Source organism: Phreatobacter stygius (genome assembly GCF_005144885.1).
GTDB lineage: Bacteria > Pseudomonadota > Alphaproteobacteria > Rhizobiales > Phreatobacteraceae > Phreatobacter > Phreatobacter stygius.
Genome location: NZ_CP039690.1, coordinates 2,389,533 through 2,502,070, shown reverse-complemented (window position 1 = coordinate 2,502,070; position 112,538 = coordinate 2,389,533). Strand labels below are relative to the sequence as shown.

The following is a 112,538-nucleotide window of genomic DNA, read 5'->3' as shown; positions in this document are numbered from 1 at the left end:
ACCTGGTCGAGCAGCAGCTGCGGGTCGCAGGCGGCGAGGCCCTGGCCTTCTCGCAGGCCGATGTCACGTCGTCGGGCCATTCCATCGAACTCCGGGTCTATGCCGAATCCGCCTCGCGCGGCTTCACCCCGACCACCGGCCGGATCCTGGCGCTGGAATTGCCGCAAGGCGAAGGTGTCCGGGTCGATGCCGGTTTCGGCCAAGGGCAAAGGGTGACCACCGCCTTCGATCCGATGCTGGCCAAACTGATCGTCCACGGCGCCGACCGTGGCCAAGCGATCGACCGTGCCCGCCGGGCGCTCGCCGATTTCGCCCTGCTCGGCTGCGAGACCAATATGGCCTTCCTTGGCCGGCTCATCGCCGACCCGGCCTTTGCCGCCGGCGAGGTTCATACCGGCTGGCTCGACGAGAACCCGTCGCTGGCGGCCGAGCCGCCGCTCGATCGGGTGACCGAACTGAAGCTTCTGGCGGTCGCTGCGCTTTCGACCCGCGCGGTGCGCGACGGGGCCGATGCCGTCCCCACCCTTCATGCCTCCATTGGCGCCTGGCGGAACTGACATGCGGCACGCTTTCGACATTGCCGGATCCGAGATCGAGCTCTGGCTCGCCCGTGAGGGTGCGGGTTATCGGCTGCACCGCGATGGCGGTGAGGCGCGCGTGGCGCTGTCGGCCGAGGGCGGCCTGCGCCAGATGCTGACGGTCGACGGGGTCTCCGAGCCGATGCTCGTGGCGATCGAGGGCGAGCTCCTGCATGTCCATGTCGGCGGCCGGTCCCATGTCATTCGCCATCTCGACCCGGCCCGGCGCTTCGCCGATGCGGATGCGAGCGGCGGCGCCGACATGGCGCGGGCGCCAATGCCCGGCACGGTGGTGCGCATCGATGCGGTGCTTGGCCAGGCGGTCGCGGTCGGCGATCCGATCCTGGTGATCGAGAGCATGAAACTCGAGACCACCATCCGCGCCTGGCAGGACGGCCGGATCGGCGACATCCATGTCAGCGAGGGCCAAAGCTTCGATCGCGATGCGCCGCTGGTCAGCCTGACCGCGAGCGAGGCCTGACATGCGCAAGATCATCTCGTCGCTGGACACGCGCTCGGCCGAGTTTCAGGCCAATCTCGCCCATAACCGGGGCCTTGCGGCGGAACTCAGGAACCGTCAGCGCGACGCCCGGCTGATCCGCCCCGAGCGCGACCTGCAGCGCCTGGCGCGCCAGAACAAGATGTTCGTGCGCGACCGGATCGAGGCGCTGCTCGATCCCGGCACGCCCTTCCTCGAACTGTCGACGCTCGCCGCCGGGCACGCCTATGACGGCGACGTGCCGGGCGCCGGCGTCGTCTCCGGCATCGGCATCGTCTCGGGCCGCGAGGTGATCATCCATGCCGACGACGCCAGCGTGAAAGGCGGCGCCTGGTATCCCCTGTCGGTCAAGAAGATCGTCCGGACGCTGGATATCGCCATCGAGAACCGGTTGCCGGTGGTGCATCTGTGCGACAGCGCCGGCGGCTTCCTGCCGCTGCAGGCGGAACTGTTCGGCGACCGCTATCTCGCCGGCCGGATCTTCCGCAACCAGGCGACCTTGTCGAAAATGGGCGTGCCGCAAGTGGCGATCGTGCTCGGCCATTGCACGGCGGGCGGTGCCTATGTGCCGGCGCTCAGCGAATATAACGTCATCGTCAAGGGCACCGGCGCGATCTTCCTCGGTGGCCCGCCGCTGGTGAAGGCCGCGACCGGCGAAGAGGTGACGGTCGAGGAGCTCGGTGGCGCCGACGTGCATACGCGGATTTCCGGCACGGCCGACTATCCCGCCAGCAACGAGCGCCACGCCATCGCGATTGCGCGCGAGATCGTCGGCACGTTTCCCAAGCGCGCCAAGGCCGCGGTCGACTGGGCAACGCCCGAGCCGCCGGCCTATGACCCGGACGAGCTCTACGGTGTCATCCCACGCGACATCAAGGTGCAGTTCGACATGCGCGAGGTGATCGCGCGCCTCGTCGACGGCAGCCGGTTCCACGAATATCAGCCGGCTTACGGCACGACGCTGATCTGCGGCTTCGCCCATATCTGGGGCTGCCCGGTCGGCATCCTCGCCAATAACGGCGTGCTGTTCAACGACAGCGCGCTCAAGGGCGCGCATTTCATGCAGCTCTGCGACCAGAACCGGACCCCGGTGCTGTTCCTGCAGAATATCACCGGATACATGGTCGGCCGCGAGTATGAGCATCGCGGCATCACCAAGGACGGCGCCAAGATGATCATGGCGGTCGCCGGCCTCGAGGTGCCGAAGATCACCGTGGTGGTCAATGGTTCGTTCGGCGCCGGCAATTACGGCATGTCGGGCCGCGCCTTCGACCCGCGCTTCCTGTTCATGTGGCCGCAGAGCCAGATCTCGGTGATGGGCGCCGAACAGGCGTCCAACGTGCTGGCCGACATCAAGATCCGGCAGTTGGCCCGCAACGGCGAACAATTGGACACCGGCGGCATCGCGGCGATCCGCGAGCCGATCCTGGATGAATACCGGCGCCAGTCGAGCGCCTATTATTCGACCTCGGAGATCTGGGACGACGGCATTCTGGATCCCGTCGACACCCGCAACGCGCTGGCCATCGCCTTGTCCGCGGCGCTCAATGCGCCCGGCAAGGATCCTCATTACGGCGTCTTCAGGATGTGAGGCGGGTCATGAACGCAACCAGCATCGACACCACGCCTTCGACCGACCGACCGGTCGTGCTGGCCTGTCGCGATATCGAGCGCTCGTTCGGTGGGCTGAAGGCGCTGAAAGGCACCTCGCTCGACGTCCGTGAGGGTGAGATCTTCGGCCTGGTCGGTCCGAACGGCAGCGGCAAGACCACGCTGGTCAATGTGGTGACCGGCTTCTACCCGCCCAATGCCGGCACCGTGACCCTGTTCGGCGAGAACATCACCCATGTCGCGCCGCATGCCATTGCCCGGCGCGGCGTCGCCCGCACGTTCCAGAACCTCGCTTTGTTCAAGGGCATGAGCGTTCTCGACAACATCCTGATCGGCCGCCACGTCCATATGAAGCCGAGCGCGCTCGGCACCTTCTTCTATTGGTGGTGGGCGCAGCGCGAGGAGCTGGCGAACCGTCGCGTCGTCGAGGAAGTCATCGAGTTCATGCAGTTGCAGGACATCCGCGACGAGCCGGTCGACGTGATCCCGCTCGGCCTGCAGAAACGCGTCGAGCTGGCGCGCGCGCTGGTCGCCGAGCCGCGTTTCCTGATCCTGGACGAGCCGATGGCCGGCATGAACCAGGAAGAGAAGGAATATATCGCCCGCTTCATTCTGGATGCCCGCGAGGCGCGCGGCGTCACCATCCTGATCATCGAGCACCACATGGATGTGGTCACCGCGATCTGCGACCGGGTCGTCGTGCTCAGCTATGGCGAGATCATTTCCGAAGGCAAGCCGCAGGAGGCGATTTCGCATCCGCGCGTCGTCTCGGCCTATCTCGGCGAGCGCGCCGCCAAGCGCCACCAGCAGGGAGCGGCATGATGAACGCCCCCCTGACGAAGCTTCCGGTGCCGGTGAGCTGGGCCAAACATGCCGACGGGCAGCCGGCGACCCTGGTCGCGGCGCTCGCCCGCAATGCCGCCGAATCCGGCGATCGCGTCGCCTTTCGCGAACGCAAATACGGCGTCTGGCAGGAGCTGAACTGGCGCGAGGTGCTGGCCGAGGTCCTGGCCATGGCGGTTGCGCTCGAGGCCCGCGGCCTGGCACCGGGCGCGGCGCTGATCGTCATCGGCGACAATCGCCCCAGGCTCTATTTCTCCATGCTGGCGGCGAATGTGCTCCGTGCCTTTCCCTCGCCCGTCTATCCCGACGTGCCGCTCGACGAACTCGTCGTCTCGACCCGCCACGGCGCGCCGATCATCGCGGTCGCCGAAGACCAGGAACAGGTCGACAAGCTCCTCGACCTGCGCGCCAGGATCGGCCGGCCGACGACCATCATCTATGACGACCCGCGCGGGCTCGGCACCTATGCCGACGCGGGCATCGTGTCGTTCGAGGCTGTTATCGCCGAAGGGCGGGCGCGGCTCGAGCGCGAGCCGGGGCTCGCCGCCGAACTGATCGGGCGCGCCGGTCCCGACGACGTCACCGTGCTGCTGCACTCGTCGGGCACGACCGGCCAGCCGAAAGGCATTCCGCTCAGCCATCGCAATGTCACGCGCGGCGTGCTGAACGCGGCCGAGAGCGGCTATTTCCACGCCCACGAGGAACTGTTCGCCTATCTGCCGACCGCCTGGGTCGGCGACTTCGTCTTCACGCTCGGCGCCGGGCTGATGATGGTCGCCACCATCAACATTCCCGAGCGGCAGGAAACGGTCATGCACGACCTGCGCGAGGTGGCGCCGACCTTCTATCTCGCCGCGCCACGCGCCTGGGACCAGATGCTGACCCGCATCCAGGTCGGCATGAAGAATTCGACGCCGCTGAAACGCAAGCTGTTCGACATCTTCATGCCGCATGCCGTGGCGCTGGAGCGCAAGCGGCTCGCCGGCGGCCAGCCGAGCATCGGCGAACGGTTGATCAATGGGGTGGGCGAGGTGCTGGTCTACGCACCCTTGCGCGACTATCTCGGGCTTGGCCGGGCCGAGCGAGCCTTCACCGGCGGCGAGGCGCTGGGTGAGGACACCTTCCTGTTCTTCCGGGCGCTCGGCATCAAGCTGAAGCAGTTCTACGGCCAGACCGAAACCTGCGCCCTGACCGCGGCCCAGGCGGAAGGCCGGGTGAAGCTGCACACGGTCGGGCGGCCGATGGCCGGCGTCGAACTGAAGATCGACGAGTCAGGCGAGATCCTGGTCAAGTCGCCCTCGGTGATCTCGGGCTATTTCGACGACGCCGAAGGCACCGCCAAGGCGATTGTCGACGGCTGGCTGCATACCGGCGACGCCGGCTTCATCGACGAGGACGGTGACCTCATCGTGCTCGGCCGGGTCAGCGAAGTCGTGCGGACAGCGGCCGGCGAGCGCTACATCCCGAACTTCATCGAGAACCGCCTGAAGTTCAGCCCCTATATCCGCAATGTCGCGGTCATCGGCGCCGGGCGCGACCGGCTCACCGCTATCGTCTGCATCGATTTCGACGCGGTCGGCCACTGGGCCGAAGAGCGGCGGATCTCCTACACCTCCTATGCGGACCTGTCGCAGAAGCCCGAGGTCATGGACCTGATCGGGACGGTGGTCGCCCATGTCAACACGCTGCAGCCGGAGGGCCTGAGGGTTCGCCGCTTCGTCAACCTGCACAAGGATTTCGACGCCGACGACGGCGAGATCACCCGCACGCGCAAGCTCCGCCGCAACGTCATCGAGACCACCTATGGCGCGCTGATCCACGCGCTCTACGGCACCGAGCGGCAGACCGTGTTCGACGCCGCGATCACCTATGAGAGCGGCGAGCACGGGATGATCCGGCGCACGCTCACGATCAGCGAGGTTCCCGTCTGATGGATTTCATCCTCATCACCGAACTCGCCATCAGCGGCGCTTTTGTCGGCCTGATGTATGCGCTGGTCTCGCTCGGCATCGTGCTGATCTACAAGACCTCGGGCCTCGCCAATCTGGCGCAGGGTGCCATCGGCATGACCGGTGCCTATATTACCTGGGCGATCTCGGCGGGTCTCGGCGCGCCGATGTGGCTCGCCATTGCCCTGGCCCTCGTCGTCATGTTCTTTGCCGGCACCATGGTCGAGCGCGTCGCGCTGCGCCGGATGATCGGCCAGCCTGTCATCATGACCATCATGCTGACGCTCGGCATCGAGATCCTGCTGCGCGGGCTGATGCCCGGGGTGTTCGGCGCGGCGGTCAAGCGGCTCGATATCGGCATACCCCAGACGCCCATCTTCATTGGCGAAATGCTGATCAACCGCTCGACCATGATCGGCGGATCGATCTCGTTCTGCCTGATCCTCTTGTCGCTGCTGTTCTTCAATTCGCGCTACGGCATCGTCATGCGCGCGGTGGCCGACGACCAGACCGCCTCCTGGTCGGTCGGCATCCGCGTCGAAAAGGCCATCGCGGTGGCCTGGGGTCTCGGCGCGATGACCGCCACCGGCGCCGGCATCCTGTGGGGGGCGACCCAGGGGTCGACTGGTCGCTGTCGCTCTTGCTGATCAAGGCGCTGGCGATCGCCATTCTCGGCGGGCTCGATTCGATTCCCGGCGTGCTGGTTGCCGGACTGATCGTCGGGGTCGCCGAAAGCCTCGCCACCGGCATCATCGATCCCATTGTCGGCGGCGGCACCCGCGACATCGTCGCCTCCGTCATCATCCTTCTCACCTTGCTCCTGAAGCCTCACGGCCTGTTCGGCCGCGAGCACATCGAGAGAGTCTAGGGTCCCATGTTCTACAGGCGCGCCGGCATCCGACACACCCGTTACCAGGACGAGCGCCAGCTCTTCCCCTTGCGGTTCGACCGCTGGCTGATCCTGCTGGTGCTCGGCTTCCTGGTGCTCGCGCCGTTCACCCTCGACCGGCTCTATCTTGCCGGCTATCTGCTGCCCTGGCTGATCTGGTCGACCGCGGCGCTCGGGCTCAACCTGGTGATGGGCGGTGCCGGCCAGATCCATCTCGGCTATGGCGCGGTCATGGCGATCGGCGCCTATGGCTCGGTGCATCTGGTACGCTACGGCGTGCCGCTGGAGATCGCGATGATCGCCGGTGGCCTGTTGAGCGCCACCATCGGCATTATCTTCGGCGCCGCGGCGCTGCGCGTCAAAGGCATCTATCTCGCCATGGCGACGCTCGCCATGCAGTATATCGTCGATTTCGTCATCTCGCAGACCCCGGCGATCAGCGGCGGCTCGCTTGCCACCATCCAGGTGCCGCCGGTGCGCTTCCTCGGATTCAGCGTGCGCGGCGACGTCGAGACCTATTTCGTCGCGCTGTCGGTCTGCGTCCTGGTCACCCTGTTCATGCTCAACGTGCGCCGGACCAGCTTCGGCCGGGCGCTGGCCGCGGTGCGCGAGAAGGACTATGCCGCGCAGATCCTCGGCGTCAGCACCTTCAAATACAAGCTGCTCGCCTTCTGGGTCAGTTCGTTCATCGGCGGCGTCGTCGGCTCGGTTCTGGCGGTCTGTTATTTGCGCGCCGTGTCGCCGGACCAGTTCCACATCGAATTGTCGATCCAGCTGCTCGCCATGGTGATCGTCGGCGGTCTCGGCAGCGTGCTCGGGCCGTTCTTCGGCGCAGCACTCATCCTGTTCGCGCCGATCGTCCTGAACAACCTGATGGGCCTGATCTCGACCACGCTCGGGGTCAGCATGTCGATCGATCTCAGGGCCCACGTGCCCCTGATGGCCTATGGCGCGCTGGTCATCGGCTTCCTGCTCTACGAGCCGCTCGGTCTCGCCAAGATCTACGACAATCTCCGGAATTATCTGCTCGTCTGGCCGTTCCGCCACGCCCAACGGTAACGGCACCAAAACAAAGGGCGGAGGAAACACGTCATGTCAGTCAACCGTCGCATCTTCTTGTCCGGGACCGCGGCAGCGCTCGCCGCGCCGGCCGTTTCCACCACGGGCGCCTTCGCCCAGGAAAAGGTCGTCCGGTTCACGCTGTCCCAGGACTTCACGCGCATCTACACCTTCGTGACCTCGGAATATAACCAGGGCCAGCGCGACTATTTCACCCTGGTCAACGAGCGCGGCGGCATCAACGGCTACCGCATCGTCGCCGACGTGTCGGATCATGCCAACGACCTGCCACGGGCGATCGAGGCCTACGAGCGCGGCAAGCGCGAGGGCTCGGTGCTGATCGACCCGCTGTCGACGCCGGTGGCGCGAGCGCTGGTGCCGCGCGCGCTGGAAGACAAGGTCAATCTGGTGACCGCCTATTCCGGACGCAGCGACGCGGCCGACGGCACGAGCTTTCCCTACGTGCTGCCGCTGTCGATCAATTACTGGACCCAGGCCGGCCTGATCATCGACTATTTCCGCCAGATCGAGAACGGCAACCTGCGCGGCAAGAAGGTGGTGTTCGTCCATATCGACACGCCCTTCGGCAAGGAGCCCCTGCCGATCCTGCAGGTCCTGGCCCAGCGCCTCGGTTTCGAGCTCCTGCCCTTCCCCTACACGCCGCCGGGCAACGACCAGGCCGCGATCTGGCCGCAGGTGCGCCGGGCAAGGCCGGATTTCGTCATCTTCTGGGGCGCCGGCGTCGGCCAGACCGTGGCGCTGACCGAAGCCATCCGCAACGGCATGCGCATGGACCGTGTCTCATCCAGCGTCTGGATCTCGGAATCGGACATGGACGTGGTCGGCCGCGAGGCGGCCAAAGGCGTCCTGAAGGTCGAGCCCTGCGTCAGCGGCCGCGAGCCGAAGCCGATCCGCGACATCCTGGCCGAGGTGGTGGCCAAGGGCAAAGGTGCGGGTCCGGAGGCCAAGGTCGGCACCAGCTATTACAATTACGGCGTCCAGATGGGTTCGTTGATGGTCGAGGGCGTCCGCAAGGCCTTCGAAAAAGCCCCGAACGGCCCTGTCACCGGACCCTGGTTGAACGAGGGTCTGCGGTCGATCAGCAACTTCACCGCCGAGGGATTGCTGCCGCCGACGACGGTGAGCAAGGAAGACCATCAGGGCGGCGGCCTCGGCCGGATCTCCCGTTGGGACGGCGCGAAATTCGTGCCGGCGACCGACTGGTTCACCGCCAACCAGGACATCGTCTGGGCCGAGATCCGCAAATATTCGGAAGAGTTCCGCAGGTCGGGCAAGTGACGGCCTGAGCGCGCCCGAATGCATGGATATGTCCCGCTTCCCGCGATCGCTTCGGCGGTCCGGGGAGCGGGATCTAAGCGGAGTTCCGAATGGCCCTTCTCACGCTCAACAATGTCGAGGTGGTCTATGACCGCGTCTTCCTGGCGGTCAAAGGCGTGTCGATCGAGGTGCCGGAGCGTGGCCTCGTGGCGCTGCTCGGCGCCAATGGGGCGGGCAAGAGCACGATCCTGAAATCGATCAGCGGCCTCTTGAAGCCCGAGCGCGGCGAGGTGTCGCGCGGCGAGGTGAGCTTTGCCGGCGAGGACATCCTGGCGCTCGATCCGCCCGACCGGGTCAGGCGCGGCATTGCCCATGTGCTGGAAGGCCGGCGCGTCTTCGGTCATCTGACGCCGGAGGAGAACCTGATCGCGGCGGCCTCCATGCATCGCGACCGCGGCCATGTCACGGCGCTGATCGACAAGGTCTTCGGCATGTTCCCGCGGCTGAAGCAGCGCGCCAAGGCGAAAGCCGGCTACCTGTCCGGCGGCGAGCAGCAGATGCTGGCCATCGGCCGGGCGCTGATGACCGAACCGAAACTCCTGATGCTCGACGAGCCGAGCCTCGGCCTCGCCCCCTTCCTGGTCGACGAGATCTTCGACATCGTCCGCAGCATCAATGCCGACAGCGGCGTCGCCGTGCTGCTGGTCGAACAGAACGCGGCGGCCGCACTCGACATCGCCGAACAGGCCTATCTGATCGAGAACGGTCGTATCCTGATGGGCGGTGCGGCCGAGGTGCTGAGCAGCAATCCCGATGTCGCCGAGGCCTATCTCGGCGGCAATCACAAGGTCGACTACCACGCGGTGAAACATTATCGCCGGCGCAAGCGCTGGCTGGCGTAGCACGCGGGCCCTGCCACGCCGCGCATGGACGGCGGCACGCCGAACGGTTAGTCAGCCTGCTGGTTTGCGGCAGGAAAGGGCTCCCGCGATATGCGTGACGGGATTTACAGGCTGCGCTTCCAGAGCCCGCTCGGCTGGGGCACGGGCGTGCTGCACATCCAGGGCGGCCGGGTCTGGGGCGGCGACGGCGGCTTCTATTATACCGGCACGCAGGGCCACGAGGGCAACCGGGTGACGCTCGAGGTCAGGACCTATCGGCACAGCCAGGGCCGGGGCCTGCAGACGATCTTCGGCCAGGACGAGGTTCACGTCCGGCTGATCGGCACGCCGGACGGCGACCGGATCATGTGCGAGGGGACGGCCGACGAGGTGCCGGGCGCCCAGTTCATCGTCGAGCTGACCTGGCTGACCGACTGAAGGGTTCGACGATCACCTCATGCCGGCGCCGGCCTGCCGTTGTGGCCGAGCCTGACGTGCCGCAACATGCGCAGCGTCGCCAGCACGGCGATGGCGGACAAACCGGTCGACAGGGCGAACAGCGCGCCATAACCGAGCCAGTCGGCGATGCGGCCTGACAGCATCGAGCCGGCGAGATAAACCACCAGCTGGGCGCAGGCGAGAATGGTGAAATCGGTGCCCGGCTGTTCGGATGAACTCACCGCCATGAACAGGCTGTAGAGCGCGACGATCTCCATGTAGCGGATCAAGGTCTGGAAGCCCGCAGCGCCGAACAGCGCCTCCTTGCCGGTGATCAGCCCGTAGGCGTGCAGCGCGAACAGCAGGAAGCAGACGGTGCGCATGCCGCCGAGCAGGCTGAGCACGAAACTCAGGCCCCGCCGTTTGATCAGCCAGGCGGCAATGGCCGAGCCGGCAAGCCCGGCGGTGGCCGCCGCGGTTCCCGAGAGATAACCGATCTGGTTGAGCGGCACGCCGACATCGACGAGATAGGGGCCTTCCATCGCCTTCACGAAACCTTCGCTCGCCCGGTAGATCAGCGCGATCCACAAGATCTGGCGCGCCTCCGGACGTTTCAGGAAGGCCATCAGCGAGGGTCTCGGTGTCGTCGCCGCGGCTGCCGGGTCGTCCTCGCGCATCATCACGGCGGCGACCAGCGGCAGCACCGAAATCGCCGCGATGATCATCAGCATCCAGGCCCAGCCGGCATAGTGGTAGAGCACCAGGCCGAGCGTGCCGCCGACCACCACGCCGAAGGCGACCGCGCCGCCCTGAATGGCATTGCCGATCGCCCGGTCCTGTTCCGGCAGGTGTTTGGCGGCATAGCCGTCGGTGGCGATGTCCTGGGTGGCGAGCAGGAGAGAGGCGACGAAGCCGATCGCCAGGACCGCTTTCACGTCGGTGACCTCGACGGCGACGAGGCCGAGGATGCAGATGACGATGCCGGCCTGGGTGAGGAACACCCAGCTCGCCCGGTGGGCGCGGGCCAGCGGTCGGATGCGGTCGACCAGCGGCGCCCAGAGGAATTTCAGCACCAGTGGCAGGAACAGGAGCGAGATCGACCCGATGGCCGTGCGCGAGACGCCCTGTTCGCGCATGATCGGCGGAATGGCGGCGGCGAACAGATAGGACGGGATCGCCTGGGCGACATAGAGCCCGGCCAGAACCACGAACAGGCGCATCCGGCCCGGCGGTCGGGCGTCGTCGATCGCAAGCGTCATGAGATGGCTCCGAGATGGGCGCGCAGGACGGCGCGGCCGGCGGCCTCGTCGGACACGAGCGAGACCGGGAAGGGCCAGAGCCGCTGGAACACCGCGGCGGTCGCTTCCGTCGCGCCGGGGCGGATCATGGCGATGCCGGCGCAGCACCGGTTCATCTGGTCGCGGGTGGCCTTGAACCACAACGCCTGTTCGCGCTCACCGGCCGCCGACAGCTTGCCGCCGCCGCCGAACACGGTCAGCAGCGCATAGCGCCTGTCCAGCCGCCCGACGAGCCCAAGCGCGTCGAGATAGGCGCGCTCGTCGTTGTCGCCATAGGGCGGCAGGAACCGCAAGGTCACGACGCCGTCGGCGCCTTGGTCGAGTTCCACCATGATCTCAGGGCTCAAAAGGTGCGGCGATAGCCGGCGGTGACGGTGCGGCCCCAGGCATAGCTGGTGAGATTGCGCACGGAGGTCGCCGACGGGTTTTCATAGAGCGTGTCGAACAGGTTGTTGACCGCCAGGAAGGCCTGGCCGCCATAGACCGGCGCGGTCACCGAGGCATTGACGGTGAAGCCGGGACGGATCTTGTAGATGGTGCCGGCGAGGTTGATCGGCTGTTCGCGGGCGGTGAAACCGACGCCCTCGACGCGCAGCGCCACATCGTTGTCGAAACGGTAGATGCCGTAGAGCGTGCCGCGGAACGGATTGGCGATGCGGTTGTTGGGCAGCCAGCTGTCGAGGCGGCCGTCCTTGTTGGAATCGTAGCGACCCTCGCGATAGGTCATGTTGGTGCCAAGCGTCAGCGCGCTGGAGACCGCGACCTCGCCCTGGAACTCGATGCCGTAGATCATCTCCTTCTGCTGGGACAGGGTGTTGCTGAGGGGATCGAAGGTGACGCCGTTGTTCGAAGTGCTGACGAAGCCGGCGAGGCCGCCGCGGAAAGCGCCGATGCGGCCGCGGATGCCGATCTCGTAATTGTTCACCAGCTGGGCCCGGGGCGCGATGCTGGAATAGCTGACCGTGGTGCCGGCCGGAAGGCAGGCCGGCATCATGACCGGACAGGCATAGGCCAGCGTCGAACCGGCGCGGCGGGTGAAGGCGCCGATATCAGGCAGGGCATAGCCCTGGGAGAAGCCGCCATAAAGATCGATCGTATCGGTCAGCTTGAACGTGGCGCCCAGATTATAGGTCGGCGCGGAATAGTTGAACGAACCGCCGGTGACCTTCAGCGCCGGCAGCAGGAACACCATGGCCGGGCTCAGGCCGGCATAGATGTCGGGGCGGGTATAGTCCGACACGGTCAGGGCGAAGCTCTCGTAGCGGATGCCGCCGCGCACGGTCAGCCGGTCGGCCACCGGCACCTGCAGCTGGGTGAAGCCGGCCAGCGTCGTCTGGGCCAGGGGCGTGAACACCTGGCGGCCGTCGACCAGTTCCTGCGAGGTGTGATCGCGCATGGCGTCGGCGCCCCAGGTCAGCCGGGCGCCGCGCCACAGGAAATCGAGCGGGGTATCGACGGTCGCGTTCACGCCATAACGGGTCGAGTGCAGGACCGTCTGGTTCGCCGGGCTGGTCGGCGAGGCCGGGTTGCCGGAATAATAGACCTGGCTGTTATAGGGGTAAGAATAGGTCGAGTAATTGAACCGCTTGTTGGTGTCGTTGTAGAAGCCCTGCACCGACAGATTGCCGAGCAGGAACGACGTGTCGGTATAACGCGCCTGGAACGAGCTGGTCCGCTCCATGACGCTCGAGCCCGAATAGAGGCTCGAGGTGTCGGGCCGGGCATAGGTGCCGGAATAGAGCGTGTTGTATTGCGGGTTCTGCTCCAGCCGGATCATGGTCGCCGAGACTTCGAAGCGCCGGCTGGCGTCGAAATTGTAACCGAGGCGGGCGAACAGGTTGCCGTTCCAATAGCGGTCGCCGCCGCCCTGGCCGAGCATGGCGTCGGAGGGCAGTTCACGGCCGGCGCCGTCATAGCTGCGGCCGGCGGCGCGGCCGGTGGCGATGACCGAATAGTCGAAGCCGTTCTGGCCGCCGAGGACGCTGACCGAGACCTCCGGTGCCAGCGAATTGCCGGGATTGGCGGTGAACGCCCGGAGTGTCGAACTGACGGTCACCTGCGGCTTGCCGTCGACCGGCCGGCGGGTGATGAAATTGACCGTGCCGCCGGTGGCGCCGGCGCCATAGAGGCTGGAGGCGCCGGACGCGACTTCGATCCGCTCGACCGAATTGAGGTCGATCAGCGAGGCGATCCGCGACACGTCGCGCAGCGGCGTGTTCAGCGGCACGCCGTCGATCATCACCAGGAGGCTGCGTCCCCGATAGCTTTCCGAGGCATTGGAGATCGTCTCGGTCGAGGCGGAATAGCCGGGCACCAGCTTGGAGAGAGCGACGGCCGGATTGGCCGAGAACTGCAGCTGCTGCTCGATCTCGGCGCGTTCGATCACCTGGACGGTGGTCGGAACCTGCTCGATCGGGCGCGCTGCGCGGGTTGCCGTGACGGTGATCTCGTCAAGGACCTGGGTCTGTTGCGCTTGGGCCGGCAAGGCCATGCCGGCGCTGACAAGCCCGCCAAGGCTCGCAACGATCAGACTCTTGCCAGTTCTGCGTAACCGCGGCGCATGCTGCATCTTCATCTTCCAGCCAAAATGCCATTGAAGCGCCGCAAAATGCAGATGCAGTTCTGTCTCGTCAACAATCATTACGTATTCATTGAAACTATATACTTGTTCTAGATTGGTCGTACATTAAAAGGCCTCAAAACTGAACAAAGATTAGAATGAGTATAAACTTGGGCAGCCGGAGACCGGCGGCAGGCAGGCAGCGCGACGCTGCTGATCGGGCTAGGCGCAGGCGGGATGGCTCCAATGCGGTGCTGGCCGGCCGAGCGCGCTGGCATGAGCGACCGGCCGTGTTAGCTTGCGGTCGAATTTTCTCCACAGCGGAAAGCCCGGCATGACCGTTCTCGACAAGATCAAGGCATTCGAAGACACGATGACGGCCTGGCGCCAGGACCTGCACCGGCATCCCGAGGTCGGCTTCGAGGAAAAACGCACCTCCGACTTCATCGCCCGCACGCTCGACGGTTTCGGTTTCGAGGTGCATCGCGGCGTCGGCAAGACCGGCGTTGTCGGCCGGCTGAAGGTCGGCGACAGTTCGCGCTCGATCGGCCTGCGCGCCGACATGGACGCGCTGCCCATGCAGGAGGCCAACAGCTTCGCCCACCGCTCGACGATCGACGGCCGGATGCATGCCTGCGGCCATGATGGCCATGTCGCGAGCCTGCTCGGCGCGGCGCGCTACCTGTCCGAGACCCGCCGCTTCGACGGCGTGGTCAACCTGATCTTCCAGCCGGCCGAGGAAGGGCTCGGCGGCGCCAACGCCATGCTGGCCGACGGCCTGTTCGAGCGCTTTCCCTGCGACGTACTGTTCGGCTTCCACAACGCGCCGCAATTGCCGGTCGGCAAATTTGCGATCCGGCCGGGCCCGATGATGGCCGGCGGCGCGTTTTTCGACATCGTCGTCAAGGGCAAGGGTTCGCACGGCGCCCATCCCGAGCACAGCGTCGATCCGGTGCTGACCGCCTGCCACATCGTCACGGCGCTGCAGTCGATCCCGGCCCGCAATGTCGGCGCGGTCGACGCGGCGGTCATCAGCGTCACCCGGATCGAAGGCGGTGACGCCTATAACGTGGTGCCGAACCAGGCGGCGGTGCGCGGCACCGCCCGCTGGTTCAAGCCCGAGGTGCTTGACATCATCGAGACCAATATGCGGCGCATCGCGACCGGCGTGGCAGCCGGTTTCGGTGCCACGGCCGAGGTCGACTTCCGGCTGATCTTCGCGCCCCTGGTCAACGGCGCCGACGAGACGGCTTTTGCCGCCGACGTTGCCGCCGAGATCGCCGGCGAGGCCAATGTCAACCGCGAGCGCGATCTGATCATGGGCTCGGAGGACTTCTCCTTCATGCTGGAGAAGGTGCCCGGCGCCTATATCAATATCGGCAATGGCGACAGCGCCAATGTCCACAATCCGAGCTACGACTTCAATGACGCGGTGCTGCCCTATGCGGCCAGCATGTATGCGAGGCTGGTCGAACTCCGGCTGGCGACCAACCGGCTCGGCGCCTGAGCGCCGGGCGTGGGATGGCGGGGCGGTGCCTCGCCATCCGCTCCGGGCCTGACACGCGGCCATGACAGCCGCGATCACGAAAGCACCGCCCATGAAGAAGCTGGTCAATGATCCGCGCCATGTCGTGCGGGAAATGCTCGAGGGGCTGGTTGCCCTTTGCCCGGATCAGGCCTTGCTGGCCGATGAGGACGTGATCGTCCGGGCCGTGCTGCCCGAGCCCGGCGCGCGCAAGGTCGCGGTTCTCTCGGGCGGCGGCGCCGGCCACGAGCCGGCCCATGCGGGTTATGTCGGGCAAGGCCTGCTGACCGCCGCGATATCGGGCGACGTGTTCACCTCGCCAAGCGCCGACGCGGTGCTGACCGCGATCCGCGCCGCCGCCGGGCCGGCCGGCGCGGTGCTCGTCGTCAAGAACTATACCGGCGACCGGCTGAATTTCGGCCTGGCCGCCGAACTCGCCAAGGCCGAGGGCATTCCGACCGAGATCGTGATGGTCGCCGACGATGTCGCTCTGCACGACACGGTGCCGGCCGAACGCCGCCGCGGCATTGCCGGAACGGTGCTGGTGCACAAGATTGCCGGTGCTGCGGCGGAAGCCGGCTGGCCGCTGGCGCGGGTAGCCGAGACGGCGCGCCAGGCAGCCGGCGGGCTCGGCACGATGGGGGTGGCGCTGGGCGCCTGCACCGTGCCGGCGGCCGGTCGCCCCGGCTTTCTGCTTGGCGACAACGAGGTCGAGCTCGGGCTCGGCATCCATGGCGAGCAAGGCGTGCGGCGCGGCGCGCTGGAAGCGGCCGACGCGCTGGTCGACACCATGCTGGAGATCATCCTGAAAGATCAGGGGCTCGGCGATGGCGACCGGGTGGCGCTGCTGGTCAACGGCCTCGGCGGCACGCCGCCCATGGAGCTGGCGATCGTCGCCCGCCGGGCGCTCACCGTGCTGCGCGGGCGCGGCATCCGCGTCGAACGGGCCTGGAGCGGCAATTTCCTCACCGCCATCGAAATGCCCGGCTGCTCGCTGTCGCTGCTCGAGGTCGACGACGACAGCCTGAGCCTGCTCGACGCGCCGGCCGCGGCGCCGGCCTGGCCCGGAGGTGGCCGGATCGCGGTCCCGAAAGTCCTGCCCGGACCGGCGGCGGTGGCCGACCCGGCCGCCGCCGGGATCGCCGACCTGCAGGTTCGTGGCCGGCTGTTCAAGGTCGCGGCCGCGCTCGAGGCGGCCGAAGAACGGCTCACGACCCTCGACAGCGCGGCCGGTGACGGCGATCTCGGCATCAGCATGCTGCGTGGCGCCGAAGCGCTTCGGGCCTTGCCCGATGGCGCGTTCAGCGATCCGGCCACCGCGCTGACAGCGCTTGCCGGGGCGCTGCGCCGGGCAATCGCCGGCAGTTCCGGGCCGTTCTACGCAGTCGCCTTGATGCGCGCGGCGCGGGTTCTCGACAGCGGGGCGGGAGCGGAGGCCGAGGCCTATGCGGCGGCCTTTCGCGCCGGCGTCGACGCAATCACCGAACTTGGCGGCGCAAAGCCCGGCGACCGCACCATGCTGGACGCCCTGGTGCCGGGCGCCGAGGCTTTCGAGGCTGCGGCCAGGGATGGCAGGCCGCTGACCGAGGCCTGGCGGGCGGCGGTCGAAGCGGCGGACAAGGGCTTTCAGGCCACCGCCGGCATGCGCCCGCGGCTCGGCCGGGCCGCCTATCTCGGCGACCGGGCCATCGGTACGCCGGATGCCGGAGCGGCGGCGGCGACGGTGTGGATGCGCGCCCTGCTCTGACTGCGCAGCCGCTGCGCTGCGCGGCCTTGTCAAAGCTGCGCGGTGACGCCGCCGTCGACATAAAGCACATGGCCGGTGACGAAGCTTGCCGCCGGCGAGACCAGGAACAGGCAGGCGCCGACCAGTTCATCGACATCGCCCCAGCGGCCGAGCGGCGTGCGGGCGGTGAGCCAGGCCGAAAAAGCTTCGTTCTCGACCAGCGCCTTGTTCAGTTCGGTCTTGAAATAGCCGGGACCAAGGCCGTTGACCCGGATGCCGTGTTTGCCCCAGTCGATCGCCATGCCCTTGGTCAGCATCTTCACGGCGCCTTTCGAGGCGGCATAGGGGGCAATGGCCGGGCGCCCCAGCTCGCTCTGCACCGAGCAGATGTTGACGATGGCGCCCGACTTGCGCGGGATCATCGCCTTGGCCACCGCCTTGGCAACAAAAAACACGCTGTCGAGATTGGTTGCCATCAGCTCGCGCCAGGTTGCCTCGGGAAATTCGTCCAGCGGCATGCGCCGCTGGATGCCGGCATTGTTGATCAGGATGTCGAGCGGACCGATGTCGCGCTCGATCCGATCGACCGCCTCGGCCACCGCCGCGGGGTCGGTGACGTCGAAGGCGAGGCTGTGAACCTGGAGCCCTTCGGCCGCCAGGCCGTCGGCGGCCTGTTTCAGCCGGTCGACGTCGCGGCCATTGAGCACCACCCGGGCGCCGGCGCGCGCCAGGCCGCGGGCCAGCGCCAGGCCAATGCCGGCGCTGGAACCAGTGACCAGCGCCAGGCGTCCGGATACGTCGAAATAGGACGTCATGTCTTGGCTCTCCCATTGTCCCGGGGCCGTTCCGGCCGGCTTGGCTCGCTTCGAGCGGAATGCTCCAAGCGGGGCGGGACAGGCTCCGGGCAATAGCGATAGCATGAGATGCGACCGGGTCGACCGCATCGACGCCCGCCGCAGGATGGTCAGTTTCGAGGACATGCCATGAAGGCGCTGGTGATCCATGCCCCGCACGATCTGCGCGTCGAGGAGCGCGCCGTCGAGGCGCTCGGGCCGCACGACATCGCCGTCAAGATCGCCGCCGGCGGCATTTGCGGCTCGGACCTGCATTATTACCACCAGGGCGGCTTCGGGACGGTCCGGATCAAGGAGCCGATGATCCTCGGTCACGAGATTGCCGGCGTGGTCGATGCGGTCGGACCGGCGGTCGTGGCCTTGAAGCCGGGTGACCGGGTGGCGGTCAGCCCGAGCCGGCCCTGCGGCCAGTGCCGTTATTGCCGGGAAGGCCGGCACAACCACTGTCTCAACATGCGCTTTTATGGCTCGGCCATGCCGTTTCCGCATATTCAGGGCGCCTTCCGCGAGGTGCTGGTCTGCGACGCGGTCCAGGCGCACCGGGTGGCCGACCATGTCAGCCTGTCGGAAGCCGCCTTCGCCGAACCCCTGGCGGTCTGCCTGCATGCGGTGCGCCGGGCCGGCGCAGTGCTCGGCAAGCGCGTGCTGGTCACCGGCTGCGGCCCGATCGGCGCGCTTTGCGCACTGGCTGCCCGCGCCGCCGGGGCGGCCGAGATCGTCGCCACCGACATCGCGGAAGCGCCGATCGCCATGGCGCGCCGGCTCGGCGTCGACCGGGCCGTCAACACGGCGACCGAGCCGCAAGCGCTGGCTGACTACGAGGCCGACAAGGGTTCTTTCGACGTGCTGTTCGAAGCCTCGGGCAATGGCGGCGCGCTGACCGGCGCCTTGGCCGCGCTCAGGCCGGGCGGGATTGTCGTCCAGGTCGGCACCGGCGGCGAATTCGCCATTCCGATCAGCGTTCTGGTCGCCAAGGAACTGGAGCTGCGCGGCAGCTTCCGGTTTCATGAGGAGTTCGCGCTGGCCGTCGCCATGCTGGGCGCAGGCCGGATCGATGTCGGGCCGCTGCTGACCGCGACCTTCCCGGTCGACCGGGCGGTCGAAGCCTTCGACCTTGCCTCCGACCGCTCGCGGGCCATGAAGGTGCAGCTCGCCTTCGCCTGAGCGCTGCCTGTTCGATCCGCCCTTTGCGCCGTCACCCGAGGATTGCCCGTTGAGCGATGTCGTCATTCACGATCCGCGTTTCGCCCGGCTCATCATTGGCCATGCCAAGCTCGAAAAGCTTCATACCGGCTGCCGCTGGGCCGAGGGGCCAGCCTATTTTCCGGCCGGCAAATACCTGATCTGGTCGGACATCCCCAATGATCGGCTGATGCGCTTCGACGAGACCGACGGCTCGGTGTCGGTGTTCATGAGCCCGTGCAATCATCACAACGGCCATACCGTCGACCGCCAGGGGCGGCTCGTCTGTTGCGAGCATCGCGGCCGCTGCGTGTCGCGCATCGAACATGACGGCAGCCGGGTGATCCTCGCCGACCGCTGGAACGACAAGCGGCTGAATTCGCCAAACGACGTGGTGGTGAAATCGGACGGGTCGATCTGGTTCACCGACCCGACCTACGGCATCGACGGCGACTATGAGGGCGATGCCGCTCCGAGCGAGATCGGCGCGTCCTACGTGTTCCGGATCGACCGGGCGACCGGCGCGGTCGACGCCATGATCACCGACCGGGTGAAGCCCAACGGGCTCGCCTTCTCGCCCGACGAGAGGACCCTTTACGTCGCCGATACCGGCCGCTCGCACGTGCCTGACCTGGCCGTCACCATCACGGCTTATGAGGTTGCCGCCGATGGCCGGTCGGTGGCACGGCCGCGCGTCTTCGCCACCTGTCCGGCCGGCTTTTTCGACGGTTTCCGCGTCGATATCCACGGCAATATCTGGACCTCGGCCGGCCACGGCGTGTTCTGTTATGCCCCGGACGGGACCCATCTCGGCACGATCCCGATCGGTGAGATCGTCGGCAATGTCTGTTTCGGCGGCCGCAAGCGCAACCGGCTCTATATCTGCGGCCAGACCTCGCTCTACGCGCTGTTCCTGAACACGTCGGGCCTGGCCTGGACGTGAGGCATCGCTCGTCATTGGCCTGCCGGCCGCAGACGACCCGGTTCGTCTTGGCCGGGCTCGTCCCGGCCATCCACGCATTGACACGGGGTTGAGACGTGGATGCCCGGGACAAGCCCGGGCAAGACGAAGTGAACATTCTGTCGGGCTCTTGGCGGACCAACCCCCGCACAACAAAACCCCCGGGCGCTGGGCGACCGGGGGTTCGATACTTGCAGGCAGCAATTGGCCTTGATCAGGCGGTCGCCTCGATCACCCGGCCGGCCTTCTCGACCATCTCGGCGATCTGGCTCTCGGTGACGATCAGCGGCGGGGTCAGCACGATGGCGTCGCCGGCGGTGCGGATCATCAGGCCCTCTTCGTGGAAGGCATGCTCGAGCGCATCGTAACCGCGCTTGCCGACGGCATCCTTGCGGCCTTCGAAGTCGACCGCCGCGGTCAGGCCGACCTGGCGGATATCGAGCACGCCCGGCTTGGTCTTGAGGCTCATGACCGCCTCGGCCCAGAGCGGCTCGAGCGTCTTGGCGCGCTCGAACAGGCCCTCGTCGCGATAGAGGTCGAGGGTGGCGAGGCCGGCGGCGCAGGCCAGCGGATGGGCCGAATAGGTATAGCCGTGGAACAGCTCGACCACATGGGCCGGGCCGGTCATGAAGGTGTCGTGGATCTCCTTGCGGGCAATGACGCCGCCCATCGGGGCGGTGGCATTGGTGACGCCCTTGGCGAAGGTCAGGAGGTCCGGGGTCACGCCGTAGCGCTCGGAGGCGAAGGCGTGGCCGAGGCGGCCGAAGCCGGTGATGACCTCGTCGAAGATCAAGAGGATGTCGTGCTTGGTGCAGAGCTCGCGCAGGCGCTTGAGATAACCCTTCGGCGCCGGCAGAACGCCGGTCGAGCCGGCCATCGGCTCGACCATGACGGCGGCGATGGTGGAGGCGTCATGCAGCGCGACGATCCGCTCCAGTTCGTCGGCGAGATGGGCGCCCCACTCGGGTTCGCCGACCGAGAAGCGCTGCTCCTCGCGGTTATAGGTGTGCGGCAGGTGATCGGCGCCGGCGAGCAGCGAGCCGAAGAACTTGCGGTTCGGCACGATGCCGCCAACCGTGATGCCGCCGAAGCCGACACCGTGATAGCCACGCTCGCGGCCGATCAGGCGGGTCTTGGAACCCTTGCCGCGGACGTTCCAATAAGCGAGCGCGATCTTCAGCGCGGTGTCGGCGGCTTCCGAGCCGGAATTGCAGAAGAACACGTGGTCGAGATCGGCCGGCGCCAGCGCCGCGATGCGGCTGGCCAGCTCGAAGGCCTTGGGGTGGCCATATTGGAACGACGGTGCGAAATCGAGCTCGGCCGCCTGTTTCTGGATCGCCTGGACGATCGGATCACGGCCGTGACCGGCGTTCGAGCACCACAGGCCCGCCGTGCCGTCCATCACCGGGCGGCCTTCGGGGGTGTAATAATACATGTCCTTGGCGCGGGCGACCATGCGCGGCCGGGCCTTGAAGGCGCGGTTCGAGGTGAACGGCATCCAGAAGGCTTCGAGATCGTTCGGAACCGAGGCGGTGCCGACCGAATCGGCATCGACAAGACGCAGCGCGGACGCTTTGGACATGATGGTCTCCGGGAGAGCGGGGAAGGCTATAAAAATTCAATAAAGACGATATCAGCGCGACCGGGTCGTGCAACCGACACCGACGCGCGGGTGATCTGCGGAGCGGAGATTTCTATTCGCCTGGCGCCGGCCGGCCGTGCCGGCCGCCGGTCACATCACGACCACCTTGGTGCCGACCCGGACGCGCTCGTAGAGATCGGTGACGTCCTCGTTGCGCATGCGGAAGCAGCCCGAGGAGACATAGGTGCCGATGGTGTGCGGCTCGTTCGAGCCATGGATGCGGTAGAGCGACGAACCGAGATACATGGCGCGTGCGCCGAGCGGATTGGCCGGGCCGCCCGCCATGAAGCGCGGCAGGTCCGGGCGGCGGCGCAGCATGTCGGCGGGCGGGCGCCAGTCCGGCCACTCGGCCTTGCGGGTGATCGTCTTGTTGCCGGTCCAGCCGAAGCCCGGGCGGCCGACGCCGACGCCGTAGCGCCTGGCCATGCCATTGGCCTCGACCAGATAGAGGAAACGCTCGCGGGTATCGATGATGATGGTGCCGGGCCGCTGGCTCGTCTGATAGGCAACCGTCTGCGGCAGGAAGCGCGGATGCATGCCGCGCGGCACGCCCGGCTGGTCCGGCATGGCGAGCGCGGCCGGGTCGCGGGCGGCCCGGCGCTGCAGCGGAATGACCCGCTCCTCGATCGACGGCACAGCGCCGACCGGAGCTGGGGTGACCGGCGACACCGGCACAGCACGCGCGCCGCGTGGGGCCGGCGGCGCCTCGCCGCCGTTGAACAGATATTCGATGAAGCCGCCGCCCATCGCGCCGCGCCGGCCGGCTGATCCGGCGGGCTCGGCATAGGCTGTCATCGGGCGCGAGCGGATGGCGGTGGAGGCGGCCGGCATCATGCCGCGCTCGGCATAGATCACGCCGCGCGGCGCGGAGCCGTCCTGGGCCAGGGCGAGATTTGGCGCCAGCAGGCCGAACAGGGCGGCGGTGAGGGCGAGCTTGGTCATCGGCGAACCCGGTTCAAACGCATCGGCGGAGCAGGCGGCCCCGGTTTTCCTGGCCCACTGAAGCGTTGAAACGGCGAGAAAACGGTAAACAAGGCAGGCCTGATGCCGCCGCGACATCGCCCCTGCTCCGCAAGTTTCCTTTAGGCTTAACTCCCAGTAAAATCACGCTGATCAGGGTTAACGGGTGATGAATTAGGCGTTTGGAAAGGTTAACGCCTTTTCACATGCTGCCAGTGGAATTTGCGGCACGGCCGGAACCCGTTCTTAACCACGCGCGACCAAGGGTTCCGATCGCGGGCCATCGATGGTCCGGCCGGTCGATCGACATTCAGGTTGTTCATGCGCGCGAATAAAAAAGCCTTCCGCATCGAATCCTTTTCGCAGCCGGCGGAGCTTGCCGTCACGGCGAATGACGGCTCCCCGGCCGGTTCCGGCCATCAGGAGATCATGTCCGAGCTGAAATCGCTGCGCGCGCTGATCCGGCCGCCGGAAGAGGTCTCGCGGCAGATGATCGACGCCTATCGCAGCGAGATGCAGGAGGCGATGAAGCTGAAGGCCGAGCTCGACAGCATCTACCAGGCGATCAACCAGACCAAACACGAGATCGCGACGCTGCATGTCTCCGGCTTCCAGGGCAAGCAGATGACCCGCGTCACCCACGAGCTCGACGCGATCGTGTCCGGCACGGAACTGGCGACCGAAGGCATTCTGACCGCGGCCGAAGCGATCGATCAGATCGCCAGCCATCTTTCGGCGAAACTCAAGAGCCAGCAGGATCGCGGCGCCATCGACGACGTCCAGCAGAAGATCATCACGATCTTCGAGCACTGCAATTTCCAGGATCTCACCGGCCAGCGCATCACCAAGGTGGTCAATACGCTGAAGTTCATCGAAGAGCGCATCGTCAAGATGATGGACATCTGGGGCGGGCTCGACAGCTTCAAGGATGTCGATATCGACGCCATCGCCGAGGCGACCGGCGACGCGGCCCTGGTCAACGGGCCGAAGATCGACGGCGACAGCGGCCATGCCAGCCAGGACGACATCGACGCGCTGTTCAACTGAACGGCGTCGCCGGGTGCGGCGGTGACTGCGCCTTCAAAGCAACAACCGCTTGCCCTGATTCCGCCCCGGCCCAACCTGAGTGTATCGTTCGGTTCTGTTCCGCCCTCCTGATTCGGGCCCGATGCGTCTCAGCCTCGCCATCCTCGCTCCCATTGTCGTCGCCATGCCGGCGGCCGCCCAGACGCCGTCGCCGGCCGAGCGGGCGGAGGCTGAGCGTCAGGAGCGCCAGCGCGAACTCGACGCCATCAAGAGCGACATGCAGCGGACCGGCGCCGAACGGGCGCGGATCGAGCAGGAAATCAGCACCATGCGGGCCGATCGGGCCGCCCTGGTGCGTTCCGGCATCGAGGCCGCCGCCAAGGTCCGGGCCTTCGAAGGCAAGGTGATCGAGAGCGAGGCGAGGCTCGCCGGCCTCGACGGCCGCCAGGCCGAGATCCGGGCGTCGCTCGATACGCGGCGCGACCTGATCGCCCAGGTGCTGGCCTCGCTGCAACGCATGGGCCGGCGACCACCGCCGGCGATGCTTGTCGGCGCCGACGACGTTTTGAAGACGGTGCGGACCGCCATGCTGCTCGGCACGCTGGTGCCGGAAATGCGTGATGCCGTGCGTGTCCTGGCGCGCGATCTGGAAGATCTCGCCGCGGTGCGCCGGTCGATCGCCACCGAACGGGACACGCTGAAACAGGACATGATCGCGCTGGACACCGAGCGCATTCGCCTGGAGGCGCTGGCCGAGGCGCGTCAGAAGCAGGTGGCGGCAAACGAGCAATCGCTCGACGCCGAGAAGCTGAGGGCGGCCGGATTGTCACGCCAGGCCGGTAATCTCGAACTTTTGATCGGCCGGATGGAAACCGAAATCGCCGCGGCGCAACGGGCCGCGGAGGCCGCCCGCACCTCGGTGGTGGCGCGTGGACCAGGCCTGACCGACCGGCGGTCGCAGATGGCGGCTTTGCAGAATGCCGGGCGCATGAACCCGGCAATTCCCTTCGCACAGACCCGCGGGAGCCTGCCTTTGCCGGTCCTGGGTGTGCGTTTGCGTGAATTCGGCGCCCAGGACGGATTGGGCGGAATCGAGCGTGGCCAGTCGATCGCGACCCGCGCCGGCGCTTCCGTGACCGCGCCGGCCGACGGGTGGGTGGTCTATTCGGGCCCGTTCAGGACCTACGGACAACTCTTGATCCTGAATGCCGGGGGCGGGTATCATGTCGTCCTCGCCGGAATGGACAGGATCACCGTTGATCTTGGTCAGTTCGTCTTGGCCGGCGAGCCGGTGGGCGTCATGGGTGACGCACCCCCTCCGGCCGCGGCGGTGACAACGGGCTCTTCTCAGCCCGTCCTCTATGTCGAGTTCCGCAAGGATGGGTCGAATATCGACCCCGCGCCTTGGTGGGCCCCCCGGGCTCCGGGCGTTCAGACCAATGAAAGGGTTCGCGGATGATGCGCAAAGCTTCGCTCCTCCTTGCCGGCGCCGCCATGGGCGCGCTCGCGACTGTCGCGGTGTCCCAGCCGCGCGCGATCCTGGGGATGAGCGCCAATGCCGCAGGATCCGACACCTATCGGCAGATCAATCTGTTCGGCGACATCTTCGAACGGGTGCGTTCGGACTATGTCGAGAAGCCGGATGACGCCAAGCTGATCGAGGCCGCCATCAACGGCATGCTGACCTCGCTCGACCCGCATTCGAGCTTCATGGACGCGCGCAATTTCCGCGACATGCAGGTGCAGACCCGCGGCGAGTTCGGCGGACTGGGCATCGAGGTCACCCAGGAAGACGGCGCGATCAAGGTGGTCGCGCCGATCGACGACACGCCCGCCTCCAAGGCCGGCATCCTGGCCAATGACATCATCACCCATATCGACAACGAGCCGATCCAGGGCCTCACGCTGCAGCAGGCGGTGGAAAAGATGCGCGGGCCGGTGGGCTCCGCGATCACCATCCGCGTCACCCGTCCCGGCACCGCGGCGCCCCGCGATATTCCGATCACCCGCGATCGCATCGTCATCCGCGCCGTGCGGCATCAGATCATCGGCGACGATATCGGTTATGTCCGTATCTCGCAGTTCAACGAGCAGACGACCGACAGCCTGCGCCGCGCGCTGGAGGAGATCCGCAACAAGGTGCCGGCCGACAAGCTGCGCGGTTATGTCGTCGACCTCAGAAACAATCCGGGCGGCCTGCTCGATCAGTCGATTTCGGTGTCCGATGCCTTCCTGGAGCGCGGCGAGATCGTCTCGACCCGCGGCCGGAACGCCGAGGAGACGCAACGCTGGAACGCCCGCTCGGGCGATCTGACCGGCGGCAAGCCGATCATCGTGCTGATCAATGGCGGTTCCGCCTCGGCCTCGGAGATCGTCGCCGGTGCGCTGCAGGACCATAAGCGGGCGACCGTGCTCGGCACCCGGTCGTTCGGCAAGGGGTCGGTGCAGACGATCATTCCGCTCGGCAGCCAGGGTGCGCTCCGGCTGACCACGGCGCGCTATTACACGCCGTCGGGCCGCTCGATCCAGGCCCGCGGCATCGATCCCGATATCCTCACCGAGCAGCCGCTGCCGGAAGAGCTGAGGGCCCGCGCCGCCGAAGCGCAGGCGCAGAACCGTGGCGAGGCGGGCCTGCGTGGCCATTTGCGCAACCCGAACCAGGACGCCAACGAGGAGCGTTCGGCCTCATCCGGCTATGTGCCGCGTGAGCAGAAGGACGACCTCCAGCTGAACCATGCCTTCGATCTGCTGCGTGGGGTCAGGACGGATGCGAAATTCCCGCCCGGCACCCGCAGCGCCGCCGCTCCGGCGACGCCAGCACTGCCCGCGGCTCCGGCTCCGGCTCCGGCCGAAACGGTGACGCCGGCGCCGGTCGTGCCTCCGGCTCCGGCCCCGGCGGCGCCGCAGTAAGCGACGCCAGGTTCGATCCATCGCCTCCGGCTTGAGGCCGGGGGCGTGTCGTTCTCGTCCGGCGGGCTCGTGTCCCATGTCGTTGTGCTCTTCGCAGACCCGCCAGTTCGCGGACGAGATTCTCGCGGCCTATGACGGCCGGCGGCAGATCGGCCCGTTGACCGGCCTGGAGCCGACCTTTTCAGCCGAGGACGCACAGAAGGTCTCGCACGAGATCACGCGGCGGCGGACCGCGCGCGGCGAAACGGTGATCGGCCGCAAGATCGGCTTCACCAACCGGACGATCTGGGACGAATACGGGGTCTATTCGCCGATCTGGGGACCGGTCTACGACAAGACCTATACCGCGGTGACCGGGCCGGCCGAGGCGCCGCTCAGCCGGCTGGTCGAACCGCGGATCGAGCCGGAAATCGTGTTCGGCTTCAAGGCCGGCGTGACGTCCGACATGGATGAACGGGCGATTCTCGGCGCGATCGGCTGGGTCGCCCATGGCTTCGAGATCGTCCAGTCGCTTTATCCCGGCTGGCGCTTCCAGGCGGCCGATTGCATTGCCGCCTTCGGCCTGCACGGCGCGCTCTATTGCGGGCCGCAACTGCCGGTCGGCGGCGATCCCGAGCCGTGGCTCGACGCGCTCACCGGCTTTTCGATCACCCTGTCGAAGGACGGCGTGGTTGCCGATCGCGGTGTGGCGGCCAATGTGCTGGGCGGGCCCTTGTCGGCGATCAGGCATCTTGCCGGCGTGCTCGCCGAGGATGCGCAGGCCATGCCGATCGGTGCGGGCGAAATCATCACCACCGGCACGGTGACACGCGCCTTGCCGGTCGCGCCGGGAGAACTCTGGACGACGGTGGTCGAGGGGCTCGCCGTCCAGCCGATGTCGCTGCGCTTCGTCTGAGACCGCCTCAGGTCTCGACGATCGACGGCTCCGGCTTCTTCTCGTGCTCGCCGGTCATGAACTGCGCCCGCGCCAGGCCGGCGAACACGCCGCCCTGGGCCACCAGTTCCTCGAACGTGCCGCTTTCGACCACGCGGCCCTGTTCGAAGACCAGGATGCGGGTGGCGTGCCGGATGGTGGCGAGCCGGTGGGCGATGACGAAGGTGGTACGCCCCTTCATCACCTCGACCAGCGCCGCCTGCAGCTTCTGTTCGGTGGTCGCGTCGAGTGCCGAGGTCGCCTCGTCGAGAATCAGCACCGGCGGGTCTTTCAACAGGGCGCGCGCGATCGACAGGCGCTGGCGCTCGCCGCCTGAGAGCGACCGGCCGCGTTCGGCGATTTCGGTATCCAGCCCATCCGGCTGACGCCCCAGGAAGTCGGCGGCCTGGGCCCGCTGGCAGGCCGCCCAGATCTCGGCGTCGGTGGCGTCGGCGCGGCCAACCTGCAGGTTTTCCTTGATGGTGCGGGCAAACAGCATGGGTTCCTGGAACACCACGCCGATATTGCGGCGGAGCGACACCATGGTCACGTCGCGGATGTCATGGCCGTCAATGGTGATGCGGCCGGACTGCGGGTCGAACACCCGGTGCAGCAGCGACAGCGTGGTGGACTTGCCGGAACCGGTCGAGCCGACCAACGCGATGGTATCGCCGGGGGCCGCGACAAAGGACAGGTCGGCCACCGCCGCGCGCTTGCCGTCATAAGAGAACGAAACATTCTCGAAGGCGACCTTGCCGACGACCTTGCCGACGTCGATGGCATTGGGCCGGTCGCGCACCTGCGGGCTGGTGTCGATGACGTCGAAGAAGTCCTTGATCTTCGGGCCTTCCAGGAACACCGCGTTGATGAAGCCGACCAGCGCCTCGAGCCTGGCGATCAGCATGGTGGCGAAACCCATGAAGGTGACGATCTCGCCAATGCTGGCGAGCCCGTTGATATGCAGCCAGGTGCCGGTCAGGAAAATCGACAGGACCGTCAGCGTCGCCGAGGCCCGCGAGGCGACGGCGGCGATCGCCCACCAGGACAAGACCGGGATCTGGGCCGCCAGCAGGGCGTCGACGGTCGAGCGCATGGCGCGCACTTCGGCGTCGATCCGGGTGAACGACTGGATGACCGGCACGTTGCCGAGCGCATCGGTGGCGCGTTCGGCGAGCGCATTGTGAAACTCCTGGACCTTGCCCTGCAGCGTCTCGGTCTTGCGCAGCACATAGCTGGTCAGGAAAAAGAAGAAGAACACCATGACCACCAGCAGGCTGCCCAGCCGCCAGTTCACCCAAAGCGAAACCGGCACCAGGATGACCAGCGCGATCATCGAGGCGCAGTGCTCGCGCAGGAAGGACAGCAACAGCCAGGCCATGGCGTTGGAGCCTTCCAACATCTGCTTCAGGAGCCGGCCGGAATGGGTGCCGGAATGGTAGCTGAGCGGCAGGTTGAGCACGTGCTCGAAGAAATGCTGCATGAACGCCAGCCGACGGCGATGCGACATGCGGTCGGCATGCAAGGCGACCAGCACGCCGGCACCGATGGTGAACAGGCCGAACGATACCCAGGCGATGACCAAGGGCAGCAATTCACCCCAGGTGATGGTGCGGCCGCGCGCCTGCGCGTTCGACAGCGTGTCGATGATCCGGCCGAACAGGATCGGTTCGGCGAACATGATGCAGGCCAGCACGATATTGCAGGTGAGCAGGGTCAGGCCGAGCCGCTTCTCCGGCCCGAGTTGCATCAGAACCCGCCAATAGACCTGGAGAAGTGACATGCGCCGCCCTCTGTCGAAACCGCTTACGTCCCTGTGAAACACGACGCGGAACGCGCCGCAAGGTGAGGTGGTTCCGAATCCGGCGGCAGTTCTAGAACGGCGTGCCGGCGCCGGGCGCGGTGAGATCGAGATGGCGGGCAACCGTCGCGGCGATGTCGGCCAGGCTGTCGCGCCGGCCGATCGGGCCGGTCGGCTGGCCCGGGCCATAGGCGAGGATCGGCACGTGCTCGCGCGTGTGTTCGGAGCCGGGATAGGTCGGATCGCAGCCGTGATCGGCCGAAATCACCACGAGATCGCCAGGCTTCAGGCGCGCCGCCAGCTCCGGCAGTCGGGCGTCGAATTCCTTCAAGGCCTGGCCATAACCCTTCGGGTCGCGGCGGTGGCCGTAGAGCGAATCGAAATCGATGAAATTGGCCATCAGCAGCCCTTGCTCGGGCAGCCGGTCCAGGCCTTCGAGCATGCGGTCGAACAGTGCCATGTTGCCGGCGGCCTTGAGCACCTCGCCGGTGCCGACATGGGCGAAGATGTCGCCGATCTTGCCAATCGTGATGACGGTCCGGCCAGCCTTCTCGGCAAGTTCCAGGATGGTCGGCGCCGGCGGCGGCACGGCATAGTCGCGGCGATTGCCGGTGCGGACGAAATCGGCGGCCGACGATCCGAGGAAAGGCCGGGCGATGACCCGGCCGATATCAAGGGGATCGCAGAGCTCGCGCGCGACGGCGCAGACGGCATAGAGCCGCTCGAGCCCGAAGGCCTGTTCGTGGGCGGCGATTTGCATGACCGAATCGGCCGAGGTGTAGACGATCGGCCTGCCTGTCGCGATATGCTCGTCACCGAGTTCGGCGATGATGGCGGTGCCGGAGGCATGACGATCGCCGAGAATTCCGTCGAGGCCGCAGCGCCCGACCAGAGCCGCGATCAGTTCGGGCGGAAAGCACGGTTGGGTATCCGGGAAATAACCCCAGTCGGTCGCGACCGGCACGCCGGCGATCTCCCAATGGCCGGACGGCGTGTCCTTGCCCCGGGAGGTCTCGACGCCGTAACCGTAGCGGGCGGTGATCCGGCCGGTGGCGGCGAGCCCCGGCGGCATGCGGCCGGTGGAGGCCTCGGCCGCCTTGGCGAGGCCAAGCGTTGCAAGGTTCGGCAAATGCAGGCCGGGCCCACGCTGGGCGAACCATGCGGCAACATGGCCGAGCGTATCGGATCCGACATCGCCATAACGTTCGGCATCCTCGGCGGCGCCGATGCCGACGGAATCGAGCACCAGGATCAGCGCGCGGGCCATGGTTTCACCCCGCGATCCGGGCCTGGACGAGCGCGCCGACCAGGGCACCGCCATGATCGAGCGTGATCGCGGCGTGGATCATCGCCGCGGCGGCGTCGAAGCCGGCCTCGTCGCGCGAATGGACCATGGCCAGCGGCTGGCCCCGTTCAATGGCCTCGCCGAGCATGACCAGATCGGTCAGGCCGACGGCGTGATCGACCGGATCGGCCGAGCGGGTGCGTCCGCCGCCCAGCGCCACCACGCTCATGCCGATGGCGCGGGTATCGATGGTGGTCACGGTTCCGGCGGCGGCCGCCAGTACCGGCCGGATCAGTGGCGCCCGCGGCAAGTGTTTGTCGGGGCTCTCCATCAGGTCGCCGGGACCACCCAGCGCCACGACCATGCGCTCGAAGGTTTCGGCGGCACGGCCGTTGTCGAGCACCCGTTCGAGCTTGCCCTGGGCCTGGTCGAGGTTCGGAGCGAGCTTGCCCAGCACCAGGAGTTCGGCGGCGAGCGCCATGGTGACGCCATGCAGGCGGGACTGGCGATGCCGGCCCGAGAGATAGTCGATCGCCCAGCGAACCTCGACGGCATTGCCGGCGGCGTTGGCGAGCGGCTGGTCCATGGCGGTGACCAGCGCGACCGTCGGCAGGCCGGCGCCGGCGGCAACGGTGGCAATGGATTCGGCCAGCTCCTTCGAGCGTGGGAATTCCGGCATGAAGGCGCCCGAGCCGGTCTTGACGTCCATCACCAGCCCGTCGAGGCCGGCGGCGAGTTTTTTCGACAGGATCGAGGAGGTCAGCAGCGGGATCGATTCGACCGTCGCCGTGACGTCGCGGACGCCATAGATCACCTTGTCGGCCGGCGCCAGATTGGCAGTCTGCCCGATGATGGCGCAGCCAACCTCCCTGACGGTCCGGCGCAGGCGGTCGAGCGAAGGTGTCGCGTCATAGCCGGGGATCGATTCGAGCTTGTCGAGGGTGCCGCCGGTATGGCCGAGGCCGCGACCGGAAATCATCGGTACGAAGCCGCCGGCTGCCGCGACCATCGGCGCCAGCATGAGCGAGACGGTGTCGCCGACCCCGCCGGTCGAATGCTTGTCGAGCACCGGGCCGGACAGATCGAGGTCACGCCACGACAGGACATCGCCGGAATGGGTCATGGCGCGGGTCAGCGCGATGCGTTCGGCCATCGACATGCCCTGGAAAAAGATCGCCATGGCAAGGGCTGCGACCTGCGCCTCGGTGACCTTGCCCGCGCCGATGCCGGCGACGAAGGCGTCGATGGCCTCCGGGGCCAGAGCCCGGCCGTCGCGCTTGTCGCGGATGATCTCTTGCGGAAGCAGCGTCATGCGTGTGGTCCTCGACCGGTCAGGGCCATCTTTAATATGGGGTGCCGGTTGCCGTCGGCGCAGCGGCCTGATCCGCCAGAAGCGCGTCGAGCAGCCCGGAGGCGCCGAAACGGAAGGTTCTGGGGCTTGCCCAGGCGGGCCCCATGATGCCATCGGCGAGCGCCAGATAGGCGGCCGCATCGGCCACCGTGCGAATGCCGCCGGAGGGCTTCAGCCCGACCGACCGCGGCGCGGCACGGATCTCTTCGAGCATGATCTGGACCGCTTCGGGCGTGGCCGACACCGTGGTCTTGCCGGTCGAGGTCTTGATGAAATCGGCGCCGGTCGTAATGGCGATGCGGGCGGCCTCGCGGATCAGGTGCGGCGACGTCAGTTCGCCGGTCTCCAGGATGACCTTCAACAGTCTGGTCGAGGGAACCGCGCTGCGCACCGCGCCGATCAGCGCGCCGACCGTCTCGCGGTCGCCTTTGACCAGGGCGCGCCAGGGCAGAACCAGGTCGATCTCGTCGGCGCCGTCGAGCAGCGCATAACGGGTCTCGTCGGCGACCTGGGTCACGTCGGTGCCGCCGGCCGGGAAATTCACCACGGTCGCGACCTTCACTCCCGTGTCCTTCAACAGGCGTTTGGCCTGGGGGACGAAGCCGGCCCAGGTGCAGACCGCCGCAACCGGGCCGAGCCGCGTGACGGCGCGGCTGCAGAGCGTCTCGACGCCGGCCTCGTCAAGGCCGTTCGACAGGTCGGTGAGGTCGAGCAGCGCCACGGCGCGGGCGGCAAAAGGAGCCGAGATAGACCTGGTCATGCTGACATCTCCGAGAGAAAACCTCGGATCACGGCTGCGACGGCGCCAGCGCCCTCGGCCGCGACCGTCTTGGTCTCGCCATGGGACGGGGCTTGCGGCGCCAGTCCCGCACCATAGTTGGTGATCATGGACAGCGCGACGACGGAAAGTCCGGCATGGCGGGCGAGGATGACCTCCGGCACGGTGGACATGCCGACGGCGTCGGCGCCCAGGCGCTGCAGTGCGCGGATTTCGGCAGGCGTTTCGAAGCTCGGGCCGGTGACCCAGGCATAGACGCCCTGGTGCAGCCGGACGCCGCCGCGTTGCGCGCCGCGGGCGAGCGCCGCCGTCAGTCCGGGGTGATAGGCGTCGTTCATCGGCACGAAACGCGCGTCGCCGGGCAAACCGATCAGCGGATTGGGTCCGAACAGGGCGATGTGGTCCGATATCGCCATGACCGCGCCGGGCGGCATGTCGGCCTTCAGCGACCCCGCGGCATTGGTCAGCAGCAGGGCGCGCGCGCCGAGCGTGGCGAATGTGTCGATCGCCGGCTTCATGACCCGCGCGTCGCCCTGTTCATAGACATGGGCGCGGCCTTGCATGACCGCGACGCGCCGCCCCTCGAGGCGGCCGACAACGAGCCGGCCGGCATGGCCGGAGACGCCGGCGCCGGGGAAGCCGGGCAGTTCGGCATAGGGGATGACGGTCGCGTCCGCGATCGTCTCGGCCAGGGGCCCAAGCCCGGTGCCGAGCACGATGGCGCAGTCGAACGGCTCTGCTCCGGTGCGCTGCCGGATGATCGCGGCGGCGGTCATGTCAGGTTGTCCGGCCCGAAGGAAAAGGGCAGCAGGCTGCCGAGCGTGAAGCTGCGCCTCAGCCCTTCCGGCCCGGCGACATGCACGAGCACGGCATCGGCCGAGAATTCACGCAGGCGCTGGCGGCAGGCGCCGCAAGGCGTGCACAGCTCCGGCCCGTCGCCGATCACCAGGATCTCGGCGATCTGCCGGTCGCCGGCCAGCACCATGGCCGATAGCGCGCCGGCCTCGGCGCAGGCGCCGACCGGATAGGCCGCATTCTCGACATTGCAGCCGGCATGGATGGCGCCGGAGGCCGACCTGATGGCGGCGCCGACCCGGAACCGCGAATAGGGCGCGTAGGCTTGCGCCTGGGCGCGCCTGGCTGCGTCGAACAGGGCTTTCAGCTCCGGTGTCACGTACGATCCTTCACATAGGGAATGCCGGAGGCCTTGGGTGGCGTCGCCCGGCCGATGAAGCCGGCCAGCAGCACCACGGTGAAGATATAAGGCAAAGCCTGGATGGCCTGAACAGGCACCTGGCCAATGCCCGGAAAAGACGCGCCCTGAATGCGCAGCGCGGTCGCATCCATCAGGCCGAACAGCAGGCAGGCGCCGAGCGCGGCCCAAGGCCGCCATTTGGCGAAGATCAATGCGGCGAGGGCAATGAAGCCCTTGCCGGCGGTCATGTCGTTGATGAAGCCGGCCGATTGGGCAATGGCGAGATAGGCGCCGCCCATGCCGCACAGGATGCCGGCGACGATCACCGCCTGATAGCGCAGCCGCGCGACCGAGACGCCGGCGGTATCGACCGCCGCCGGGTTTTCTCCCACCGCGCGCAGGCGCAGGCCCCAGCGGGTCTGATAGAGCGCGAAGGCGGTGATCGGCACCAGGATGAAGGCGAGATAGACCGGCACGGAATGGCCGGAAATGATGTCGGCATAGAAGGTGCCGATGACCGGGACGCCAGCGGCCGTCTCGGCAAGAGGCAAGGTGATCTCGTTGAAACGCGCGCTTGCGGGCAGTTGCGGGGTCCGCCCGCCCTGGTCGAACCAGGCATTGCCGAGCACGGCGGTGAGGCCGGAGGCCAGCACGTTCAGCGCGACGCCGGAGACGATCTGGTTGCCGCGCTGGCTGATCGAGGCAAAACCGTGGATCAGCGCGAAGACGACCGAGGTACCGATCGCCGCGGCAAGTCCAATCCAGGGATTGGGGATGACCGCCGCGGTGGCGCCGGCCGCGAAGGCGCCGACCAGCAGCTTGCCCTCGAGGCCAATATCGACCACGCCGGCACGTTCCGAATAGAGGCCGGCGAGGCAAGCGAAGATCAGCGGTACCGACAGCCTGATGGCGCTGTCGCAGGCCACCAGCAGGATGGTCCAGGCTTCGATCATTCAAGCCTCCTGAACGGTGAACCGCTGATAGAGCGCGGCCAGCCGTTCGGCGAACAGGCTCTCCAGCGCGCCGGCGAACAGGATGACGAAGCCCTGGATGACCACGATCATTTCGCGGGTGATCCTCGGCTTTTCGAAGGCAAGCTCGGCGCCGCCCTGGGTCAGCACCCCAAACAGCAGGCTTGCCAGCACGATGCCGAAGGGATGGGCGCGCCCCATCAGGGCGGCGGCGATGCCGACAAAACCCGCGCCGGCGACGAATTCGTTGATCAGCCGCCCCTGGGCACCGAGGATCTCGTTGGTCGCCATCAATCCGGCGAGGCCACCCGACAGCATCAGGGCGATCATGGTGACGCGCGCCGGCGAGATGCCGGCATAGACGGCGGCATCCGGATTGGCGCCGACGGTGCGGATGCGGTAGCCGAGCCGGGTGTGCCAGATCAGCACCCAGACGGCGGCGGCTGCGGCCAGCGCGATCAGCAGCGACAGGTTGAGCGGCGAACGGGCGACCGTCCAGCCGAACCAGCCGGTCATGGTGGCGATCGAAGGCAGGATCGCGGCATCGGTGAACTTCGCTGTCTCCGGCGCCATGGAGCCGGCCATCTTCAGCGGTCCGACCAGCAGATAGACGAGCAGAGCCCCCGCGATGAAATTGAACATGATGGTGGTGATGACGATGTGGCTGCCGCGCCGGGCCTGCAGCCAGGCCGGTATGAAAGCCCAGGCCGTGCCGCCGAGGGCTGCGCCGATCACGCAGAGCGGCAACAGGACGAGTGCCGGCAGCTGTGGCAGCGACAGCGCCACCAGGGCTGCGCCGAGGCCGCCCATCAGGGCCTGGCCCTCGCCGCCAATGTTAAAATGGCCGGCATGGAAGGCGACCGCCACGGCGAGCCCGGTGAAGATGTAGCTGGTGGTATAAAACAGCGTGTAGCCGAGGCCGTAGTCCGAGCCGAGTGCGCCGCGCAGCATGATCGCCAGCGCCTCGAACGGGCTCTCGCCGATCAGCGTGACCACCAGGCCGGCAGCCAGGAAGGCGACGGCGACATTGACCAGGGGAATGGCGACCGCCGTCAGCCAGAGTGGCAGGTCGCGATCGTTCATTCGCGCGCCTCGCCGATGCCGGCCATCAAGAGGCCAATGTCGCGCTCGTCTGTCGACGCCGCTTGGCGTTCGCCGGTGATGCGGCCGCCGCTCATCACAAGCACGCGGTCGGCCAGCGCCAGAACCTCGTCGAGTTCGGTGGAGACGACCAGGATCGCCTTGCCCTCGTCGCGCAGCGCGATCAGCCGGCGATGGATCAGTTCGATGGCGCCGATATCGACGCCGCGGGTCGGCTGGCCGACCAGGAGCAGGACCGGGTCTCGTTCGATTTCGCGCGCCAGCACGATCTTCTGCTGGTTGCCGCCGGAAAACAGCGCCGTGGTCAGGCCCGGATCGGCCGGGCGCACATCGAAGGTTGCCATCTTGCTGGCGCAGTCGGCGACCACGGCGCGATGGTTGAGAAACGGTCCGAAACCGAAGCGCTGTTCGTCGGTGCAGCCCAGAATGGCGCTCTCGGCGGCATCGAACGGCTTGACCAGGCCCCGGCGCTGCCGGTCCTCGGGCACGTGGCGCAGGCCCTGGGCGCGCAGGCTCTGCGGGTCGTCGCGTCCGCCGCAATCCAGCAGCGCGCCGCCGAGCGCGATCGTTCCGGAGCTCGGCCGCCGCATGCCGGCGATGATTTCGAGCAGTTCCGACTGGCCGTTGCCGGAGACGCCGGCAATGCCGACGATCTCGCCGGCCTTGACGTCGAAACCGACCTGGTCGAGGCGCAGCGTGCCGCGGCTGTCGCGCAGGCTGAGATCGCGCACCTCCAATACGGTCTTGCCGGCTTCGGCGATAGTCTTGTCGACGGTGAGCGCGACATGCCGACCGACCATCAGTTCGGCCAGCTGCTCCTGGCTGGTCTCGCCGGTCTCGACGGTTGCCACCATTTCGCCGCGCCGCATGACCGAGACCTGGTCGGTCACCGCCATGATCTCCTTGAGCTTGTGCGTGACGATGATCACCGCCTTGCCTTCGTCGGCCAGGCGACGCACCAGGACGAACAGTTTGTCGGCTTCGTCAGGCGTCAGGACGGCCGTCGGCTCGTCGAGGATCAGGATGTCGGCGCCGCGCACCAGGGCTTTGAGGATTTCGACGCGCTGCAGCTGACCGACCGCGAGATCGGCGATGACCGCGTCCGGATCGACATCGAGGCCATAGTCGCGGCTGAGCGCGGCGAGCCTGGCACGCATCGCGCTCGCGCCGCGGGCGGTCAGCGCGCCGCCCTCGGCGCCGAGCATGAGGTTTTCCACCACCGTGAAGGTTTCGACCAGCATGAAGTGCTGGTGCACCATGCCGATGCCGGCGGCGATCGCATCGGCCGGCGCGCGAATGTCGATCGCCTTGCCGTTGACGGCAATGTGCCCCTGATCCGGCGCGTAGAAACCGTAGAGGATCGACATCAGTGTCGACTTGCCGGCGCCGTTCTCGCCGATCAAGCCCCGCACCGTGCCGCGCTCGACCGTGAAATCGACTGTCTTATTGGCATGAACAGCGCCGAAGCGCTTGTCGATGCCGGTCATGGCAATGGCAGGGGCCGTCATAGCGCGATCACGAGGCCATCGAAGGCCCGTTCCACCGGCAGGTCCTCGGCCCATTCGAGCATGGACGAGCCCATATGGGTCAGGATGATCCGTTTGGCGGCGAGCTCGGACAGATGGGCCGAGAGCGTCCGATAGTCCAGGTGGTTCGGCAGCTTGCGGTCGACGGTGTAGCATTCGACCAGCAGGACGTCGGCCTCGCGGCTCAGCGGGATCAGCTGGTCGGTCCAGGAGGTGTCGCCGGAATAGGCAAAGACCCTGTTGTCGCGCGCGATGCGGTAGCCGAGGCAAGGCCCGGCCCTGTCGTCATGGATCATGGCGAAGGCGCTGACGCCGGCGCCGGCAACCTCGGCCGGCGCGCCGGGCGCGATCTCGATGAACTGCATGTCGAAGGCACGTTTTGCCCCAGACGAGCCCGGGAAGGCGGCTTCGAGCGCAATGTGTGCCCGCTCCTCGACTCCTTTCGGCCCGGCAATGGTGAGCGGCGCGCGCCGGCGCGTGACGAATTGGGCGTCGAGCACGAAGAACGGCAGGCCGCCGAAATGGTCGCCATGGAAATGGGTGAACAGGATCGCCGAGATGGCGTTGCGATCGATGCCGGCCCGGTTGAGCGCCGGCATCGAGGTGGCGGCGCAGTCGACCAGCATGGTCGTGCCGTCATCGGCGGTCAGGTACAGGCAGGTCGAGAACCGTCCGCCCGAACCAAAGGCGTCGCCTGAGCCGAGAACCGTGATGTTCATGGAACCGGGCAGCTGTTGGTGGCCATGAAGTCGTGAACCTGCAGCCGGCCGGCCTTGATGTCCTCGGCAGCCTTGACGACGGCCGCGCGCATTTCGGCGGTGATCAACGCGGCATTGTGGGCGTCGTCGGCCCAGTCGACCGCGCCGTCGGCAAGACCGAGGACCGTGATGCCGGAGCGCCAGGTGCCGGCACGCGCGCTGGCGAAGGCTGCGTGCACCGCCACGTCGACCCGTTTCAGCATGGAGGTGAGAATGCGGCCGGGGTGAAGCGCATTCTGGTTGGAATCGACACCGATGCCGAGCTTGCCCGCATCCGCCACCGCCTGCAGTACGCCGATGCCGGTGGAGCCGGCGGCATGATAGACGATGTCTGCGCCCTGGGCGATCTGGCCGCGCGCCAGTTCGCCGCCGCGCACCGGATCGCTGAAGGCGGCACCCGTCGTGCCGGTCATGTTCTGGATGATGGTGATACCCGGCCGGGCGGCGCGCGCGCCCTGGACATAGCCGCAGGCGAACTTGCGGATCAGCGGAATATCCATGCCGCCGACGAAGCCGATGGTATTGGTCTGCGAGCGGAGCGCCGCGAGCACGCCGACCAGATAGGAGCCTTCATGCTCCTTGAACAGCACGCTCTGCACATTGGGCAGGTTCACCGCGCTGTCGATGATGGCAAAACGGGTGTTGGGGAATTCGGCGGCAACCTTTTCCATCGCGGCGCGGAACGAGAAGCCGACGGCGACGATGGGATTCTGGCCGCGCTGCGCGAAATTGCGCAGCGCCTGTTCGCGCTGGGTATCGTTGCGGATCTCGAAGTCGCGATAGTCGATGCCGGTCTCGCGCTTGAACCGCTCGGCCCCGGCATAACCGGCCTCGTTGAAGGATTTGTCGAAGCGGCCGCCGAGATCATAGACGATCGCCGGTGCGAAGGCCGGGGCCGGAGCCTGGGCGTGGGCCGGGGCGGCGAGGCTGGCCGCCGCCAGGCTGGCCAGGCCGGCCAGGACAAGCAGCAGGCGTCGGGCCGGAAAGCGTCCGGTCGAATAACGGCGCGCAGAAAAACATGTCATGACTGTCCCCTGGAACGGCTGCCGGTTTTTTCAGCTTAGGCCATCATGCGCCACTCTGGCACGCCGTGCGGGTCTGTCCAGATGCGAGGTTTCACAGGCATGCGTCGGCGCAGGTGCCGGGCGCTCGATCGCGGCTGGCCTGACGGCGATCGCAATGGCACAGTCGCGGCCCTTTTGGCCAAGACGATCGATCATGACACGCACACAGACGCTCACGCTTTCCGGTCTTTCGGCTCCCGGCTCCATCGGGGTCGACGGCAACGGCATCCCGCATATCCGCGCCGAGAACGAAGCCGACCTGTTCTTCCTCCAGGGCTTCCACGCGGCGCGCGAGCGACTGTTCCAGATCGACCTGTGGCGCAAGCGCGGCCTCGGCCTGCTGGCGGCCGATTTCGGGCCGGGCTTTCTCGAGCAGGACCGCGCGTCGCGGCTGTTCCTCTATCGCGGCGACCAGGAGGCGGAGTTCGCCGCCTATGGGCCGGAGGCCAAGGCAACCTTCACCGCCTTCACCAGGGGCATCAATGCCTTCATTGCGATGACCGAAGCCGATCCGTCGCTGCTGCCCTTCGAGTTCGGCCTCACCGGCACCAGGCCGGCGCGCTGGGCGCCCGGCGACGTCTCGCGCATCCGCACCCACTCGCTCAGCCGCAATGTGCTGTCGGAGGTGCTGCGCTGCCAGGTCCTGGCCAAGGCGGATCACCGCACCGACCTGTTGCGCCGGTCGCTCGAACCGGCGGTCGTGCCTGTGGTGCCCGAGGGGCTCGATCCGGCGAGCATCCCGCTCGCCGTGCTCGACCTGCTCAAGCTCGCCGGCGCCAGCGCCAGCTTTTCCGAGGAGAGGCTCGCGGCCAGCCTGGAAGACGCGCCGAAATGGCGCGGCGTCACCGATCTGCTCGAGGTGGTGCTCGACGCCCAGCATAGCGGCTCGAACAACTGGGCGGTGCATGGCAGCCTGACCGATACCGGCAAGCCGATCCTGGCCTCCGACCCGCACCGCCTGCACGGCATGCCGTCGCTGCGGTCGCTGGTGCACCTGAGCGCGCCCGGCCTCGACGTGGTCGGTGCCGGTGAGCCTTGCGTTCCCGGCGTTCATATCGGCCATAACGGCACCATGGCCTGGGCGCTCACCATCTTCTACATCGACCAGGAAGACCTCTATGTCTACGAGACCGATCCGGACGATGCGGATCTCTACCGCTACGACGGCGCCTGGGAGCGGATGCGCGTGGTCGAGGAGACCGTGTCGGTCAAAGGTCATCCCGACCAGGTGCTCCGGCTGAAATTCACCCGCCACGGCCCGGTCGTGCACGAGGACCGGGACAAACGCCGCGCCTATGCGATCCGCTCGGTCTGGTTCGAGCCGGGCACCGCGCCCTATCTCGGCACCCACAAGCTGATGCGCGCCAGGACGCTCGCCGAATTCCGCGCCGGGACGGAGAGCTGGGGTACGCCCTCGGTCAATTTCGTCTATGCCGACAAGGCCGGCACGGTGGCCTGGATGCCGGCGGGCATCAATCCGGTCAGGCCGAACTGGGACGGGCTGCTGCCGGTGCCCGGCGACGGCCGCTATGAATGGGCGGGCTTCCGCGACAGTTCGACAATGCCGCTGACCGAAAACCCGGCCCATGGCTTCGTCTTCTCGGCCAACGAAATGAACCTGCCCGAGGACTGGGACCACGAGGCCCATCCGATCGGTTTCGAATGGGTCGAACGGGCGCGCGCCACCCGCATCGAGGAGGTGCTGGCCTCCGTCAAACCGCACAGGCTGGCGACCTCGCGCGCCTTGCAGACCGATGTCGTATCGGTGCCGGCGCGGCGGGCGACCAGGCTTCTCGCCGGCCTGACCAGCCGCGACGCCGACGCCGCGCTCGGTCTCGGCCTGTTCACCGGCTGGGATCATGCGCTGACCTCGACCTCCGGGCCGGCGGCCCTGTTCGAGGTCTGGTGGAGCCGTCATCTGAAAAAGGCCCTGTGGGCGGCGATCGTGCCGCAGGATCTGCATGGCCTGATGGTTCCGGGCGATGTCGAGGGCACGCTGGCCGTCCTCGAAGATCCGGACGAGCGGTTCGGCGCCGATCCGAAGGCCGGTCGCGACGCGATCCTGCTGGGTTCGCTTGCAGCGGCGGTGCGCGACGTCAAGGCGCTGATCGGCGATGATCCGAAGGCCTGGGCCTGGGGCAAGCTGCATCACGGCCAGTTCGACCATCCGTTGAGTGCGCTGATGACGCCGGAACAGGCCAAGGCGGCATCCGTCGGTCCGCTGCCGCATAGCGGATCGAGCGCGACGCCGATGCATACCGGATATCGGGCAACCGATTTCCGCACCATGATGGGCTCGTCGTTCCGGCTGGTGGTCGACCTCGCCGATCTCGATCGGTCGGTTGCGATCAACACGCCGGGACAGTCGGGCAATCCGGCTTCGCCGCATTACCGCGACCTGTTCGAGCGTTGGGTGAGCGGAGACTATGCGGCGCTGCCTTATTCGCGTGCCGCCGTCGATGCCGCCATCCGCTCGGAAACCCGTTGCGAACCGGGCTGACCTCGGTCCGCCGGCCTATTCCCGGACTCGGGCGGGCCGGCAGCCGCGTCGTTCGACGATGCGCCAGCGCGCCATATTTCGGGACATGCAACATTAGTCTCGATGCATGGCGCGCGTCTGAAACCTCGTCTCCCTAGCCTCTGCGCCAGGTTCGCAGATGCTAGGGGAATGGCATGACTGATCACGACGCGCTCGACGAGCTCAATCAGGCCCTGGTCGCCATCGATGTCATGCTGCGCAACGGCAAGCTCGACGCCGCACGCGTGTCGGCGCTCGCCCGCGAGGCGCGCCGTTCGGCCGAACGGGTCAGCCGGGTCAGCGATGATCGGGAGCCACCGGCCTCCGGCTGCTGCTGTTCGGCGGCGCGACCGGCCGAGGCGGCCGGGCTATAACCCATTGCGATGCAGTCCGGGATCTCAAGCCGTGCGGGCGATCAGGCGCTTCCACAACCGGCCGTCGATCGCCGCCAGGCCAAGTCCGATCAGCGTCATGCCGACGGCATGGGTCCAGGCGAGCCGCTCGCCCAGCACCAGGCTGCCGAGCAGGATTGCCGAGACCGGAATGAGGAAGGTCACCAGCATCAGATTGGTCGGGCCGGCGCTCGCCAGGATCTTGAAGAAGATCACATAGGCCAGCGCGGTCGACAGGATGCCGAGCCCGAGCAGGGCCAGGATGGTCGTGCCGCTCGGGCTTGCCAGCGTCCAGGGCCGGTCGAGCAGAGCGACGATCGGCAGCATCATCAGCATGGTCAAGGTCACCTGACCCCAGGCGGTCACCGCCGGTTCGATGCCGAGCGTCTTGATGCGGCGGCCCCAGAGACCGGAAAAGGCATAAGAAATGGCGGCGGCCAGGCAGGCGAGCAGCGCCCAGACCGGTGTGTCGAGCGCGCCGGTGACGGCCGGCCCGATCAGCACCACGACGCCGGCAAAACCCAAGAGCAGGCCCGCGACCTTGGGCGGCGTGGCTTTTTCGTCCGAGGTGAACAGGTGCATCACCACCACGGTGAACAAGGGCGTGGTGGCGTTGAGGATGGCGGCGAGCCCGGAGGGAATGACCGTCTGGCCGGAAAAGATCAGCGAGAACGGGATCAGATTGTTGACGATGGCCATGACCAGCAGCGTCCACCAGGCTTTGCGGCCGCGCGGCAAGGCTTGGCCGGTGGTCCTGACAACGACGTACAAGGTCGCCGCGGCGATCGTCACGCGCGCCAGCACGACGGTCAGCGGCGGCAGGTCGGCAAGCGCCAATTTGACGAAGAAGAACGATCCGCCCCACAGCACCGAGAGCGTCAACAAGAGAGCCCAGTCGCGTGGAGACATGACGACGCCTTCCCGAATCGATCCGTGTCGCGAGATCCCATCCTATCGGTCTTTGCGGTTCGGCCTGCCACCCGTTCTCTGCGTGGCACCCGTTCCTTGTATGCAATGAGTTGTCAGCACCGGAAGTTCTTGCCGGCGCAGGTCGCGGACCGGTCGATTCGCGTCATTGACTTGCCTCGGTTCTGTGACACCGTTTCATCATTGCAGCGATTTTCGGTCCTGATTCGCGGAGTTCTCCAAGGAAGACATCATTGATGGCCGACACGATGCAGCGGTTACACAAGGCCGTCTTGAAGGCACGGGAGACCGATCCCGGCCAGTCGCGCACGGCGCGGCTGATGCAGGGCGGCCGGGCCAAAATGGCCAAGAAGCTGGTCGAGGAAGCGGCCGAGGTGACCATCGACGCCGTGTGTGGCGATCGTGACGCTGTGGTGCGCGAAAGCGCCGACCTGCTCTACAATCTGACCGTGCTGTGGGTCGATATGGGCATTGTCCCCGATGATGTCTGGACCGAGATGCAACGGCGCGAGCAGCTCTACGGCATTGCCGAAAAGCTGCACAAGGGCCCGGTAGCGGTCGTCGACGGTGCGGTCAGCTTCGGCGCACCGGCATCGAACGACCGCAAGGGCTGACCGGCGCGGTTCAATCCCTCAGAAACAGCGGCAGATCGACCGGCGGGTTGCGCACTTCGCGGTTGACCGCATTGAGCATGCCGACCGCGCGGCGGATCAGCCAGCCATCGCGGTTCGGGCAGCCTTCCTCGGCGAGCGACTGAGCCGACCGCAGCGTCCGGACGAGCCGGCTCTTGTCCGGTCCCGACAGGCCGGCGCGTTCGACCATGACGCGGGTGCGCACGAATTCGGTCGGGCTGGCGCAGATATCGCCACGGGTGACGAACTGGGCCGCGGCCGGGGTGCTGATGCCAAGGGCCGCAACGGCCAAGGCGGCCGCGGCGAACAGGCGGGCCGCCGCCGCCGACAGGCTCACCGGATCGCCGTGGACGGCAACCGTCTTCAGCCGGGCGGTCTTGCCCTGGACCACCGACACCTGCGACCGGGCGACACCGAGCCTATCGGCGACCAGCTGCTCGAGCGCGGCATTGGCCTTGCCGTCCTCCGGCACCGCCCTGACCCTGGCCTTGACCACCGCACGGCCATCGGCGAGCCGGTCGGTCCCTTCGAGGGCATCGCGGCCGCCGCGCGGCGTCAGCCTGACGTCGAGCAGCAGCGTGTCATTGGCGAGGCGATAGGGCGCGGCCGTCATGTCCGGCGCTCAGAACACATAGGGTCGGACGTAGTAGGCCAGCACCAGCTGGATAAGGATGATGCCCAGCAGCAGCACGACCGGCGACAGGTCGACCGCACCGGTATTGGGCATGCGCGCCCTGATCGGCGCCAGAACCGGCTCGGTCAGCGCCCGCAACGTCTGGTCGATCTGCGCGACGATCTGGTTGCGGTAATTCACCACGTTGAACGCAATGAGCCAGGACAGAACCGCCGAGACGATGATCACCCACTTGTAGATGTTGAGGGCGATGTCGATGACATCGATGAGCGCTTTCATGGGGGCCCGTTATCGAGGAGGGATCGGATGGATGGGTCGCAAGGCCCCGATTTATGGGGCCGGGCGGCCGGCGGGGCAAGCGGCAACCGCGGCGTGTCGATGCGTCATCCGGCCGCGAAGGACGAGCGCTGCGCCCAGCCGGTCATGCGGTTCTCCAGCCAGACGGTTGCCATGTACATGACCACCCCGAGGATCGCGAGCGCGATGAGGGAGGCGAACAGCAGCGGCACGTTGAAGTCGGCGGAAGCCCGCGCCATCAGATTGCCGATGCCGAAGCGCGAGGCGTTGTATTCGGCGATCACCGAGCCGACATAGGCGAGCGTGATGGCGACCTTCAGCGAGCCGAAGAAATAGGGCAGCGAGCGCGGAATGCCGACCTTGGTCATGATCTGCAATTTGGAGGCGCCGAGCGCCTTCAGCACGTCCTCGACTTCCGGTTCGATGGTGGCAAGCCCGGTCGCGACATTCACCACGATCGGGAAGAACGAGATCATGAAGGCGGTGAGCACGGCGGGCAGCCAGCCGACCCCGAACCAGATCACCAGGATCGGTACGACCGCCACTTTCGGCACCGAATTGAAGCCGACCAGGAGCGGATAGAAGCCGGCATAAAAGAAGCGGCTGGCGCCGAGCAGCAGGCCGAGAAGGATGCCGAAGGCCACCGCCAGGCCGAAACCGGCGAGCGTCATCCAGGCGGTGTGGAACGAATGCAGGCCGATCTGGCGGCGGAATTCCCACAAGGACAGCGCGATGTCGCTCGGCGCCGGCAGCACGAAGGTCGACACGCCAAACGCCCGGCAGAACAATTCCCAGGCCAGGAACGAGGCGGCGGTGCAGAGCAGCGGCGCGAGCTGAAGCGACAATTTGGTGCGGTCCAGCGTGGTCGCGGTCACCACCTGGGACAGCAGGAACAGCACATAGGCCAGGACGCCCAGCACCAGACCGACCGGCCACCAGGCGAGCAGGAAGTCGAAAAGGACCTGCATGATGCGCCTTTCAGGCGGTCGTGCGCGCTTCCGCGATGCGGGCGCGCAGATCGTGGACGATGGCGGAGAATTCCTGGGTGTAGGTAAGCTCGAGGTCGCGCGGGCGGGCAAAGCCGACCTCTCGCTCGGCGATGATCCGGCCCGGCCTGGACGACATGCAGAAGATCCGGTCGGCCAGGAAAGTCGCCTCGCGCAGGTCGTGGGTGACCAGGATCACGGTGAAATTGCCGCGCGCGTGCAGGTCGCGGATGACGCACCAGAGCTCCTCGCGGGTGAAGGCGTCGAGCGCGCCGAAGGGCTCGTCGAGCATCAGGAGCTTGGGTTCGTGGATCAGTGCCCGGCAGAGCGAGGAGCGCTGCTGCATGCCGCCGGACAATTGCCAGGGAAATTTCGAACCGGCGTCCTTCAGCCCGACCGATTCCAGCAGCGCCTCGGCCTTCTCGACATATTCGGCCTTGTGCCGGCGCAGGCGGGAGCGGTGCGGCTCGACGATCTCGAGCGGCAGCATGAGGTTTTCGAGTGTGGTGCGCCAGGGCAGCAGGGTCGGCGCCTGGAACGCCATGCCGGCGATCTTGACCGGCGCGGTCACCTCGCGGCCGTCGACGACAACCGCACCCTTCTGCGGGAATTGCAGGCCGGTGGCGAGCTTCATCAAAGTCGACTTGCCACAGCCCGAAGGGCCGACGACGGCCGCGAACTCGCCTTCGTTGACCTTCAGGTTGAGGCCGTCGACGGCAAGCGTCGCGCCGGTCGCATAGGTATGGCTGACGTCGGTCAGTTCGACGAAGGGGCGCAAGGACGAGCTTTCGGCGGGAGAACAGGGACCGGGGCGGTTCGTGCCCCGGTCGATCGTCGCGGGCCGGACTCAGGCCAGCCGGCGGTCGCCGGCGGGCGGCAGCAGATCGGCCAGGAAGACGTCCTCGACCTTCGGCTTGTTCTTGTAGGTGAAGGTCAGGCCGATCTGGTCGATGGCCTTCGCCATGCGCGCCGGATCGATGCCGCCGACGCCATTGGCCTTGACCCAGGGTGTGAGCACGTAATTGTCGATGGTCATCTTGAGACGTTCAGCCTCGGTCTCCTGGCGCGCCACGTCGTTGCGCGCGAGCACCAGCTTCACCGAAGCGGCCTGGTCGGCAATGCAATCGCGGATGCCCTTGACCACGGCGCGGTTGAAGCCGGCGACCGCGGCGCGGTTCGCCTGCAGGAAGCCCGGGCTCGGCATCAGGACGTTGCCGTAGAGATCGACACCATAGTCGTACATGTGCAGCACGATGATGTCGCTGTCGGGCACGCCACGCGACTTCAGGTTGATGTAGGAGGAATGGGCGAAACCGAAGATCGCGTCGACTTCGCCGGAGGCCAGCATCGGTTCGCGCACGGGAAAGCCGACATTCTCGAACCGCATGGTCGACTCGTTGAGATTGTTCACGGCGCGGAAGATCGGCCACTGGGCATAGGCGGCATCCGGCGCGGGCGCCCCGAACTTCTTGCCTTCCAGGCTCTTGACGTCGGCGGTGATGCCGCGCGAGCGGCGGCCGACGATCGAGAAGGGCGGACGGTCATAGACCATCATGACCGCCTTCAGATCGACGGTCGGGTTTTCGTCGCGGAACCGGATCATCGAATTGACGTCGCCGAAGCCCATGTCATAGGTGCCGGAAGCAACCCGGGTGACGCCCTCGCGCGAGCCGGAGGCGGCGTCGATCGAGACGTTCAGGCCCTCGGCCCGGAAATGCCCCTTTTCCAGCGCGCTGAGAAACAGGCCGGCCGGCCCTTCGAACCGCCAGTCCAGCGTGAAGCGCACATTGGTGGTCGCCTGGGCATGGACGGCGGGAGCAGCGAGGCCCGCGATCGCGGCAGCGCCGGCGAGTTTCAGGGTGTCGCGGCGGGTCGGGCGGGAGCGCGGGAGATCGGTCATGGCAGGGCCCTTCGGCATATTATTGTTGAGCGGCCGGGCCGCTGCGGCGACCCAGTCCGGACCGGCCCGGATCGGGACCCGTCTCGTAGAATTACAGATGGCAGCAAAGACCATGCCGGGGCCGACGGCAACCCGTTTTTCGAAGCAAAATCAGCGTTTGCTCAAATCTCGGGCAGGCCGCCCGGAAATCGAGCCCGGGATCGCTGCCTTTGCGTGCGCCAAGCCCTGTGAAGCGACCTGCTGCGCCGCTCCGGGAGCGGCCCTTAGCCGGCGTCAGCGGTTGATCGAGGCGGTCGAGGTGGGGCTGCCGAGCTCGAGCTTGGTCGGTTCGATCTGAGCCATGCCGACCGGCGTGCGGATCATGATGCGTGCCGGCACCAGGGCGCGCGTTCCGGCGACCGGGGCGAGCCAGATTTGCATGTCGCGGTTCTGCTCCATGCCCTGGGTCTGCGCCGGGCGATGGCCGGCGATCGGCCGATAGCGGGCATTGCAGACGACCGCCGGGCCGGAATAACCGGGAACCTTGAGTTCCTCGGTCCGGGAATAGGAAAAGGCGAGGTCGTAGCGCTGACGCCCGTCGAAGACCGGGAAGGTCCGGGCGCAGGCTTCGGCCGAAACCGTCGGGCCGGAACCGGCCACCACGAACAGCGCCGCGGCCAGCGGATCCAGCACACCCTGGCGATGGCTCGCCGTCAGCGGCACCTGGTCGGGCGCCTCGGGTTTTGCCGGCTCGGCGCTGAACGTGCGCACCGCGCCGCCGGACATGGCCATGCGGATCGCTTCATTCTGCTGGGTCGTGTTGAGGGTCAGAGCATAATTGGCCGGCACGGCGCGCCCGCCGGCGATCCGGCCCGAGGCGGTCGCCGAGCCGCGGCCGGACGCGATCAGCCGCGACACGCCGGAGAGGCGCACCGAGACGGAGGTTTCATAGCTGTCGTTGGAAATGCGCCCTTCGAAGCCGGCGACGCCGACCTGCAGGCCGCCGATCATGATCTCGTAGCGTCCGGAAACGGCTTCGATCGCCGCGGCAGGAGAGGCAATCGCGGCAAAGGCGGCGATACCCGCCAGGAGGCTCGATCGAGACACGGCACAGACTCCATCACCAGCCAGCGCCGGGTCGTCGACCCCCCGCGCCGTATGCAGGCATCAAAGCGCGAAAATGGTTAACGCCTTGGAAATGCAGCCGTGTCTTCTATGAGGGGCCGGCGGCACGACGGACCGGCTATGACTGGCCGAGCGATTCGGCGGGTCTGGTTGGCCAAGTGGGTTGGGGGCGGACGGGTTTTGGTAGCAAAGACCCTTGCGTGGATGAGCGAGTGGGTAATCGCCGGCCGGCTTGCCGCCGTCGGATATTACCGCCGTGCGCGTGGCTGGCCGGTCGGCGCCGGCATGATGCGGATCTGGCGCGGGCGCAGCCAGACACCGCGCCTGCTGCTGGTGCCGCAGGAATTGCGCACTGCCGATCCGGTCCGGGCCGACGAGATCATCGCAGGCCTGCATGTCTTTGCCGGTCGCACGGTTCAGGCGGTCGACCCGTTCGCCGCCACGCCGCCGTCGGAAGAATGGCAGGAGGCGCTGTCCGGTTTCGGCTGGCTGCGGCATCTGAGGGCGGCCGCTACGCCCGAGGCGGGCGCCGCGGCCCGCCAACTGGTCGAAGCCTGGCTCGCCGCGCAGGGCCGCGACCATTCCGTCGGCTGGCAGCCGCAGATCACCGCCGAACGGCTGAGGGCCTGGCTCGCCGCCTCCGGCCTGTTGCTCGCCGGCGCGGACGAGATGTTCTATCGCCGCTTCGCCCGCTCGCTCTGGTGGCAGGTGCGCGTGCTCGACGCCCAGTTCGCCTCCCTTGCCCCTGGTGCCGACCGGCTGGCGGTGCTGGTTGCGCTGGTCATGGCCGGGCTCTGCCTGGAAGGCGAGGAGCGGCTGCTGAAATGGGCCTCGCAGCGCCTGGGCGAGGAGCTCGATCGTCAGATTCTGCCCGATGGCGGCCATGTCAGTCGCGATCCGGGCGTGCTGGTCGGCCTCGTGCTCGACCTCCTGCCGTTGCGCCAGCTGTTTCCGGCACGCAATGTCACGCCGCCCGCGGCGATCCTCACCGCGGTCGATCGGATGATGCCGATGATCCGGTTCTTCCGGCTCGGCGACGGCACGATCGCGCGGTTCAACGGCATGGGGCCGACCGGCATCGATCTGGTGACGACGGCGCTGGTCTATGACGAATCGCGCGGCACGGTGCCGGGCTCGGCGCCGCATAGCGGTTTCGAGCGGCTGGAAGCGGGGACCACGGTTGTCATCACCGATGTCGGCGCGCCGCCGCCGGCGAGCTATAGCACCGGTGCCCATGCCGGGACCTTGTCGTTCGAACTGTCGACCGGGCGGCAGCTGGTGGTGATGAATTGCGGCGTGCCGACCGTCCATCGCGCCAGCTGGCGCAAGGAGGCGCGCAAGACCGCCGCCCATTCGACGGCAACCGTCGCCGATCGCTCGTCGGCCCGCTTCGTGCGCCGTGGCCCGGCCGAGGGAGCCATGCTGTCGGGGCCACATGTGGTCGAGGTCGACCGGCGCGACCTGACCGTCACCGCAACCCATGACGGCTACCGCCGGCGCCTCGGCGTGCAGGTCGCCCGGGTGATGACGCTCGCCGAAGATGGCGAAAGGCTCGACGGCGAGGATGCGATCGAGGGTGCCGACCAGCCCTATGCGTTGCGCTTCCACCTGCACCCGACCGTCCAGCCGGTGCCGACCGAGCAGGGCCGTTCGGTTCTGCTGCTGTTGCCGACCGGCGAGGCCTGGGTCTTTGCCGCCGATGCCGGGGTGACCATCGAGGAGAGCATTGCGCTCGCCATGCCGGAGGGCCCGCGGCGCACCTCGCAACTGGTGGTCGAGGGCCGGTCGGGCACGACGCCGAGCGTGCGCTGGACGCTGCGCCGGCTGGAGCGGCCGGCGACCCATGTGCCCGACAGCGAGCCCGAACCGCAACTGCCGCTGTAACGGCAAAAGGTGGCGGATCCGGCGCCTGCGGTGATTTTCCGTCAAAGATGCGGTTCCGGCGCCGCGCCGGCCATGCTAAGGCGCGGCCAAACCTTCCCGGAGACCGCCACCGTGACCGCTTCCGCCAATGCTCCCGTCGCTCGTGCGCTCATTTCGGTCTCCGACAAGACCGGCATCGTCGATTTTGCCCGCGAACTCGCCGGGCTTGGCGTCGCCCTGGTCTCGACCGGCGGCACCTACAAGACGCTCAAGGATGCCGGCCTGGCGGTGACCGAAGTGGCCGATCTCACCGGTTTTCCGGAAATGATGGACGGCCGGGTCAAGACGCTGCATCCGAAGGTGCATGGCGGGCTTCTGGCCATTCGCGGCAATGCCGATCATGAGGCCGCCGCGAAGGCCCATGGCATCCTGCCGATCGATCTCCTGGTGGTGAACCTCTATCCGTTCGAGGCGACGATTGCCCGCGGCGCGACCTGGGACGACACGATCGAGAACATCGATATCGGCGGCCCGGCCATGATCCGCGCGGCCTCGAAGAACCATGATGCGGTGACGGTGGTGGTGGATGCCGCCGATTATCCGTCGGTCATCGAGGCGATGAAGGCGAATGGCGGCGCCACCACGCTCGATCTGCGGCGCAGGCTCGCGGCCAAGGCCTATGCCCGCACGGCAAGCTATGACGCGGCGATCTCGAACTGGCTGTTCGACGCGCTGAAGGAGACCGCGACGCCTTACCGGGCCTTTGGCGGCTCGCTGGCCCAGGCGTTGCGCTATGGCGAAAATCCGCATCAATGGGCGGCCTTCTACAAGACCCCGCAAGGCCCGGATGCGCGTCCGGGCGTCGCGACCGCCCGTCAGCTGCAGGGCAAGGAGCTCTCCTACAACAACCTCAACGATACCGATGCGGCCTATGAACTGGTCGGCGAGTTCGATCCGGCGCGCACCGCGGCGGTGGCCATCATCAAGCACGCCAATCCCTGTGGCGTCGCCGAGGCGGCAAGCCTGATCGAAGCCTATGAGCGGGCGCTGGCCTGCGACCCGGTCTCGGCCTTTGGCGGCATTGTCGCGCTGAACCGTACGCTCGACGCCGAAGCGGCGCGCCGGATCGTCGAGATCTTTACCGAGGTGATCATCGCCCCCGATGCGACCGACGAGGCCAGGGCCATCGTCGCAGCCAAAAAGAACCTGCGCCTGCTGGTCGCCGGCGGCATTCCCGACCCGCGGGCGGCCGGCCTGACGGTCAAGACGGTGGCCGGTGGGCTTCTGGTGCAGTCGCGCGACAATGCCGTGGTCGACGCCATGGACCTGAGGGTGGTGACCAGGCGCGCGCCGACGGCGCAGGAGCTCAACGACCTGCGCTTCGCCTTCCGGGTTGCCAAACACGTCAAGTCGAACACCATCGTCTATGCCAAGGACGGTGCGACGGTGGGCGTCGGCGCCGGCCAGATGAGCCGGGTCGATTCGGCGCGCATCGCCGCGCGCAAGGCCGAGGACGCGGCGGTCGCCGCCGGCCATGCCGTGCCGCTCACCAAGGGTTCGGTGGTCGCTTCCGACGCCTTCTTCCCGTTTGCCGACGGTCTGCTGGCAGCGGTCGAGGCGGGTGCAACCGCGGTGATCCAGCCCGGCGGCTCGATGCGCGACAAGGAGGTCATCGAGGCCGCCGACCAGGCCGGCCTTGCCATGGTGTTCACCGGCACCCGCCACTTCCGCCATTGAGGTCCGGGCGCGCCGCCGGGCCATGACCCGATGCCCTTGACGCAACGGTATCGACGGCGCCGGCAGATGTTCTAGATTGGCGCGGTCGCGAACCGGAGATCCTCCCATGCTGCTGACCACGACGCCGACCCTCGAAGGCGGCCGCATCATTCGCTACCACGGCGTGGTGACCGGCGAGGTCATTCTCGGCGCCAACATCTTCCGTGATTTCTTCGCGTCGATCCGCGACATCGTCGGCGGCCGCGCCGGCTCCTACGAGGCGGTGCTGCGCGACGGCCGCAACACCGCTTTCGGCGAAATGATGCAGGAAGCCCAGCGGCTCGGCGCCAATGCCATTGTCGGCATCGATGTCGATTACGAGACGCTCGGCAAGTCCATGCTGATGGTCAGCGTCAGCGGCACCGCCGTTTCGGTCGAGATGGCTTTCCAGGCTCAGGCCGCGCCGCAGCAAGGCGGTTATCCCTCATCGGCGCCCTGGGGCGGCCGCAGCTAGGGCCGGCTTCGGAGAGAGGCCAGGATCGTTGGGGCCATCCGAGCCGGCTCAGGCCGGCGCGGGCCGGGTGCGCACCTGCGTCAGGGTGATCGCTCCGATGACGAACATGACCAGCAGCACGCCGAGGCCGGCGCGCTGGTCGTTGAGCGCCAGCGTCACGACGCTCGACAGGAACGGGCCGACAAAGGCGGTGACCTTGCCCGACAGGGCGAACAAGCCGAAGAACTGGCCGATCTTGTCGCGCGGCGCGAGCCGGACCAGGAGCGAGCGCGAGGCCGCCTGGAGCGGGCCCGCGGCGGCGCCCATGATCCCGCCGAGGATCAGGTAGATCCGTTCCGGCAGGGTCGCGAACAGGCCGTCGCCGGGCATCGGTTTCGCCGTCTCGAAGACGAAGAAGACGTGGCCCGGCCCGATCAGCAGGATGGCAAAAGTCGACAGGGTCAGGAACAGGATGGCGCCGAGGATCACCGGCTTCGAGCCGATCGCATCGTCGAGCTTGCCGCCGATCAGCGCGCCGAACGTGCCGGTGATGGTCAGGAGCATGCCGAACAGGCCGATTTCGATCGTCGTCCAGCCGAACACGCCGGCCGCATAGATGCCGCCGAGGGCAAACAGCGCGATCAGGCCGTCCATGTAGATCATGTTGGCGATCAGGAAGACCATGATGTTGCGGTGCTTGCGCAGCTCGGCGATGGTGCCGCGGATGCTTCTGAGGCCGGATCTCGCGGCGTCCGCCATGCCCATCCTGGCCGGCACGTCCGGGGTGAACAGGAAGAGCGGAATGACGAAGACGATGAACCACAGGGCAGTCAGCGGGCCGGCGGCCCGGTCGCCCTCGCGCGCCGCCGCATCGAGCCCGAACAGCGGTTTCAGGCCAATGATCGTCTTGCCGGTCTCCGGGTTTGCCACCAGGAAACCCAGCATCAGGATCAGCGACGTCATGCCGCCGACATAACCGATCGCCCAGCCGAGACCGGAGAGCCGGCCCATGCGGTCGGGCGGTACCAGGGTCGGCATCATGGAATTGTTGAAGACGGTGGCGAATTCCGCGCCGATGGTGGCGAGCACGAAGGCGAACAGGACGAGCGCCACTGTTTCCGGCGCGCCGGGCCGGCCGAACCACAGGAGCCCCGATCCGACCACCAGCAGGACCCCGAAGGCGGCGATCCACGGCTTGCGGCGGCCCGACGCATCGGCGATGGCGCCCAGTATCGGCGACAGGAAGGCGATGGCGAGCCCGGCGGCGCTGGTGGCGAAACCCCACATGGCCTGGCCTTCGACCGGATTGGCGGCGACCGCGCTGGCGAAGAACGGCGCATAGACGAAGGTGTTGATCAGGGTGAAATAGGGCTGAGCCGCCCAATCGAACAGCACCCAGCCGGTGATCGCCGCACTGCGGGCCGGCTCGGCAGGGGGTTCGGCGACGGCGAGGGATTGAGTTTGCATGATCTCGAACTTAACCGGGTTCTGGCGCAGCGGATATCATGCACCTGCAATCGTTATTATTCGGGCCAACGCGCCAGGCCCTCGGCACCGTCGGCCGGGGTGCGGGCGACGTTGAGCACCAGCGCCAGCAAGGCATAGATGCCGATCAGGGCGGGGATCTCGACCGCACCCTGCTCGCCGTGGCGGGCGACGATGCGGGCATAGGTCGTGTCGGACCAGCGCTTGGTGGCGATGAGCTCGGCCACGGCGTCATGGATCAAGGCTTCGTCCGAGGTCATGACATCGGGCCTGCGGCCCTCGGCGATCGCCTCCAGCAGCGCCCTGGAGACGCCGGCCTTTTCCGCCTCGAGGACATGCACCGACCATTCGAACTGCTGGCAATAGGCCCGCGCCACCTGGCAAATGGCCATTTCCTTCAGATCTTCGGTCAGGCAGGAACCGTGGCGCATGCGCCGGCCGAGCGCCTCGACATCCTGCATGACCTTGGGCGAGCGCAGCAGCGGTGCATAGGGCCCGAACGGCTCGGCGCCGCGGCGCGCGCGGAACTCGGCTGCGGCTTCCGCCTGGGCCGGGGTATAGGCCGAAGGCGGGATCGCGGGCAGGCGGTCGGGAGCAGCCATGGCGGGTCTCGCAAATCAAAAGCACGTGATGGTTCTGGTATCATGGCGCGGCGCAGTCAATTGCCAAGGGGGCCCTGCGCAGGGCTAGACTGCGGCAGATGTCGGAGGCCGTCCATGCGGTGTGTTCATGCTGTCCTCGTTGCGGGCCTGTTGTCCTGCGTGGCCCTGGCCCAGCCGGTGGCGCAGCCGGCTCCGGCGCCTGCACCGACGGTTTTGCCGGTGCCTTCGCCAGCGCCCCTGCCGACGCTGTCGCCGACCTCCTTGCCGACCTCCTTGCCGACCTCCTTGCCGACTTGGCCGATCATTTCGGACGTCGCCCGGGTCCACCCGGCGATCGCCGCGAACGGCTTGGTGACCAGCCAGGAAGCCCAGGCGACCCGTGTCGGGGTCTCGGTTCTGGCGCGCGGCGGCAATGCCGTGGACGCTGCGGTGGCGGTCGGTTTCGCGCTCGCCGTCACCTTGCCGCGGGCCGGCAACCTCGGCGGCGGCGGTTTCATGCTGGTGCATCTCGCCGAACGCAACGAGACGATCGCCATCGACTATCGTGAAATGGCCCCGCAAGCGGCGACGCCGACCATGTTCCTCGGCCCCAATGGCGAGCCGGACCCGCGCCTGTCGCGTGATTCGGGGCTGGCCGCCGGCGTGCCGGGAACGGTTGCCGGGCTCGCCGAGGCGCATCGGCGCTACGGATCCGGCCGGTTCACGCTGGCCGAGCTGATCCAGCCGGCCATCCGGCTCGCCCGCGACGGCATTCCGGTCGACGAGGATCTTGCCGATTCGCTGCCGCAGGCGGCCCGCCGGCTCGCCCGTTTCCCGGCCTCGATGCGGATCTTCCTGAAACCGGACGGATCGGCGCCGCGGCGCGGCGAGACCCTGGTCCAGGCCGATCTCGCCCGCTCGCTCGAAGCCATTGCCCAGCGCGGCCCTGCGGGTTTCTACGAGGGCACCATCGCCGAACGGATCGTCGCGGCGCTCGGCGCCCATGGCGGCATCATGACGGTCGCCGATCTCGCCGCCTATCGCCCTGTCATCCGCGACGTCGTGCGTGGCCGCTATCGCGGCTACACGCTCGCCTCCATGCCGCCGCCGTCATCGGGCGGCGTCCATCTCATCCAACTGCTCAACCTGCTGGAGCCGTTCGATCTCGGTGCCATGGGCCATAACAGCGCCGAGGCGATCCATGTCATGGTCGAGGCGATGAAGCTCGCTTATGCCGATCGTGCGCAACATCTCGGCGATCCCGACGGCACCAGCGTGCCGGTGCGCGGCCTGACCTCGAGGGCTTATGCCGACATCCTTCGTCCCTTGATCGACCGTGGCCGGGCGCGGCCGGCGGCCGAGGTTCGGCCTGGCGATCCGGCGCCACATGAAGGCGAGCAGACGACGCATTTCTCGGTGGTCGACCGATCAGGCAATGCGGTCGCCAATACCTATACGCTGAACTTCTCCTACGGGCTGGGGCTGGTCGCCGAGGGCACCGGCATCCTGATGAACAACGAGATGGACGATTTCGCCGCCAAGGCCGGCGCGGTCAATGCCTACGGCCTGGTCCAGGGCGCGGCCAACCTGCCGGGACCGGGCAAGCGTCCCCTGTCGTCGATGACCCCGACCATCCTGTTTCGCGACGGCAAGGTCGCCATGGTCACGGGATCACCGGGCGGCAGCCGGATCATCACCATCACCCTGCAGACCATTCTCAATGTGGCCGACCATCGCATGAACATTGCCGAAGCGATTGCCGCGCCGCGCGTCCACCATCAGTGGCAGCCCGACGCCATCGATGTCGAACAGGGCGTCTCGGTCGACACGCTGCGGCTGCTGGTCGGGCGCGGCCACCGCATCGCGCCGCGGCCGGCCTTCGGCAATGTCAATGCCATCCTGGCGACCCCCCAGGGCTGGACCGGCGCCTCCGACAGCCGCCAGCGCGGCACGCTCGCCGCCGGCCATTAGGGCCGGCGTCAGACCGCCAGATAAAGCGCGCGCATGGCGGTGTCGGCCATCAGTTCGCCGGATGAGCCAGTCCAGAGGATTTCGCCCTTCTCGACGACAAAATGCCGGTCGGCCAGCGCAGCGACCGCCTCGATGTCTTTGTCGATGACGATCATGGCCAATCCCGTGGCCTTCAGCGCGGCGAGCCGCGTCCAGATCAGTTCACGAATGACCGGGGCGAGCCCCTCGGTCGCCTCGTCGAGGATGAGCAGGACCGGGTTGGTCATCAGCGCCCGGCCGATGGCCAGCATCTGCTGTTCGCCGCCCGAAAGCTGATGCCCACCATTGCCCAGCCGTTCGCCCAGGCGCGGGAAGAAGGCAATGACACGCTCGAGCGTCCATGGATCATCGGCCGCGCGGCGGTCGGCGGCAGCCATGACCAGGTTTTCCCTGACCGTCAGATTGGGAAAGATACGCCGGCCCTCGGGAACCAGGCCGAGGCCCATGCGCGCCAGCCGGTGCGAGGGCTGGCCGTCGATCCGCTCGCCGTTGAAACGCACGGTGCCGGCCTTTGGCTTGAGCATGCCGACGATCGATTTCACCGTGGTCGACTTGCCCATGCCGTTGCGGCCGATCAGCGAGATCACCTCGCCGGCACCGACATCGATCGACAGGCCGAACAGAACCTGGCTTGCGCCATAGGCGGCGGCAAGGCCGCGCACTTCGAGCAGCATCAGCGCCTCCTCACGACGTGTGGCCGAGATAGGCGGCGCGCACCGCCGGATCGGCCCGCACCGCATCGGGCGCGCCAACGGCAATGACCGCGCCGGCGACCAGTACCGCGACGCGGTCGGCCAGGGCGAAGACGGCGTTCATGTCGTGTTCGACCAGCACGATGCTGTAGGATCGCTTCAGATTGCGCAGCAGGGCCGTCATCGCGGCGGCATCCTGCCGGCCGATGCCGGCCATCGGCTCGTCGAGCAGCAGCAGCGCTGGCTTCATGGCGAGCGCAATGGCCAGTTCCAGCTGCCGCTGCTCGCCATGCGACAAGGCATCGGCGCGTGTCGCCCTGCGGGCGCCGAGCCCGACCTGGTCCAGGGCCTCGCCGGCAGGGCCGTCGAGGGACGCGTCGCCCGCGGCGGAGCGCCAGAACCGGAAGGAATGCCCGCTGCGGGCCTGTACCGCCAGCCGGACATTTTCGAGCGCGGTGAAGTCCGGCAGCACGGCGGTGATCTGGAACGACCGGGCAAGGCCGAGCGATGCGCGCCGCTGCGGCGGCATGTGGGTGATGTCGCGGCCACGGAACAGAATGGCACCGGAGGATGGCCGCAACTCGCCCTGCAATTGCGCGATCAAGGTGGTCTTGCCGGCGCCGTTCGGGCCGATCAGGGCGAGCGTTTCGCCGGGCCGGACCTCCAGGCTGACGTCGCTGGTGGCGACCAGGCCGCCGAAATTTTTGCTGAGATGGCGGATCTCGAGCAGGGGCCGGCCGGTCATGGCCGCTCTCCCCGGCCGAACTTGCCGGCGATGCGTCTGGGCAGGTCGGCCAGGCCGCCGCGCAGGACCACCGCGAGCCCGATGACGATGATGCCGAAGGGCAGGTGCCAATGGCTCGTATAGCTCGACAGGACGAGTTCGAGCATCAGGAACACCGCGGCGCCGATCACCGGCCCGACCACCACGGTGAGCCCGCCCATGACGCAGATGACCACCAGGTCGCCCGAGCGGATCCAGGCCATGTCGACCGGGCTGATGAATTGCTGGCCGACCGCCATCAGCGCGCCGGCAAGGCCTGCGATCGCGCCGGACAGCGCGAAAGCCACGAGCTTGTAGCTGAGCGGCGCAAGGCCGACCGCGACGACCCGCCGCTCGTTCTGGGCGGTGGCGCGCAACACCATGCCGAAGCGGCTGTCGACCAGACGCTGCGTGGCGACCAGCACGAGGCCGAGCAGGACCAGGCAGGCGTAATAAAAATGCACCCGGTTGGCGACGTCGAGGCCGGCCAGATGCAGGCTGCCGAGGATCTGCAGGCCGTCCTCGCCGCCGTAACGCTGCAGCGCCACGAAGAAATAATAGAGCATCTGATTGAAGGCGAGGGTGATCATGATGAAATAGGCGCCGCCGGTCCGGATCGCGACGATGCCCATCGCGGCCGCGACGAGACCGGAGGCGAGCACCGCCAGCGGCACCGAGATCATCAGATCGCTGGTGCCTGACAGGAGCAGCGGAGCGAAGCCGAAAGGTTCCGCTTCCGCCTCGTGCTGGGCCAGGATCGCGACGACATAACCGCCAATGCCGAACAGGCTCGCATGGGCCAGGCTGACCAGGCCGCCGAAGCCGAGCACCAGGTTCAGCCCGGCGGCGGCGAGCGCGAAGATGACGATGCGGGTGAACACCCGGATCAGGAAAGGTTCGCCGGCGGCGGTTGCCACCACGGGCACGGTGGCCAGCGCCAGCAGGACCAGCAGGACCGGCCAGAGCTTCAGCCAGGGCCCGGCTCGAAGAACTTGCCGGGGGCCCGGGCGGTCGATCGCAGGAAGAGCCGTGTCAGCCATGAACCGGGAACAATCCTTTGGGGCGCCAGGCGAGGATGACGGCCATGGCCATGAAGATCGCCATGCTGCCGAGCGCGGGGGACAGGAGAACGCGGCCGAACGTGTCGATCAGGCCAATGGCCAGAGCCGCGATGAAAGCGCCCTTGATCGAACCGATGCCGCCGATGACGGTGACCACCAGGGCCAGGATCAGGATCGGCTCGCCCATGCCGACCTGCACCGCCAGGATCGGCCCGGCCATGATGCCGGCGAGGCCGGCGAGCGCCGAACCCGCCGCGAAGACCAGGACGAAGACCCTGTTGACGTCGACGCCGAGCGCCGCCGCCATGGCGCGGTCGCTGGCGCCGGCGCGCACCCACATGCCGATCCGGGTCTTCATGATCACCAGGTAGAGCGCGACGGCGACGACGAGGCCGAGCGCCAGGATGGCCAGGCGGAACATCGGGTAGGCAACGCCCGGAAAGATCTCGACCGCGCCGTCCAGCATGGGCGGCAGGGCGAAGCGCAGCGGCACCGCGCCCCAGATCAGCTTGACCACTTCGTTCGACACCAGGATCAGGCCGAAGGTGACCAGCACCTGGTCGAGATGCGAGCGGGCATAAAAATGCCGGAGCAAGGTCATTTCCAGGACCGCGCCGATGAGGCCGGTCGCGGGGACCGCGACAAGCACGCCCAGCAGGAAAGAGCCGCTGGCATTGGCGACCGCCGCCGCGATGAAGGCGCCGAGCATGTAGAGCGCGCCATGGGCGAGGTTGATCAGGTTCATGATGCCGAAGACCAGGGTCAGTCCGGCCGACATCAGGAACAGCATCACGCCGAGCTGGACGCCGTTGAGCAATTGCTCGGCGAAGAGGGCAAAGGTCATCGACGGATCCCGAGGTCAGTGCCGGCCGGAGCGGCCATTGGCGATCGGAACCGGCAGGCCGCCGGTTCCCATGCACTGGCTGCTGGTGTCAGTTGGTCGCCGGCCGCATGCGGCACTCACCGGCATAGGCATCCGGATAATCCGCCACGATGCGCTCGCGCAGGCCCATGACCAGGCGGCCGCGGTCGTCCTTGACGATCTCGTTCAGGTAGAAATCCTGGATCGGGAAGTGGTTGGTGTTGAACCGGAAGCGACCCCTGACCGTGTCGAACGTCACGGTTTCCAGCGCGCGCTGGAACGCGGCCTTGTCCTCGATCCGGCCGCCGATCGACTTCAGCGCGGCATCGATCAGCCGGGCGGCGTCGTATCCTTGGGCAGCGTAGGGCGCCGGGATCCGGCCATGCGCCGCCTCGAAATCGGCGACGAACTTGCGGCTCGCGGCATTGTCCAGGCTTTCGCTCCAGAAGCTCGAGGCGAAGGCGCCGAGTGCGGCGTCGCCGATCGCCGGCAGCACGGTCTGGTCCAGCGAGAAGGACGGGCCATAAAGCGGGACGGCGGCGCGCAGGCCGGCCTGGGCATATTGCTTGACGAAATTGATGCCCATGCCGCCAGGATAGAAAAAGAACACGGCTTCCGGGCCGGCCGCCCGCAACTGGGCGATCTCGGCGGCGTAATCGAGCTGGCCGAAGGCGGTATAGACCTCGCCGACGATCTCGCCCTTGAAGGTGCGCTTGAAGCCGTTGAGATAATCCCGGCCGGCCGGATAGTTCGGCGCCATCAGGTAGACGCGGCGGACGCCCTTGGCGGTGAGATGCAAGCCCATGGCTTCGGCCGAGGTGTCGTTCTGGAACGCCGCGGCGAAGAAGCGCGGGTGGCAACCTCGGCCGGCGAGCTGCGAGGGGCCGGCATTGACGCTGATGACGAAGGCGCCGGCATCCAGCGCCGGTTTGGCCACCGCCAGAAGGACGTTGGAGAAATTGATGCCGGTGATGATCTGGACACGATTGCTCTCGATCATCTTGTCGACGAGCTGGCGGCCGACATCGGGTTTGGCCTGATCGTCGCCCTCGATGATCTCCACCGGCCGGCCGCCGAGCTGACCGCCGACGCTGGCGATACCGAGGCGAAAGCCGAGCAGGAGCTCCTGGCCGAGCTGGCCGGAAGGACCGGAAAAGGTCGAGACGAAACCGATCTTGATCGGGGTCCGGGGCGGTTCCTGTGCTTGGGCGGCAAGGGGTGTGAGATGAGGCATGAGGCTGGCGAGCGCCAGCGCGGCGATGGTGGATTTCATGGTTTCCTCTCCTGGATGGCGTCCGGCCCGTTTTCGTCGGGCTCTTGGCTTGGTCGGGCTCTTGGCTTGAGGGTGTAGTCAGGTGGTCACGGCCCGCCGGCCGCGATCGTGACGGCAATTTCGCCGAGGCCGTCGATGCCGCCGGTGATGCGGTCGCCGGCGACCACCGGGCCGACGCCGGCCGGTGTCCCGGTCATGATCAGGTCGCCGGCCTTCAGCGCCATCGAGCGCGAGGCGATGGCGATGATCTCGGGCACCGACCAGATGAGATCGGCGATGTCCTGGTCCTGTTTCACCTGGCCGTTGACCTTGAGCCAGATGCGGCCACGGGCCGGGTGGCCAATGGCCGAGGCGGCACGCAGCGGCGCGATCGGTGCCGAGCGGTCGAAACCCTTGCCCCAGTCCCAGGGGCGGCCGGCGTCGCGGGCGGCAAGCTGCAGGTCGCGCCGGGTCAGGTCGATGCCGACGCCATAACCCCAGACATGGGCCAGGGCCTCGGCCTCGGGGATATCGGCGCCGTCCCGGCCAATGGCGACGACCAGCTCGATCTCGTAGTGGAAATTGCGGGTCTCCGGCGGATAGGCGATGGCCGCGCCGTCATCGACCACCGTGTCGGCGGGTTTGAGGAAGAAAAACGGCGGTTCGCGCGCCGGGTCCTTGCCCATTTCACGGGCATGGGCGGCATAGTTGCGCCCGACGCAGAAAATCCGGCGCACCGCGAAGCGTTTGCCGCCGGCGACCGCGACGGAGGGGACGGGCGGCGGCGCAAGGACGAAGTCGGGCATGGCTCTGTCCGTTCCGCTCAGGCGTTGCCGCGGTCTTCACGCAAGACGCCGAGCTTTTCCTGCACCGGCCGGTCGGAGAAGCTGAACAGCACCGCGTCTTCGCTCGCCTCGTGCACCACGGGTTTCCAGCTCGGCACCACGAAGATGTCCTTCGGCCCCCATTCGACCACGGTGTCGCCAATGGTCGAGCGGCCGCGGCCCTCGACCGGGGTGAAGACGGTGGCGTCGGTCGAGCGATAGCGGCTGGAGACGAAACCTTTCGGCAGCAATTGCAGGAAGGCGCCAATGGTCGGCATGGCATGGTCGCCGGTCTGAGGATTGACGTAGCGCATCTTCAGGCCGTGGCAGGGGTCCCATTGGCGGGCGCGCCGCATCTGGTCCAGCGCTTCGCGCGAGCGGGCATAGGGGTAATTGAAGATCGGCGAGGTCAGGCTGCCCGACGTCTGGTCGACCGGCAGCATGTTGGCGCCGAAGCGAGCCAAAGAATCGCCCTCGGGCCGGGTCAGCGCCTGTGCATCGTCGCCGTGGTGCTCGATGAAGGAGACATCGAGAAACTGGATCAGCGGGATGTCGAGCCCGTCGAGCCAGAACATCGGTGCGTCGGTCTCGTTGCCGTGGTCGTGCCAGGCGTCGGAGGGCGTGATGACGAAATCGCCGACCTCCATGCGGGTCCGCTCGCCATTGACGGCGGTATGGGCGCCCGAGCCTTCGAGCACGAAACGCAGCGCCGACTGGGCGTGTTTGTGGGCTGGCGCGACTTCGCCCGGCAGGATCAGCTGCACGCCGGCATAAAGCGAGGTGGTGATGCTCGATCTGCCGCGCAGCCCGGGGTTTTCCAGGATCAGCACGCGCCGCTCCGCCTCTTTCGCGGTGATCAGGCTGCCGGCTTCGATCATGGCCGCGCGAATATCGGCGAAACGCCAGAGATGCGGCACGCAAGCCGATTTCGGCTCCGGCGTGATCAGCGCGCCGAGCACGGTCCACAGCGCGGTCATGCTCGACTTGTCGATCTTGTCGTAGAAGGCGCGCCGCGCCGGGGTTTCGAGAGGTGCGATGGACATGTTCGGCGCTCCTTATGTGGTCGCGGACGACCGCTTTCCCGTGGCCGCCTTGATTTGACAGCTCCTATTCATAAGCATACTTATTGAAAGCATACTGTCAATCTTGTTCAGGCATGGAGCGATACCGGCATGGTGCTGCACGGCTATTTCCGCAGTTCGGCGAGCTACCGGGTGCGCATCGCGCTCAATCTCAAGGGGCTCCAGGCCGCCCAGGTGGCGCATCACCTGCGCAAGGGCGAACAGAATGCCGAGGCTTATCTCGCGCTGAACCCGCAAGGGCTGGTGCCGACGCTCGAAACCGATGACGGCGGGCTCCTGACCCAGTCGCTGGCGATCATCGACTGGCTGGAGGAGTTGAGGCCGTCGCCGCCGCTTCTGCCCTCGGATCCCTGGCGGCGGGTACGGGCGAAAGCGTTCGCGCTTGCGATCGCCTGCGACATCCATCCGGTGCAGAACCTGAAGGTGCTGGCGCGGCTGCGCCGGCTCGGCATCGCCGAAGCCGAGGTCCAGGCCTGGGCGGCCAGCGTCAATCGAGACGGGCTCACCGCCTGCGCGGCGCTGCTCGACGGCGAGCCGGGCCCGTTCTGCTTCGGTGAACGGCCGACACTCGCCGATATCTGTCTCGTTCCGCAGCTCGCCAATGCCCGGCGGTTCGGCGTGGCGGTCGAGGCTTTCCCGCGGCTGATCGCCATCGAACAGGCTTGCGCCGGCCTCGCCGCCTTCCGCGACGCAGCACCCGATCGGCAGCCGGACGCCGAGTGACCGATCAGCCAGCCCCTCGACCAGCCGGCCGGGGATCGGCTATCCCGGGAGGCCAGCCCGAATGTCTCACGCGGCCATAACCACGCGAGACATTCGGGCGAGGACGGAGATCCCGCTTCATGTCGTTGCCGCTGCTCTACGCCAAGCCCGGCTATCTGATCCGCCGCGCGCAGCAAATCGCGGTCGCCATCTTCCTGGAGGAAACCGCCGATCTCGACCTGACGCCGGTTCAATATGCCGCGCTTTATGCCATTCGCGAGCATCCCGGCATCGACGCGACGCGGCTCGCCGGCCTGATCGCCTTCGATCGGCCAACCGTCGGCGGGGTGCTGGAACGGCTCGAGGGCAAAGGCTGGATCCTCCGCAGCGGCAGCCCCTCCGACAAGCGCATCAAGCTTTTGGCCCTGACGCCGGAAGGGGCCGCATTGCTCGAACAGGCCGAGCCCGGGGTCCAGAGGGCGCAGGAACGGATCCTCGGTCCGCTCAAGCGCGCCGATCAGGACAAGCTGGTGGCCTTGCTGATCGATCTCGTCACCCTCAACAACGAAGCGTCGCGCGCGCCGCGCCGGGGCTTCGAGACCTAGGCCGGTCCTTCGAGCCTTGCCAGGAAGTCGCTGCCGCATTGACCCGAAACATGGCGGCAGGTCGCCATCAGCGCGTCGATCGCCTTTTGCTGCAGCGGACGCACGTCCGGCCCGGCGCCGACCAGGGTGAGGGCCGCGACCGCCTCGTCCTGGGCGTCGAGCACCGGCGCGCTGATCGCCGCGAGGCCGGGAATGACGGTCGAATCGGCGGTGTCGTAACCCCGCGTCCTGATCTGGGCGAGGCGCGCCGCGAGGCCGGGAGCAGCCGTGTCGCGCTCGATCAGCCTGGCGACGGGCCTGGCCGGCAGGAAGGCCAGCAGCACGCGCCCGGTTGCCGACTGGGTCAGCGGCAAGGTCGCGCCGACGGCGAGCGTCGTCATGAAGGGCACCCGGCTGCGTTGCCAGCGCACGATGACCGGACCGCTATCGCCGAGGACGTTGAGCAGGACCGTCAGGCCGGTTTCGTCGCACAGTGCCGGCATGGCTTCCATGGCCAGAGCCAGCGGATCGACGCGGCCGAGCGCCTCGGCGCCCAGGCGGATGGCCAGCGGGCCGAGATCGTAGAAGCCGGTCGCGCCGTCCTGGCGGGCGAGCCGGCGGGCGACAAGGCTCGAGAGATAGCGGTGCGCCAGGCTCGCCGGCATGTCGGTCGCCCGGGCCAGGTCACGCAAGGGCGCGGCCCGACCGGCCTCGATCAGGGCCACCAGCATGTCGACCGCCTTGTCGGCTGAACCGATGCCCCGGCGCGGCGCATCCGCATCGGCGTTGTCGTCGGCCGCCACCGGCTTGATCGCCATTCTGCCTCACTCCATCGCCGTTCTGAACGCCTCGGGGATCGGCTGTCCCGCGAGCCTGCCGGCCGGGTCGCGGCCGACCCAGGCCCGGTCTTCGTAACCGGTCACGATCGGTTTGTCCGCCCGCACGAGGCGGTAGTCGATCCGGAAGCGCCTGTCGTGCCAGGCCGTGATCGAAGCCATGGCGACGAGTTCGTCGTCATAGGTGGCGGGTCCGCGGAATTCGGCGTGGGCCTCGACGATCGCCGTGCCGACGATGCCGAAACGGGCGCGCAGCACCCGCTGGCTCAGGCCGCGACTGCGCAGGAAGCCCTGGAAGGTCCGGTCGAAGAGATCGAGATAGCGCGGGTAATAGACGATGCCGGCTTCGTCGCAATCGCCCCATTCGATGGTGAAACGGCACTGGAAGCCCGGTTCCGACATGAGCGCTCTCCGGATTTCGCCTGGTCCATGCGGCGGCCTTGCGTTCTCTTTTGGATAATGCTTTTCATATTGTCAAATGCACAAGAGCCCGGTCGCGACCGGGCCGTCGTCGGAGGACATCACATGCGCATCGCTGTTCTGGGCGCCGGGCCTGCCGGCCTGGTCTTCGCCACCTTGTGGAAGCGCCGCCATCCCGGCGACGAGCTGATCGTCGTCGAACAAAACGCCGCCGATGCCACATTCGGCTTCGGCGTGGTGTTTTCCGATCGCGCTCTGGACTTCCTGCGCGAGGATGACGCCGAAACCCATGCGCTGATCGCGCCCCGGATGCAGACCTGGTCGGACATCACGCTGGTGCATCGCGGCCGGTCCATTGCCATTGACGGCATCGGCTTTTCCGCGATCGGCAGGCTGGAGCTCTTGCGCCTGCTGCAGCAGCGTGCCGGCGATGTCGGCGTCGCGCCGGCCTATGGGCGGGTGGTGCGCTCGCTCGACGAATTCGGTCCGGTCGACCTGATCGTCGGCGCCGACGGCGTCAATTCGCTCGCCCGGCGCAGCCGCGCGGCGGAATTCGGCCCGACCATGAGCCATCTCGACAACCGCTTCGCCTGGTATGGCGTGGCGAAACGCTTCGAGACGCTGACCCAGAGCTTCGTCGAAACCGAACTCGGCGTCTTCAATGCCCATCACTATCGCTATCAGCCGGACATGAGCACATTCATCATCGAGTGTGATCCTGAGACCTTTGCCCGGGCCGGGTTCGCGGCGATGGACGAGGACGCGTCGCGCGGCCTGTGCGAACGGGTCTTCGCCGAAGCGCTCGCCGGAAAGCCGCTGATCTCCAACCGGTCGGTCTGGCGGCAGTTCCCGAAGCTGCGCACCCAGCGCTGGCATGCCGGCAATGTGGCGCTGGTCGGCGACGCGCTGCATACCGCGCATTTCTCGATCGGCTCGGGCACGCGGCTGGCGATCGAGGACGTGATTGCCCTGGTCAAGGCGCTGGAGGCCCAACCGGGCGATGTCCGGGCCGGGCTTCAGGCCTATGAGGCGGCGCGCCGGCCGATCGTCGAGAAGATCTTGCGTGCCGCCGATGCGTCGGCCGCCTGGTACGAACGGTTCCGCGATCACATGCGGTTGCCGCCTTTCGACTTCGCCATGAGCTATGTGACGCGCTCGGGCCGGGTCGACAAGGATCGCCTGGCGGCCGTCGCGCCGCGTTTCGTCGCGGCCTATGACGCGGCGGTCGCGGCATGAGCGCCGGGATCATTGATGCCGTGCCGCATGACGGCCCGGCGGCGCGCGAAATCGGCTTTGCCGTGCCCGAGCGCTACAATGCCAGCGCCATCCTGTTCGACAATCTCGCCGCCGGGCGCGGCGGCCGGATCGCGATCCATTGCCCGCTCGGCGATGTGACCTATGAGGGATTGGCAAAAGACGCCGCGCTTTTCGGCCAGGGCCTGCTGGCGCTCGGTCTCAAGCGCGGCGAGCGGGTGCTGATGCTGCTCGACGATACGCCGGCCTATCCCGCCGCCTTTTTTGGCGCGATCCGGGCCGGCCTCGTGCCGGTGATGGTCAATACCCTGACGCCGCCGGAGCTCCTGCGTTATTACCTCGACGATTCCGCGGCGCGCGTGGCGATCGTCGAGCCGGGATTTGCCGGCCTCATGGCGGGCCTCGCGGCGGACGGGGCAAGGCTCGACCGCATCATCGTGGTTGGCGATCAAGCCGATGCCGAGCCTGCCGGCGCCGCGCAGGTCACCATCGCATCGCGCTGGCTTGCCGGTTTCGACGGCAGCCTCGCCGCCGCCGCCACGCATCGCGACGATATGGCCTTCTGGATGTATTCGTCCGGATCGACCGGCCGGCCGAAGGGCATCGTCCATCTCCAGCACGACATGGCCTATACGGCGGCGAGCTATGGCCGGCACGTGCTGGCTTTGCGCGAAGACGACATCTGCTTCTCGGTCCCGAAGATCTTCTTCGCCTATGGTCTCGGCAACTCGCTGACCTTCCCCTTTTCGGTCGGTGCGGCCTGCGTGCTCCTGCCGGGCCGGCCGGAGCCACGCGCCGTGCTCGATTGCATCACGCGCTATCGCCCGAGCGTCTTTTTCGGCCTGCCGACACTCTATACCGCGCTGGTCAATGCCGCCGAGGTTGAGCGGACCGACTTCTCCTCGCTCCGGCTCTGCGTCTCCGCGGCCGAGGTGCTGGCGAACGAGACCGCCGCTGCCTGGACGGCGATTGCCGGCCGCGACATCGTCGAAGGCCTCGGCTCGACCGAGGCGCTGCACATCTACCTGTCCAACCTGCCTGGCCGGCGAAAACCCGGCGCCGCCGGCCTGCGCGTGCCCGGCTACGAGGTCAGGCTGACCGATCGCGACGGCCGTGACGCCGGCGCGGGCGAGGAAGGCATCCTGTGGGTCCGGGGCGGCTCGAGCGCGCCACTCTATTGGAACCGCCCGGACAAGACCGCCGAGACGTTCCGCGACGGCTGGATCTGGACCGGCGACCGGTTTACCTGCGACGCCGACGGATTCTTCACCTTCAAGGGCCGCGCCGACGACCTGATCAAGGTGTCCGGACAATGGGTCTATCCGCTGGAGATCGAACTGGCGCTCGCCGATCACCCGGCGGTCCGCGAATGCGCGGTCATGGCGGTCGAACTGCCGGACCGGCGCATGACGCTGCACGCTTTCGTCGTTTCATCGGACGGCGCGACCGACGGCAGCCGCACCGCCGAACTTCAGGCCTATGTGAAGCAAAGGCTGTTGCCCTATAAATATCCGCGGCGCGTCGACTATCTCGACGAATTGCCGAAGACGGGCTCCGGCAAGATCGACCGCCAGGCGCTGCTGTCGCGGCCGCTCGGAAAGGCGTCCTGACGGGAGAAGGCGATGCAGATAGCAACGCGGGCCATCGGCGAGGGTGCCTTCATTCGCCGTCTGTCGGATCCGCGCGCCACCCCCGATGCGGTTCTGCCGCCGCTGCCGCAAATGAGTGAATTCGTCCATCGCTCCGCCGACCGGCAGGACATCTTTCTGCGCAGCGCGATCGACAACGGCGTGTCGGCGGTGTTCGGCCGGTTCAGGCTCGGCCGTCCGGTGCGGGTTCATCTGCATCCCGGTCCGCAACTGCTGCTGACCTTCTTCATGACCGGTGACATCTCGGGCGAGATCATCGGGCAGCGCCCGGGTTCGCTCGGCTTCCGCAACGGCCACGCCCATTTGCGGGCCCCCAATGCCGGCGGCGGTTTCATCGTTCACCTGCCGGCCGGGCCCGCCTCCTTCCTGCAGATCCGGCTGACGCCGTCGGCGCTGGCGCGCCTGGTGCATGATCTCGCGATCGATCTCGACGGCCAGACCACGGTGCTGCTCGGCTCCGATGACGGGCGCGTCCTGGCGAATAGGCCCTGGTCCAGCCGCGAACGCGCCATTCTCGACGGCTTCCAGCCCTGGGAGACCAGCGAGCGCATGATGCTGAGCGCACTGTCCGGGCGTGGTGCCGAACTCGTCTGCGCTTTCCTCAGACGTTCGGCGCAAAGCGGCGCCGGCCTGGCCGGCCGCAACGGAGCGGCCGGCGCGTTGCAGAACCTGCTCGAGTTCAATGCCGGCCGGCCGGCGCCGACCCGGCTCAAGGCGATCGAGGCCGCCACCGGTTATGCCCGCTCGACCTTGTGGCGCGCCAGCAAGGCGCGGCACGGCGACGCACCGGCGCGGATCATGCGGCTGCAGCGCCTCGACAAGGCGCTAGTGGATTTGCAATCGACCGATCGAACGGTGCTGGCGGTTGCGCTCGATGCCGGCTGGGCCTGTCCGTCGAAATTCGCGCGCGCCTTTCGCGGCCGTTTCGGATTTTCGCCGAGCGCCGCGCGGCACGGCGCAAGCGCGCGATAAAAAGCCCGGCTTGACGCAACATTCGGCCTCACCGGCGGTTTCGCCGCCGCTAAACTCCTTCCAGTCGTCATGGAGGGGTCCCGATGGATCGCCGTCAATTCATCATCGGCGCGGCGGGCGTCGCGGTCGCCGGCCAGGCCCGGGCGCAGGCCTTTCCGAGCCGCCCGATCATCTTCATCGTGCCCTATTCAGCCGGGGGGCCGCTGGACGCGACCGCGCGCCTGGTCGGCGAAGGCCTGGCCAGGCGGCTCGGCCAGGGTGTGGTGATCGAGAACCGCACCGGCGCCAGCGGCATGCTGGGGGCGAATGCGGTGGCGCGCGCCGAGCCGGATGGCCACACCATCCTGTTCACGGTGATCGACACGCAGGTCAACAATGTCGCCCTGTTCAAGACCATCGCCTATGACCCGATCAAGGATTTCGCGCCGATCACCCAGGCTTTCCTGGCGCCGATGATCCTGGTCACCAGCGCCAAGTTCACCGCCAGGACGCCGCAGGAATTCGCCGAACAGGCCAAGGCTTCGGGTCAGCCTCTATCCTTCGGGTCCTGGGGTATCGGCGGCTCGGCGCATCTGGCGGGTGAGGCGTTGTGGAACCGCCATTTCAAGCTCAACCTGACCCACGTGCCCTATCGTGGCGAAGCGCCGATCGTGAACGACCTGATCGCCAACCAGATCGCGGTGTCCTTCGCCTCGATCGCCAATACCCGCCAGCATATCGAGCAGGGTGCGCTCAGGGCGCTCGCCGTGTCCGGTCTCAAACGGTCTCCGGCTTTGCCCGACCTGCCGACATTGACCGAGCTCGGCCTGGCCGATCCGGTGTTCAAGATCGGCATCTGGCTCGGCGCCTTCGCGCCCGGCCGGACGCCGCGGCCGATCGTCGACAAGCTGGCCAATGAAATGCGTGCGGTGGTGCGCGCGCCCGAAGTCGCCGAGCGCATGGGCAAGCTCGGCTTCGAGCCGATCGCCTCGTCGCCCGACGAATTCGCGGTCAGCCTGGAGCGCGAGATCGTCACGATCAAAGCGGTGTTCCGCGATCTCGGGATCGAGCAGCAGTGACCGATCCGATCGAAGGGCTGATCGACCATGCAGCCGGCGTCCGGGCATCGGCTGTGCCGGCCCGCACGATCGCCTTCCAGGCTCGCCGTGTGCTCGACAATCTCGGCTGCCTCGCCGCCGGCCACGACCAGGCCGGCACCGGGACGGCACTGTCGCTCGCCCGCCGCTGGAGCGGCACGGCCGAAGCCACCGTGATCGGATCGACGGAGCGGCTGGCGGCGCCCCAGACCGCCTTCGTCAATGCGGTACGCGCCCGGGCGCTGGACTTCTGCGACGTGCTGTCGCCGGGCTGGCATCCGAGTTCGTCGGATGTGCCCGTCGCGCTCGCGGCGGCCGAACTGTCTGATGCAAGCGGGGCCGATATCCTGGCGGCGCTGGCGGTGGGGCAGGACGTCGGCCAGCGCATCAACCGCGCGGCGCAAGCCAATGGCTTCTTCTACCGCGGTTTCGATTCGAACATTCTCGGGCTGTTTTCCGGTGCGGTCATCGCCGGGCGGCTGCTCGGCCTGTCGCGCGACCAGCTCGGCCATGCGGTCGGCCTTGCCTTCGATTTCGGCATCGGCACCTTCCAGCACTATCAGGACAAGGCGCTGGCGGTGCGGATCAGCCAGGGACTGGTCGCCCGCCACGCACTCGAGGCGACCCTGATGGCGGCGGCCGGCATCACCGGTCCGCGCCGTGTGCTGGCCGGCGAGAGCGGCTTCTTCCGGCTCTACGGCCCGGCTGAACCCAGGCTCGACGGCTTGGACGAAGGTCTCGGGCAGCGGTTCCTGGGGCAAGAGGCGACCTGCTTCAAACTCTATCCGAGCTGCGGCGTGACGCTGGCGCTCACCGAAGCGCTGCTGGCTGCCAGGCAAAGCGGCGACCTGAGGCCCGCCGCGGTGACCGATGTCGCGATCCGGATATCGCCGACCATGCGGGTCATCTGCGGCGGCGCCTATGCGCCCACCACGACGCCCGAGATCGACGCCCAGTTCAGCGTCCGCTACGTCGCCGCCAATGCAATCCTGCGTGGCCGGGCGACACTCGAAGAATTCACGGCTTCGGCTGCGACCGCGCCCGATATCGTTGCCTTTGCCGGCCGGATGGCCGTCGCGGAAGAACCCGCGTTCGGACATTTCGATCAATGCGAGGTGATCGTCCGGCATGCGGACGGGTCGGAATTGCTGGTGCCGGCCCAGTTCGGCCGCGGCTGGCCGGAGAACCCGGCATCGACGGCTGACCTTGCGGCGAAATTCCGGCAATGCGTCGCTTTCTCCGGGCGCGAATGCTGGATCGGCCGCGCCGATCACTTGATTGCCGCAATCGAGACGCTGGCTGAGGCACCCAATGTCGGGCCAATGATCGAGGCATTCGCCGCATGACCGAGCGTGGACCTTTCAGCAAACCCTTGATCGGCCTGGTTGGCGGCATGAGCTGGCATTCGACCGCGCGGTACTACCGCATGCTGAACGAAGCCAGCGAGACGCGGCGCGGCGCCAAGTCGACGCTCGAAAGTCTCGTCTACACACTCGATTTCGCGCCACTGTTCCAGCTTGCCTCGGCCGGCAAATGGGATGGCGTCGGCCACCACCTCTGGCGCGCGGCCGAAGGCCTGGAGGAGGGCGGAGCGAGCTGCGTCGCACTGACCGCCGTGACGGCGCACCGGGTTTTCGACGTGCTGGCAAAGCAGGTGCGCGTGCCGTGCCTGCATGTGCTGGACCCGGTCGGCCCGTTCCTCAAGCAGCGCGGCTGCCGGCGGGTCGGCGTTCTGGCGACCGGTTTCGCCGCCGGCCAGGATTTCTTCGACGACCATCTCGCACGCGCCGGCGTCGGCGCGGTGCTGCGCCCGGATGCAGCCGACCAGGCCGTCATCGACGACATCATCGAGAACCAGCTGACCCGCGGCATGGTGACGGCGGCGGCGCGGCAGGCGATCGACGCGGTCGGCGAACGGCTGCGCCAGCGCGGCGCGGACGCCATCCTGCTCGCCTGCACGGAACTGCCGCTGCTCTATCAGGACGGCGCGGCGCCGGCCGATGTCGTCGATGCCGTTGCCTTGCACGTCAACGCCCTTCTCGATCATGCGGAGCAAATGCCGTGAGCGACAATCCGGTCGAGGCCATCGACCATCTGCTGACCTTCGTGCACGACCTCGACGCGGCGGCCCGCTTCTTCGACGCGCTCGGCTTCACGCTGACACCGGAAAGCCGCATCGATGGCATGGGCATCGTCAACCGGCTGATCCTGTTCCCCGAGACATCGGGTGGCTCGGCCAATTTCATCGAGCTGATGAGCGTCTCGGACCCGGAAAAACTGCCGCCCGCGATGGCGCGGCTTTTGACCGGCGAAGAAGGCATCAAGTCGATGGTGCTGTCGTTCGCCGATGCCGCGCGCGCTCATGCCCGGCTCAATGCGCTCGGCTGCGGCTTCGCGCCGCCGGTCCATGTCCGGCGCGAATGGAAAGTGTCGGCGTCCGAATCGGTCTGGCCGGAATTCGACGTGCTGCTGCCGGTCGACGACGTGGTGACCTTCAACGGTTGCCGCTATCACAATGTCGAGCTCTACCGGCGCCCGGCCTGGACCGACCACCGCAACGGCGCCCGGGCCTTCGACCGGGTCGACTGCGCCGCGGGCGACCCGTTGGCCGCGGCGCGCCGGCTGGCCGATATTCTGGACAGGCCTCATGAAACGACAACCGAGGGCGGCCGCGTGACGCTCGGCCGGGTGGCGCTCCAGGTGAGCGCCGAAGCGCCGGGCACGCGCCAGCCCGGTTCGGCTGCCCGCTTCATCGGCTATCGGGTCGCCGGCGCGTCGCGCGACCAAGTCGGCGCCGTGCTGGCGCGTCAGGGGGCGGCGACGGCGACGGCGGGCGGGGCGCTGGTCGTCCCGGGCGGACTGGCCTTTGGCCAGCGGATCGAATTTGCCGCCTGAGGTTCGCCGTCGGCGCCGCCGGCGCTCAAAAAATGCGCCGCGCCAGTGGCGGCAGCGCGCTTTGCCGTTGACGGTTCGGCCAGTTTGTTCTCATTATGTTCCAATGAGCAGACAGCGAATCATCCATGCATTCGATGCAGGCCCGCCCCAGGCTCTGGCGGTCGCCGGCCTGGCCGCACGCTTTCATGCCTGGCGCGGCATTTCCGGCCGGCGCTATCTGGCGACGGTCTATCCGGCGAGCGATCCGCCGGCCTATGAGGGTGCGGTGATGGTGCTGGCCCGGCGCGAAACCGACGGCACCCGCCTGGCGGTCTGGGCCGGGCGTGCGCCGTGTTCGGCCCGGGCCCTGGCGCGGCTCGCCCAGATGAAGCGCGCCGACGAGGTGCATGTGCACCTGATCGCCGAAAACGAGCAGGAACGCGCCACCGTCGCGGCGGATCTGGCGACCCCGGTCCAGGCCTTTGCCACGGCGGCCTGACTATTGCCGCCGGATATTGCAGCCGGAGATGGGTGACGGATCTCCGGGCTGCCGGCGGTGACCGTTGGGGTCAGGGTTTCAGGATGACCTTGCCCTTGGCCTTGCGGGTGGCGATCTCGTTCAGCGCGTCGGCGATCCGTTCCAAGGGATAGGTCGCGTGGACATGCAGCGACAGCTTCTTCTCGGCGGTCCAGCGAGCGACCTGCGCGAGGTTCTCGCTATTGGCCTTCGGATTGCGCTGGGCGAAGGCGCCCCAGAACACGCCGCGGATGTCGCAGCTCTTCAGCAAGGTCAGGTTCAGCGGGATCTTCGGGATCTCGCCGCCAGCAAAACCGATGACCAGGAAACGGCCCTCCCAGGCAATCGCGCGCAGCGCCGGCTCGGCATATTTGTCGCCGACCGGATCGTAGATCACGTCAGGCCCCTTGCCGTCGGTCAGCGCGCGCAGCCGCTCCTTCAGGTCCTCGGTCGCGTAATTGATGCCCTCGTCGGCGCCATGGGCCTTGCAGAAGGCGAGCTTGTCATCGGTCGAGGCGCAGGCGATGACCCGGGCGCCCATGGCCTTGCCGAGCTCGATCGCCGCGAGGCCGACGCCGCCGGCGGCGCCCAGCACGGCGAGCGTCTCACCCGGCTTCAGCTGGGCGCGGTCCTTCAGGGCGTGAATGGTCGTGCCATAGGTGATGACGAGGCCAGCGGCCTGCTCGTCGGTCAAGGCATCGGGGATCGGCGCCAGCGCGGTCGCCTTGGCCACGATCTGGGTACGCGCCGCGCCATGCGACAGGTTGCCGGCCACCCGGTCGCCGATCTTGAAGCCGGTCACGCCGTCGCCCAGGCTGAGGATGCGGCCGGCGAATTCGGAGCCCGGCGAAAACGGCATGGGCGGTTTCACCTGATACATGTTCTTGATGATCAGGTTGTCGAAGAAGTTGAGCCCGACGGCGGTCACCGCGACAACCACCTCGCCGGCGCCAGCGCTCGGATCCGGCAGTTCCTCGATGACGAGGCTTTCGGGCGGTCCGAAGGTCTTGCACAGAACGGCTTTCATCGACGTGGTCTCCTCGTGTCCGGCCACACCACCAGCCGGCGGCTTGAAGGTCAACCTCGGCCGAACGGTCAGACCGGGTTACGATGCCCCTAGGCCAGCCGCGGCGTTTTGCTTAACGGATCGTTGAAGACCGTGGCGCTAGGTCACAGACGGGTCGTGAGTCCGCCGCAATCGATGGTATACTTTAGGGAATGTCGCGAACGCGTACATGGGCCGCGCCGAGCGCCGCGCCAAATGTGACCCCCGTCACGGAGCAACGGAGACGGGGACGCTGGCTGTTTCGCCCGGCACCTGTCGTTCTGGGTCTCTGCCTGGTTGGCCTGACCGGGCTGGCGATCGGTTTCATTCCGTTTGCCCGGTCGGCAACGCGGGTGGCCGAGACCGACGGACCGCGTGCCGAGGCGATCGTCGCCATGACCGGCGGATCATCGCGTTTGACCGACGCCATTGCGCTGCTCGGTACCGGCCAGGGTCGCCGATTGCTGATCAGCGGCGTCAATCCGATGGTCGGCGAGCGGGAGCTGGCGCGACTGATCCCAGGCTCGGCCGCCTTGATGCAATGCTGTATCGATCTCGACCACCGGGCGCTGAACACGCTCGGCAACGCCATGGAAACCGGCAAGTGGGTGCGCAGCAACGGGTTCCGTTCGGTGCTGGTGGTGACATCGAGCTACCACATGCCGCGCACCATGCTGGAATTGCAGCGGGTCCTGCCCGACGTGAAGCTGATCGCCTATCCGGTGTCGACCGAGGCGATGAAGCGCAATGTCTGGTGGAAAGATCCGCCAAGTCTGAAGATTCTGAGCTTCGAATATGCCAAATACCTGATGGCTGCCGTACGGCTCAGGCTGGATATCCCGACCGCCGAACCGCGCACGGCGCGCGCCGCGACCTATTGAGCACCGCCTCGGGGCGGGGGGACCCGCCTGATGCTGCTGTTGCGCTCGGCCATCTTCAATCTGTTCTTCTATCTCTGGACGCTGCTGCTGGTGATCATCCTGGTCCCGGTCCTGGCCTGGCCGTCGCCGAGACCGATCCTGTTCGTCGGCTGGGTCTGGGGGCGGGCCAATCTCTGGGCGCTCGGCGTGATCTGCGGCATGCATGTCGATTTCCGTGGCCTGGAGAAGATCCCGGCCGGCGCCATTCTGGTCGCGGCCAAGCACCAGTCGGCCTGGGAAACCTTCGCCTTCTTCATTCCGTTCCGCCGGCCGGCCTATGTGTTCAAGCGCGAGCTGATTCATGTTCCGTTGTTCGGCTGGGCGGTCTGGAAGGCCGAGCAGATCCCGGTCGAGCGCGGCAAGAAGGGCGGCACGCTGGCCTCGATCACACCCGGCGCCCACGACGCGGTCGGGCGCGGCCAGCAGGTGATGATCTTTCCCGAAGGCACGCGCCGGGCGGTCGGGGCGCCGCCCGACTATAAATATGGCGTGACCCATCTCTATCAGGCGCTCGGCGTGCCGTGCCAGCCGGTGGCGCATAATGCCGGGCTGTTCTGGCCGCGCCGGTCGTTCATGCGGCGGCCGGGTACGGTGATCGTCGAATGCCTCGATCCGATCCTTCCCGGCCTGCCGCCGGAGGAGTTTGCCGAAAGGCTGAAAACCGCGATCGAGACGGCGACCGACCGGCTGGTCGCGGAGGCGCGCGCTGCAGGCGCCTGAGCCGGCGTCAGCCGGTCGGGTGGAAGAAGTCATAGACCGCCTTGGCGGTGCCGGCATTGATGCCGGGCGCCCGCTGCAGATCGTCGAGCCCGGCCCTTTCGATCGCTTTCAGCGTGCCGAAATGATTGAGCAGCGCCCGTTTGCGTGATGGCCCGATGCCGGCGATCTCGGCCAGGCCCGCTTCCTTCATGTCTTTCTTGCGCCGGCCCCGATGGGTGCCGATGGCAAAGCGGTGCGCTTCGTCGCGCAGCCGCTGGACGAAATAGAGCACGGGATCGCGCGGTTCGAGCCGGAACGGCTCGCGGCCGGCCATATGGAAGGTCTCGCGGCCGGCCTCGCGGTCGCGCCCCTTGGCGATGCCGACCAGCGGAACATTGGCGATGCCGAGATCGGTGAGGATCTGGCGGGCCGCGGAAAGCTGTCCCGGGCCGCCGTCGATCAGCACCAGGTCGGGCCAGGCCGACTGTTCGTCGTCACCATCGACGGCCGCTTCGCCGGCGGCTTCGGCATCGCCCTTCAAGAGCCGCTTGAAACGGCGCTCGAGCACCTCGCGCATCATGCCGAAATCGTCACCCGGCGCGATGTCGGACTTGATGTTGAAGGTGCGGTAATCCTTCCGCCGGAAGCCTTCCGGCCCGGCCACGATCATGCCGCCGACGGCATTGGTGCCCATGATGTGCGAGTTGTCATAGACCTCGATGCGGCGCGGTGGCTTGTCCAGCCCGAAAGCCTCGGCGAGGCCGCCGAGCAGCTTCAGCTGCGAGGCGCTTTCGGCAAGCTTGCGGCCGAGCGCCTCGCGGGCATTCTGCAGGGCATGGTCGACGAGATCCTTTTTCTCGCCGCGCTTCGGCGTCGCAACCTCGACCCGCCGTCCGGCACGCGTCGACAGGGCTTCGCCGAGCAGTTGCTGATCCTCGACCTCATGCGATAACAGGACCAGCGATGGCGGTGGCTTGTCGTCATAGAACTGGGCGACGAATGAGCCCAGCACCTCGGCCGCTTCGATCGAGCGGTCGGCACGCGGATAATAGGCTCGATTGCCCCAGTTCTGGCCGGTGCGGAAGAAGAATACCTGGATGCAGGTCTGGCCGCCCTGCTGGGTCGCGGCAAAGACATCGGCCTCCTCGACGCCGCGCGGATTGATGCCCTGGGTCGCCTGGATGGCGGACAAGGCGGCAAGCCTGTCGCGATAGACGGCGGCGCGCTCGAATTCGAGATTCTCGGCGGCCTGTTCCATCTGGTCGGCAAGCACCCGCTTGACCACCTGGCTACGGCCGGAGAGGAACAGCTTGGCTTCGTTGACCAGCGCATCATAGCCGTCCTTGCTGATCTCGGCGGTGCAGGGACCGGAGCAGCGCTTGATCTGGAACAGGAGACAGGGGCGGGTGCGGCTCTCGAACACCGGATCGGCGCAGGAGCGGATCAGGAAGGCGCGCTCCAGCGCGTTGATGGTGCGCCCGACCGCCTGAGCCGAGGCGAAGGGGCCGAAATAGTCACCCTTCATCGAGCGCGCGCCGCGGTGCTTGGCGATGCGCGGTGACGCGTGGTCGCCTGATATCAGGATATAGGGGAAGGACTTGTCGTCGCGCAGCAGCACGTTGAAGCGCGGCCTGAGCTGTTTGATCAGGTTGGCTTCGAGCAGCAGGGCCTCGGTCTCGGTGTTGGTCGAGACGAATTCCATCGCGGTGGTGGCCGCCACCATGCGCGCGATGCGGGTGGCCAGGCCAATTGGCCGGGCGTAAGAAATCACCCGCTTGGTGATCGACTTGGCCTTGCCGACATAAAGGACCTCGCCGCTCGCGCCGATCATCCGATAGACGCCGGACCCCTTCGGCGCGTGTCTGACCGCCGCCTTGATCACGTCGATGCCGGCGGCAAGCGGGCCGGCGGCCGGTGCCGCATCGTCGTCGGCGATCAGGTCCAGCACAACCTCGTCGGCCTCGTCGGTCTCGGGCAATTCGAGATCGCTCAGGTCAGGTTCGAGATTGGCCGGTCCGGATTGGCGCGTCATGGAAAAAGGTCTGTCTCTATGGCCTGGCGGCGTGTTTTCTTAGCGATGTGTCGACGGCGGGCAGATGGAATCAGTCGCGCCGGCCTGTCGAGGCTACTCTTTGATGCCCCAGACGTCGGCGGTCTTCCAGGCCAGATGCTGGCCGGAATCAACCGCGATGGTCGCGCCCGTCACCGCGCCGGCGCGGGCGAGGTAGACCACCGCTTCGGCGATCGCTTCCGGCGTACTCGGCACACCGAGCAAGGTCGATGCGGCCTGGCGTTCGAAATCCGCCTTATCCTGGCGGATATTGGCGAAGGTCGGGCCGGGGGCAACCGCGTTGACACGGATCCGCGGCGCCAACGCCTGCGCCATGGTCTTTGTCGCCGCCTGCAGGGCGATCTTGGTCAAGGTGTAAGAATAGAATTGCGGGGTCGGCTTGAACACCCGCTGGTCGACGATATTGACGATCGCGGCGCCGTCGGGCGCCTGGGCCGCGAAATCCTGGGCGAGAAAGGACGGCGTCTGCAGGTTGACACGGAACTGCCGGTTCCAGCGGTCGCGGGTCAGCGTGCCCAGATGGTCCTCTTCGAACTCGCTGGCATTGTTGACCAAAAGACTCAAGGGGCCGAGCGCCGCCCGGGCGGCGGCGATCAGCCCGTCCACGGCGGCCGGTTCGGCCAGATCGGCCACGACGACGGCGGCCCGTCCGCCGTGGCTGCGAATCGCCGCCGCCAGGGCCTCGCCTTCCGCCACCGAGCGATTGACGTGGATGACCACACCGAAGCCGGTGTTGGCCAGGGCCTCGGTGATCGCCCGGCCGATGCGCCGGGCGCCGCCGGTGACCAGCGCAGTTTCCGTCTGTGGCATGGGGCCTCGATCAGGTCTCAGGATCCGTTTCATGGAAATAGGCACCCTGGTGCATTTGTGCCACGGGCGCGGATCGCAGGTCCGCCGCATGGGGGCCAGTCACCCGGGCACCCTGTTCTTGCCCGGCGGCGACCGGCGATGTGATGCCACGGTTCCCTCTTGTTGCGCTGCGGTGTTCGTCTTGGCCGGACCTGGAACTGCCGTCGGCCTGCCACGATTGTGCCACATGCCGAAAGAGGTCAATTGCCAATGGGCGGTGGTTATTTGTTTTCCTAAAGTATATATTGAAATAGTAACGTTTTATTTCCAATCATGACGTGAACATTGAGCCTCATTTCAGCCAATAACCGATGTGAATGACGGCGTTGGTCGTTCTTGAACGATCACGTGCGGTTCGATTGGTAACGCTCCATTAACGACGGGGCCATTCATCCCGCGAAAACTTGAATGAATGCGGTTATAGATTGTTCACCGCATTGGATCTGGGACGGTCCGCGACGGGAGGAAATTCCTCGTGGCGTTCGTGGGACAGGAGTTGACGATGAAAAAGATCATTTGGGCTGCGGCGACTGCCGCCGTGCTCGCCACCCCGGCCTTCGCGGCCGACCTGCCGCGCCGCGGGCCTTATCCGGAGGCCGTCTACGTGCCGGTCGCCCCGGCCGGCATCTGGACCGGCTTCTATGTCGGCGCCAATATCGGCGCCAACTTCTCGTCGAGCTTCAACAACAATGCCGGTTATAGCCTCGGCGGCGCGTCCGGCTTCACCGGCGGCCTGCAGGCCGGCTACGACTACCAGATCAACCGCTTCGTTGTCGGTATCGTCGGTGACGTGAACTATTCCAGCATCAACCGCCGCTATGTCGACACGCAGCCGACCGACGTGCGGACCAGCATGAACTGGAACGGTTCGATCCGCGCCCGCCTCGGCTACGCCGTGCAGGACAACATGCTGCTCTACGCGACCGCCGGTCTGGCGCTCGGCAATGTCCGCGCCAGCGAGACGATCCCGGGCAATTTCTCGCAGTCGAAGATGCTGACCGGCTGGACCGCCGGCGTGGGCGGCGAATATGCCTTCACCCGCAACTGGACGGCGCTGCTGGAGTATCGCTACACCAGCCTGCAGAAGGCGACCTATACCGCGCTGACCGATGTCCCGCGCATCGGCTTCGAGGGCCACCAGATCCGGACCGGCATCAACTACCGCTTCTGATCCGGCGCCAGCCCGACTTCGATGACGGCCCGGGTTTCGCCCGGGCCGTTTTCTTATTCTGCGCCCGTCTCATGCGTGCAGGGCAAGGCGGCCGGGTTGATCCGCCGCATTGCGTCAGGTCCTTCCCGCGATTAAACCAAGCCGATCATGGCGCTTCTCGATCTCGCCAATCCGACCCGTTTCCTGGCACTCGTCGCGCGGGCCCTGCCCTGGCTTGCCGGCGTGACCACGCTTTTGTTCGTGGTGGCCGGCTATCTCGTGTTCTTCGTCGCGCCGGATGATTACCAGCAGGGCGGCACGGTCCGGATCATGTTCATCCATGTGCCGTCGGCCTGGCTGTCGATGTTGTGTTATTCGATGATGGCGGTCTCGGCGCTCGGCACGCTGGTCTGGCGCCATCCGCTCGCCGATGTCGCGGCCAAGGCCGCGGCTCCGATCGGCGCGACCTTCACCTTTCTCTGCCTGGCCACCGGCTCGCTCTGGGGCAAGCCGATGTGGGGGACCTGGTGGATCTGGGACGCGCGCCTGACCTCGGAACTGGTGCTGTTCCTGATGTATCTCGGGCTGATCGCGCTGTGGCGCACGGTCGATGATCCCGGCCGCGCGGGCCGGGCGGCGGCGGTGCTGACGCTGGTCGGCTCGGTCAATATTCCGATCATCAAATTTTCGGTCGACTGGTGGAACACCCTGCATCAGCCGGCCTCGGTGTTCCGGCTCGACGGACCGACCGTTCACGCGTCGATCCTGACCCCGCTGATGGTTTCGGCCGTCGCCTTCACGGCCCTGTTCCTGACCTTGCACCTCGCCGCCATGCGCAACGAGGTGCTGCGCCGCCGGGTGCGGGCGATCCGCCTGGTCCAGGCCCAGCGCGAGGCCGTGCCGGCCGGTGCCGGGCTGGTGGCGGGGGAGTGACGCGATGGCCGGGTTGGACGTGATGATGCAGGGACCGCATGCAGGCTTCATTCTGGCCGCCTATGGGCTGAGCGTCGCGACGATTGCCGGCCTGATTGCCTGGATCGTCGTCGACCATGCCAGGCAAACAGCCATTCTCGCCGACCTGACGGCGCGTGGCGTGACCCGCCGCTCGGCAGCGCAACCGAAGGACGCGGCATGACCAGCGAGACCAGTGCGCCAATCGCGCCCAAGCGGCGGAGCTGGCTGACCCTGCTGCCGCTCGCCGTTTTCATTGGCCTGGCCGTGCTGTTCATGATCGGCCTGCAAGGCGACCCGCAGAAACTGCCGTCGGCGCTGATCGGCAAGCCAGCGCCGACCTTCGCGCTTCAACCGCTCGACGGCATCGACCGGCCCGGCTTTTCCGACGCGGACCTCAAGGGCCAGGTGACCGTGGTCAATGTCTTCGCCTCCTGGTGCATTCCCTGCCACGAAGAACATCCGATGCTGGTCGAGCTTGCCAAGGATACGCGAATCCGCATGGCCGGCATCAACCAGAAGGACCAGCCGGACAATGCCCGCCGCTTTCTCGGGCGCGGCGGCAATCCCTACCAGCTGGTCGGCGTCGATCCGAATGGCCGCGCGGCGATCGACTGGGGTGTCTACGGGGTTCCGGAGACCTTCATCGTCGGCCGCGACGGGCGCATTCTCTACAAACATGTCGGGCCGATCACGCCGCAGTCGCTGGCGTCCCGGATCCGGCCGCATATCGAGGCGGCGCTCGCCGCCCGCTAGGTCCGGTGCCGGGGCCGGCCGGCGTTAGCGCTGCGGCTGAAACGGATTGCGCCAGCCGCCACCCTGGGCCGGGGCGCGGAGCGGGAAAGCCGCCGAGAGATAGTTCAGGAACATGTCGCGGTCCTTGGCATCGGGCGCCAGCATGCCGTGTTTCGACACCATCAGGTCGATGACGCCGCTCCACTGCTCGCGGCTCTGGCCGATACGGGTGATCAGCCCGGTCGAATGGCAGGCCGTGCACATGTAGAAGGTCTCGTCGCGGCCCTCGCCCGCCGGCCAGGCCTCGGGCGTCTCGGCCTGGGGCTCGAAGGCCGGCGGCTGCTGCCCGGCGGCAGGCCCGCCGGCCGCGCCGATGCCCAGCATCAGCGCGACGGCAAATCCCCTCAAAAGACGCATCCGGTCACCCGATCAGCATGGCGATGCGGTGGAACGAGTTGGCGCCGTAGCCTTGCGGGTTCCAATTGCCGGCGGTGTGCGGCTGATATTTGCCCGAGCTGTCCTGGCCACGCACCCAGACCTCGTAATAGCCGTCGGTGGGAAACTGGATGGCGCCCGACCAGCGGCGCCAGTCGAAGCGGTTCTTCGGCTCGGCCAGCCGCATGGCTCGCCAGGTCTGGCCAAAATTGGTCGAGACGTGGACCCGCTGCACATCCAGATCGCCGGCCCAGGCGGCGCCGCGAATATCCAGCGAGCGGGTGCCTTTGGCCAGCCGCGCGCCATTGGCATGGCTGGTCAGGATCGAGCGCAGCGGCATCGAGGTCATGTCGGCGAAGTTCTCGCGGCCGTCGACATTGGAGCCCGGCACGATCGGTACGGTCGGAACGCGGTAGCTGGTGCCGCCCATGCCGGCGCCGTCATGCGGCTTGTCGCGGATCCAGATGCGGGTCAGCCATTTATGCGACAGCGAACCCGGCCAGCCGGGTGTGATCAGCCTGACCGGCCCGCCATGGATCAGCGGGATCGGCTGACCGTTCATGGCGAAGGCCACGATGGTATGGCGCTCGAGGGCCTTGGCGATCGGCATGCCGCGCGAGATCGACTGGCGGGCGGCATCGCCGGAGAGGTGCGGATCGGCGCCGTAGTGACCGGTGAAGCGCGCGGTCTCCTTCAGGCCGGCGGCGCGCAGGAGATCGCGCAAGGGCACGCCGGTCCATTCGGCGCAGCCGATGGCGCCATTGCCCCATTGATTGCCGCGAGCCTGGGGCGAGAACTGCGACCGGCCATTGCCGCCGCATTCCAGCTGCAGGCGATAGGTGACCGCGCGGTAGCGCGACTTGAGTTCGCCGACGGTCAGGCGGAGCGGCGCATTGACCTCGCCGTCAATGACGAAGGCATGGCTGTCGGGATTGGCAAAATCGGCGGCGATCTGGCCATTGTTGCGGACGAAGAAGCGGTCGACCGGGGTGGTCGCATCGTCGAGCATATGTTCCGGCGTCTCGGCGACCAGCGGCCGGTCCTGCAGCAGCATGAGGCCGCGCGCCTTGCCGGGATAGTCGAGCGGCGGCGGGCCCTGGGGCGCCGGCGGAGCGGCGGCCTGGCCGGGCGCCGCCGGCTGGGCCGGGGCGGCCTGCGCCATGGCCGCGGGAATCAGACCACCGGGCATGGCGGCGGCGTGGACGATCGGACCGCCGACAGCCGCCGACATGGCGGCGAGGCCGGCACCGCCCAGGAAGCCGCGCCGCGAAGCGGCCTTGGCCTCGGCGCCGCCTTGGGGCTTGGCAGCCTTGCGACCAAAGATCTCGGCCTCCGCACGCTCGGGGTCATCCCGATAGAGTTCCCCGACCGAGCGTTCCTTTTTCGTCGCCATGAAGCCTCTCCCGAGATGCGATCCGCCAGCATTTCGTTGTCGTCGACGCTAGCTTGGAGAGAAAATTATACCCTTATTCGCGGTGGCGGCCAGAGGGGCCAAAGGTCGCGTCCACCGCTTCCGTCATTACGCCGTCACACGAATAGGCGTTGACGGGAGGGCTTTCGCATGGCCAATGCGCAACCAGCTCTATTCGCAGGTCCCGTCCGCAAGGCCGGGGCCTTTCCTTCGTTATACTGCCTGCCTCTTCAGGAGAACCCTTATGAGCCAGTGGCCCGTCTATCATGATATTACCGGGCCGATCGTGATGATCGGTTTCGGCTCCATCGGCCGCGGCACGTTGCCGCTGATCGAACGCCATTTCAAGTTCGACAAGACGCGCCTGGTGGTGATCGATCCGGCCGATACCAACCGGCATCTCCTGGACGAGCGTGGCATCACCTTCATCCAGGAAGCGGTGACGCCCGAAAATTACGTGACGCTGCTGCAGCCGCTGCTGACCAAGGGCGGCGGCCAGGGTTTCTGTGTCAATCTGTCGGTCGATACCTCGTCGGTGGCGATCATGGAGCTCTGCCGCAAGCTCGGCGCACTCTATATCGACACCGTGGCGGAGCCATGGCCGGGCTTCTATTACGACGCCACCATGGATACCGGCGCGCGCACCAATTACATGCTGCGCGAGCGGGTGCTGGCGGCGCGTGCCAAGGCGCCGGGCGGTACGACGGCGGTGTCCTGCTGCGGCGCCAATCCGGGCATGGTGTCCTGGTTCGTCAAGCAGGCGCTGCTGAACGTCGCGACCGATGCCGGCATCAGTTTTGCGCAGCCGCGGTCGAAGGCCGACTGGGCGGCGCTGGCCGCCAAGGCCGGGGTCAAGGGCATTCACATCGCCGAACGCGACACCCAGCGCGCCAAGCAGCCGAAGCCGCCCAATGTGTTCGTCAACACCTGGTCGGTCGAGGGCTTCATCTCGGAAGGCCTGCAGCCGGCCGAGCTCGGCTGGGGCACCCATGAAACCTGGATGCCCGAGACCGCCCGGCAGCATCGCGAAGGCTCGGGTGCGGCGATCTATCTGCTGCAGGCCGGCGCCAATACCCGGGTGCGTTCGTGGTGCCCGACCATGGGTGCGCAATATGCCTTCCTGGTCACCCACAACGAGGCGATCTCGATCGCCGATTTCCTCACCGTGCGCGACGAGGCCGGCAAGGTGACCTACCGGCCGACCTGCCACTATGCCTATCACCCGTCGAACGATGCGGTGCTGTCGCTGCACGAAATGTTCGGCGCCGCCGGCAAGCGCCAGGACGAATGGCAAATTCTCGGCGAGAACGAAATCGCCGACGGCATCGACGAGCTCGGCGTGCTGCTCTACGGCCATGCCGGCAACGCCTATTGGTACGGATCGCAGCTCTCGATCGAAGAAACCCGGCGGCTGGCGCCTTACCAGAACGCCACCGGTTTGCAGGTGACCTCCGCCGTGCTCGCCGGCATGGTCTGGGCACTGGAAAACCCGCAGGCCGGCATCGTCGAGGCCGACGATATCGACTTCCGCCGGTGCCTGGAGGTGCAGCGGCCCTATCTCGGACCGGTGACCGGCGCCTATACCGACTGGACCCCGCTCGCCGGCCGGCCGGGCTATTTCCCGGAAGACATCGACACCAGCGATCCCTGGCAGTTCCGCAACATTCTCGTGCGTGACTAACCGGCCTGGTTCCGGGTTTCTCCTGACTGCCGGCCGGATTGTTCCGGCCGGCATGCCGGATCATCCTGACGCCTGGCCGCCCTCGACGGCGGCCGGCTCAAAGATCGATCCAGGGAGGATCCCATGCCTATCCGACCACGGGCCGCGCTGATCGGCGCGGCCATGGCGCTCGGCCTTGCGCTCGGTGCCCCGACAGTGGTGCCGGCCGCTGCCCGCGAGGCGGTGACGCCGGCGCGCTTCACGCCGGCCGGCCTCGAGCGGATCCGTGCGCAATTGCGCGGCGACGTGGCACAGGGCCGCATTCCCGGCGCGGTGCTGCTGATCACCCGCGGCAACGGCACCCTGTTCCAGGAGGCCTTCGGCCAACAGGATGTCGCCGCCGCCAGGCCAATGCGGCGCGATTCGATCTTCCGGATCGCTTCGATGACCAAGCCGCTGGTGTCGGTCGCGGCCATGCAACTGGTCGAGCAGGGCAAGATCCAGCTCAGTGATCCGGTTGCGACCTACCTGCCGGAGCTGCAGGGCCTGAAGGTGGCGGTCGAGCGGCGCGATGCCGGTGGCCAGGCCGCAACCGAACTGGTCGATGCCCGGCCGATCACCATCCAGGACCTGTTCCGCCATACCTCGGGGCTGACCTATCATTTCCTTGGCCAGATGAACCCGGTGCGCCGGGCCTATGCCGACCAGGACATTGCCGGCCTCTACGGACCGACTGCCAGCGAGATGCTCAGCCGGCTGAAGGCGATTCCGCTGATGTACCAGCCGGGCAGCACCTTTGAATATTCGGTTTCCACCGACATTCTCGGCCATGTCGTCGAGCGGGTGACCGGCAAGACCCTTGATGCGGCGCTCGACGAGATGGTGCTGAAACCGCTCGGCATGCGCGACACGGTGTTCCAGGTGGCCGGGCCGCGGCTTGCGCGGCTCGCCAATGCCCGCCCTGGTGACCCTGATATGGAGACGATGAACTGGCTCGACCTGACCAAGCCGCCGAAACGCTTCTCCGGTGGCGCCGGTGCGGCTTCGACCGCCCAGGATTACGGCCGCTTCATGCGCATGCTGCTGAACGAGGGCGAACTCGATGGGGTCCGCCTGCTGTCGCCGCAGACCGTTCGCTACATGATGTCGGATCACCTGGGGCCGGTGCGCGGTCCGATCTATCTGCCCGGCCCCGGCCATGGTTTCGGCCTCGGCTTCGCGGTGCGCGCCGATGACGGCGTCGCCACGACGATCGGCCATAAGGGCGAGGCCTGGTGGGGCGGCATTACCGGCACGCGCTTCTGGGTCGATCCGGCGAACGACCTCGGCGTGGTGCTGATGATCCAGGCACCGAACCAGCGCAACTACTACCAGTCGGTCATGCGCAACCTGGTTTATGGCGCCATGGGTCGTGCCAGCCGCTAGATTTTCTGCCTAATCCTTAGGCAGGTTCTGCTCATGTTATGCAATTGATCAGGTGGCGAGGGGCTCCTAACCTTTCGCCATCTGAGGGGTTGCACCATGGGTTCCACGTTTTCACGCCGCTCGTTCGGTGCGCTGACCGGCGGCGCGCTTGGCGCGGTCGCGGTCGGCAAGGGCCTCGGCGCTCCGGCGCTGGCGCAGGGCCTGACCAAGCTCAGGATGGTGCTGAACTGGCGCTATCAGGGGCCGCAGAGCTGGTTCTTCATCGCCCAGGACAAAGGCTATCTGCGCGAGGCCGGCATCGAGCTCGACATCGACCAGGGCGACGGCTCGGGCGCGGCGGTCGGCCGGGTCGCGTCGGGGGCCTATGACATGGGCTTCGGCGACATCAATGCGCTGATGGTCCTGGCCGGCCGCAAGCCCGCGCCGGATGCCTCGACGCCGATCGGCATCTACATGATGTTCAATCGGCCGCCCTTCACCATTGCGGTCAAGGCCGACGGGCCGATCAAGACACCCAGGGATCTGGAGGGCAGGACGCTCGGCGGCCCGGCCAATGACGGGGCGCTGCAGCTGTTTCCGGCCTTCTGCAAGCTTGCCGGCGTCGACGCCTCGAAGGTCAGCATCACCAATATGGCGCCCAACCTGCGCGAACAGATGCTCCAGCGCGACCAGGTGGCCGGGGTGTTCGGTTTCGTCAACACCATCCGCTTCTCGGCCAAGCTCGTCGGCATCGATCCGGACAAGCAATTCCGGTTCATCAATTACGGCGATCACGGCATGGATCTCTATTCCAACTGCCTGATCGTCTCGCGGAAACTCGCTGCCGATAATCCCGGTGCGGCGCGCGGCGTGGTGCGCGCCTTCAACCGGGGACTTGTCGACACGCTGAGAGATCACGATGCGGCGGTCGAGGCGGTCGCCCGGCGCGAACCCCTGATCAACAAGGCGGTCGAAAAGGAGCGCCTGGTCGCGACGCTGCAGGACGAAATGGCGCATCCGGAGATCGCGACGCTCGGGCTCGGCGCGCCGGATCCGGCGCGGCTCGCCAAAGCGATCGGCATCGTGCGCGAGGCCAACGGGCTGCCACGGGCGCCCGGGCCCGCCGAGATCTTCAACGATGCCTTCCTGCCGCCGATGGCCGAACGCATCACCAAGCTCGCCTGAGAGAAGCATCATGGAACTCGATCTCAAGGGCCGGGTCGTGGTCATCACCGGACCGGCCAAAGGCATGGGCGCGGCGGTGACGCGCGCTTTTGCGGCGGAGGGGGCGCGGCTCTCCCTGCTCGGCCGGGATATCGGTGCGATCACGCCGGTGGCAGACGAGGTGCGGGCGGCCGGCGTCGAGGCCGAGATCTTCGCCTGCGACATTACCAGCGGGGCCGACTGCGAGGCGGCGATCGCCGGCACGAAGGCAGCCTTTGGCGGGCGGATCGACGTGCTGGTCAATGTCGCCGGCGGCTCCGGCCCGATCGGCAAGGCCGGCTGGCAAACCACGGAAGCCGAGTTCGACGAGATCGTCGATCTCAACATGCGCGGCTGTTTCAACACCATGAAGGCGGTGACGCCGGCCATGATCGCGCAGCGCTCGGGCAAGATCGTCAATGTCGGCGGCACTTTCGGCATGCGGGGCAGGGCCGGCCGCATGGCCTATTCGGCGTCCAAATGGGGCCTGCGGGGCATGACCAAGAGCTTCGCCCTGGAGGTCGGTCCCTATGGCATCAATGTCAATTGCGTCGCGCCAGGCATGATCGAAGGCGAACGTTTCCGCACCAAGGTGGTGCCGGAAATGGCCAGGAGGCTCGGCATTTCCGAGGCGGCGGCGGTCGAACGGCACGCCGCCGACTATGCGCTCCGGCGGGTCTCGACCGATATCGACGTCGCCAATGCCTGCCTGTTCCTGGCCTCCGACAGGGCGCGGCAGATCACCGGCGTCGACCTGCCGGTCGATGGCGGCTGGGCCATGCTGTGAGGGCAGAGATGAGGACCGCCGATCTCCTGATCAAGGGTGGCACGCTGGTCAGCGGCGACGCCCGCTTCCGCGCCGACGTGGCGGTCAAGGACGGCCTGATCCTGGCCGTCGGCGCGCCCGGCGCGCTGCCCGAGGCAGCCGAGACGCTGGACGCGTCGGGCCTGTTCGTGCTGCCCGGCGCGATCGATGTGCACGTGCATTTCCGCGAGCCCGGCTACACCCACAAGGAAGACTGGGAAACCGGCACGGCGGCCGCCGCGATGGGCGGCACGACCACCGTGTTCGAGATGCCCAACACCCATCCACCGACCCGTTCGGTCGCCGAGCTTAGGGTCAAACAGGAGGCGGCCCGCAAGGCCTATGTCGATTACGGCATCTACGGCCTGCTGGCGGAAGACAATATCGATTGTTTGCAGGGGCTGATCGACGGCGGCGTCAATGCCTTCAAATGTTTCATGGGCAATACGTTCGGCAATCTGCCGTCGCCCTCGACCGGGGCCATGCTGGAGGGTTTCGAGATCATCGCGCCGTCCGGCCTGCGCATCGCGCTGCATGCCGAAACCGCCTCGATCATGGCCTGGCGCCAGAAGCGCCTGATCGAAGCCGGCCGCAACGACCCGCTCGCCCATGTCGCGGCGCGGCCGGCCGTGGTGGCGGCGGAAGCGGTGGCACGCGCCGCCATCCTGGCGGAATGGACCGGTGCGCGTGTGCATGTTCTGCATATTTCCTCGGCCCTCGAGCTCGGGCCTTTGCGCGACGCCAAGGCGCGCGGCGTCGACATCACGGGCGGCACATGCCCCTGTTATCTCCTGCTCGACACCAGGGACTATGCCCGGCTCGGCTCGGTCATCCGGGTCAATCCGCCGGTGCGCGAGGCCAGCGATTCCACGGCGATCTGGGCTGCCTTGCAGGATGGCACGGTCGACCTGATCGAGACCGACCATGCGCCGCACAGTCCGGAGGAGAAGACGAAAGCGGTGATCTGGGAGGCCGATTGCGGCTTTCCCGGCGTCGAGACGCAAATGCCGCTGATGCTGAACCAGGTCGCCAAGGGGCGCATCAGCCTCGAGGACTATGTCCGCTTCTCGGCCGAACAGCCGGCGAAACGTTTCGGGCTTTGGCCGGTCAAGGGACGGATCGAAGCCGGAGCTCATGCCGATATCGCAGTGGTCGATATGACCAAGACCGAGATCATCGAGGCCGCCCGGCTGCATTCGCGCGGCAAGATCACGCCATTCGAGGGCGACAGCGTCACCGGCGTGCCGGTGCACACGCTGGTGCGCGGCCGCTTCGTCCAGAAGGACCGCCGGCTGGTGGCCGAGGCCAGAGGCCATGGCCGGCAGGTCACCGGCATCCAGCGCATGCCGCCGGCGGTGCTGAACCATGCCGACCAGACCTTGGCATCGGTCTTGCGAAGATCCGACCAACGCTAGCCAGGACTGGATTTATCCATGCGCGCCGCGCTCGCCACGATCGATCCAAGCCCGACTGCCCACAATCCGGGCAGTTTCGGCCAGGTTTCCAATGCCCGGCCGTTCATCGCCTTCGAGAAGGTCTCGGTGACCTTCGGGCGTGGCGCCAAGCGTGTACAGGCCCTGGCCGAAACCTCGCTTGCCGTGGCCGAGGGCGATTTCGTCGCCCTGGTCGGCCCCTCGGGTTGCGGCAAGTCGACGCTTCTGAAGCTGGTCGGCGATCTGATGAAGCCGTCGACCGGTTATGTCTATTTCGGCGGGCGCGAACTCGGCGCGACGCCGATCCGCATCGGCATGGCCTATCAGAACCCGACGCTGCTGCCCTGGCTGAACATTCGCGACAACGTCATGTTGCCGCTGAAGATCGTGCCGCCGTTCCGGGCCGAGTTCCGGTCGAAGCGCAAGGGCGAGTTCCGCGACCGGGTCGAAGCGCTGCTGGCCCAGGTCGGTCTTGCCGGCTTCGGCGACAAATATCCCTGGCAATTGTCCGGCGGCATGATGCAGCGGGCCAATCTTTGCCGCGCGCTGATCCACGAGCCCGACCTCCTGCTGCTCGACGAGCCGTTCGGCGCGCTCGACCAGTTCACCCGCGAGGAGCTCTGGCAGATCATGCAGGAGCTCTGGATGACCAAGAAGACGACGGTCCTGCTGGTCACCCACGATCTGCGCGAGGCAGCCTTCCTCGGCAGCCGGATCTGCGTGATGTCGGCGCGGCCCGGCCGGATCCTCGAGGACAAGACCGTCACATTCGCCCGGCCGCGCTCGATCGAAATGACCTATCAGCCGGACTTCGTGGCGCTGAACCAGCAGCTGCGCGGCCTGATCGTCGGCGCTCGCGGCGGCAGCGGCATCGTCCAGGCGGGGGGACATTGAAATGGAGCGCGCGCTCGAACTGATCCGCGAAAGGGCGGCCTCGACCAGCCTGATCATCGGCGTCTTCGTGTTCTGGGAACTCGCCTGCCTGATGCTCGGTATCTCCGACATCGTGCTGCCGCGGCCGAGCCAGATCATCCAGGCGCTGATTCAATATTGGCCGGCGATCTGGCCGCATACCTACCAGACGCTCTACACGACGCTGGTCGGCTTCGGCATCGGCGTGGTCATCGGCATGGCCTTCGGGCTTTTGATCGGCTCGTCGAAACTGGCCTATGACACGGCCTATCCGCTGCTGGTCGGTTTTTCCTCGATCCCCAAGGTCGCTGTCGTGCCGATCTTCGTCCTGTGGTTCGGCGCCGGCACTGTGCCGGCCATCCTGACCGCCGCGATCATTTGCATCTTCCCGATCGTGGTGAATGTCGCGACCGGCATCGCCACCGTCGAGCCTGAGCTGGAAGACGTCATGAAGACGCTGAAGGCGTCGAAATTCGACATCCTGTGGAATGTCGCGCTGCCGCGCTCCATGCCCTATTTCTTCGCCTCGCTGAAGGTTGCGATCACGCTCGCCTTTGTCGGTTCGGTGGTGGCCGAGACGGTCGCCTCGAACCGCGGCATCGGCAACATGATGATGATCGCCTCGTCGACCTTCAACGTGCCGCTGGTCTTTGCCGGGCTGTTCGTGCTCGGCGCGCTCGGCGTCGGGCTCTACGTCATCTTCTCGATCTTCGAATACCGGGTGACCGGCTGGGCCCACCGCAAGGATCTGGCCGTCAGCTGAGCGCCGGCTCGCAGCTTCTCCGAGAACCTGAGGACACGCCATGACCGCATCCCGCCGCATGTTCCTCGCCGGCAGCGCTGCCGTCCTGGCCAGCCCGGCTTTGGCCAGCCCGGCTTTGGCCAGCCCGGCCCTGGCTCAGGGGCGGGTGCCGATCAAGTTCACCCTCGACTGGCGCTTCCAGGGTGTCCATGCCTGGTATTATCTGGCCGCCGAGAAGGGCTATTTTCGTGACGCCGGGCTCGATGTGACGATCGACCAGGGCGAGGGATCGGCGGCCACCGTCACGCGCATCATGGGCGGCGCCTATGACGCCGGTTTCGGCGATATCAACGCCATCATCCAGAACGCCGCCGCCCGACCGGGCGACCAGCCGGTGATGGTCTACATGATCTACAACAAGGCGCCCTTCGGCATCCTGGTCAAGGCGTCGAGCGGCATCACCACGGTCAAGGACCTGGAGGGCAAGAAGCTCGGCGGTCCCGCCGGCTCGGCCACCACGCGCATGTGGCCGGCCTTCGCCAAGCTCAACGGCATCGACCCGGCCAAGAGCGACATCATCAACATGGCGCCCAATCTGCAGGAGCAGATGCTGATCCAGGATCAGGTTCAGGCCTCGCTGATCTTCACGCTGACCAGCTATATGAATCTGGTCGGCATGCGTCAGGATCCGGACCGGGATTTTCGCTGGTTCATCTTCGGCGACTACGGCATTTCCTCCTATTCCAACGGCATCATGGTGTCGCAAAAACTGCTGCGCGACCGGCCCGAAGCGGTCCGCGGGCTGGTCGCGGCGATCAACCGGGCGATCAAGGAGGTGCTGGCCGATCCGGTTGCCGGCATGGCGCCGATGACCAAGGTCGAGCCCTTGTTCAATGCCGCCCTCGAAGCGCGTCGCGTCGACTATGCCGCCAGGACCGCTATGATCACGCCAGAGGTTCGCGCGTCAGGTCTCGGCGACGTGGCCGATGCCCGGATGGCGCGGGCGATCGACCAGATCGTCGAAGCTTTCGCCTTGCCGCGGGCGCCGGCCCCGGGCGAAGTGTTCAACCGCGCGTTCCTGCCGGCGGTGGCCGCGCGGAGCATCGCGGTCTGACAAGGGGCCTTGGCCCCAGCCGGCCTGGATGGAGTCCTCGCATGTCCCGTATCATCACCTGCGCCGCGATCCTCGACAGCTCAGGGGCGGCGCAAGGTCCTTCGCGCATCACGCTCGACGGCAGTGATATCGCAAGCGTCGAGGCTCTGCCGCCGGGTGCGCCGCATGACGATCTCCTGGTCATGCCGGCGCTCGCCAACGCCCATGACCACGGCCGGCCGATCCGCACCTCATCGATCGGCGGTTTCGCCAAGCCGCTCGAGATCTGGCTGCACCGGCTGAGACTGTTCGCGCCGGTCGACCCCTATCTCGCATCGATCGCGCCGTTCGGCCGCGCGGCGCTGGGCGGGCAGGGCGCGGCGATGGTCCATTATACCGGCGTCCAGGGGCTGACCGACTATGTGACGGAAGCCAGGGCCGTGGCGCGGGCGGCCAGCGATGTCGGCCTTCGCATCGGCTTCGCCATCGCCATGCGCAACACCAATCCGCTGGTCTATGGCGATTCGGGACCGATCCTGGACGCCCTGTCGGACGAGGCCCGCGCCGACATTGCCGCGCGCTTCTTGAGCCCTCCGATCGGCGTCGAGGAGCAGATGGCGCGGGTCGAGGCGGTGGCCGAGGCGATCGGCTCCGACATGGTCGACGTCCAATACGGCCCGAACGGCGTGCAATGGGCGACGCCCGCGCTGCTGGAAGCCATTGCCGAAGGGTCAGCCTCGACCGGGCGGCGGGTTCATATGCATCTGCTCGAGACGCGCTATCAGCGCGCCTATGCCGACCAGCATTTCCCACGAGGCATTGCCCGCCACCTTCGGGATATCGGCCTGTTGTCGCCGCGCCTGACACTGGCCCATTGCACCTGGGCCAATCCGGCCGATCTTGCGATCATCGCCGAAAGCGGCGCCACCATTTCGGTCAATACCTCGTCCAACCTGGCGCTGCGGTCCGGCCTCGCGCCGGTCGCGGCCATGCTCGCGGCCGGCTGCAAGGTCGGTCTCGGCGTTGACGGCCAGGCTTTCGACGAGGATGACGACCTGATCCGCGAGATGCGCCTGGTCTGGTCGCTGCACGGCGGCTGGGGTTTCGACCGCCAGGTGACGCCGGCCGACGTGCTCCAGGCGGTCTTCGCCAATGGCCACGCGACTTTGCGCTCGCCGGTCACCGGCCGCATCGCGGCCGGTGCGCCGGCCGATCTCCTGATCCTCGACCGCAAGGCGCTCGACGAAGACGCCCTGATGCCGGTGGCGCCCACCGAGCTGTTGTTCGCCCGCGGTTCGGCCCGGCATCTCGCCGAATCGATCGTGGCCGGCCGGAGCATCGTCAGGGATGGCCGTGTCATCGGTATCGACCTCGATGCGGCCCAGGCCGAATTGCGTGAAAGGCTGCGGGCCGGCATGCCCGGGCGCGAAACGTTCCGCTGCGCGCTGCCCGAACTGGAAACGGCCGTCTGCCGCCATTTCACCGATCGATTGGGCTGTTGCTAAGCGCGCGGCTTTGCCTAGATTGCCGCATTCGCCGGCGTCCGGTGGCTTGGTTCAAAGGATGGAATGATGAGAACGCGTATCCTGCTGAAAGGCCTTGTGGCCGCGTTCGCGACACTCGGCCTGGCGGCGATCGCCGAGGCGCAGGGCACGCGGGAACTGCGCATCTTCAACTGGTCGAACTATATCGACGAACAGGTGCTGCGCGACTTCGAACGTGAGTTCAACGCCAAGGTCATCTACGACACCTATGATTCAAACGAGGTGCTGGAGACGCGGCTCCTGGCCGGCCGCACCGGCTACGACATCGTGGTGCCATCGGGGCCGTTCCTGTCGCGCCAGATCGCCGCCAATGTGCATCGGCGCCTGGAGCCGGCGAAGATCCCGAACCTCGCCAATCTCTGGCCGGACGTGCAGCGCCGGGTCGCCCAATTCGATCCCGGCAATGCCTATTCGGTGAACTATCTCTGGGGCACCACCGGCATCGGTTACAATGTCGCCAAGATCCGCGAACGGATGGCCGACGCGCCGCTCGATTCCTGGAAGCTCGCCTTCGATTTCGAAACGCTCAAGCGGTTCAAGGATTGCGGCATCCATTTCCTCGATACCGCCGAGGATCTCCTGCCCTCGGTGATGCGCTATCTCGGCCGCGACCCGAATTCCAAACGGGCGGAAGACTGGGAGGCGGCCGCCGCGCATATCCAGCTGTTGCGCACGCTGGTGACCAAGTTCCATTCGTCGGAATATATTTCGGCGCTGGCCAATGGCGATATCTGCCTGGTGGTCGGCTATTCTGGCGACGTCTTTCAGGCCCAGAAGCGGGCAAAGGAAGCCGGCAACGGGATCGACATCCAATATGTCATTCCGCGCGAAGGCGCGCAGATGTGGTTCGACCAGATGGCGATCCCCGCCGATGCGCCGAACCCGGACCTCGCCCAGGCCTTCATCAACTATCTGCTGCGGCCGGAGGTCGGCGCCCGGGTTGCGAGCTTCGTCTCTTATGCCAGCGGTAATCTCGCCGCGCGGCCACTGGTCCTGCCGGCCGTGCGCGACAATCCGTCGATCTATCCGCCGGACGCGGTCATGGCGCGGCTGTTCAACGTGACCAGCCCGGACGCGCGTCTGCAGCGGGTGATCACCCGGGCCTGGACACGGGCCAAGACCGGACGCTGAGGCGATGGGTTTCCCCAAGTACTGCTGCACAAAGTACCGCTGCACAGTGATCATGACGGGTTGATTTGGGTGCAACCAAGCCGTGGATGCCCGGGACAAGCCCGGGCAAGACGAAGTGGCGCGAGCCTACGGACGTGGTGCCAAGCCGCCATCGCCGCACGCTTTCCGTCTTGGCCGGGCTTGTCCCGGCCATCCACGACTTCGGCCCAGGTCAATTGGATGTTCACCATCGAAAGGCCGGCGAAAAACGGCGCCGCCCTATCCCGTCAAAGATCACATAATCACTGCGCAGCGGCGCCAGCGCATTTTCTTCATGCGAACCGGTTCCCACTTCGGCCAGAAATGCTCTATGCGTTCCTGCCGTGAACGAGATCGCGCGGACTGCCAAATTGACGACATCGCTCGGAGCCGTGCGCTCCACCTTCGCGCCATGGGACGATCCGAGGCTGGAGCCGCTGGTCGTCTATGACGGGGTGACCAAGCGCTACGGCGCCGAGCCGGCGGTCGAAGACCTGACGCTAAAGATCTATGAGCGCGAATTCTTCGCGCTGCTCGGGCCGTCGGGCTGCGGCAAGAGCACGCTGATGCGGTTGCTCGCCGGCTTCGAAACGCCGAGCGCCGGCCGCGTGCTGCTCGGCGGCCAGGACCTCGCCGGCGTGCCGGCGCATCGGCGGCCGGTCAACATGATGTTCCAGTCCTATGCGCTGTTTCCACATATGAGCGTGGAGAAGAACATCGCCTTCGGCCTGGCCATGGAGCAACTGCCGAAGGACGAGATCCACGAACGGGTCGCGGCCATGCTGAAACTGGTCAAGCTCGAAGCCTATGCCGGCCGCAAACCGCATCAATTGTCCGGCGGCCAGCGCCAGCGCGTGGCGCTCGCCCGCGCGCTGGTCAAGCGGCCGAAGGTCCTGCTGCTCGACGAACCGCTCGGCGCGCTCGACCGCAAGCTGCGCGAGGAGACCCAGTTCGAGCTGATCGCCCTGCAGGAGCGGCTCGGCATCACTTTTGTCATCGTCACCCATGACCAGGACGAAGCGATGACCATGGCGACCCGCATCGCGGTGATGGACAAGGGCCATGTGGTACAGGTGGCGCCGCCGCCGGTGATCTACGAGGCACCGGCGAGCCGTTATGTCGCCGGCTTCATTGGCGACATCAACCTGATCGAGGGCAAGGTCGCGGCGGTCGAGGGCGGGCGTGCGACGATCGAGACGGCGATTGCCGGACGGGTCAGCGTCGAGGCGGCCGAGGCCGTGTCGGCCGGCCAGGCGGTGGCGGTTGCCTGGCGGCCGGAGAAGACCCGCATCCTCAGGAGCGGCGAGCCGGCTCCCGACGGCTGGACGGTGATCGACGGCGTCGTCAACGATATCGGCTATCTCGGCGACTGGACCACCTATGTGATCGGGGCCGGCGGCCTGCGCTTGCGCGCCGCGGTCGCCAATGCCGCGCGCCTGGTCGAGCGGCCGATCACCTGGGGCGAGCCGGTGCGCCTGGCGGTCGCGGCCGACGCGCTCGTCCTGTTGACCCGGTAGCGGCCATGAGCGATCGCGCCACCCGCCGCGTCACCATCCTGGTGCCCTATCTCTGGCTGGCGCTGTTCTTCCTGGTGCCCTTCGCCATCGTCGCGAAAATGTCGCTGTCGCAGGTGGCGACCGCGGTACCGCCTTATGAGCCGGTCTTCCAGGCTGGCGACGGCCTGGCCGGCTGGCTCGACAAGGCAGGCCAGCTGTCATTGGCCAATTATGGCGTGATCGTCGGCGACAGTCTCTATATCGACGCCTTCGTCTCATCGCTCCGGATCGCCGTGATCGGCACCTTGATCCTGCTGATCATCGGTTACCCCATGGCCCATGCCATGGCCCGCGCTCCGGAACGGTTCAGGCCGCTCCTGGTCATGGCGGTGATCCTGCCGTTCTGGACCAGCTTCCTGATCCGGGTCTATGCCTGGATCGGCATCCTCAAACCCGAAGGGCTGTTGAACGAACTGCTGCTCGGCCTCGGCCTGATCGGCACGCGCCTGCAGATCGCCAATACCGAGACGGCGATCCTGATCGGGGTGGTCTATTCCTACCTGCCCTTCATGGTGCTGCCGCTCTATGCGGCGCTGGAGCGGATCGACCGGAGCCTCTTGGAAGCGGCCAATGATCTGGGCTGCCCGCCCTGGCTGGCGTTCTGGCGCATCACCGTGCCGCTGACCTTGCCGGGCATCATTGCCGGCTGCTTCCTGTGTTTCATCCCGATCACCGGAGAAGTGGTGATCCCGGATCTGCTCGGCGGCTCGGAAACCCTGATGATCGGCAAGACGTTGTGGACCGAGTTCTTCGCCAATCGCGACTGGCCGGTGGCGTCAGCCGTCGCCATCCTGCTGCTCGTCGTGCTGGTCGGGCCGATCATGGTCTATCAGCACCTGCAGGCGCGCCAGCTGGAAGCTGCCCGATGAAGAGGGACTGGCGATGAACCGGCGCTCCCGCCTGATCGACGCCACCGCGCTGACGCTCGGCTTCGGCTTCCTCTACCTGCCGATCGTCATCCTGATCGTGTTCTCGTTCAATGCCAGCCAGCTGGTCACCGTCTGGGGCGGCTTTTCGACGCGCTGGTACAGCGCGATCCTGGACAACCGCCAGCTCCTCGATTCGGCCTGGATGACCGCCAAGGTCGCGTTCGTCTCGGCGGTCATCGCCACCGTCATCGGCACCTTCGCGGCGCTCGCGCTGACCCGCTACCTGCGCTTTCGCGGGCGCTTCCTGTTCACCGGCATGGTCTATGCGCCGCTGGTCATGCCCGAGGTGATCACCGGACTGTCGCTGCTTCTCCTGTTCGTCTCGCTCGGCATCGATCGCGGCTTCTGGACGGTGACGGTGGCGCACGCGACCTTCACGCTCGGCTTCGTGGCGGTGGTGGTGCAGTCGCGGCTGGTCAGTTTCGATGCGTCGCTGGAAGAGGCGGCGGCCGATCTCGGCGCTTCGCCGGCCCAGGTGTTCTTCCGGGTCACCCTGCCGATCATCGCCCCGGCGGTCATCGCAGGCTTCCTGCTCGCCTTCACGCTCTCGCTCGACGATCTGGTGATCGCGAGCTTCACCACCGGCCCCGGGGCAACCACCTTGCCAATGCGCATCTACAGCCAGGTCCGGCTCGGCGTGACGCCGGAAATCAACGCGATCTGCACGCTGATGATCGCGGCGGTGACGATTGCGGTGATCGCCGCCTCGCTCGCCACCAAACGGGATGCGCTCGCCAAGCGGCAGTAGTTGGAAGGGATCGTGGCCGGGAGGGGTTGACCTCGATCCGTCCAAGATGGTCTCTGCGATCAGTCTAAGCCCTCGCCGGAGCCTTCCCGCTCATGTCCGCAGCCGTCGACCGCCTCTTGAAGATCCTCGATCTCGAGCGGCTCGAGGTGAACCTGTTCCGCGGCCAGAGCCCGAAAGAGGGCTGGCAGCGGGTGTTCGGCGGCCAGGTGATCGGCCAGGCGCTGGTCGCTGCCTGCCGCACCGTCGAGGCCCGCGCACCGCATTCGCTGCATGCCTATTTCGTGCTGCCCGGCGATCCCAAGGCGCCGATCATCTATGAGGTCGAGCGCATTCGTGACGGCAAGAGCTTTTCGACCCGGCGGGTGCTGGCGATCCAGCACGGCGCCGCGATCTTTTCGCTGTCCGCCTCGTTTCAGGTCGAAGAGGGTGGTTTCGAGCATCAGTTCGGCATGCCCGACGTGCCGCCGCCGGAGAGCCTGCCGGCGGAGGCCGAGATCGGCCGCAATCTCGACCCCGCGGCGCCGCCGGCGGTGAAGGCCTATTTCGCCCGTGAGCGGCCGATCGAATTGCGTCCGGTCGAACTTGAGCGTTATCGCGGCGTGCGTCAGCCCGAGGGCAAATTCCACGCCTGGATCCGGGCGACCGGCACCTTGCCTGACGATCCGATCGTCCATCGCTGCGTGCTGGCCTATGCCTCCGACATGACGCTTTTGGATGCAGCGCTGATCCCGCATGGGCGGACCCTGTTCGATGCGACGATCCAGGGCGCCAGCCTCGACCACGCCATGTGGTTCCACCGACCGTTCCGCGCCGACCAATGGCTGCTCTATGCGCAGGATTCGCCGTCGTCCCAGGGCGCGCGCGGCTTTTCGCGTGGCTCGATCTTCACCCGCGACGGGTTGCTGGTGGCGTCAGTCGCCCAGGAAGGGTTGATCCGGCCGCTTCGCGGCACGTGACCGGTTTCCGATTCTGCACATTTCCTGGGCAATCCGCCATGGCAAAGCTGCGGCGGCTTTATGGCACGCTTTGTATTGCCTATTGTTTGGGCAAAAATCAGAGAAAGCTCTCGGAGAGACTTCCGGAGCCCTATCTATCTATTTGAAATAACTTCATTTTTCAGAGCCGTGTGCGACTGGCACGCGACTTGATTCCCTGTCCCTGGTTCGGATCGCAGCCCCCGCTCGGGTTGGGCCGAAGAGCCGCCAGCAACGCTTCAACCCGGTGCCTTCCGGCGAAGCCAATTCGGGGATGTCGATATGAAAATCGTGATGGCTATCATCAAGCCATTCAAACTGGAGGAGGTCCGCGATGCCTTGACCGGCATCGGGGTCCACGGCCTCACCGTGACGGAAGTGAAGGGCTATGGCCGCCAGAAGGGCCATACCGAGATCTATCGCGGCGCCGAATATGCCGTCAGCTTCCTGCCGAAGCTGAAGATCGAGGTGGCTGTCCCGGCCGGCGACGTCGACAAGGTCGTCGCGGCCATCGCAGGCGCCGCCAAGACCGGCCAGATCGGCGACGGCAAGATCTTCGTGACCTCGATCGAGCATGCCGTGCGCATCCGCACCGGCGAGACCGACGTCGACGCGCTCTGACGCGGCCCCCAAACGCCCAATATCCTTCCGGAGTACTCCCACATGACCAAGTCCATATGTTCCCGGTGGGGCTTCACGGCGCTTGCGCTGTTGGCCGCCGCGGCAGTCTTCGTCGAACCGGCGCTGGCCCAGGCGCCGGCGCCGACGCCGCCGAAGCCCAATCCGGGTGACACCGCCTGGATGCTGGTTTCCTCGGTGCTGGTGCTGTTGATGACGGTTCCGGGCCTGGCGCTGTTTTATGGCGGCCTCGTGCGCACCAAGAACATGCTGTCGGTGCTCACCCAGATCTTCGTGATCGTTGCTCTCGTGGCGATCATCTGGGTGGTCTATGGCTACTCGCTCACCTTCACCAGCGGCGGCGGGCTCAATGCCTATATCGGCGGCTTCTCCAAGGCCTTCCTGATCGGGGTCGATGCCAATTCGACCGCCGCGACCTTCTCGAACGGCGTGGTGATCCCCGAACTCGCCTATATCTGCTTCCAGATGACCTTCGCCTGCATCACGCCGGCGCTGATCATCGGCGCCATCGCCGAGCGGGCGAAGTTCTCCGCGGTCATCCTGTTCGTGGTCCTGTGGGTGACCTTCATTTACTTCCCGATCGCCCATATGGTCTGGTACTGGGCCGGTCCCGACGCTATTGCCGACGCGGTCAAGGCGGTCGCAGCAGCCGGTGCCGACGCAGCCGCCAAGGCGGCGGCCGAAGCCAAGCTCGCCGCGGTCAAGGCCGATGCCGGCCTGATCTATCAGTGGGGTGCTCTCGACTTCGCCGGCGGTACGGTGGTCCATATCAATGCCGGCATTGCCGGCCTGGTCGGCTGCCTCGTCATCGGCAAGCGCATCGGTTACGGCAAGGAACTGATGCCGCCCCATTCGCTGGTCATGACCCTGATCGGCGCCGCCCTGCTCTGGGTCGGCTGGTTCGGCTTCAATGCCGGCTCCAACCTCGAAGCCAATGGCACGGCGGCGCTCGCCATGATGAACACCTTGGTGGCGACGGCCGCCGCGGCGCTGTCCTGGCTGTTCGTCGAATGGGCGGCCAAGGGCAAGCCCTCGCTGCTCGGCGCGGTCTCCGGTGCCGTTGCCGGTCTGGTCGCGGTGACACCCGCTTCGGGTTTCGCCGGGCCGATGGGCTCGATCGTCCTCGGCCTGGTCGCCGGCGGCGTCTGCTTCGTCTTCTGCTCGACGGTGAAGAACGCCTTCGGCTACGACGACTCGCTCGACGTCTTCGGCATCCATTGCGTCGGCGGCATCATCGGCGCCCTGGCGACCGGCATTCTGGTCAATACCTCGCTCGGCGGCGTCGGCATCCCCGACTACGAAACCAAGCCGGGCGAACTGGCGGTCGCGGCCTATGAATTCGGCCCGGCCTTCATGGCCCAGGTCAAGGCGGTGCTTCTGACCCTGGTCTGGTCCGGCGTCGGCTCGCTGGTGCTGTTCAAGATCGTCGACGTGATCGTCGGCCTGAGGGTTTCCGCCGACCGCGAGCGCGAGGGTCTCGATCTCGCCGAGCATGGCGAGCGGGCTTACAATCCCTGAGCCTGACCGCCTGCTTTCGAGACTCGACACGACCCCCGGCGCAGCGCGCCGGGGGTTTTCTTTATGCCGGCAGCAGGGCGCGCGACCCGGCCAATCGGGCGATGGTTAATCACCCGTCAACCCTTGCCTCGCTAAGTTCAGGTTCACGAACCGGATGGCTTTCCGGGGCGTCCGCCTGCGCGCGGATGTCCCGTCCGGCCCTCCCTTCACAGGATGCGACCGACATGGCTGTGGCGCGGCGGCATACCGGGCTTTCGATCTTTCCCGAAGCGATGAAGGGTGCAATGCGCCGCAAGATCCGACAGATCGGCGGCCTTGCGATCCTTGCCGCCGTCGGCCTGGCCGCGCTTGCCCTGATGACCTGGACCGCCGGCGATCCGTCGCTCAGCCATGCCACCAATGCGCCGGTGAAGAACTGGGTCGGCCGTCCCGGCGCGATCCTCGCCGATCTGCTCATGCAGCTGTTCGGGCTCGGCGCCATTGGCCTCATCGGGGTCGCGGCGGCGTGGGGCTGGCGCTTCGTCACCAACCGGCCGTTCGATCGCGAAGGCCTGCGGATTCCGCTCGGCATCGCCGCCGGCATGATCCTGGCGGTTGCCGCTTCCGTGGTGCAGGCGCCGCGCGGCTGGCCGCTGCCGACCGGTATCGGCGGTGTCATCGGCGACGGCGGCCTGGCGGTGATCAGCGCGGTTGCCGGCAATCTCTCCGGCCTGACGCGCGGCTTCGTCGCCATTGCCATTCTGGGGCTTGGGCTGTTCGTCGCGGCGATCGCCGCCGGCGTCATGATCAAGGCGGCCCGGCCGCCCGAGGAGGAGCTCGCCGACGAGCTGGCCCCGGCGCGGGCGGTGCGCGTGCGCGGCAGCGACGACCAGGAGCCGGGACGGCTCAGCGGCTTTGCCGCCAACAGCCTCGGCGCGCTGGCCCATGGCGTCCTGTCGGCCAAGGCCAAGCTGAAGCGCATGGCGGGCGAAGCGCCGGATCTGGCGCGCGCCGCGGCCGGCGCGCCTGCCGGCCGCGCCGAACCGGCGACACCGGGTCTCGCCGCACGCGCGAAAGCCTTCTTCACCGAACCGGACGACGACTTTCCGGTGGCCGCCCGGGCAACCGGCGCGCGCCGCGAGCCGGTGGTCGAGGCGGCCGCCGAACGGGCGCCCAGGACCTATCACGCGCCGCCGGCCCGGGTCCGTCAGGACGAGCCGGAGGTGGATGCACCGCGCATCGCGCCGGGCCTCGCCGGCCGGCCGCCCGTCGACGACGAACCGCCATTCGAGGTCGAACCCCGCCCAGCCGCCGATGGCCGTGGCCCGCGTATTCACGCGCCGGCACCCGCCCCCCGCCCGGTGGCGGTCCAGCAGAAGCTGCCGCTGCCGCCGCCCGACGGCATCGACGACAGCTATGAGCTGCCGCCGCTCGACCTGCTGACCGAACCCAAGCCCTCCGAACGCGACGTCTCGATGTCGACCGAGGCGCTGCAGGACAATGCCGCGACGCTCGCCTCGGTGCTCGACGATTTCGGCGTGCGTGGCGAGATTATCAATGTCCGGCCAGGCCCGGTGGTGACGCTCTACGAGCTCGAGCCGGCGCCGGGCACGCGCTCCAACCGGGTGATCGGCCTTGCCGACGATATCGCCCGCTCCATGTCGGCGGTCTCGGCGCGCGTCGCGCTGGTGCCAGGCCGCAATGCCATCGGCATCGAACTGCCCAATGCCAGGCGCGAAAACGTGCTGCTGCGCGAAATGCTGGCGAGCCAGGATTTCATCACCGCCAAGGAAAAGCTGCCGATCGCGCTCGGCAAGACCATTGGCGGCGATCCGGTGATCGCCGATCTCGCCAAGATGCCGCATCTGCTGGTGGCCGGTACCACCGGCTCGGGCAAGTCGGTCGCCATCAACACGATGATCCTGTCGCTGGTCTACCGGCTGACGCCGGCGCAGTGCCGGCTGATCATGGTCGATCCGAAAATGCTCGAATTGTCGATCTATGACGGCATTCCGCATCTGCTCACCCCTGTCGTCACCGACCCGAAAAAGGCGGTCGTGGCGCTCAAATGGGCGGTGCGCGAGATGGAAGAGCGCTACAAGAAAATGTCGAAGCTCGGCGTGCGCAATATCGACGGCTTCAATGCCCGCATGGCGCAAGCCCGTTCGAAGGGCGAATTGCTGACCCGCACCGTCCAGACCGGCTTCGACCGGGAAACCGGCGAGGCGGTCTACGAGCAGGAGGAGATGGGCCTCGACCCGATCCCCTATATCGTCGTCATCGTCGACGAAATGGCCGACCTGATGATGGTCGCGGGCAAGGACATCGAAGGCGCCATCCAGCGTCTGGCCCAGATGGCGCGCGCCGCCGGCATCCACCTGATCATGGCGACCCAGCGTCCGTCGGTCGACGTCATCACCGGCACGATCAAGGCGAACTTCCCGACCCGCATCTCGTTCCAGGTGACCTCGAAGATCGACAGCCGCACCATTCTGGGCGAGCAGGGTGCCGAGCAGCTGCTCGGCCGCGGCGACATGCTGTTCATGGCCGGCGGCGGCCGGATCAGCCGCGTCCACGGCCCGTTCGTCTCGGACGAGGAGGTCGAGCGGATCGTCGGTCATCTGAAGCAGCAGGGCGCGCCCGACTATCTGGAATCGGTCACCACCGATGACGAGGAGGCCGCCGACGGCGAGGGCGAGGACGGCGCCGTGTTCGACAAGGGCGCTTTCGGCGACGAACCGGCGGATCTCTACGACCGGGCGATCCAGGTGGTCATGCGCGACAAGAAGGCGTCGACCTCCTATATCCAGAGGCGGCTGCAGATCGGTTACAACCGCGCCGCCTCATTGATCGAGCGGATGGAGCGGGAAGGTATCGTCGGACCGGCGAATCATGCAGGCAAGCGTGAGATCCTGCTGCCCGAGGGCGCGGATTGAGGGCCGGGTTTCGCCTCGAATTCGCCCTATCGACTGCCTATCACCCGCGCCAGCCAATCATGGAGCTGCGATGACGAGACGCCTGACAATCGCGGGACCGGCCTGTCTGCTGCTGGCCGGGGTCGCGCTGTTCGGGGCGGCCTCGCTTGCGGCTGCCTCCGACCGCCCGATCATGCTCGCCCAGGGCGCGCCGCTTCAGCTCGGCCCGGCATCCGGCCCGGCACCCGGCGCGGCAGCGCCGTCAGGCGGCCCGCCGCGGGTTGCGCCAGTGCCGGCCGTGCGTCCCTCGACCGATTCGCCGACCGCGCCCGCCATGCCGCAGCCGCCCGGCCCGGCAGCCGCGCCGGCGCCGGCGCCGACCACGACGGCCGCCGGGCCGTTGACCCCGCCGGTCCGGCGTCAGGCGCCGCGCGCCGCCCGCGGCATCGACGCCGATACGCGTGACATCGCCCAGCAGGTGAACGCCTATTTCAACGGCATCCGCTTCATGCAGGGCGATTTCGTCCAGGTCGGGCCGGACGGCCGGCGCACCACCGGCAAGCTCTATCTCGACAAGCCCGGCAAGATCCGCTTCCAGTACAATGCGCCGAGCCCGGTCGAGATCATCGCCGACGGCCAGTCGGTGGCGGTGCGCGACCGACGGCTGAACACGCAAGACATCTATCCCCTGTCGCAGACGCCGTTGCGTTTCCTGCTGTCGGATCGTGTCGACATCCTGCGCGACGCCAATGTCACGTCGGTCACCCGCGATCCCGACTATGTCATCGTGATGCTGGAGGAACGCCAGGCCATCGGCGGCACCAACCGGCTGATGATCCTGTTCAATGCCAATGACTTCACGCTCCGGCAGTGGACGGTGTTCGACGCACAGGGCTACGAGACCTCGGTCGCCGTGCACAATCTCGACACCAGCCGCAGGCCGGACCAGCGGCAGTTCCGGATCAATTACGAGCGGATCCTACAGTAGCAGGTTCTAGTCGATCGCGTTCAAGGTCCGCATGACCGTCCAGCGCGAGGTCAGCGCGGCGACCGTGGTGACCAGCACGACCAGCACGACAATGCCGACATAACCGGTCGAGCCGAGCGAGAACGTGCCGAACAGAGCCTCGATCTGATCGCCGCCGGCGGTGGCGCGCCAGCGCGAGGCGATGAGGCCGGCGGTCAGGATCGAGACGATCGCGGCACCGCCACCGGCGAGACCTCCCTTGAGCGCCAGCCAGAGGAAGTGGCGCTGGAATTCGCCGGCGATGAAGGCATCACGCGCGCCGACGAAATGCAGCACCTCGACCACCGGGCGGTTGGTGGCGACCGCCGCGCGGGTGGCGAAGATCACCGAAAGGCCTGTTGTCAGGATCATCAATGTGACGATGGTCAGGCCAACGATGACGACCGCCCGGGCCATGGCCTTGAGCCGGTCGAACCATTGGCGATGATCGTCGAGGCTGGCACTCGGCACCTGCTCGACCAGTGCCCGCCTGAGCCCGGCCAGGTCGGCCGGCCGGTCGTCGGCGAGCCGGAGCACGATCAGCCGGGGGATCGGCAGGTCGTCGGTCGCAAGCCCGGTGCCGAGCCAGGGCTCCAGCATGCGGGCGGTCTCTTCCGCCGTATAGGGCGAGACATCGGCGACGCCGGGGAAACGGACGGCGACCTCGGTCGCGCGGGTCACGTCGACCTGCAGGTTGCGGCCGGGCGCCGGCCGGATCTGGATGGTCGCCTCGCGCACGATCGAGGCGGTCCAATCATCGGCGGCGGTGCGCACCAGGTCGACCGCGCCGACGGTCAGCGAGCCGAGGAAGGTCATGATGGCGATGATGACGACCAGCGCCCGGCCGGCGATCGAGGACGGCGGCACCAGTGATGCGCCGCTGCTCGCCGGCAGCCGGTCGTCGCCCGCTTCAGGGTCGCCGGCCGGCGCCGGTACCGGCAGTCCGAGGCGCCCGGCCAGCTGCGCCCACAGGGCTTTCAAGGGGGTCAGGTCGATCACCACCGGTCGTCCTCGAGGTGATGCGGGTCGTTGATCGAGACGAAGCCGTCGTCGATGATCAGGCGGCGCGCCTCGACCTGGTCCAGGAGGGACAGGTCATGGGTGGCGATCAGGACGGCGGTGCCGGTGCGGTTCAGTTCGACGAACAGCCTGAGCAGGCGCTTGGCGAGCGGCGGATCGACATTGCCGGTCGGCTCGTCGGCCAGCAGCATTTCCGGGCGGACGATGACCGCGCGGGCGATCGCCGCGCGCTGCTTCTCGCCGCCCGACAGGATCGGCGGGTAGGCGTCGATGCGGTGGCCGAGCCCGACCCATTCCAGGAGGTCGACGACCTCGGAACGGTAGCTGGTCTCGTCCTTGCCGAGCACACGCATGGGCAGCGCGACATTCTCATAAGTGGTCAGATGGTCGAGCAGGCGGAAGTCCTGGAACACGATGCCGATGCGCCGGCGCAGCACCGACAATTCGTCCTTCGACAGCCGGGCGGTGTCGTGGTCGAACACGGTCACCAGCCCGCGGGTCGGCCGGAGCGACAGGAACAGGAGTTTCAGCAGGCTGGTCTTGCCGGCGCCTGATGGACCGGTGAGGAATTGGAAGGAATGCGGGTCGATGCCGAAGGACAGATCCCGCAGCACCTCCGGACCGAGGCCGTAGCGCAAACCGACATTCTCGAAACGAACCAAGGGGCAATGTCTCTTTCATTCGGGCCGCGCTGCAGGGCGCGATTCGCAAGGACGCGATCATGCCACGGAGCCGGACTTTACGCCCAACGGCAGGCCGCACCATGACGTGACGGTTGTGGCTTGTCGAAGGCGTGACGATCGTGGCGACCACCTGAGCCGGCGCCGCGCCATCGTACACAGGCATGGCCTGGCGTTTCGGACCGCCAAGGCGCGGTTTCCGGCCTGCCGGGGCCCCGCGCTTAACGGCGGATTAACCACGCTCAAGCGAGGGTGCATCGAAGGGACATCCGTCCCGGGGCAGGTTTCATGTTGATCGTCTGTCCGTCCTGCGCGACGGCCTTCCGGGTAACCGCGACCGCGCTCGGCGATGCCGGGCGGCAGGTGCGTTGCGCCCGTTGCCGGACGGTCTGGCTGGCGACCCCCGACAGCGCCTTGCCCGAACCGGCCATTGCCGAGGCCGAAGCCCATTCCGGTTCCACCGCTAACCAGGCCGCCGGCGACGACGACTGGGGCGCGGCCTTCGCCGAAGAGGCCCGCGACAGACCAGGCTCCGAGCCCGTGGAAACATCGGCGGCGATGCCGGTCGCCGAGTCGCCACCGATCGCCCCTGATATGCCGGCCGATCCCTTGCCACCGCGTGTCGACGATCGCCAGGCGGCAAGCCCGGTGAAACCGCGTTCATCGCGCGGCGATATCGAATCGAGCGCCGCGCAACGGCGCAAGCGCGCCTATGCCGCGCGGTCGAAGGGGTTCAGCCTCCGCCTGCCGGTGCCGATGACCATCGTGCTCATCGGCATGGCGGTCCTGGCGACCTTCTTTCTCGGCCGCGAGCAGGTGGTCCGGACCGTGCCCGACAGCGCCACCGTCTACGAGACGCTCGGCGTTCCCGTGAATCTGCGCGGCGTCGATTTCCAGGAGGTCAAGGGCGCCAACGAAATCGTCGATGGCGTCGTCGTGCTGGTGGTCGAGGGCAAGCTCGTCAATATCACGGGCCGTCCGATCGACCTGCCGCGGCTGCGGCTGGCGGTGCGCGACGCGACCGGCAAGGAGATCTATACCTGGACCGCGACGGCGCCCAAGCCGCAGCTGGCGCCGGGCGAAGCCGCGCCGTTCCGCTCCAGGCTGGCCTCGCCGCCACCGGACGGCGCGACCGTCGAGGTGCGTTTCTTCACCCGCCAGGACGCCGGCGGCAGATGACGCGGCGATCAGGCCGCGCTAAGCCATGAGCAAGACTTCCCCGGAGCCCTGTGATGGACCGTTCCAAGATTCGCGTGCTGTTCTCGGCCGAGGCGATCGCCCAGCGCCAGAAGGAGCTGGTGAGCGAAATCGCCGGCACCAACCCCGAGCGGCTTCTGGTCATTGCCGTCTTGAAGGGCAGCTTCGTGTTCGCCGCTGACCTGATCCGCGCGATGGACGCCGCCGGCATGGCGCCGGAGGTCGAGTTCATGTCGCTGTCGAGCTATCTCGAAGGCACCGTCTCCAGCGGTTCGGTGCGCATTCTGCACGACGTCGAAAGCCCGGTCGCCGATCGCGACGTGCTGCTGGTCGACGACATCCTGGAAAGCGGCCGGACGCTGACCTATGCAAAGGATCTCCTGAGCGCGCGCGGCGCCAGGAGTGTCAGGACCTGCGTGCTGCTGGAAAAGCCCGGCAAACGTGCCATCAACCTGCAACCCGACTATGTCGGCTTCGTCTGCCCCGACGTCTTCGTGGTCGGTTACGGCATGGACGTCGCCCATGCCTGGCGGCAATTGCCCTTTGTCGGTGTCATCGAGGACTGATCGGCCATGGCGCGCGTGCTGATCGCCGAGGACGACGAACCGGTCCGGATCTTTGTCCGCCGGGCCTTGGAGATCGACGGTCACGTGGTGGTCGAAACCCGTGACGGCGCCGAGGCGCTCGAATTGCTCGAACGCGAGAACGGCGCCTTCGACCTGTTATTGACCGATATCCGCATGCCGCTGATGGACGGCATTGCCCTGGCGCTGGCCGCCGCGCCGCAATTTCCCAACCTGATCATCCTCTTGATGACCGGTTATGCCGACCAGCGCGAACGTGCCCACGGGCTCGACGCGCTGATCCACGACGTGGTGACCAAGCCGTTCTCGCTGGCCGACATCCGCGCCAAGGTGGCCGAGGCGCTGGCCGCCGGTCCGAAGCGGCCGGGCTGATCCCGGCCGGTGGTTTCGTCGGACGTCGTCGGGCCGGATTGTCGTCAGGCCCGATTGTCGTCAGGTCCGATTTGTCGTCAGGTCTTGGCCTTGTTGGCCCGCTCCATGGCTTCTTCGATTAGCCTGCGGGCTTCCGCCGCATCGCCCCAACCCTCGACCTTGACCCATTTGCCGGGCTCGAGATCCTTGTAGTGGGTGAAGAAATGCTCGATCTGCTGGCGGGTGATTTCCGGCAGGTCGGTCGCCTCATGGACATTCTCATAACGCCGGGTCAGCCGCGGCACGGGCACGGCGACGATCTTCTCGTCGCCGCCGGCTTCATCGATCATCTTCAGCACGCCGACCGGGCGGACCGCGACAATGGCGCCGGGCACGATGCCGCGCTGGTTGGCGATCAGCACGTCGCATGGATCGCCGTCCTCGGACAGCGTATGCGGGATGAAACCGTAATTTCCGGGGTAGCGCATCGATGTGTAGAGGAAGCGGTCGACCACCAGTGTGCCGGCTTCCTTGTCCATCTCGTATTTGATCGGCTCGCCGCCAACCGGGACCTCCACGATCACATTGACCTCGTGGGGCGGGTTCTTGCCAATCGAAACGGCATCGATACGCATCGGGACGCTCTCCGGAAAATCGTGCCGCCTCGATAGCGGCTTAGGCCCCTCGGCGGCAAGTGCGCCTAAGGACTAAAAGACCGGGCGCCCGCGCGATGCGGCCGCAAGAAGACGGGACGTCCAGGGAAATCAGGCCGTTACGCGGTCCAGCCGAAAGCGGTCTTGTCGAGTGAACGGACGCCGAAAGTTTCGGACGAGCGGGCCACCGGCTTGCCGCCGAGCGCCCGGTAGAAGTTCACCGCCGCGTCATTGTCGCTCAAGGCCCAGACCACGACGCTGTCGAGGCCGTGGCCGACCAGGTCCTTGCGCGCGGCCTGGAACAGCTTGCGGCCGAGCCCCAGGCCAATGAATTTGGGCCTGAGATAAAGCTCGTAGATTTCGCCGTCATAAGACAAGGCCTTGGCCCGGTTGCGCCCGTAATTGGCATAACCCGCGACCTCGTCGCCGAACCCGAGCAGGGCTATGCGATTGCCTTTGCGAATCGCTGATTCCCACCAGCCCGGTCCGCGGCGCGAGATGAGCTTCTCCAGCTCGGCGCCTGGAATGAGGCCGCGATAGGCCGCCCGCCAAGCCTCGTCGTGCACCTCGGCGACGATCGGAGCATCGGCAATGCGAGCAAGACGGATTTCGGTCGTGACGGTCTTCATGGTGAGAAGAATGGAACCACGAAGGCTGTCGGCTCGCAACGGTTTCGTTAAGCTTTCGTCAACAGGTATGATCAAAGGGTTAACGTCCGCGGCCGTGGCACCCGGGCCGGGAATTCCTTCGCCGAAACCGGCTATCGACAGAAAAAAGCCCCGGCTTGCGGCCGGGGCTTCGAATGCGCAGCGATTTGCCGCAGATGTCAGGCGGCCTGCTGGATCGCCGACAGCTGCCAGGTGCCGCCATGCGGCCTGCGGAAGGTCCACAGCTCAGTGACCTCTTCACCGCGCGGATTGCCGGCGATGATGCGGCCCGAGGCGCGCTCCAGCGTGACGTCGGTCAGGCCGTAACGCATGGCGACGGTGGCATAGTCGCCATCCTGCTCGCGCCAAGCTTCCGACAGGTCGCCCTGCAGCAGCTTGACGTTGGAGATGCGGTTGACCGCACCCTTGTCGGCATTGGCTTTCAGGTCTTCGGCGAAATAGGACACCATTTCCGGCGTCGCGACTGCACGCAAAGCGTTCAGATCCTCACGCGAATAGGCGTCCTGCACCTCCTGGAGGCGCCGCTCGAACTGGTCGAAGTCC

Annotated in this window: 107 protein-coding genes and 1 pseudogene (2 of these 108 cut by a window edge); 63 read left to right on the top strand and 45 right to left on the bottom strand. The window is 67.1% G+C overall.

Annotated features, from left to right (window positions below; all coding sequences use genetic code 11):
• The 11 genes from E8M01_RS11495 to E8M01_RS11450 all read left to right on the top strand — a co-directional run.
• Positions 1 to 557, top strand: the final stretch of a protein-coding gene (locus E8M01_RS11495) for an acetyl-CoA carboxylase biotin carboxylase subunit (RefSeq protein ID WP_136960243.1). The gene continues 925 nt to the left of window position 1, outside the view; the window shows 557 of its 1,482 coding nt (coding positions 926–1,482); the start codon falls outside the window, past its left edge; the stop codon is at positions 555 to 557.
• Between the two features lies 1 nt (position 558).
• Positions 559 to 1,059, top strand: a complete 501-nt coding sequence (locus tag E8M01_RS11490; RefSeq protein ID WP_170181861.1) for an acyl-CoA carboxylase biotin carboxyl carrier protein subunit — start codon at positions 559 to 561, stop codon at positions 1,057 to 1,059.
• 1 nt (position 1,060) lies between these two features.
• Positions 1,061 to 2,668: an acyl-CoA carboxylase subunit beta gene (locus tag E8M01_RS11485; protein ID WP_136960241.1), complete on the top strand. Its 1,608-nt coding sequence runs from the start codon at positions 1,061 to 1,063 to the stop codon at positions 2,666 to 2,668.
• Between the two features lie 8 nt (positions 2,669 to 2,676).
• Complete coding sequence (locus E8M01_RS11480) at positions 2,677 to 3,510, top strand: ABC transporter ATP-binding protein (RefSeq protein WP_136960240.1); 834 nt, start codon at positions 2,677 to 2,679, stop codon at positions 3,508 to 3,510.
• Positions 3,510 to 5,462, top strand: coding sequence for an AMP-dependent synthetase/ligase (locus E8M01_RS11475; RefSeq protein ID WP_136960239.1), 1,953 nt, complete (start codon positions 3,510 to 3,512; stop codon positions 5,460 to 5,462). The genes E8M01_RS11480 and E8M01_RS11475 overlap by 1 nt, the downstream gene beginning before the upstream one ends.
• Positions 5,462 to 6,127: a branched-chain amino acid ABC transporter permease gene (locus E8M01_RS11470; protein ID WP_246088687.1), complete on the top strand. Its 666-nt coding sequence runs from the start codon at positions 5,462 to 5,464 to the stop codon at positions 6,125 to 6,127. Before E8M01_RS11475 ends, E8M01_RS11470 begins: the two co-directional genes overlap by 1 nt.
• Positions 6,121 to 6,348, top strand: coding sequence for an ABC transporter permease (locus E8M01_RS35530; protein ID WP_246088686.1), 228 nt, complete (start codon positions 6,121 to 6,123; stop codon positions 6,346 to 6,348). The genes E8M01_RS11470 and E8M01_RS35530 overlap by 7 nt, the downstream gene beginning before the upstream one ends.
• A gap of 6 nt (positions 6,349 to 6,354) precedes the next feature.
• Positions 6,355 to 7,428, top strand: coding sequence for a branched-chain amino acid ABC transporter permease (locus E8M01_RS11465; protein WP_136960238.1), 1,074 nt, complete (start codon positions 6,355 to 6,357; stop codon positions 7,426 to 7,428).
• A 33-nt stretch (positions 7,429 to 7,461) separates the two neighbouring features.
• Positions 7,462 to 8,727, top strand: a complete 1,266-nt coding sequence (locus E8M01_RS11460) for an ABC transporter substrate-binding protein (protein WP_136960237.1) — start codon at positions 7,462 to 7,464, stop codon at positions 8,725 to 8,727.
• A gap of 89 nt (positions 8,728 to 8,816) precedes the next feature.
• Entirely contained in the window at positions 8,817 to 9,608 is a 792-nt protein-coding gene (locus E8M01_RS11455; RefSeq protein ID WP_136960236.1) for an ABC transporter ATP-binding protein, read from the top strand.
• A 90-nt stretch (positions 9,609 to 9,698) separates the two neighbouring features.
• Positions 9,699 to 10,025, top strand: a complete 327-nt coding sequence (locus E8M01_RS11450) for a GrlR family regulatory protein (protein ID WP_136960235.1) — start codon at positions 9,699 to 9,701, stop codon at positions 10,023 to 10,025.
• Between the two features lie 17 nt (positions 10,026 to 10,042).
• Here E8M01_RS11450 and E8M01_RS11445 read toward each other — a convergent pair whose 3' ends face one another.
• Genes E8M01_RS11445 through E8M01_RS11435 form a run of 3 tightly spaced genes read right to left on the bottom strand, consistent with a single transcriptional unit; the run spans position 10,043 to position 13,814 of the window.
• Complete coding sequence (locus tag E8M01_RS11445; protein ID WP_136960234.1) at positions 10,043 to 11,284, bottom strand: MFS transporter; 1,242 nt, start codon at positions 11,282 to 11,284, stop codon at positions 10,043 to 10,045.
• Complete coding sequence (locus E8M01_RS11440) at positions 11,281 to 11,655, bottom strand: hypothetical protein (protein WP_136960233.1); 375 nt, start codon at positions 11,653 to 11,655, stop codon at positions 11,281 to 11,283. Before E8M01_RS11440 ends, E8M01_RS11445 begins: the two co-directional genes overlap by 4 nt.
• 11 nt (positions 11,656 to 11,666) lie before the next feature.
• Positions 11,667 to 13,814, bottom strand: coding sequence for a TonB-dependent receptor (locus tag E8M01_RS11435; RefSeq protein ID WP_136960232.1), 2,148 nt, complete (start codon positions 13,812 to 13,814; stop codon positions 11,667 to 11,669).
• A 403-nt stretch (positions 13,815 to 14,217) separates the two neighbouring features.
• Here E8M01_RS11435 and E8M01_RS11430 point away from each other — a divergent pair, with 403 nt between their 5' ends.
• Both E8M01_RS11430 and E8M01_RS11425 read left to right on the top strand, forming a co-directional pair.
• Complete coding sequence (locus E8M01_RS11430; protein WP_136960231.1) at positions 14,218 to 15,390, top strand: M20 aminoacylase family protein; 1,173 nt, start codon at positions 14,218 to 14,220, stop codon at positions 15,388 to 15,390.
• Between the two features lie 91 nt (positions 15,391 to 15,481).
• On the top strand, positions 15,482 to 17,155 hold the full coding sequence (locus E8M01_RS11425; RefSeq protein ID WP_136960230.1) for a dihydroxyacetone kinase family protein: 1,674 nt from the start codon (positions 15,482 to 15,484) through the stop codon (positions 17,153 to 17,155).
• A 29-nt stretch (positions 17,156 to 17,184) separates the two neighbouring features.
• On the opposite strand, the gene E8M01_RS11420 is transcribed toward E8M01_RS11425, so the two are convergent.
• On the bottom strand, positions 17,185 to 17,949 hold the full coding sequence (locus E8M01_RS11420; RefSeq protein ID WP_136960229.1) for a glucose 1-dehydrogenase: 765 nt from the start codon (positions 17,947 to 17,949) through the stop codon (positions 17,185 to 17,187).
• Between the two features lie 168 nt (positions 17,950 to 18,117).
• On the opposite strand from E8M01_RS11420, the gene E8M01_RS11415 reads away from it, so the two are divergent.
• Positions 18,118 to 19,152 (top strand): L-idonate 5-dehydrogenase, encoded by a 1,035-nt coding sequence (locus E8M01_RS11415; RefSeq protein ID WP_136960228.1) that lies wholly within the window; start codon positions 18,118 to 18,120, stop codon positions 19,150 to 19,152.
• Between the two features lie 49 nt (positions 19,153 to 19,201).
• Complete coding sequence (locus E8M01_RS11410; protein WP_136960227.1) at positions 19,202 to 20,113, top strand: SMP-30/gluconolactonase/LRE family protein; 912 nt, start codon at positions 19,202 to 19,204, stop codon at positions 20,111 to 20,113.
• Positions 20,114 to 20,345: 232 nt separating this feature from the next.
• Here the strand turns inward: E8M01_RS11410 and aptA are convergent, their stop codons facing one another.
• Together aptA and E8M01_RS11400 are read right to left on the bottom strand one after the other, a co-directional pair.
• Positions 20,346 to 21,713, bottom strand: coding sequence for an omega-aminotransferase AptA (gene aptA, locus E8M01_RS11405; protein ID WP_246088685.1), 1,368 nt, complete (start codon positions 21,711 to 21,713; stop codon positions 20,346 to 20,348).
• A 150-nt stretch (positions 21,714 to 21,863) separates the two neighbouring features.
• Positions 21,864 to 22,715: a L,D-transpeptidase gene (locus E8M01_RS11400; protein ID WP_136960226.1), complete on the bottom strand. Its 852-nt coding sequence runs from the start codon at positions 22,713 to 22,715 to the stop codon at positions 21,864 to 21,866.
• A 447-nt stretch (positions 22,716 to 23,162) separates the two neighbouring features.
• On the opposite strand from E8M01_RS11400, the gene E8M01_RS11395 reads away from it, so the two are divergent.
• The 4 genes from E8M01_RS11395 (at position 23,163) to E8M01_RS11380 (ending at position 27,564) form a co-directional block, all read left to right on the top strand.
• Positions 23,163 to 23,780, top strand: a complete 618-nt coding sequence (locus E8M01_RS11395; protein WP_342778700.1) for a protein phosphatase CheZ — start codon at positions 23,163 to 23,165, stop codon at positions 23,778 to 23,780.
• A 121-nt stretch (positions 23,781 to 23,901) separates the two neighbouring features.
• Positions 23,902 to 25,218: a murein hydrolase activator EnvC family protein gene (locus tag E8M01_RS11390; RefSeq protein WP_136960224.1), complete on the top strand. Its 1,317-nt coding sequence runs from the start codon at positions 23,902 to 23,904 to the stop codon at positions 25,216 to 25,218.
• Positions 25,215 to 26,669 carry a S41 family peptidase gene (locus E8M01_RS11385; protein ID WP_136960223.1) on the top strand — a complete coding sequence of 485 codons (1,455 nt, stop codon included), beginning with the start codon at positions 25,215 to 25,217 and terminating at the stop codon, positions 26,667 to 26,669. The genes E8M01_RS11390 and E8M01_RS11385 overlap by 4 nt, the downstream gene beginning before the upstream one ends.
• 76 nt (positions 26,670 to 26,745) lie before the next feature.
• Positions 26,746 to 27,564: a 2-keto-4-pentenoate hydratase gene (locus tag E8M01_RS11380; RefSeq protein ID WP_136960222.1), complete on the top strand. Its 819-nt coding sequence runs from the start codon at positions 26,746 to 26,748 to the stop codon at positions 27,562 to 27,564.
• A 7-nt stretch (positions 27,565 to 27,571) separates the two neighbouring features.
• Here E8M01_RS11380 and E8M01_RS11375 read toward each other — a convergent pair whose 3' ends face one another.
• The 11 genes from E8M01_RS11375 to E8M01_RS11325 form a co-directional block, all read right to left on the bottom strand.
• Positions 27,572 to 29,362: a glucan ABC transporter ATP-binding protein/ permease gene (locus E8M01_RS11375; RefSeq protein WP_136960221.1), complete on the bottom strand. Its 1,791-nt coding sequence runs from the start codon at positions 29,360 to 29,362 to the stop codon at positions 27,572 to 27,574.
• A 91-nt stretch (positions 29,363 to 29,453) separates the two neighbouring features.
• Positions 29,454 to 30,647 carry a phosphopentomutase gene (locus tag E8M01_RS11370; RefSeq protein ID WP_136960220.1) on the bottom strand — a complete coding sequence of 398 codons (1,194 nt, stop codon included), beginning with the start codon at positions 30,645 to 30,647 and terminating at the stop codon, positions 29,454 to 29,456.
• A 4-nt stretch (positions 30,648 to 30,651) separates the two neighbouring features.
• Positions 30,652 to 31,977: a thymidine phosphorylase gene (gene deoA / locus E8M01_RS11365; protein WP_136960219.1), complete on the bottom strand. Its 1,326-nt coding sequence runs from the start codon at positions 31,975 to 31,977 to the stop codon at positions 30,652 to 30,654.
• A gap of 31 nt (positions 31,978 to 32,008) precedes the next feature.
• Entirely contained in the window at positions 32,009 to 32,776 is a 768-nt protein-coding gene (gene deoC / locus E8M01_RS11360; RefSeq protein ID WP_136960218.1) for a deoxyribose-phosphate aldolase, read from the bottom strand.
• A complete protein-coding gene (locus E8M01_RS11355) occupies positions 32,773 to 33,570 on the bottom strand; it encodes a purine-nucleoside phosphorylase (RefSeq protein WP_136960217.1) in 798 nt (265 codons plus the stop codon). Before E8M01_RS11355 ends, deoC begins: the two co-directional genes overlap by 4 nt.
• Positions 33,567 to 33,968, bottom strand: coding sequence for a cytidine deaminase (locus E8M01_RS11350; protein WP_211596713.1), 402 nt, complete (start codon positions 33,966 to 33,968; stop codon positions 33,567 to 33,569). The genes E8M01_RS11355 and E8M01_RS11350 overlap by 4 nt, the downstream gene beginning before the upstream one ends.
• Positions 33,965 to 34,942, bottom strand: a complete 978-nt coding sequence (locus tag E8M01_RS11345; protein WP_136960216.1) for an ABC transporter permease — start codon at positions 34,940 to 34,942, stop codon at positions 33,965 to 33,967. The genes E8M01_RS11350 and E8M01_RS11345 overlap by 4 nt, the downstream gene beginning before the upstream one ends.
• Entirely contained in the window at positions 34,943 to 36,043 is a 1,101-nt protein-coding gene (locus E8M01_RS11340) for an ABC transporter permease (protein ID WP_136960215.1), read from the bottom strand.
• Positions 36,040 to 37,569, bottom strand: coding sequence for an ABC transporter ATP-binding protein (locus E8M01_RS11335; protein WP_136960214.1), 1,530 nt, complete (start codon positions 37,567 to 37,569; stop codon positions 36,040 to 36,042). Before E8M01_RS11335 ends, E8M01_RS11340 begins: the two co-directional genes overlap by 4 nt.
• Positions 37,566 to 38,306, bottom strand: coding sequence for an MBL fold metallo-hydrolase (locus tag E8M01_RS11330; RefSeq protein ID WP_136960213.1), 741 nt, complete (start codon positions 38,304 to 38,306; stop codon positions 37,566 to 37,568). Before E8M01_RS11330 ends, E8M01_RS11335 begins: the two co-directional genes overlap by 4 nt.
• Positions 38,303 to 39,370: a BMP family lipoprotein gene (locus tag E8M01_RS11325; RefSeq protein ID WP_136960212.1), complete on the bottom strand. Its 1,068-nt coding sequence runs from the start codon at positions 39,368 to 39,370 to the stop codon at positions 38,303 to 38,305. Before E8M01_RS11325 ends, E8M01_RS11330 begins: the two co-directional genes overlap by 4 nt.
• Positions 39,371 to 39,563: 193 nt before the next feature.
• Between E8M01_RS11325 and E8M01_RS11320 the strand changes: the two genes are divergently transcribed.
• Positions 39,564 to 41,909: a penicillin acylase family protein gene (locus tag E8M01_RS11320; protein ID WP_215908877.1), complete on the top strand. Its 2,346-nt coding sequence runs from the start codon at positions 39,564 to 39,566 to the stop codon at positions 41,907 to 41,909.
• Positions 41,910 to 42,082: 173 nt separating this feature from the next.
• Positions 42,083 to 42,301, top strand: a complete 219-nt coding sequence (locus tag E8M01_RS11315) for a hypothetical protein (RefSeq protein ID WP_136960211.1) — start codon at positions 42,083 to 42,085, stop codon at positions 42,299 to 42,301.
• A 24-nt stretch (positions 42,302 to 42,325) separates the two neighbouring features.
• Here E8M01_RS11315 and E8M01_RS11310 read toward each other — a convergent pair whose 3' ends face one another.
• Positions 42,326 to 43,228, bottom strand: a complete 903-nt coding sequence (locus E8M01_RS11310) for a DMT family transporter (protein ID WP_136960210.1) — start codon at positions 43,226 to 43,228, stop codon at positions 42,326 to 42,328.
• 254 nt (positions 43,229 to 43,482) lie between these two features.
• On the opposite strand from E8M01_RS11310, the gene hisE reads away from it, so the two are divergent.
• A complete protein-coding gene (hisE, locus tag E8M01_RS11305; RefSeq protein WP_136960209.1) occupies positions 43,483 to 43,860 on the top strand; it encodes a phosphoribosyl-ATP diphosphatase in 378 nt (125 codons plus the stop codon).
• A gap of 325 nt (positions 43,861 to 44,185) precedes the next feature.
• Here the strand turns inward: hisE and E8M01_RS35980 are convergent.
• From E8M01_RS35980 to E8M01_RS11275, 6 genes and pseudogenes are all read right to left on the bottom strand, one after another.
• Positions 44,186 to 44,491 (bottom strand): annotated as a pseudogene (locus E8M01_RS35980) (DUF167 family protein); the annotation flags it as partial.
• A 9-nt stretch (positions 44,492 to 44,500) separates the two neighbouring features.
• The gene (locus E8M01_RS11295; protein WP_136960207.1) at positions 44,501 to 44,791 is read right to left on the bottom strand and encodes a YggT family protein; all 291 of its coding nucleotides are present in this window, start codon (positions 44,789 to 44,791) and stop codon (positions 44,501 to 44,503) included.
• Positions 44,792 to 44,895: 104 nt separating this feature from the next.
• The gene (locus tag E8M01_RS11290) at positions 44,896 to 45,696 is read right to left on the bottom strand and encodes an ABC transporter permease (protein WP_425467735.1); all 801 of its coding nucleotides are present in this window, start codon (positions 45,694 to 45,696) and stop codon (positions 44,896 to 44,898) included.
• 91 nt (positions 45,697 to 45,787) lie between these two features.
• On the bottom strand, positions 45,788 to 46,573 hold the full coding sequence (locus E8M01_RS11285) for an ABC transporter ATP-binding protein (protein WP_136960205.1): 786 nt from the start codon (positions 46,571 to 46,573) through the stop codon (positions 45,788 to 45,790).
• Between the two features lie 69 nt (positions 46,574 to 46,642).
• Complete coding sequence (locus E8M01_RS11280) at positions 46,643 to 47,695, bottom strand: ABC transporter substrate-binding protein (RefSeq protein WP_136960204.1); 1,053 nt, start codon at positions 47,693 to 47,695, stop codon at positions 46,643 to 46,645.
• A 273-nt stretch (positions 47,696 to 47,968) separates the two neighbouring features.
• On the bottom strand, positions 47,969 to 48,781 hold the full coding sequence (locus tag E8M01_RS11275; protein ID WP_170181860.1) for a DUF3108 domain-containing protein: 813 nt from the start codon (positions 48,779 to 48,781) through the stop codon (positions 47,969 to 47,971).
• Positions 48,782 to 49,003: 222 nt separating this feature from the next.
• Here E8M01_RS11275 and E8M01_RS11270 point away from each other — a divergent pair, with 222 nt between their 5' ends.
• The 3 genes from E8M01_RS11270 (at position 49,004) to E8M01_RS11260 (ending at position 52,892) form a co-directional block, all read left to right on the top strand.
• Positions 49,004 to 50,683 (top strand): heparinase II/III family protein, encoded by a 1,680-nt coding sequence (locus tag E8M01_RS11270; protein WP_170181859.1) that lies wholly within the window; start codon positions 49,004 to 49,006, stop codon positions 50,681 to 50,683.
• 72 nt (positions 50,684 to 50,755) lie between these two features.
• On the top strand, positions 50,756 to 52,399 hold the full coding sequence (purH, locus tag E8M01_RS11265; protein ID WP_136960201.1) for a bifunctional phosphoribosylaminoimidazolecarboxamide formyltransferase/IMP cyclohydrolase: 1,644 nt from the start codon (positions 50,756 to 50,758) through the stop codon (positions 52,397 to 52,399).
• Positions 52,400 to 52,505: 106 nt separating this feature from the next.
• Complete coding sequence (locus E8M01_RS11260; RefSeq protein WP_136960200.1) at positions 52,506 to 52,892, top strand: heavy metal-binding domain-containing protein; 387 nt, start codon at positions 52,506 to 52,508, stop codon at positions 52,890 to 52,892.
• A gap of 48 nt (positions 52,893 to 52,940) precedes the next feature.
• On the opposite strand, the gene E8M01_RS11255 is transcribed toward E8M01_RS11260, so the two are convergent.
• On the bottom strand, positions 52,941 to 54,338 hold the full coding sequence (locus E8M01_RS11255) for an MFS transporter (RefSeq protein ID WP_136960199.1): 1,398 nt from the start codon (positions 54,336 to 54,338) through the stop codon (positions 52,941 to 52,943).
• A 56-nt stretch (positions 54,339 to 54,394) separates the two neighbouring features.
• Complete coding sequence (locus E8M01_RS11250; protein ID WP_136960198.1) at positions 54,395 to 54,958, bottom strand: carboxymuconolactone decarboxylase family protein; 564 nt, start codon at positions 54,956 to 54,958, stop codon at positions 54,395 to 54,397.
• Positions 54,959 to 55,072: 114 nt separating this feature from the next.
• Between E8M01_RS11250 and ggt the strand changes: the two genes are divergently transcribed.
• Positions 55,073 to 56,908, top strand: a complete 1,836-nt coding sequence (gene ggt / locus E8M01_RS11245; protein WP_136960197.1) for a gamma-glutamyltransferase — start codon at positions 55,073 to 55,075, stop codon at positions 56,906 to 56,908.
• Between the two features lie 8 nt (positions 56,909 to 56,916).
• On the opposite strand, the gene E8M01_RS11240 is transcribed toward ggt, so the two are convergent.
• From E8M01_RS11240 to gtdA, 7 genes are all read right to left on the bottom strand, one after another.
• A complete protein-coding gene (locus E8M01_RS11240) occupies positions 56,917 to 57,621 on the bottom strand; it encodes an ABC transporter ATP-binding protein (protein WP_136960196.1) in 705 nt (234 codons plus the stop codon).
• Between the two features lie 10 nt (positions 57,622 to 57,631).
• Positions 57,632 to 58,384, bottom strand: coding sequence for an ABC transporter ATP-binding protein (locus E8M01_RS11235; protein WP_136960195.1), 753 nt, complete (start codon positions 58,382 to 58,384; stop codon positions 57,632 to 57,634).
• Positions 58,381 to 59,442: a branched-chain amino acid ABC transporter permease gene (locus E8M01_RS11230; protein ID WP_136960194.1), complete on the bottom strand. Its 1,062-nt coding sequence runs from the start codon at positions 59,440 to 59,442 to the stop codon at positions 58,381 to 58,383. Before E8M01_RS11230 ends, E8M01_RS11235 begins: the two co-directional genes overlap by 4 nt.
• Entirely contained in the window at positions 59,435 to 60,307 is an 873-nt protein-coding gene (locus E8M01_RS11225) for a branched-chain amino acid ABC transporter permease (protein WP_136960193.1), read from the bottom strand. The genes E8M01_RS11230 and E8M01_RS11225 overlap by 8 nt, the downstream gene beginning before the upstream one ends.
• An 88-nt stretch (positions 60,308 to 60,395) precedes the next feature.
• Entirely contained in the window at positions 60,396 to 61,598 is a 1,203-nt protein-coding gene (locus E8M01_RS11220) for an ABC transporter substrate-binding protein (RefSeq protein ID WP_136960192.1), read from the bottom strand.
• An 86-nt stretch (positions 61,599 to 61,684) separates the two neighbouring features.
• Complete coding sequence (locus E8M01_RS11215) at positions 61,685 to 62,383, bottom strand: fumarylacetoacetate hydrolase family protein (protein WP_136960191.1); 699 nt, start codon at positions 62,381 to 62,383, stop codon at positions 61,685 to 61,687.
• Between the two features lie 17 nt (positions 62,384 to 62,400).
• Positions 62,401 to 63,444, bottom strand: a complete 1,044-nt coding sequence (gene gtdA / locus E8M01_RS11210; RefSeq protein ID WP_136960190.1) for a gentisate 1,2-dioxygenase — start codon at positions 63,442 to 63,444, stop codon at positions 62,401 to 62,403.
• Between the two features lie 129 nt (positions 63,445 to 63,573).
• Between gtdA and maiA the strand changes: the two genes are divergently transcribed.
• Both maiA and E8M01_RS11200 read left to right on the top strand, forming a co-directional pair.
• Positions 63,574 to 64,206, top strand: a complete 633-nt coding sequence (gene maiA, locus E8M01_RS11205) for a maleylacetoacetate isomerase (RefSeq protein WP_136960189.1) — start codon at positions 63,574 to 63,576, stop codon at positions 64,204 to 64,206.
• A 119-nt stretch (positions 64,207 to 64,325) separates the two neighbouring features.
• On the top strand, positions 64,326 to 64,790 hold the full coding sequence (locus E8M01_RS11200) for a MarR family winged helix-turn-helix transcriptional regulator (protein ID WP_136960188.1): 465 nt from the start codon (positions 64,326 to 64,328) through the stop codon (positions 64,788 to 64,790).
• Here E8M01_RS11200 and E8M01_RS11195 read toward each other — a convergent pair.
• Both E8M01_RS11195 and E8M01_RS11190 read right to left on the bottom strand, forming a co-directional pair.
• Positions 64,787 to 65,587, bottom strand: coding sequence for an IclR family transcriptional regulator (locus E8M01_RS11195; protein ID WP_136960187.1), 801 nt, complete (start codon positions 65,585 to 65,587; stop codon positions 64,787 to 64,789). The two genes, E8M01_RS11200 and E8M01_RS11195, sit on opposite strands and share 4 nt — an antisense overlap.
• Positions 65,588 to 65,593: 6 nt before the next feature.
• On the bottom strand, positions 65,594 to 66,007 hold the full coding sequence (locus E8M01_RS11190; RefSeq protein ID WP_136960186.1) for an acyl-CoA thioesterase: 414 nt from the start codon (positions 66,005 to 66,007) through the stop codon (positions 65,594 to 65,596).
• A 123-nt stretch (positions 66,008 to 66,130) separates the two neighbouring features.
• On the opposite strand from E8M01_RS11190, the gene E8M01_RS11185 reads away from it, so the two are divergent.
• The 8 genes from E8M01_RS11185 (at position 66,131) to E8M01_RS11150 (ending at position 74,349) form a co-directional block, all read left to right on the top strand.
• The gene (locus E8M01_RS11185) at positions 66,131 to 67,261 is read left to right on the top strand and encodes an FAD-dependent monooxygenase (RefSeq protein WP_136960185.1); all 1,131 of its coding nucleotides are present in this window, start codon (positions 66,131 to 66,133) and stop codon (positions 67,259 to 67,261) included.
• Complete coding sequence (locus E8M01_RS11180; protein ID WP_136960184.1) at positions 67,258 to 68,889, top strand: benzoate-CoA ligase family protein; 1,632 nt, start codon at positions 67,258 to 67,260, stop codon at positions 68,887 to 68,889. Before E8M01_RS11185 ends, E8M01_RS11180 begins: the two co-directional genes overlap by 4 nt.
• Before the next feature lie 12 nt (positions 68,890 to 68,901).
• Entirely contained in the window at positions 68,902 to 69,900 is a 999-nt protein-coding gene (locus E8M01_RS11175; RefSeq protein ID WP_136960183.1) for a helix-turn-helix transcriptional regulator, read from the top strand.
• Between the two features lie 83 nt (positions 69,901 to 69,983).
• Complete coding sequence (locus tag E8M01_RS11170; RefSeq protein WP_136960182.1) at positions 69,984 to 70,958, top strand: Bug family tripartite tricarboxylate transporter substrate binding protein; 975 nt, start codon at positions 69,984 to 69,986, stop codon at positions 70,956 to 70,958.
• The gene (locus E8M01_RS11165) at positions 70,955 to 72,322 is read left to right on the top strand and encodes an MmgE/PrpD family protein (RefSeq protein WP_136960181.1); all 1,368 of its coding nucleotides are present in this window, start codon (positions 70,955 to 70,957) and stop codon (positions 72,320 to 72,322) included. The genes E8M01_RS11170 and E8M01_RS11165 overlap by 4 nt, the downstream gene beginning before the upstream one ends.
• Positions 72,319 to 73,041, top strand: a complete 723-nt coding sequence (locus E8M01_RS11160) for an aspartate/glutamate racemase family protein (RefSeq protein ID WP_136960180.1) — start codon at positions 72,319 to 72,321, stop codon at positions 73,039 to 73,041. Before E8M01_RS11165 ends, E8M01_RS11160 begins: the two co-directional genes overlap by 4 nt.
• Complete coding sequence (locus tag E8M01_RS11155; protein WP_170181858.1) at positions 73,038 to 73,871, top strand: VOC family protein; 834 nt, start codon at positions 73,038 to 73,040, stop codon at positions 73,869 to 73,871. Before E8M01_RS11160 ends, E8M01_RS11155 begins: the two co-directional genes overlap by 4 nt.
• Positions 73,872 to 73,974: 103 nt before the next feature.
• Positions 73,975 to 74,349 carry a hypothetical protein gene (locus E8M01_RS11150; protein WP_136960179.1) on the top strand — a complete coding sequence of 125 codons (375 nt, stop codon included), beginning with the start codon at positions 73,975 to 73,977 and terminating at the stop codon, positions 74,347 to 74,349.
• A 70-nt stretch (positions 74,350 to 74,419) separates the two neighbouring features.
• Here the strand turns inward: E8M01_RS11150 and E8M01_RS11145 are convergent, their stop codons facing one another.
• Positions 74,420 to 75,394 (bottom strand): NADPH:quinone oxidoreductase family protein, encoded by a 975-nt coding sequence (locus E8M01_RS11145; RefSeq protein WP_136960178.1) that lies wholly within the window; start codon positions 75,392 to 75,394, stop codon positions 74,420 to 74,422.
• Positions 75,395 to 75,630: 236 nt separating this feature from the next.
• On the opposite strand from E8M01_RS11145, the gene E8M01_RS11140 reads away from it, so the two are divergent.
• Both E8M01_RS11140 and E8M01_RS11135 read left to right on the top strand, forming a co-directional pair.
• The gene (locus E8M01_RS11140; RefSeq protein ID WP_170181857.1) at positions 75,631 to 76,293 is read left to right on the top strand and encodes a YdcF family protein; all 663 of its coding nucleotides are present in this window, start codon (positions 75,631 to 75,633) and stop codon (positions 76,291 to 76,293) included.
• A 30-nt stretch (positions 76,294 to 76,323) separates the two neighbouring features.
• Positions 76,324 to 77,052, top strand: a complete 729-nt coding sequence (locus E8M01_RS11135) for a lysophospholipid acyltransferase family protein (protein WP_136960176.1) — start codon at positions 76,324 to 76,326, stop codon at positions 77,050 to 77,052.
• A gap of 7 nt (positions 77,053 to 77,059) precedes the next feature.
• Here the strand turns inward: E8M01_RS11135 and uvrC are convergent, their stop codons facing one another.
• Positions 77,060 to 79,063 carry an excinuclease ABC subunit UvrC gene (gene uvrC, locus E8M01_RS11130; protein ID WP_136960175.1) on the bottom strand — a complete coding sequence of 668 codons (2,004 nt, stop codon included), beginning with the start codon at positions 79,061 to 79,063 and terminating at the stop codon, positions 77,060 to 77,062.
• Between the two features lie 93 nt (positions 79,064 to 79,156).
• Positions 79,157 to 79,912: an SDR family oxidoreductase gene (locus E8M01_RS11125; protein ID WP_211596711.1), complete on the bottom strand. Its 756-nt coding sequence runs from the start codon at positions 79,910 to 79,912 to the stop codon at positions 79,157 to 79,159.
• A 541-nt stretch (positions 79,913 to 80,453) separates the two neighbouring features.
• On the opposite strand from E8M01_RS11125, the gene E8M01_RS11120 reads away from it, so the two are divergent.
• The 4 genes from E8M01_RS11120 (at position 80,454) to E8M01_RS11105 (ending at position 82,808) form a co-directional block, all read left to right on the top strand.
• Positions 80,454 to 81,122: an outer membrane protein gene (locus tag E8M01_RS11120; RefSeq protein ID WP_136960173.1), complete on the top strand. Its 669-nt coding sequence runs from the start codon at positions 80,454 to 80,456 to the stop codon at positions 81,120 to 81,122.
• A gap of 147 nt (positions 81,123 to 81,269) precedes the next feature.
• Positions 81,270 to 82,034 carry a heme ABC transporter permease gene (locus tag E8M01_RS11115; protein ID WP_136960172.1) on the top strand — a complete coding sequence of 255 codons (765 nt, stop codon included), beginning with the start codon at positions 81,270 to 81,272 and terminating at the stop codon, positions 82,032 to 82,034.
• A 4-nt stretch (positions 82,035 to 82,038) separates the two neighbouring features.
• The gene (ccmD, locus tag E8M01_RS11110) at positions 82,039 to 82,236 is read left to right on the top strand and encodes a heme exporter protein CcmD (protein WP_246088683.1); all 198 of its coding nucleotides are present in this window, start codon (positions 82,039 to 82,041) and stop codon (positions 82,234 to 82,236) included.
• Positions 82,233 to 82,808, top strand: coding sequence for a DsbE family thiol:disulfide interchange protein (locus tag E8M01_RS11105; protein ID WP_136960171.1), 576 nt, complete (start codon positions 82,233 to 82,235; stop codon positions 82,806 to 82,808). Before ccmD ends, E8M01_RS11105 begins: the two co-directional genes overlap by 4 nt.
• Positions 82,809 to 82,832: 24 nt before the next feature.
• Here the strand turns inward: E8M01_RS11105 and E8M01_RS11100 are convergent, their stop codons facing one another.
• Both E8M01_RS11100 and E8M01_RS11095 read right to left on the bottom strand, forming a co-directional pair.
• Positions 82,833 to 83,204, bottom strand: a complete 372-nt coding sequence (locus E8M01_RS11100; RefSeq protein WP_136960170.1) for a hypothetical protein — start codon at positions 83,202 to 83,204, stop codon at positions 82,833 to 82,835.
• 4 nt (positions 83,205 to 83,208) lie between these two features.
• A complete protein-coding gene (locus E8M01_RS11095; RefSeq protein WP_136960169.1) occupies positions 83,209 to 84,615 on the bottom strand; it encodes a sulfite oxidase in 1,407 nt (468 codons plus the stop codon).
• Positions 84,616 to 84,877: 262 nt separating this feature from the next.
• On the opposite strand from E8M01_RS11095, the gene E8M01_RS11090 reads away from it, so the two are divergent.
• From E8M01_RS11090 to E8M01_RS11005, 18 genes are all read left to right on the top strand, one after another.
• Positions 84,878 to 86,314, top strand: coding sequence for a homospermidine synthase (locus E8M01_RS11090; protein ID WP_136960168.1), 1,437 nt, complete (start codon positions 84,878 to 84,880; stop codon positions 86,312 to 86,314).
• A gap of 123 nt (positions 86,315 to 86,437) precedes the next feature.
• Entirely contained in the window at positions 86,438 to 87,718 is a 1,281-nt protein-coding gene (locus E8M01_RS11085; protein WP_215908876.1) for a serine hydrolase domain-containing protein, read from the top strand.
• Positions 87,719 to 87,814: 96 nt separating this feature from the next.
• On the top strand, positions 87,815 to 88,882 hold the full coding sequence (locus tag E8M01_RS11080; protein WP_136960167.1) for an ABC transporter substrate-binding protein: 1,068 nt from the start codon (positions 87,815 to 87,817) through the stop codon (positions 88,880 to 88,882).
• A gap of 10 nt (positions 88,883 to 88,892) precedes the next feature.
• Entirely contained in the window at positions 88,893 to 89,687 is a 795-nt protein-coding gene (locus E8M01_RS11075) for an SDR family NAD(P)-dependent oxidoreductase (protein WP_136960166.1), read from the top strand.
• 8 nt (positions 89,688 to 89,695) lie between these two features.
• Positions 89,696 to 91,120 (top strand): dihydroorotase, encoded by a 1,425-nt coding sequence (locus E8M01_RS11070; RefSeq protein ID WP_136960165.1) that lies wholly within the window; start codon positions 89,696 to 89,698, stop codon positions 91,118 to 91,120.
• An 18-nt stretch (positions 91,121 to 91,138) separates the two neighbouring features.
• On the top strand, positions 91,139 to 92,032 hold the full coding sequence (locus E8M01_RS11065) for an ABC transporter ATP-binding protein (protein ID WP_136960164.1): 894 nt from the start codon (positions 91,139 to 91,141) through the stop codon (positions 92,030 to 92,032).
• Position 92,033: 1 nt separating this feature from the next.
• Positions 92,034 to 92,813, top strand: a complete 780-nt coding sequence (locus tag E8M01_RS11060) for an ABC transporter permease (RefSeq protein WP_136960163.1) — start codon at positions 92,034 to 92,036, stop codon at positions 92,811 to 92,813.
• A gap of 40 nt (positions 92,814 to 92,853) precedes the next feature.
• On the top strand, positions 92,854 to 93,906 hold the full coding sequence (locus tag E8M01_RS11055) for an ABC transporter substrate-binding protein (RefSeq protein ID WP_246088682.1): 1,053 nt from the start codon (positions 92,854 to 92,856) through the stop codon (positions 93,904 to 93,906).
• Positions 93,907 to 93,947: 41 nt separating this feature from the next.
• Positions 93,948 to 95,390 carry an amidohydrolase family protein gene (locus E8M01_RS11050; protein WP_136960162.1) on the top strand — a complete coding sequence of 481 codons (1,443 nt, stop codon included), beginning with the start codon at positions 93,948 to 93,950 and terminating at the stop codon, positions 95,388 to 95,390.
• 66 nt (positions 95,391 to 95,456) lie between these two features.
• Positions 95,457 to 96,560: a polyamine ABC transporter substrate-binding protein gene (locus E8M01_RS11045; RefSeq protein ID WP_136960161.1), complete on the top strand. Its 1,104-nt coding sequence runs from the start codon at positions 95,457 to 95,459 to the stop codon at positions 96,558 to 96,560.
• A gap of 389 nt (positions 96,561 to 96,949) precedes the next feature.
• Complete coding sequence (locus E8M01_RS11040) at positions 96,950 to 98,095, top strand: ABC transporter ATP-binding protein (RefSeq protein ID WP_136960160.1); 1,146 nt, start codon at positions 96,950 to 96,952, stop codon at positions 98,093 to 98,095.
• 5 nt (positions 98,096 to 98,100) lie between these two features.
• Positions 98,101 to 99,003, top strand: a complete 903-nt coding sequence (locus E8M01_RS11035) for an ABC transporter permease subunit (protein ID WP_136960159.1) — start codon at positions 98,101 to 98,103, stop codon at positions 99,001 to 99,003.
• 13 nt (positions 99,004 to 99,016) lie between these two features.
• Positions 99,017 to 99,811: an ABC transporter permease gene (locus E8M01_RS11030; RefSeq protein ID WP_136960158.1), complete on the top strand. Its 795-nt coding sequence runs from the start codon at positions 99,017 to 99,019 to the stop codon at positions 99,809 to 99,811.
• Between the two features lie 92 nt (positions 99,812 to 99,903).
• Complete coding sequence (tesB, locus tag E8M01_RS11025) at positions 99,904 to 100,767, top strand: acyl-CoA thioesterase II (RefSeq protein ID WP_136960157.1); 864 nt, start codon at positions 99,904 to 99,906, stop codon at positions 100,765 to 100,767.
• A 300-nt stretch (positions 100,768 to 101,067) separates the two neighbouring features.
• Complete coding sequence (locus tag E8M01_RS11020; protein WP_136960156.1) at positions 101,068 to 101,406, top strand: P-II family nitrogen regulator; 339 nt, start codon at positions 101,068 to 101,070, stop codon at positions 101,404 to 101,406.
• A gap of 42 nt (positions 101,407 to 101,448) precedes the next feature.
• Positions 101,449 to 102,942 carry an ammonium transporter gene (locus E8M01_RS11015; RefSeq protein WP_136960155.1) on the top strand — a complete coding sequence of 498 codons (1,494 nt, stop codon included), beginning with the start codon at positions 101,449 to 101,451 and terminating at the stop codon, positions 102,940 to 102,942.
• A 101-nt stretch (positions 102,943 to 103,043) separates the two neighbouring features.
• Positions 103,044 to 105,857 carry an FtsK/SpoIIIE family DNA translocase gene (locus tag E8M01_RS11010; protein ID WP_425467717.1) on the top strand — a complete coding sequence of 938 codons (2,814 nt, stop codon included), beginning with the start codon at positions 103,044 to 103,046 and terminating at the stop codon, positions 105,855 to 105,857.
• Between the two features lie 70 nt (positions 105,858 to 105,927).
• A complete protein-coding gene (locus E8M01_RS11005; RefSeq protein ID WP_136960154.1) occupies positions 105,928 to 106,824 on the top strand; it encodes an outer-membrane lipoprotein carrier protein LolA in 897 nt (298 codons plus the stop codon).
• A gap of 6 nt (positions 106,825 to 106,830) precedes the next feature.
• Here E8M01_RS11005 and E8M01_RS11000 read toward each other — a convergent pair whose 3' ends face one another.
• Positions 106,831 to 107,841: a cell division protein FtsX gene (locus E8M01_RS11000; protein WP_246088681.1), complete on the bottom strand. Its 1,011-nt coding sequence runs from the start codon at positions 107,839 to 107,841 to the stop codon at positions 106,831 to 106,833.
• Positions 107,838 to 108,524 carry a cell division ATP-binding protein FtsE gene (gene ftsE / locus E8M01_RS10995; RefSeq protein ID WP_136960153.1) on the bottom strand — a complete coding sequence of 229 codons (687 nt, stop codon included), beginning with the start codon at positions 108,522 to 108,524 and terminating at the stop codon, positions 107,838 to 107,840. Before ftsE ends, E8M01_RS11000 begins: the two co-directional genes overlap by 4 nt.
• 306 nt (positions 108,525 to 108,830) lie before the next feature.
• On the opposite strand from ftsE, the gene E8M01_RS10990 reads away from it, so the two are divergent.
• Genes E8M01_RS10990 through E8M01_RS10980 form a run of 3 tightly spaced genes read left to right on the top strand, consistent with a single transcriptional unit; the run spans position 108,831 to position 110,695 of the window.
• Entirely contained in the window at positions 108,831 to 109,721 is an 891-nt protein-coding gene (locus E8M01_RS10990; protein WP_136960152.1) for an MJ0042-type zinc finger domain-containing protein, read from the top strand.
• A gap of 53 nt (positions 109,722 to 109,774) precedes the next feature.
• Positions 109,775 to 110,305: a hypoxanthine phosphoribosyltransferase gene (gene hpt / locus E8M01_RS10985; protein WP_136960151.1), complete on the top strand. Its 531-nt coding sequence runs from the start codon at positions 109,775 to 109,777 to the stop codon at positions 110,303 to 110,305.
• Positions 110,306 to 110,311: 6 nt separating this feature from the next.
• On the top strand, positions 110,312 to 110,695 hold the full coding sequence (locus tag E8M01_RS10980) for a response regulator (protein ID WP_136960150.1): 384 nt from the start codon (positions 110,312 to 110,314) through the stop codon (positions 110,693 to 110,695).
• A 77-nt stretch (positions 110,696 to 110,772) separates the two neighbouring features.
• On the opposite strand, the gene ppa is transcribed toward E8M01_RS10980, so the two are convergent.
• The 3 genes from ppa to E8M01_RS10965 form a co-directional block, all read right to left on the bottom strand.
• Positions 110,773 to 111,309 carry an inorganic diphosphatase gene (gene ppa, locus E8M01_RS10975; protein ID WP_136960149.1) on the bottom strand — a complete coding sequence of 179 codons (537 nt, stop codon included), beginning with the start codon at positions 111,307 to 111,309 and terminating at the stop codon, positions 110,773 to 110,775.
• A 137-nt stretch (positions 111,310 to 111,446) separates the two neighbouring features.
• Positions 111,447 to 111,956: a GNAT family N-acetyltransferase gene (locus E8M01_RS10970; protein ID WP_136960148.1), complete on the bottom strand. Its 510-nt coding sequence runs from the start codon at positions 111,954 to 111,956 to the stop codon at positions 111,447 to 111,449.
• Positions 111,957 to 112,153: 197 nt separating this feature from the next.
• Positions 112,154 to 112,538, bottom strand: the final stretch of a protein-coding gene (locus E8M01_RS10965; protein WP_246088680.1) for a Tim44 domain-containing protein. 602 nt of this gene lie beyond the right edge of the window; only the last 385 of its 987 coding nucleotides appear in the window; its start codon lies beyond the right edge, outside the window — the gene reads right to left on this strand; the stop codon is at positions 112,154 to 112,156.

Excerpts from the sequence above, each read along its gene's own strand:
- E8M01_RS11490 (WP_170181861.1), top strand. The coding sequence starts at position 559 with ATGCGGCACGCTTTCGACATTGCCGGATCCGAGATCGAGCTCTGGCTC.
- E8M01_RS11485 (WP_136960241.1), top strand. The coding sequence starts at position 1,061 with ATGCGCAAGATCATCTCGTCGCTGGACACGCGCTCGGCCGAGTTTCAG.
- E8M01_RS11480 (WP_136960240.1), top strand. The coding sequence starts at position 2,677 with ATGAACGCAACCAGCATCGACACCACGCCTTCGACCGACCGACCGGTC.
- E8M01_RS11475 (WP_136960239.1), top strand. The coding sequence starts at position 3,510 with ATGAACGCCCCCCTGACGAAGCTTCCGGTGCCGGTGAGCTGGGCCAAA.
- E8M01_RS11470 (WP_246088687.1), top strand. The coding sequence starts at position 5,462 with ATGGATTTCATCCTCATCACCGAACTCGCCATCAGCGGCGCTTTTGTC.
- E8M01_RS11465 (WP_136960238.1), top strand. The coding sequence starts at position 6,355 with ATGTTCTACAGGCGCGCCGGCATCCGACACACCCGTTACCAGGACGAG.
- E8M01_RS11460 (WP_136960237.1), top strand. The coding sequence starts at position 7,462 with ATGTCAGTCAACCGTCGCATCTTCTTGTCCGGGACCGCGGCAGCGCTC.
- E8M01_RS11455 (WP_136960236.1), top strand. The coding sequence starts at position 8,817 with ATGGCCCTTCTCACGCTCAACAATGTCGAGGTGGTCTATGACCGCGTC.
- E8M01_RS11450 (WP_136960235.1), top strand. The coding sequence starts at position 9,699 with ATGCGTGACGGGATTTACAGGCTGCGCTTCCAGAGCCCGCTCGGCTGG.
- E8M01_RS11445 (WP_136960234.1), bottom strand. The coding sequence starts at position 11,284 with ATGACGCTTGCGATCGACGACGCCCGACCGCCGGGCCGGATGCGCCTG.
- E8M01_RS11440 (WP_136960233.1), bottom strand. The coding sequence starts at position 11,655 with ATGGTGGAACTCGACCAAGGCGCCGACGGCGTCGTGACCTTGCGGTTC.
- E8M01_RS11435 (WP_136960232.1), bottom strand. The coding sequence starts at position 13,814 with ATGGCCTTGCCGGCCCAAGCGCAACAGACCCAGGTCCTTGACGAGATC.
- E8M01_RS11430 (WP_136960231.1), top strand. The coding sequence starts at position 14,218 with ATGACCGTTCTCGACAAGATCAAGGCATTCGAAGACACGATGACGGCC.
- E8M01_RS11425 (WP_136960230.1), top strand. The coding sequence starts at position 15,482 with ATGAAGAAGCTGGTCAATGATCCGCGCCATGTCGTGCGGGAAATGCTC.
- E8M01_RS11420 (WP_136960229.1), bottom strand. The coding sequence starts at position 17,949 with ATGACGTCCTATTTCGACGTATCCGGACGCCTGGCGCTGGTCACTGGT.
- E8M01_RS11415 (WP_136960228.1), top strand. The coding sequence starts at position 18,118 with ATGAAGGCGCTGGTGATCCATGCCCCGCACGATCTGCGCGTCGAGGAG.
- aptA (WP_246088685.1), bottom strand. The coding sequence starts at position 21,713 with ATGTCCAAAGCGTCCGCGCTGCGTCTTGTCGATGCCGATTCGGTCGGC.
- E8M01_RS11400 (WP_136960226.1), bottom strand. The coding sequence starts at position 22,715 with ATGACCAAGCTCGCCCTCACCGCCGCCCTGTTCGGCCTGCTGGCGCCA.
- E8M01_RS11395 (WP_342778700.1), top strand. The coding sequence starts at position 23,163 with ATGTCCGAGCTGAAATCGCTGCGCGCGCTGATCCGGCCGCCGGAAGAG.
- E8M01_RS11390 (WP_136960224.1), top strand. The coding sequence starts at position 23,902 with ATGCGTCTCAGCCTCGCCATCCTCGCTCCCATTGTCGTCGCCATGCCG.
- E8M01_RS11385 (WP_136960223.1), top strand. The coding sequence starts at position 25,215 with ATGATGCGCAAAGCTTCGCTCCTCCTTGCCGGCGCCGCCATGGGCGCG.
- E8M01_RS11380 (WP_136960222.1), top strand. The coding sequence starts at position 26,746 with ATGTCGTTGTGCTCTTCGCAGACCCGCCAGTTCGCGGACGAGATTCTC.
- E8M01_RS11375 (WP_136960221.1), bottom strand. The coding sequence starts at position 29,362 with ATGTCACTTCTCCAGGTCTATTGGCGGGTTCTGATGCAACTCGGGCCG.
- E8M01_RS11370 (WP_136960220.1), bottom strand. The coding sequence starts at position 30,647 with ATGGCCCGCGCGCTGATCCTGGTGCTCGATTCCGTCGGCATCGGCGCC.
- deoA (WP_136960219.1), bottom strand. The coding sequence starts at position 31,977 with ATGACGCTGCTTCCGCAAGAGATCATCCGCGACAAGCGCGACGGCCGG.
- deoC (WP_136960218.1), bottom strand. The coding sequence starts at position 32,776 with ATGACCAGGTCTATCTCGGCTCCTTTTGCCGCCCGCGCCGTGGCGCTG.
- E8M01_RS11355 (WP_136960217.1), bottom strand. The coding sequence starts at position 33,570 with ATGACCGCCGCCGCGATCATCCGGCAGCGCACCGGAGCAGAGCCGTTC.
- E8M01_RS11345 (WP_136960216.1), bottom strand. The coding sequence starts at position 34,942 with ATGATCGAAGCCTGGACCATCCTGCTGGTGGCCTGCGACAGCGCCATC.
- E8M01_RS11340 (WP_136960215.1), bottom strand. The coding sequence starts at position 36,043 with ATGAACGATCGCGACCTGCCACTCTGGCTGACGGCGGTCGCCATTCCC.
- E8M01_RS11335 (WP_136960214.1), bottom strand. The coding sequence starts at position 37,569 with ATGACGGCCCCTGCCATTGCCATGACCGGCATCGACAAGCGCTTCGGC.
- E8M01_RS11330 (WP_136960213.1), bottom strand. The coding sequence starts at position 38,306 with ATGAACATCACGGTTCTCGGCTCAGGCGACGCCTTTGGTTCGGGCGGA.
- E8M01_RS11325 (WP_136960212.1), bottom strand. The coding sequence starts at position 39,370 with ATGACATGTTTTTCTGCGCGCCGTTATTCGACCGGACGCTTTCCGGCC.
- E8M01_RS11320 (WP_215908877.1), top strand. The coding sequence starts at position 39,564 with ATGACACGCACACAGACGCTCACGCTTTCCGGTCTTTCGGCTCCCGGC.
- E8M01_RS11315 (WP_136960211.1), top strand. The coding sequence starts at position 42,083 with ATGACTGATCACGACGCGCTCGACGAGCTCAATCAGGCCCTGGTCGCC.
- E8M01_RS11310 (WP_136960210.1), bottom strand. The coding sequence starts at position 43,228 with ATGTCTCCACGCGACTGGGCTCTCTTGTTGACGCTCTCGGTGCTGTGG.
- hisE (WP_136960209.1), top strand. The coding sequence starts at position 43,483 with ATGGCCGACACGATGCAGCGGTTACACAAGGCCGTCTTGAAGGCACGG.
- E8M01_RS11295 (WP_136960207.1), bottom strand. The coding sequence starts at position 44,791 with ATGAAAGCGCTCATCGATGTCATCGACATCGCCCTCAACATCTACAAG.
- E8M01_RS11280 (WP_136960204.1), bottom strand. The coding sequence starts at position 47,695 with ATGACCGATCTCCCGCGCTCCCGCCCGACCCGCCGCGACACCCTGAAA.
- E8M01_RS11270 (WP_170181859.1), top strand. The coding sequence starts at position 49,004 with ATGAGCGAGTGGGTAATCGCCGGCCGGCTTGCCGCCGTCGGATATTAC.
- purH (WP_136960201.1), top strand. The coding sequence starts at position 50,756 with ATGCTAAGGCGCGGCCAAACCTTCCCGGAGACCGCCACCGTGACCGCT.
- E8M01_RS11260 (WP_136960200.1), top strand. The coding sequence starts at position 52,506 with ATGCTGCTGACCACGACGCCGACCCTCGAAGGCGGCCGCATCATTCGC.
- E8M01_RS11255 (WP_136960199.1), bottom strand. The coding sequence starts at position 54,338 with ATGCAAACTCAATCCCTCGCCGTCGCCGAACCCCCTGCCGAGCCGGCC.
- E8M01_RS11250 (WP_136960198.1), bottom strand. The coding sequence starts at position 54,958 with ATGGCTGCTCCCGACCGCCTGCCCGCGATCCCGCCTTCGGCCTATACC.
- ggt (WP_136960197.1), top strand. The coding sequence starts at position 55,073 with ATGCGGTGTGTTCATGCTGTCCTCGTTGCGGGCCTGTTGTCCTGCGTG.
- E8M01_RS11240 (WP_136960196.1), bottom strand. The coding sequence starts at position 57,621 with ATGCTGCTCGAAGTGCGCGGCCTTGCCGCCGCCTATGGCGCAAGCCAG.
- E8M01_RS11235 (WP_136960195.1), bottom strand. The coding sequence starts at position 58,384 with ATGACCGGCCGGCCCCTGCTCGAGATCCGCCATCTCAGCAAAAATTTC.
- E8M01_RS11230 (WP_136960194.1), bottom strand. The coding sequence starts at position 59,442 with ATGGCTGACACGGCTCTTCCTGCGATCGACCGCCCGGGCCCCCGGCAA.
- E8M01_RS11225 (WP_136960193.1), bottom strand. The coding sequence starts at position 60,307 with ATGACCTTTGCCCTCTTCGCCGAGCAATTGCTCAACGGCGTCCAGCTC.
- E8M01_RS11220 (WP_136960192.1), bottom strand. The coding sequence starts at position 61,598 with ATGAAATCCACCATCGCCGCGCTGGCGCTCGCCAGCCTCATGCCTCAT.
- E8M01_RS11215 (WP_136960191.1), bottom strand. The coding sequence starts at position 62,383 with ATGCCCGACTTCGTCCTTGCGCCGCCGCCCGTCCCCTCCGTCGCGGTC.
- gtdA (WP_136960190.1), bottom strand. The coding sequence starts at position 63,444 with ATGTCCATCGCACCTCTCGAAACCCCGGCGCGGCGCGCCTTCTACGAC.
- maiA (WP_136960189.1), top strand. The coding sequence starts at position 63,574 with ATGGTGCTGCACGGCTATTTCCGCAGTTCGGCGAGCTACCGGGTGCGC.
- E8M01_RS11200 (WP_136960188.1), top strand. The coding sequence starts at position 64,326 with ATGTCGTTGCCGCTGCTCTACGCCAAGCCCGGCTATCTGATCCGCCGC.
- E8M01_RS11195 (WP_136960187.1), bottom strand. The coding sequence starts at position 65,587 with ATGGCGATCAAGCCGGTGGCGGCCGACGACAACGCCGATGCGGATGCG.
- E8M01_RS11190 (WP_136960186.1), bottom strand. The coding sequence starts at position 66,007 with ATGTCGGAACCGGGCTTCCAGTGCCGTTTCACCATCGAATGGGGCGAT.
- E8M01_RS11185 (WP_136960185.1), top strand. The coding sequence starts at position 66,131 with ATGCGCATCGCTGTTCTGGGCGCCGGGCCTGCCGGCCTGGTCTTCGCC.
- E8M01_RS11180 (WP_136960184.1), top strand. The coding sequence starts at position 67,258 with ATGAGCGCCGGGATCATTGATGCCGTGCCGCATGACGGCCCGGCGGCG.
- E8M01_RS11175 (WP_136960183.1), top strand. The coding sequence starts at position 68,902 with ATGCAGATAGCAACGCGGGCCATCGGCGAGGGTGCCTTCATTCGCCGT.
- E8M01_RS11170 (WP_136960182.1), top strand. The coding sequence starts at position 69,984 with ATGGATCGCCGTCAATTCATCATCGGCGCGGCGGGCGTCGCGGTCGCC.
- E8M01_RS11160 (WP_136960180.1), top strand. The coding sequence starts at position 72,319 with ATGACCGAGCGTGGACCTTTCAGCAAACCCTTGATCGGCCTGGTTGGC.
- E8M01_RS11150 (WP_136960179.1), top strand. The coding sequence starts at position 73,975 with ATGAGCAGACAGCGAATCATCCATGCATTCGATGCAGGCCCGCCCCAG.
- E8M01_RS11145 (WP_136960178.1), bottom strand. The coding sequence starts at position 75,394 with ATGAAAGCCGTTCTGTGCAAGACCTTCGGACCGCCCGAAAGCCTCGTC.
- E8M01_RS11135 (WP_136960176.1), top strand. The coding sequence starts at position 76,324 with ATGCTGCTGTTGCGCTCGGCCATCTTCAATCTGTTCTTCTATCTCTGG.
- uvrC (WP_136960175.1), bottom strand. The coding sequence starts at position 79,063 with ATGACGCGCCAATCCGGACCGGCCAATCTCGAACCTGACCTGAGCGAT.
- E8M01_RS11125 (WP_211596711.1), bottom strand. The coding sequence starts at position 79,912 with ATGCCACAGACGGAAACTGCGCTGGTCACCGGCGGCGCCCGGCGCATC.
- E8M01_RS11120 (WP_136960173.1), top strand. The coding sequence starts at position 80,454 with ATGAAAAAGATCATTTGGGCTGCGGCGACTGCCGCCGTGCTCGCCACC.
- E8M01_RS11115 (WP_136960172.1), top strand. The coding sequence starts at position 81,270 with ATGGCGCTTCTCGATCTCGCCAATCCGACCCGTTTCCTGGCACTCGTC.
- ccmD (WP_246088683.1), top strand. The coding sequence starts at position 82,039 with ATGGCCGGGTTGGACGTGATGATGCAGGGACCGCATGCAGGCTTCATT.
- E8M01_RS11105 (WP_136960171.1), top strand. The coding sequence starts at position 82,233 with ATGACCAGCGAGACCAGTGCGCCAATCGCGCCCAAGCGGCGGAGCTGG.
- E8M01_RS11100 (WP_136960170.1), bottom strand. The coding sequence starts at position 83,204 with ATGCGTCTTTTGAGGGGATTTGCCGTCGCGCTGATGCTGGGCATCGGC.
- E8M01_RS11095 (WP_136960169.1), bottom strand. The coding sequence starts at position 84,615 with ATGGCGACGAAAAAGGAACGCTCGGTCGGGGAACTCTATCGGGATGAC.
- E8M01_RS11090 (WP_136960168.1), top strand. The coding sequence starts at position 84,878 with ATGAGCCAGTGGCCCGTCTATCATGATATTACCGGGCCGATCGTGATG.
- E8M01_RS11085 (WP_215908876.1), top strand. The coding sequence starts at position 86,438 with ATGCCTATCCGACCACGGGCCGCGCTGATCGGCGCGGCCATGGCGCTC.
- E8M01_RS11080 (WP_136960167.1), top strand. The coding sequence starts at position 87,815 with ATGGGTTCCACGTTTTCACGCCGCTCGTTCGGTGCGCTGACCGGCGGC.
- E8M01_RS11075 (WP_136960166.1), top strand. The coding sequence starts at position 88,893 with ATGGAACTCGATCTCAAGGGCCGGGTCGTGGTCATCACCGGACCGGCC.
- E8M01_RS11070 (WP_136960165.1), top strand. The coding sequence starts at position 89,696 with ATGAGGACCGCCGATCTCCTGATCAAGGGTGGCACGCTGGTCAGCGGC.
- E8M01_RS11065 (WP_136960164.1), top strand. The coding sequence starts at position 91,139 with ATGCGCGCCGCGCTCGCCACGATCGATCCAAGCCCGACTGCCCACAAT.
- E8M01_RS11060 (WP_136960163.1), top strand. The coding sequence starts at position 92,034 with ATGGAGCGCGCGCTCGAACTGATCCGCGAAAGGGCGGCCTCGACCAGC.
- E8M01_RS11055 (WP_246088682.1), top strand. The coding sequence starts at position 92,854 with ATGACCGCATCCCGCCGCATGTTCCTCGCCGGCAGCGCTGCCGTCCTG.
- E8M01_RS11050 (WP_136960162.1), top strand. The coding sequence starts at position 93,948 with ATGTCCCGTATCATCACCTGCGCCGCGATCCTCGACAGCTCAGGGGCG.
- E8M01_RS11045 (WP_136960161.1), top strand. The coding sequence starts at position 95,457 with ATGAGAACGCGTATCCTGCTGAAAGGCCTTGTGGCCGCGTTCGCGACA.
- E8M01_RS11035 (WP_136960159.1), top strand. The coding sequence starts at position 98,101 with ATGAGCGATCGCGCCACCCGCCGCGTCACCATCCTGGTGCCCTATCTC.
- E8M01_RS11030 (WP_136960158.1), top strand. The coding sequence starts at position 99,017 with ATGAACCGGCGCTCCCGCCTGATCGACGCCACCGCGCTGACGCTCGGC.
- tesB (WP_136960157.1), top strand. The coding sequence starts at position 99,904 with ATGTCCGCAGCCGTCGACCGCCTCTTGAAGATCCTCGATCTCGAGCGG.
- E8M01_RS11020 (WP_136960156.1), top strand. The coding sequence starts at position 101,068 with ATGAAAATCGTGATGGCTATCATCAAGCCATTCAAACTGGAGGAGGTC.
- E8M01_RS11015 (WP_136960155.1), top strand. The coding sequence starts at position 101,449 with ATGACCAAGTCCATATGTTCCCGGTGGGGCTTCACGGCGCTTGCGCTG.
- E8M01_RS11010 (WP_425467717.1), top strand. The coding sequence starts at position 103,044 with ATGGTTAATCACCCGTCAACCCTTGCCTCGCTAAGTTCAGGTTCACGA.
- E8M01_RS11005 (WP_136960154.1), top strand. The coding sequence starts at position 105,928 with ATGACGAGACGCCTGACAATCGCGGGACCGGCCTGTCTGCTGCTGGCC.
- E8M01_RS10990 (WP_136960152.1), top strand. The coding sequence starts at position 108,831 with ATGTTGATCGTCTGTCCGTCCTGCGCGACGGCCTTCCGGGTAACCGCG.
- hpt (WP_136960151.1), top strand. The coding sequence starts at position 109,775 with ATGGACCGTTCCAAGATTCGCGTGCTGTTCTCGGCCGAGGCGATCGCC.
- E8M01_RS10980 (WP_136960150.1), top strand. The coding sequence starts at position 110,312 with ATGGCGCGCGTGCTGATCGCCGAGGACGACGAACCGGTCCGGATCTTT.
- ppa (WP_136960149.1), bottom strand. The coding sequence starts at position 111,309 with ATGCGTATCGATGCCGTTTCGATTGGCAAGAACCCGCCCCACGAGGTC.
- E8M01_RS10970 (WP_136960148.1), bottom strand. The coding sequence starts at position 111,956 with ATGAAGACCGTCACGACCGAAATCCGTCTTGCTCGCATTGCCGATGCT.